Annotated in this window: 107 protein-coding genes and 4 pseudogenes (2 of these 111 running past the window's edge); 39 read left to right on the forward strand and 72 right to left on the reverse strand. The window is 69.3% G+C overall.

Annotation, left to right across the window (positions count from 1 at the left end; genetic code table 11):
* The 13 genes from ftsW to MJQ72_RS05465 all read right to left on the reverse strand — a co-directional run.
* Window positions 1-181, reverse strand: partial view of a putative lipid II flippase FtsW gene (ftsW, locus tag MJQ72_RS05405; RefSeq protein ID WP_240598031.1) — the beginning only. 1,298 nt of this gene lie to the left of the window's left edge; the window shows 181 of its 1,479 coding nt (coding positions 1-181); the start codon lies at window positions 179-181; its stop codon lies beyond the left edge, outside the window.
* Complete coding sequence (murD, locus tag MJQ72_RS05410) at window positions 168-1,571, reverse strand: UDP-N-acetylmuramoyl-L-alanine--D-glutamate ligase (RefSeq protein WP_240598032.1); 1,404 nt, start codon at window positions 1,569-1,571, stop codon at window positions 168-170. Before murD ends, ftsW begins: the two co-directional genes overlap by 14 nt.
* A 3-nt stretch (window positions 1,572-1,574) precedes the next feature.
* Window positions 1,575-2,660 carry a phospho-N-acetylmuramoyl-pentapeptide-transferase gene (gene mraY / locus MJQ72_RS05415; protein ID WP_016332673.1) on the reverse strand — a complete coding sequence of 362 codons (1,086 nt, stop codon included), beginning with the start codon at window positions 2,658-2,660 and terminating at the stop codon, window positions 1,575-1,577.
* Window positions 2,657-4,189, reverse strand: coding sequence for a UDP-N-acetylmuramoyl-tripeptide--D-alanyl-D-alanine ligase (gene murF, locus MJQ72_RS05420; RefSeq protein ID WP_240598033.1), 1,533 nt, complete (start codon window positions 4,187-4,189; stop codon window positions 2,657-2,659). Before murF ends, mraY begins: the two co-directional genes overlap by 4 nt.
* Complete coding sequence (locus MJQ72_RS05425) at window positions 4,186-5,691, reverse strand: UDP-N-acetylmuramoyl-L-alanyl-D-glutamate--2,6-diaminopimelate ligase (RefSeq protein WP_240601258.1); 1,506 nt, start codon at window positions 5,689-5,691, stop codon at window positions 4,186-4,188. Before MJQ72_RS05425 ends, murF begins: the two co-directional genes overlap by 4 nt.
* Window positions 5,692-6,142: 451 nt before the next feature.
* A complete protein-coding gene (locus tag MJQ72_RS05430; RefSeq protein ID WP_240598034.1) occupies window positions 6,143-8,071 on the reverse strand; it encodes a penicillin-binding protein 2 in 1,929 nt (642 codons plus the stop codon).
* Window positions 8,071-8,778, reverse strand: coding sequence for a hypothetical protein (locus MJQ72_RS05435; protein WP_240598035.1), 708 nt, complete (start codon window positions 8,776-8,778; stop codon window positions 8,071-8,073). The genes MJQ72_RS05430 and MJQ72_RS05435 overlap by 1 nt, the downstream gene beginning before the upstream one ends.
* Window positions 8,775-9,734, reverse strand: a complete 960-nt coding sequence (gene rsmH / locus MJQ72_RS05440) for a 16S rRNA (cytosine(1402)-N(4))-methyltransferase RsmH (protein ID WP_038516446.1) — start codon at window positions 9,732-9,734, stop codon at window positions 8,775-8,777. The genes MJQ72_RS05435 and rsmH overlap by 4 nt, the downstream gene beginning before the upstream one ends.
* Window positions 9,735-9,938: 204 nt before the next feature.
* The gene (gene mraZ / locus MJQ72_RS05445; protein WP_005156436.1) at window positions 9,939-10,370 is read right to left on the reverse strand and encodes a division/cell wall cluster transcriptional repressor MraZ; all 432 of its coding nucleotides are present in this window, start codon (window positions 10,368-10,370) and stop codon (window positions 9,939-9,941) included.
* Window positions 10,371-10,937: 567 nt separating this feature from the next.
* Window positions 10,938-11,690 (reverse strand): ESX secretion-associated protein EspG, encoded by a 753-nt coding sequence (locus MJQ72_RS05450; RefSeq protein ID WP_240598036.1) that lies wholly within the window; start codon window positions 11,688-11,690, stop codon window positions 10,938-10,940.
* Window positions 11,687-12,265 carry a PE-PGRS family protein gene (locus MJQ72_RS05455; RefSeq protein ID WP_240598037.1) on the reverse strand — a complete coding sequence of 193 codons (579 nt, stop codon included), beginning with the start codon at window positions 12,263-12,265 and terminating at the stop codon, window positions 11,687-11,689. Before MJQ72_RS05455 ends, MJQ72_RS05450 begins: the two co-directional genes overlap by 4 nt.
* 11 nt (window positions 12,266-12,276) lie before the next feature.
* Entirely contained in the window at window positions 12,277-12,813 is a 537-nt protein-coding gene (locus MJQ72_RS05460) for a DUF3558 domain-containing protein (RefSeq protein WP_240598038.1), read from the reverse strand.
* A gap of 4 nt (window positions 12,814-12,817) precedes the next feature.
* Complete coding sequence (locus tag MJQ72_RS05465; protein WP_240598039.1) at window positions 12,818-13,171, reverse strand: hypothetical protein; 354 nt, start codon at window positions 13,169-13,171, stop codon at window positions 12,818-12,820.
* A gap of 271 nt (window positions 13,172-13,442) precedes the next feature.
* Here MJQ72_RS05465 and MJQ72_RS05470 point away from each other — a divergent pair, with 271 nt between their 5' ends.
* The 3 genes and pseudogenes from MJQ72_RS05470 (at window position 13,443) to MJQ72_RS05480 (ending at window position 18,315) form a co-directional block, all read left to right on the forward strand.
* Window positions 13,443-14,522, forward strand: a complete 1,080-nt coding sequence (locus MJQ72_RS05470; RefSeq protein WP_240598040.1) for a MoxR family ATPase — start codon at window positions 13,443-13,445, stop codon at window positions 14,520-14,522.
* A gap of 15 nt (window positions 14,523-14,537) precedes the next feature.
* Window positions 14,538-15,812 (forward strand): DUF58 domain-containing protein, encoded by a 1,275-nt coding sequence (locus MJQ72_RS05475; RefSeq protein WP_240598041.1) that lies wholly within the window; start codon window positions 14,538-14,540, stop codon window positions 15,810-15,812.
* Window positions 15,809-18,315: pseudogene (locus tag MJQ72_RS05480) on the forward strand (transglutaminaseTgpA domain-containing protein). Before MJQ72_RS05475 ends, MJQ72_RS05480 begins: the two are co-directional and overlap by 4 nt.
* 152 nt (window positions 18,316-18,467) lie before the next feature.
* On the opposite strand, the gene MJQ72_RS05490 reads toward MJQ72_RS05480, so the two are convergent.
* From MJQ72_RS05490 to MJQ72_RS05500, 3 genes are all read right to left on the reverse strand, one after another.
* The gene (locus MJQ72_RS05490) at window positions 18,468-18,884 is read right to left on the reverse strand and encodes a DUF3040 domain-containing protein (RefSeq protein ID WP_240598044.1); all 417 of its coding nucleotides are present in this window, start codon (window positions 18,882-18,884) and stop codon (window positions 18,468-18,470) included.
* A 197-nt stretch (window positions 18,885-19,081) separates the two neighbouring features.
* Window positions 19,082-20,299, reverse strand: a complete 1,218-nt coding sequence (gene dinB, locus MJQ72_RS05495) for a DNA polymerase IV (protein ID WP_240598045.1) — start codon at window positions 20,297-20,299, stop codon at window positions 19,082-19,084.
* Between the two features lie 84 nt (window positions 20,300-20,383).
* Window positions 20,384-21,118, reverse strand: coding sequence for a methyltransferase domain-containing protein (locus MJQ72_RS05500; RefSeq protein WP_240598046.1), 735 nt, complete (start codon window positions 21,116-21,118; stop codon window positions 20,384-20,386).
* A 109-nt stretch (window positions 21,119-21,227) separates the two neighbouring features.
* Between MJQ72_RS05500 and MJQ72_RS05505 the strand changes: the two genes are divergently transcribed.
* The 5 genes from MJQ72_RS05505 (at window position 21,228) to MJQ72_RS05525 (ending at window position 26,069) form a co-directional block, all read left to right on the forward strand.
* A complete protein-coding gene (locus MJQ72_RS05505) occupies window positions 21,228-22,094 on the forward strand; it encodes a ParA family protein (RefSeq protein WP_007029346.1) in 867 nt (288 codons plus the stop codon).
* A gap of 6 nt (window positions 22,095-22,100) precedes the next feature.
* The gene (locus MJQ72_RS05510; protein WP_240598047.1) at window positions 22,101-22,904 is read left to right on the forward strand and encodes a DNA-formamidopyrimidine glycosylase family protein; all 804 of its coding nucleotides are present in this window, start codon (window positions 22,101-22,103) and stop codon (window positions 22,902-22,904) included.
* A 124-nt stretch (window positions 22,905-23,028) separates the two neighbouring features.
* Window positions 23,029-24,078 carry an adenosine deaminase gene (gene add / locus MJQ72_RS05515; RefSeq protein ID WP_240598048.1) on the forward strand — a complete coding sequence of 350 codons (1,050 nt, stop codon included), beginning with the start codon at window positions 23,029-23,031 and terminating at the stop codon, window positions 24,076-24,078.
* A gap of 357 nt (window positions 24,079-24,435) precedes the next feature.
* Window positions 24,436-24,996 carry a GNAT family N-acetyltransferase gene (locus MJQ72_RS05520; protein ID WP_037343152.1) on the forward strand — a complete coding sequence of 187 codons (561 nt, stop codon included), beginning with the start codon at window positions 24,436-24,438 and terminating at the stop codon, window positions 24,994-24,996.
* Window positions 24,997-25,019: 23 nt separating this feature from the next.
* Window positions 25,020-26,069: a quinone-dependent dihydroorotate dehydrogenase gene (locus MJQ72_RS05525; protein WP_240598049.1), complete on the forward strand. Its 1,050-nt coding sequence runs from the start codon at window positions 25,020-25,022 to the stop codon at window positions 26,067-26,069.
* On the opposite strand, the gene MJQ72_RS05530 is transcribed toward MJQ72_RS05525, so the two are convergent.
* The 4 genes from MJQ72_RS05530 to MJQ72_RS05545 all read right to left on the reverse strand — a co-directional run bounded on the left by MJQ72_RS05530 (window position 26,029) and on the right by MJQ72_RS05545 (window position 31,076).
* The gene (locus MJQ72_RS05530) at window positions 26,029-27,663 is read right to left on the reverse strand and encodes an amidase family protein (RefSeq protein WP_240598050.1); all 1,635 of its coding nucleotides are present in this window, start codon (window positions 27,661-27,663) and stop codon (window positions 26,029-26,031) included. The genes MJQ72_RS05525 and MJQ72_RS05530 overlap by 41 nt on opposite strands.
* A gap of 437 nt (window positions 27,664-28,100) precedes the next feature.
* Entirely contained in the window at window positions 28,101-29,081 is a 981-nt protein-coding gene (locus tag MJQ72_RS05535; RefSeq protein WP_240598051.1) for a phage shock envelope stress response protein PspM, read from the reverse strand.
* Between the two features lie 73 nt (window positions 29,082-29,154).
* Window positions 29,155-30,000 (reverse strand): PspA/IM30 family protein, encoded by an 846-nt coding sequence (locus MJQ72_RS05540; RefSeq protein ID WP_240598052.1) that lies wholly within the window; start codon window positions 29,998-30,000, stop codon window positions 29,155-29,157.
* A gap of 194 nt (window positions 30,001-30,194) precedes the next feature.
* Window positions 30,195-31,076, reverse strand: a complete 882-nt coding sequence (locus tag MJQ72_RS05545; RefSeq protein WP_240598053.1) for an RNA polymerase sigma-70 factor — start codon at window positions 31,074-31,076, stop codon at window positions 30,195-30,197.
* Window positions 31,077-31,250: 174 nt separating this feature from the next.
* Between MJQ72_RS05545 and MJQ72_RS05550 the strand changes: the two genes are divergently transcribed.
* The gene (locus tag MJQ72_RS05550) at window positions 31,251-31,730 is read left to right on the forward strand and encodes a carboxymuconolactone decarboxylase family protein (protein ID WP_240598054.1); all 480 of its coding nucleotides are present in this window, start codon (window positions 31,251-31,253) and stop codon (window positions 31,728-31,730) included.
* Between the two features lie 53 nt (window positions 31,731-31,783).
* Here the strand turns inward: MJQ72_RS05550 and MJQ72_RS05555 are convergent, their stop codons facing one another.
* From MJQ72_RS05555 to rimO, 4 genes are all read right to left on the reverse strand, one after another.
* On the reverse strand, window positions 31,784-32,233 hold the full coding sequence (locus MJQ72_RS05555; protein WP_043847994.1) for a helix-turn-helix domain-containing protein: 450 nt from the start codon (window positions 32,231-32,233) through the stop codon (window positions 31,784-31,786).
* A gap of 101 nt (window positions 32,234-32,334) precedes the next feature.
* Window positions 32,335-32,796, reverse strand: a complete 462-nt coding sequence (locus tag MJQ72_RS05560; protein ID WP_240598055.1) for a CinA family protein — start codon at window positions 32,794-32,796, stop codon at window positions 32,335-32,337.
* Window positions 32,793-33,434, reverse strand: coding sequence for a CDP-diacylglycerol--glycerol-3-phosphate 3-phosphatidyltransferase (pgsA, locus tag MJQ72_RS05565; protein WP_240598056.1), 642 nt, complete (start codon window positions 33,432-33,434; stop codon window positions 32,793-32,795). The genes MJQ72_RS05560 and pgsA overlap by 4 nt, the downstream gene beginning before the upstream one ends.
* A complete protein-coding gene (gene rimO / locus MJQ72_RS05570) occupies window positions 33,431-34,879 on the reverse strand; it encodes a 30S ribosomal protein S12 methylthiotransferase RimO (RefSeq protein WP_240598057.1) in 1,449 nt (482 codons plus the stop codon). The genes pgsA and rimO overlap by 4 nt, the downstream gene beginning before the upstream one ends.
* A gap of 88 nt (window positions 34,880-34,967) precedes the next feature.
* Between rimO and MJQ72_RS05575 the strand changes: the two genes are divergently transcribed.
* Window positions 34,968-35,495: an amino-acid N-acetyltransferase gene (locus tag MJQ72_RS05575; protein WP_240598058.1), complete on the forward strand. Its 528-nt coding sequence runs from the start codon at window positions 34,968-34,970 to the stop codon at window positions 35,493-35,495.
* A 73-nt stretch (window positions 35,496-35,568) separates the two neighbouring features.
* Here MJQ72_RS05575 and MJQ72_RS05580 read toward each other — a convergent pair whose 3' ends face one another.
* On the reverse strand, window positions 35,569-36,096 hold the full coding sequence (locus tag MJQ72_RS05580) for an ABATE domain-containing protein (RefSeq protein ID WP_240598059.1): 528 nt from the start codon (window positions 36,094-36,096) through the stop codon (window positions 35,569-35,571).
* Between the two features lie 58 nt (window positions 36,097-36,154).
* Here MJQ72_RS05580 and MJQ72_RS05585 point away from each other — a divergent pair, with 58 nt between their 5' ends.
* Window positions 36,155-37,000, forward strand: a complete 846-nt coding sequence (locus tag MJQ72_RS05585; RefSeq protein WP_240598060.1) for an alpha/beta fold hydrolase — start codon at window positions 36,155-36,157, stop codon at window positions 36,998-37,000.
* 11 nt (window positions 37,001-37,011) lie between these two features.
* Entirely contained in the window at window positions 37,012-37,653 is a 642-nt protein-coding gene (locus tag MJQ72_RS05590) for a nitroreductase family protein (RefSeq protein WP_240598061.1), read from the forward strand.
* Here the strand turns inward: MJQ72_RS05590 and MJQ72_RS05595 are convergent.
* The 4 genes from MJQ72_RS05595 to MJQ72_RS05610 all read right to left on the reverse strand — a co-directional run bounded on the left by MJQ72_RS05595 (window position 37,650) and on the right by MJQ72_RS05610 (window position 42,381).
* Window positions 37,650-38,123: a hypothetical protein gene (locus MJQ72_RS05595; protein WP_240598062.1), complete on the reverse strand. Its 474-nt coding sequence runs from the start codon at window positions 38,121-38,123 to the stop codon at window positions 37,650-37,652. The two genes, MJQ72_RS05590 and MJQ72_RS05595, sit on opposite strands and share 4 nt — an antisense overlap.
* A 43-nt stretch (window positions 38,124-38,166) precedes the next feature.
* Entirely contained in the window at window positions 38,167-38,742 is a 576-nt protein-coding gene (locus MJQ72_RS05600) for an RloB family protein (protein ID WP_240598063.1), read from the reverse strand.
* The gene (locus MJQ72_RS05605; protein ID WP_240598064.1) at window positions 38,739-39,866 is read right to left on the reverse strand and encodes an ATP/GTP-binding protein; all 1,128 of its coding nucleotides are present in this window, start codon (window positions 39,864-39,866) and stop codon (window positions 38,739-38,741) included. Before MJQ72_RS05605 ends, MJQ72_RS05600 begins: the two co-directional genes overlap by 4 nt.
* A 187-nt stretch (window positions 39,867-40,053) precedes the next feature.
* Window positions 40,054-42,381: a DNA translocase FtsK gene (locus tag MJQ72_RS05610; protein WP_240598065.1), complete on the reverse strand. Its 2,328-nt coding sequence runs from the start codon at window positions 42,379-42,381 to the stop codon at window positions 40,054-40,056.
* Between the two features lie 298 nt (window positions 42,382-42,679).
* Here MJQ72_RS05610 and MJQ72_RS05615 point away from each other — a divergent pair, with 298 nt between their 5' ends.
* The 6 genes from MJQ72_RS05615 to MJQ72_RS05640 all read left to right on the forward strand — a co-directional run bounded on the left by MJQ72_RS05615 (window position 42,680) and on the right by MJQ72_RS05640 (window position 47,944).
* Window positions 42,680-43,489, forward strand: a complete 810-nt coding sequence (locus tag MJQ72_RS05615) for a 1-acyl-sn-glycerol-3-phosphate acyltransferase (protein WP_240598066.1) — start codon at window positions 42,680-42,682, stop codon at window positions 43,487-43,489.
* A gap of 48 nt (window positions 43,490-43,537) precedes the next feature.
* Entirely contained in the window at window positions 43,538-44,152 is a 615-nt protein-coding gene (gene wrbA / locus MJQ72_RS05620) for an NAD(P)H:quinone oxidoreductase (RefSeq protein WP_240598067.1), read from the forward strand.
* 70 nt (window positions 44,153-44,222) lie between these two features.
* Window positions 44,223-44,513 (forward strand): hypothetical protein, encoded by a 291-nt coding sequence (locus MJQ72_RS05625; protein WP_240598068.1) that lies wholly within the window; start codon window positions 44,223-44,225, stop codon window positions 44,511-44,513.
* The gene (locus MJQ72_RS05630; RefSeq protein WP_240598069.1) at window positions 44,513-46,045 is read left to right on the forward strand and encodes an alpha/beta hydrolase; all 1,533 of its coding nucleotides are present in this window, start codon (window positions 44,513-44,515) and stop codon (window positions 46,043-46,045) included. The genes MJQ72_RS05625 and MJQ72_RS05630 overlap by 1 nt, the downstream gene beginning before the upstream one ends.
* Window positions 46,046-46,229: 184 nt before the next feature.
* A complete protein-coding gene (locus MJQ72_RS05635; RefSeq protein ID WP_240598070.1) occupies window positions 46,230-46,658 on the forward strand; it encodes a hypothetical protein in 429 nt (142 codons plus the stop codon).
* A 314-nt stretch (window positions 46,659-46,972) separates the two neighbouring features.
* Window positions 46,973-47,944 (forward strand): DMT family transporter, encoded by a 972-nt coding sequence (locus MJQ72_RS05640; RefSeq protein WP_240598071.1) that lies wholly within the window; start codon window positions 46,973-46,975, stop codon window positions 47,942-47,944.
* Here MJQ72_RS05640 and MJQ72_RS05645 read toward each other — a convergent pair.
* Window positions 47,921-48,511, reverse strand: coding sequence for a DUF305 domain-containing protein (locus MJQ72_RS05645; protein ID WP_240598072.1), 591 nt, complete (start codon window positions 48,509-48,511; stop codon window positions 47,921-47,923). The genes MJQ72_RS05640 and MJQ72_RS05645 overlap by 24 nt on opposite strands.
* A 153-nt stretch (window positions 48,512-48,664) precedes the next feature.
* Between MJQ72_RS05645 and MJQ72_RS05650 the strand changes: the two genes are divergently transcribed.
* Window positions 48,665-50,074, forward strand: coding sequence for an amino acid permease (locus MJQ72_RS05650; protein ID WP_240598073.1), 1,410 nt, complete (start codon window positions 48,665-48,667; stop codon window positions 50,072-50,074).
* Here the strand turns inward: MJQ72_RS05650 and MJQ72_RS05655 are convergent.
* Window positions 50,004-51,563: a VWA domain-containing protein gene (locus tag MJQ72_RS05655; RefSeq protein WP_240598074.1), complete on the reverse strand. Its 1,560-nt coding sequence runs from the start codon at window positions 51,561-51,563 to the stop codon at window positions 50,004-50,006. The genes MJQ72_RS05650 and MJQ72_RS05655 overlap by 71 nt on opposite strands.
* A 424-nt stretch (window positions 51,564-51,987) precedes the next feature.
* Here MJQ72_RS05655 and MJQ72_RS05660 point away from each other — a divergent pair.
* Window positions 51,988-52,095 (forward strand): annotated as a pseudogene (locus MJQ72_RS05660) (hypothetical protein); the annotation flags it as partial.
* An 89-nt stretch (window positions 52,096-52,184) separates the two neighbouring features.
* Window positions 52,185-53,138 carry an integrase core domain-containing protein gene (locus tag MJQ72_RS05665; RefSeq protein ID WP_240598075.1) on the forward strand — a complete coding sequence of 318 codons (954 nt, stop codon included), beginning with the start codon at window positions 52,185-52,187 and terminating at the stop codon, window positions 53,136-53,138.
* 67 nt (window positions 53,139-53,205) lie between these two features.
* On the opposite strand, the gene MJQ72_RS05670 is transcribed toward MJQ72_RS05665, so the two are convergent.
* The 5 genes from MJQ72_RS05670 to thyX all read right to left on the reverse strand — a co-directional run bounded on the left by MJQ72_RS05670 (window position 53,206) and on the right by thyX (window position 58,768).
* Window positions 53,206-54,903, reverse strand: a complete 1,698-nt coding sequence (locus MJQ72_RS05670) for a ribonuclease J (RefSeq protein ID WP_240598076.1) — start codon at window positions 54,901-54,903, stop codon at window positions 53,206-53,208.
* Window positions 54,900-55,913: a 4-hydroxy-tetrahydrodipicolinate synthase gene (gene dapA / locus MJQ72_RS05675; RefSeq protein ID WP_240598077.1), complete on the reverse strand. Its 1,014-nt coding sequence runs from the start codon at window positions 55,911-55,913 to the stop codon at window positions 54,900-54,902. Before dapA ends, MJQ72_RS05670 begins: the two co-directional genes overlap by 4 nt.
* A gap of 110 nt (window positions 55,914-56,023) precedes the next feature.
* Window positions 56,024-57,541 carry a serine/threonine-protein kinase gene (locus MJQ72_RS05680; RefSeq protein WP_240598078.1) on the reverse strand — a complete coding sequence of 506 codons (1,518 nt, stop codon included), beginning with the start codon at window positions 57,539-57,541 and terminating at the stop codon, window positions 56,024-56,026.
* 82 nt (window positions 57,542-57,623) lie between these two features.
* On the reverse strand, window positions 57,624-58,016 hold the full coding sequence (locus tag MJQ72_RS05685) for an ACT domain-containing protein (protein ID WP_240598079.1): 393 nt from the start codon (window positions 58,014-58,016) through the stop codon (window positions 57,624-57,626).
* On the reverse strand, window positions 58,016-58,768 hold the full coding sequence (gene thyX / locus MJQ72_RS05690; RefSeq protein ID WP_034312167.1) for an FAD-dependent thymidylate synthase: 753 nt from the start codon (window positions 58,766-58,768) through the stop codon (window positions 58,016-58,018). Before thyX ends, MJQ72_RS05685 begins: the two co-directional genes overlap by 1 nt.
* A 133-nt stretch (window positions 58,769-58,901) precedes the next feature.
* On the opposite strand from thyX, the gene MJQ72_RS05695 reads away from it, so the two are divergent.
* Window positions 58,902-59,426 carry a toxin-antitoxin system HicB family antitoxin gene (locus tag MJQ72_RS05695; protein ID WP_240598080.1) on the forward strand — a complete coding sequence of 175 codons (525 nt, stop codon included), beginning with the start codon at window positions 58,902-58,904 and terminating at the stop codon, window positions 59,424-59,426.
* Window positions 59,427-59,437: 11 nt separating this feature from the next.
* On the forward strand, window positions 59,438-60,346 hold the full coding sequence (locus tag MJQ72_RS05700) for a DUF4097 family beta strand repeat-containing protein (RefSeq protein ID WP_240598081.1): 909 nt from the start codon (window positions 59,438-59,440) through the stop codon (window positions 60,344-60,346).
* A 126-nt stretch (window positions 60,347-60,472) separates the two neighbouring features.
* Here the strand turns inward: MJQ72_RS05700 and MJQ72_RS05705 are convergent, their stop codons facing one another.
* The gene (locus tag MJQ72_RS05705; protein WP_240598082.1) at window positions 60,473-61,693 is read right to left on the reverse strand and encodes a winged helix-turn-helix domain-containing protein; all 1,221 of its coding nucleotides are present in this window, start codon (window positions 61,691-61,693) and stop codon (window positions 60,473-60,475) included.
* A 59-nt stretch (window positions 61,694-61,752) separates the two neighbouring features.
* On the opposite strand from MJQ72_RS05705, the gene MJQ72_RS05710 reads away from it, so the two are divergent.
* Entirely contained in the window at window positions 61,753-62,313 is a 561-nt protein-coding gene (locus MJQ72_RS05710; RefSeq protein WP_240598083.1) for a GNAT family N-acetyltransferase, read from the forward strand.
* Between the two features lie 66 nt (window positions 62,314-62,379).
* On the opposite strand, the pseudogene MJQ72_RS05715 reads toward MJQ72_RS05710, so the two are convergent.
* Window positions 62,380-62,787, reverse strand: a pseudogene (locus MJQ72_RS05715) (GtrA family protein); the annotation flags it as partial.
* 149 nt (window positions 62,788-62,936) lie between these two features.
* Here MJQ72_RS05715 and MJQ72_RS05720 point away from each other — a divergent pair.
* Both MJQ72_RS05720 and MJQ72_RS05725 read left to right on the forward strand, forming a co-directional pair.
* Window positions 62,937-63,458, forward strand: coding sequence for a YqaA family protein (locus MJQ72_RS05720; protein WP_240598084.1), 522 nt, complete (start codon window positions 62,937-62,939; stop codon window positions 63,456-63,458).
* 52 nt (window positions 63,459-63,510) lie between these two features.
* Window positions 63,511-64,164 carry a GNAT family N-acetyltransferase gene (locus MJQ72_RS05725; RefSeq protein ID WP_240598085.1) on the forward strand — a complete coding sequence of 218 codons (654 nt, stop codon included), beginning with the start codon at window positions 63,511-63,513 and terminating at the stop codon, window positions 64,162-64,164.
* Window positions 64,165-64,168: 4 nt separating this feature from the next.
* Here MJQ72_RS05725 and MJQ72_RS05730 read toward each other — a convergent pair whose 3' ends face one another.
* From MJQ72_RS05730 to MJQ72_RS05790, 13 genes are all read right to left on the reverse strand, one after another.
* A complete protein-coding gene (locus MJQ72_RS05730) occupies window positions 64,169-64,618 on the reverse strand; it encodes a tetratricopeptide repeat protein (protein WP_240598086.1) in 450 nt (149 codons plus the stop codon).
* On the reverse strand, window positions 64,615-65,361 hold the full coding sequence (gene dapB / locus MJQ72_RS05735; protein ID WP_240598087.1) for a 4-hydroxy-tetrahydrodipicolinate reductase: 747 nt from the start codon (window positions 65,359-65,361) through the stop codon (window positions 64,615-64,617). The genes MJQ72_RS05730 and dapB overlap by 4 nt, the downstream gene beginning before the upstream one ends.
* Window positions 65,358-66,722, reverse strand: coding sequence for a pitrilysin family protein (locus MJQ72_RS05740; RefSeq protein ID WP_240598088.1), 1,365 nt, complete (start codon window positions 66,720-66,722; stop codon window positions 65,358-65,360). Before MJQ72_RS05740 ends, dapB begins: the two co-directional genes overlap by 4 nt.
* A gap of 103 nt (window positions 66,723-66,825) precedes the next feature.
* Complete coding sequence (locus tag MJQ72_RS05745; protein ID WP_240598089.1) at window positions 66,826-69,084, reverse strand: polyribonucleotide nucleotidyltransferase; 2,259 nt, start codon at window positions 69,082-69,084, stop codon at window positions 66,826-66,828.
* Window positions 69,085-69,318: 234 nt separating this feature from the next.
* A complete protein-coding gene (gene rpsO, locus MJQ72_RS05750) occupies window positions 69,319-69,588 on the reverse strand; it encodes a 30S ribosomal protein S15 (RefSeq protein ID WP_003084034.1) in 270 nt (89 codons plus the stop codon).
* Between the two features lie 129 nt (window positions 69,589-69,717).
* Window positions 69,718-70,227, reverse strand: a complete 510-nt coding sequence (thpR, locus tag MJQ72_RS05755; protein ID WP_240598090.1) for an RNA 2',3'-cyclic phosphodiesterase — start codon at window positions 70,225-70,227, stop codon at window positions 69,718-69,720.
* Between the two features lie 65 nt (window positions 70,228-70,292).
* Entirely contained in the window at window positions 70,293-70,775 is a 483-nt protein-coding gene (locus tag MJQ72_RS05760; protein WP_240601259.1) for a helix-turn-helix transcriptional regulator, read from the reverse strand.
* Between the two features lie 117 nt (window positions 70,776-70,892).
* Complete coding sequence (locus tag MJQ72_RS05765; RefSeq protein ID WP_240598091.1) at window positions 70,893-71,855, reverse strand: bifunctional riboflavin kinase/FAD synthetase; 963 nt, start codon at window positions 71,853-71,855, stop codon at window positions 70,893-70,895.
* A 115-nt stretch (window positions 71,856-71,970) separates the two neighbouring features.
* On the reverse strand, window positions 71,971-72,894 hold the full coding sequence (truB, locus tag MJQ72_RS05770; RefSeq protein WP_240598092.1) for a tRNA pseudouridine(55) synthase TruB: 924 nt from the start codon (window positions 72,892-72,894) through the stop codon (window positions 71,971-71,973).
* A 118-nt stretch (window positions 72,895-73,012) separates the two neighbouring features.
* A complete protein-coding gene (locus MJQ72_RS05775; protein ID WP_240598093.1) occupies window positions 73,013-74,323 on the reverse strand; it encodes a nitrate/nitrite transporter in 1,311 nt (436 codons plus the stop codon).
* Between the two features lie 188 nt (window positions 74,324-74,511).
* Complete coding sequence (locus tag MJQ72_RS05780; RefSeq protein ID WP_240598094.1) at window positions 74,512-75,837, reverse strand: MATE family efflux transporter; 1,326 nt, start codon at window positions 75,835-75,837, stop codon at window positions 74,512-74,514.
* 6 nt (window positions 75,838-75,843) lie between these two features.
* The gene (locus tag MJQ72_RS05785; protein ID WP_240598095.1) at window positions 75,844-76,512 is read right to left on the reverse strand and encodes a M15 family metallopeptidase; all 669 of its coding nucleotides are present in this window, start codon (window positions 76,510-76,512) and stop codon (window positions 75,844-75,846) included.
* 25 nt (window positions 76,513-76,537) lie between these two features.
* Window positions 76,538-79,558 carry an AfsR/SARP family transcriptional regulator gene (locus tag MJQ72_RS05790; RefSeq protein ID WP_240598096.1) on the reverse strand — a complete coding sequence of 1,007 codons (3,021 nt, stop codon included), beginning with the start codon at window positions 79,556-79,558 and terminating at the stop codon, window positions 76,538-76,540.
* A 177-nt stretch (window positions 79,559-79,735) separates the two neighbouring features.
* On the opposite strand from MJQ72_RS05790, the gene MJQ72_RS05795 reads away from it, so the two are divergent.
* Window positions 79,736-80,989 carry a VCBS repeat-containing protein gene (locus MJQ72_RS05795; RefSeq protein WP_240598097.1) on the forward strand — a complete coding sequence of 418 codons (1,254 nt, stop codon included), beginning with the start codon at window positions 79,736-79,738 and terminating at the stop codon, window positions 80,987-80,989.
* Between the two features lie 39 nt (window positions 80,990-81,028).
* A complete protein-coding gene (locus tag MJQ72_RS05800) occupies window positions 81,029-82,366 on the forward strand; it encodes a VCBS repeat-containing protein (protein ID WP_240598098.1) in 1,338 nt (445 codons plus the stop codon).
* Between the two features lie 43 nt (window positions 82,367-82,409).
* Here MJQ72_RS05800 and MJQ72_RS05805 read toward each other — a convergent pair whose 3' ends face one another.
* Both MJQ72_RS05805 and MJQ72_RS05810 read right to left on the reverse strand, forming a co-directional pair.
* The gene (locus MJQ72_RS05805; RefSeq protein ID WP_240598099.1) at window positions 82,410-83,564 is read right to left on the reverse strand and encodes a preprotein translocase subunit SecY; all 1,155 of its coding nucleotides are present in this window, start codon (window positions 83,562-83,564) and stop codon (window positions 82,410-82,412) included.
* 52 nt (window positions 83,565-83,616) lie between these two features.
* Window positions 83,617-84,612, reverse strand: coding sequence for a bifunctional oligoribonuclease/PAP phosphatase NrnA (locus MJQ72_RS05810; protein ID WP_240601260.1), 996 nt, complete (start codon window positions 84,610-84,612; stop codon window positions 83,617-83,619).
* 40 nt (window positions 84,613-84,652) lie between these two features.
* On the opposite strand from MJQ72_RS05810, the gene MJQ72_RS05815 reads away from it, so the two are divergent.
* Window positions 84,653-85,696, forward strand: coding sequence for a TRM11 family methyltransferase (locus tag MJQ72_RS05815; RefSeq protein ID WP_240598100.1), 1,044 nt, complete (start codon window positions 84,653-84,655; stop codon window positions 85,694-85,696).
* 186 nt (window positions 85,697-85,882) lie between these two features.
* Here the strand turns inward: MJQ72_RS05815 and MJQ72_RS05820 are convergent, their stop codons facing one another.
* The 7 genes from MJQ72_RS05820 to rimP form a co-directional block, all read right to left on the reverse strand.
* Window positions 85,883-86,713, reverse strand: coding sequence for an alpha/beta hydrolase family protein (locus MJQ72_RS05820; protein WP_240598101.1), 831 nt, complete (start codon window positions 86,711-86,713; stop codon window positions 85,883-85,885).
* 16 nt (window positions 86,714-86,729) lie between these two features.
* Complete coding sequence (gene rbfA / locus MJQ72_RS05825; RefSeq protein WP_007029396.1) at window positions 86,730-87,206, reverse strand: 30S ribosome-binding factor RbfA; 477 nt, start codon at window positions 87,204-87,206, stop codon at window positions 86,730-86,732.
* A gap of 27 nt (window positions 87,207-87,233) precedes the next feature.
* On the reverse strand, window positions 87,234-87,527 hold the full coding sequence (locus tag MJQ72_RS05830; protein ID WP_240598102.1) for a DUF503 domain-containing protein: 294 nt from the start codon (window positions 87,525-87,527) through the stop codon (window positions 87,234-87,236).
* A gap of 74 nt (window positions 87,528-87,601) precedes the next feature.
* Window positions 87,602-90,616: a translation initiation factor IF-2 gene (infB, locus tag MJQ72_RS05835; protein ID WP_240598103.1), complete on the reverse strand. Its 3,015-nt coding sequence runs from the start codon at window positions 90,614-90,616 to the stop codon at window positions 87,602-87,604.
* A gap of 145 nt (window positions 90,617-90,761) precedes the next feature.
* Window positions 90,762-90,998, reverse strand: coding sequence for a YlxR family protein (locus MJQ72_RS05840; protein WP_240598104.1), 237 nt, complete (start codon window positions 90,996-90,998; stop codon window positions 90,762-90,764).
* An 89-nt stretch (window positions 90,999-91,087) separates the two neighbouring features.
* A complete protein-coding gene (gene nusA / locus MJQ72_RS05845) occupies window positions 91,088-92,128 on the reverse strand; it encodes a transcription termination factor NusA (RefSeq protein WP_240598105.1) in 1,041 nt (346 codons plus the stop codon).
* Complete coding sequence (rimP, locus tag MJQ72_RS05850; RefSeq protein WP_240598106.1) at window positions 92,125-92,664, reverse strand: ribosome maturation factor RimP; 540 nt, start codon at window positions 92,662-92,664, stop codon at window positions 92,125-92,127. Before rimP ends, nusA begins: the two co-directional genes overlap by 4 nt.
* 135 nt (window positions 92,665-92,799) lie before the next feature.
* Between rimP and MJQ72_RS05855 the strand changes: the two genes are divergently transcribed.
* Entirely contained in the window at window positions 92,800-93,729 is a 930-nt protein-coding gene (locus MJQ72_RS05855; RefSeq protein ID WP_240598107.1) for a ferritin-like domain-containing protein, read from the forward strand.
* 89 nt (window positions 93,730-93,818) lie between these two features.
* Here MJQ72_RS05855 and MJQ72_RS05860 read toward each other — a convergent pair whose 3' ends face one another.
* The 5 genes from MJQ72_RS05860 to MJQ72_RS45015 form a co-directional block, all read right to left on the reverse strand.
* Window positions 93,819-94,439 carry a hypothetical protein gene (locus MJQ72_RS05860; RefSeq protein ID WP_240598108.1) on the reverse strand — a complete coding sequence of 207 codons (621 nt, stop codon included), beginning with the start codon at window positions 94,437-94,439 and terminating at the stop codon, window positions 93,819-93,821.
* 88 nt (window positions 94,440-94,527) lie between these two features.
* Window positions 94,528-95,547 carry an aminotransferase class V-fold PLP-dependent enzyme gene (locus tag MJQ72_RS05865; protein ID WP_240598109.1) on the reverse strand — a complete coding sequence of 340 codons (1,020 nt, stop codon included), beginning with the start codon at window positions 95,545-95,547 and terminating at the stop codon, window positions 94,528-94,530.
* Window positions 95,548-95,557: 10 nt separating this feature from the next.
* A complete protein-coding gene (locus MJQ72_RS05870) occupies window positions 95,558-96,319 on the reverse strand; it encodes an isocitrate lyase/phosphoenolpyruvate mutase family protein (protein WP_240598110.1) in 762 nt (253 codons plus the stop codon).
* Between the two features lie 350 nt (window positions 96,320-96,669).
* Window positions 96,670-97,602, reverse strand: a complete 933-nt coding sequence (locus MJQ72_RS05875; RefSeq protein ID WP_240598111.1) for a helix-turn-helix transcriptional regulator — start codon at window positions 97,600-97,602, stop codon at window positions 96,670-96,672.
* Window positions 97,599-98,048 carry a transcriptional regulator gene (locus MJQ72_RS45015; protein ID WP_396426977.1) on the reverse strand — a complete coding sequence of 150 codons (450 nt, stop codon included), beginning with the start codon at window positions 98,046-98,048 and terminating at the stop codon, window positions 97,599-97,601. The genes MJQ72_RS05875 and MJQ72_RS45015 overlap by 4 nt, the downstream gene beginning before the upstream one ends.
* 206 nt (window positions 98,049-98,254) lie before the next feature.
* On the opposite strand from MJQ72_RS45015, the gene MJQ72_RS05880 reads away from it, so the two are divergent.
* Window positions 98,255-99,457: a hypothetical protein gene (locus MJQ72_RS05880; protein WP_240598112.1), complete on the forward strand. Its 1,203-nt coding sequence runs from the start codon at window positions 98,255-98,257 to the stop codon at window positions 99,455-99,457.
* A gap of 10 nt (window positions 99,458-99,467) precedes the next feature.
* On the forward strand, window positions 99,468-100,016 hold the full coding sequence (locus MJQ72_RS05885; RefSeq protein WP_240598113.1) for an NUDIX hydrolase: 549 nt from the start codon (window positions 99,468-99,470) through the stop codon (window positions 100,014-100,016).
* On the opposite strand, the gene MJQ72_RS05890 is transcribed toward MJQ72_RS05885, so the two are convergent.
* Together MJQ72_RS05890 and MJQ72_RS05895 are read right to left on the reverse strand one after the other, a co-directional pair.
* The gene (locus tag MJQ72_RS05890) at window positions 100,002-101,135 is read right to left on the reverse strand and encodes a tetratricopeptide repeat protein (RefSeq protein WP_240598114.1); all 1,134 of its coding nucleotides are present in this window, start codon (window positions 101,133-101,135) and stop codon (window positions 100,002-100,004) included. The genes MJQ72_RS05885 and MJQ72_RS05890 overlap by 15 nt on opposite strands.
* 174 nt (window positions 101,136-101,309) lie before the next feature.
* The gene (locus MJQ72_RS05895; protein WP_240598115.1) at window positions 101,310-101,696 is read right to left on the reverse strand and encodes an XRE family transcriptional regulator; all 387 of its coding nucleotides are present in this window, start codon (window positions 101,694-101,696) and stop codon (window positions 101,310-101,312) included.
* Window positions 101,697-101,863: 167 nt separating this feature from the next.
* Between MJQ72_RS05895 and MJQ72_RS05900 the strand changes: the two genes are divergently transcribed.
* The 5 genes from MJQ72_RS05900 to MJQ72_RS05920 are packed head-to-tail and all read left to right on the forward strand — an operon-like array spanning window position 101,864 to window position 105,065.
* On the forward strand, window positions 101,864-102,058 hold the full coding sequence (locus MJQ72_RS05900) for a helix-turn-helix domain-containing protein (protein ID WP_240598116.1): 195 nt from the start codon (window positions 101,864-101,866) through the stop codon (window positions 102,056-102,058).
* A complete protein-coding gene (locus MJQ72_RS05905) occupies window positions 102,055-102,387 on the forward strand; it encodes a WhiB family transcriptional regulator (RefSeq protein WP_240598117.1) in 333 nt (110 codons plus the stop codon). Before MJQ72_RS05900 ends, MJQ72_RS05905 begins: the two co-directional genes overlap by 4 nt.
* Entirely contained in the window at window positions 102,384-102,716 is a 333-nt protein-coding gene (locus MJQ72_RS05910; protein WP_240598118.1) for a hypothetical protein, read from the forward strand. Before MJQ72_RS05905 ends, MJQ72_RS05910 begins: the two co-directional genes overlap by 4 nt.
* Window positions 102,713-104,893 (forward strand): FtsK/SpoIIIE domain-containing protein, encoded by a 2,181-nt coding sequence (locus MJQ72_RS05915; RefSeq protein ID WP_240598119.1) that lies wholly within the window; start codon window positions 102,713-102,715, stop codon window positions 104,891-104,893. The genes MJQ72_RS05910 and MJQ72_RS05915 overlap by 4 nt, the downstream gene beginning before the upstream one ends.
* Window positions 104,883-105,065 carry a hypothetical protein gene (locus MJQ72_RS05920; RefSeq protein ID WP_240598120.1) on the forward strand — a complete coding sequence of 61 codons (183 nt, stop codon included), beginning with the start codon at window positions 104,883-104,885 and terminating at the stop codon, window positions 105,063-105,065. The genes MJQ72_RS05915 and MJQ72_RS05920 overlap by 11 nt, the downstream gene beginning before the upstream one ends.
* 132 nt (window positions 105,066-105,197) lie before the next feature.
* Here the strand turns inward: MJQ72_RS05920 and MJQ72_RS05925 are convergent, their stop codons facing one another.
* A complete protein-coding gene (locus MJQ72_RS05925) occupies window positions 105,198-106,697 on the reverse strand; it encodes a HEPN domain-containing protein (protein WP_240598121.1) in 1,500 nt (499 codons plus the stop codon).
* 140 nt (window positions 106,698-106,837) lie between these two features.
* Here MJQ72_RS05925 and MJQ72_RS05930 point away from each other — a divergent pair, with 140 nt between their 5' ends.
* Window positions 106,838-107,719 (forward strand): DUF6338 family protein, encoded by an 882-nt coding sequence (locus MJQ72_RS05930; protein WP_240598122.1) that lies wholly within the window; start codon window positions 106,838-106,840, stop codon window positions 107,717-107,719.
* A gap of 232 nt (window positions 107,720-107,951) precedes the next feature.
* Here MJQ72_RS05930 and MJQ72_RS05935 read toward each other — a convergent pair whose 3' ends face one another.
* The 4 genes and pseudogenes from MJQ72_RS05935 to MJQ72_RS05950 all read right to left on the reverse strand — a co-directional run bounded on the left by MJQ72_RS05935 (window position 107,952) and on the right by MJQ72_RS05950 (window position 112,339).
* Window positions 107,952-109,502 (reverse strand): recombinase family protein, encoded by a 1,551-nt coding sequence (locus MJQ72_RS05935; RefSeq protein WP_240598123.1) that lies wholly within the window; start codon window positions 109,500-109,502, stop codon window positions 107,952-107,954.
* A gap of 51 nt (window positions 109,503-109,553) precedes the next feature.
* A complete protein-coding gene (locus MJQ72_RS05940; RefSeq protein ID WP_240598124.1) occupies window positions 109,554-109,811 on the reverse strand; it encodes a hypothetical protein in 258 nt (85 codons plus the stop codon).
* Window positions 109,812-109,908: 97 nt separating this feature from the next.
* A pseudogene (locus MJQ72_RS05945) lies at window positions 109,909-111,320 on the reverse strand (YibE/F family protein).
* 41 nt (window positions 111,321-111,361) lie between these two features.
* Window positions 111,362-112,339, reverse strand: coding sequence for a GlxA family transcriptional regulator (locus MJQ72_RS05950; protein ID WP_240598125.1), 978 nt, complete (start codon window positions 112,337-112,339; stop codon window positions 111,362-111,364).
* 99 nt (window positions 112,340-112,438) lie between these two features.
* Between MJQ72_RS05950 and MJQ72_RS05955 the strand changes: the two genes are divergently transcribed.
* On the forward strand, window positions 112,439-112,839 hold the 5' portion of the coding sequence (locus MJQ72_RS05955) for a DJ-1/PfpI family protein (RefSeq protein WP_240598126.1). 310 nt of this gene lie beyond the right edge of the window; the window shows 401 of its 711 coding nt (coding positions 1-401); its start codon is at window positions 112,439-112,441; its stop codon lies beyond the right edge, outside the window.

Genomic DNA, 112,839 nt, shown 5'->3' on the forward strand with positions numbered 1-112,839 from the left:
GCACCATCACGATGCCGATCACGGTCAGCACACCGGTAAGCGCCAGGACCAGGTGGAACGAGGCGAGCGGCCGCGAAAGCCAGGCCGTCAGCGCGGTCCGGAAGGCGACGAACGGGCTTTCCTTGCGTTCACGACGCTTGCGGGGCGCGGTTTCGCGCTTTCTCTCCTCAACCGCCGTCACTGGTCTCCCCCGCACCGTCGCGCAGGACACGGACCGCGCTGGCGAACGCGTCGCCGCGCGCGCCATAGCTCGAGTACATGTCCAACGACGCCGCGGCGGGGGCCAGCAGCACCACATCTCCAGGGCGCGCCAGGGCGCGGGCCGCCTTCACCGCCGCAGTCATGGTGTCATCGTCACCCGAAGGGAGGCTGTTCACCGGGACATCCGGCGCGTGTCGCGCGACAGCGGCGGCGATCACGGGTGAATCCACGCCGAACAGCACGACTCCGCGCAGCCTTCCGGCGATCGAGCCGACGAGCTCGTCCACGGAAGCGCCCTTGAGCTGGCCACCGGCGATCCAGACGACGTTCAGATGCGCGCGCAGCGAACCGCTCGCCGCGTGCGGGTTGGTCGCCTTGGAGTCGTTGATGTAGCGGACGCCGTCGATCTCGCCGATCTCCTCGGCCCGGTGCGGGGCGGGCCGGTACTCGCGCAGGCCCTTGGCGACGTCCTCGCCGGTGACGCCGTACGCCCTGGCCAGCGCGGCCGCGGCGAGCGCGTTCGAGACGTTGTGCGGACCGGCGGGACGCACGTCGGCGAGCGTGCCGAGTTCGTCGGCGCTGGTCGCCGGATCGGCCACGAAAGCGCGATCGACCAGCAGGTCTTCCACGATCCCGAGTTCACCGGGGCGCGGGGTGTCCATGCCGAAGGCGATACGGCGGGCGTCGGCGGGCGCGTGCTCGTCGGCGAGGCGGCCGGACCACTCCTCGTGGAGGTTGTGCACGACGTTCCGGGAGTGGGTGTGGACCCGTCCCTTCGCCGCCGCGTACTCCTCCATCGAGCCGTGCCAGTCGAGGTGGTCCTCGGCCAGGTTCAGCACCACCGACGCGAGCGGGGCCAGTGTCGACGACCAGTGCAGCTGGAAGCTCGACAGCTCGACGGCGAGCACCTCGTGCCCGGCGCGCACGGCGTCGAGCACCGCGAAACCGACGTTCCCGCAGGCCACGGCGTCGACCCCGGCGGTGCGCAGGATCGACTCCAGCATCCCGACCGTGGTGGTCTTGCCGTTGGTACCGGTGATCGCGAGCCACACCGGCGGCTTGTCGCGCAACTGCCCGACGCGCCACGCCAGCTCGACGTCGCCGATCACCTCGATCCCCGCCTGGGCCGCCGCCACCAGCAACGGCGACGTCGGCTTCCAGCCGGGGCTGGTCACGACCAGCTCGACACCTTCGGGCGGTTCGGTCAGGCCCGGCACCAGTTCGGCGCCGAGACCTTCCAGCTCCGCCAGCCGTTCGGCGTTGCCGTCGGTGACGGTGATCCGCGCGCCCAGGTCCGCCAGGACGGGGACGATGGATTTGCCGGTGACCCCGGCTCCGGCGACGAGGACGTGACGCCCGGCGAGCTCCACTTGCTAACCCCCGAGACCGAGCTGCTCGCTGTAGAACAGGCCGAGCCCGAACATGCAGCAGATGGCCGAAAGCAGCCAGAACCGGATGATGACGGTGGTTTCGGCCCAGCCCGCGAGCTCGAAGTGGTGATGGAACGGGGCCATCCGGAACAGCCGTCGCCTGGTCGTGCGGAACACGGCGATCTGCGCGACCACCGAGATCATCTCGACCATGAACAGACCGCCGATGACGATGGCGAGCAGTTCGGTGCGGGTGGTCATCGACAGCCCGGCGACGAGGCCACCGAGGGCCAGCGAACCGGTGTCACCCATGAAGATCTTCGCCGGTGCCGCGTTCCACCACAGGAAGCCGACACAGGCTCCGGTCGCCGCGGCGGCCACCACGGCCAGGTCCAGCGGGTCACGGACGTCGTAACAGGCGGCCTGCGGGGTGACCGCGCACGAGAGGCGGGTCTGCCAGAAGGCGATGACGACGTAGGTCGCCAGCACCATCGCCGCGGTGCCGCCGGCGAGCCCGTCGAGGCCGTCGGTGAAGTTCACCGCGTTCGACCAGCCCGAGATGACGATGTAGCAGAAGATCACGAAGAACACCGACGGGAAGGTGATCAGCGCGAGATCCCGCACGTAGGACAGGCTTTCCGACGCCGGGGTGAGCCCGCGTTCGTCGGCGAACTGCAGCGCCAGGATCGCGAAGGCGATCGTGACCACGAGCTGGCCGACCAGTTTCGCGGTCTTGTTCAGGCCGAGGTTGCGCTGCTTGCGGATCTTGATGAAGTCATCGAGGAATCCGACGAGCCCGAGGCCGACGGCCAGCAGGAGGACCAGCAGCCCCGAGGCGGACGGGCCGCCGGTGCCGTTGCCGCCGCTGAGCGCGCTGATCAGATGCGCCACGAAATACCCGACGACCATCGCGACGATGATCGCGACACCACCCATCGTCGGGGTACCGCGTTTGGATTTGTGTCCCTGCGGTCCTTCCTCCCGGATCTCCTGGCCGAAGCCCTGCCGGGAGAACACCCGGATCAGATAGGGAGTGAGGAGGATGGAGACCAGCAGGCCCGCCGCGGCCGCGATCAGGATGCTGATCACGCGTCACCACCGTTCGAGCGTTCGTGAGAGGGGGAAGGGGCTACTTCAGGGGATTCAGCGTCGGTTACGGGAGCGGCGAGCACGGCGTCGGCCACCCGCCACAGGGCGGCGGCCTTGGACGCCTTCACCAGCACCACGTCTCCCGCGCGGAGCTGATCATGCAGCAGGGCGATGGCGGCCTCGACGTCGGGTACCAGTACCGACTCCTCGCCCCAGGAACCCTCGTGCTGGGCGCCCTGATGCGTGGCCGCGGCGGCCTGGCCGATGACCACGAGCTTGTCGATGTTGAGCCGGACGACGAGCCTGCCGATGCCGTCGTGCGCCTCGACCGAGTTCTCGCCGAGGTCGCCCATCACGCCGAGCACGGCCCACGAGCGGCGGTTCGCGCTCATCGACGCGAGCGCCTTGAGCGCGGCCCGCATCGACTCGGGGCTGGCGTTGAAGGAGTCGTTGAGGACCGTGACACCGTCGGCGCGGGTGGTGACCTCCATACGGCGTTCGGAGCGCCGTTCGAGGCTCGACAGGCGGGCCGCGACCTCCTCGACCGTCGAGCCCATCTCCAGGGCCACGGCGGCCGCGCTGAGCGCGTTCCCGACCTGGTGCTCGCCGTAGAGCGGCAGCTTCACCGGCGCTTCGCCGTCCGGGGTGACCAGCCGGAACGACGCACGCGCTTCACCGTCGAGGGTGATGTCGGCGGCACGGACCTGCGCGGACTCGCTCTCGCCGACGAACACGACCTTGGCCGTCGTCCGGCTCGCCATGGCCGCGACGTACGGGTCGTCGAGGTTCAGGACCGCGACACCGCCGTCCTCGGCGCTCGGCAGTGCCTCCACGAGCTCGCCCTTGCCCTTGGCGATGCCTTCGCGCGAGCCGAACTCGCCGACGTGCGCGGTGCCGACGTTGAGCACGACCCCGATCCTCGGCGGCGCGATGGCCGCCAGTTCGGCGATGTGGCCGGGTCCGCGGGCGGAGAGCTCCAGCACCAGCTGCCGGGTCGAGTCGTCGGCCCGCAGCGCCGTCCAGGGGTGGCCCAGCTCGTTGTTGAACGAACCCGGCGGCGCCACCGTCGGGCCGAGCGGTTCGAGCAGCTGGGCGATGATGTCCTTGGTGGAGGTCTTGCCCGCCGAACCGGTGACCCCGACGACGGTCAGGTGGTCGCCGGCGAGCTTCCGGATCACGTGGCGGGCGAGCTTGGCGAGCGCGGCCAGCACCGCGGCACCCGCCCCGTCCTTGTCCGAGACCAGCGCGAACGCGCGCTCGTGCCCCTCGCCGGCTTTCAGCGGCGGCACGATCACGGCCGGGGCGTCGACCTCGCGGGCGGCGAGCACCGCGACGGCGCCCGACTCGACGGCCCGCGCGGCGAAGTCGTGGCCGTCGACCTTCGCGCCGGGCAGCGCGATGAACAGACCGCCGGGAGTGACCTCACGGGTGTCGAATTCGACGCTTCCGGTGACCTCGGCGGTCCCGTCGGTCCGATGCAGCCGCCCGCCGACGATGGCGGCGATCTCGGCCAGGCTGAGCACGATCACACTGTCTCCAGACGTCTGCGGATGGCGGCGGCCAGCTCTTCGGCGTCGGAGAACGGGTGCACGACACCCTGGACCTCCTGGCCGGTCTCGTGGCCCTTGCCCGCGATGAGCACGATGTCGCCGGGCTGGGCCAGCTCGACCGCGTGGACGATGGCCTCCCGGCGGTCGGCGATCTCGAGGATCTCGCCGCCCAAGGCCGGCCCGGCGTTGCGGGCACCGGCCAGCATCGCCGCCCGGATCGCGGCCGGATCCTCCGACCGCGGGTTGTCGTCGGTCACGATCAGCACCTCGCTGCGTCGGACCGCCGCCTCGCCCATGACCGGGCGCTTGGCCGTGTCGCGGTCCCCGCCGCAGCCGAGGACGGTGATGATCCGGCCCTCGGTGCGGGCACGCAGCGCGTCGAGCCCCTGCGCGACGGCGGCGGGCTTGTGCGCGTAGTCGACCACCGCGGTGAACGGCTGGCCGAGGTAGACCCGCTCCATCCGGCCCGGCACCTCGACCGAGGCGAGCCCGGCGACGATGGCGTCGAGCGGGACGCCCGCGGTGTTGAGGATCGCGGCCGCGAGCACGGCGTTCGCCACGTTGAACTCTCCCGGCAGCGGGATCTTCGCCGCGGCGGTGAGGCCCTCGGGGCCGTGGAGGGTGAAGGTCTGCTCCCCCGCCGGGGTGGGGTTGAGGTCGGTGGCGCGCCACAGCGCGTCCGTTCCCGGCTCGGTGGACACGGTCACCGTGTGCGGGGTGAGGAGTGCGTGGCCCCAGGCGCTGTCGACGACGACCACCTCGGCGGTGGACCGGCCGTCGAACAGCAGCGACTTGGCGGCGAAGTACTCCTCCATGTCCTTGTGGAAGTCCAGGTGGTCCTGGGAGAGGTTCGTGAACGCCCCGACCGCGAAGCGGGTGCCGTTGACCCGGCCCAGCGACAGCGCGTGGCTCGAGACCTCCATCGGGACGTGCGTGACGCCGCGTTCCACCATCACCGCGAACAGGGCCTGCAGATCCGGCGCCTCGGGGGTGGTGAACCCGCTGGCCAGTCGCTCCCCCGCGATCCGGGTCTCGACCGTGCCGATCAGCCCGGTGGTGAGCCCGGCCGCCTTGAGCCCGGCGTCGACCAGGTACGACGTCGTCGTCTTGCCGGACGTCCCGGTGATCCCGAGGACGGACAGCTCCAGCGACGGCTCTCCGTAGATCCAGGCTGCGATCTCGCCGAGGGCGGCCCGCGGGTCCGGGTGCACCAGGATCGGCACGCCGGCGTCGCGGAGCACCGGGCGCTCGGCGCCCGCCTCGTCGGTGAGCACGGCGGCCGCGCCGGCCGCGATGGCCTGGTCGCTGAAGTCCGCGCCGTGGGCGCGAGCACCGGGAAGCGCGGCGAAGAGGTCTCCGGGGAGGACGTGCTGCGCGCGGAGCGTGCTGCCCGTGACCGTCAGCTCGGCCGCGGCCGGGTAGTCGTCGCCACCCACCACGAGCCGTGCGCCCGCCCTGGCGAGCAGCGTGCCCAGCGGCATCGGCTCGATCCTGGCCGGACGAGGGGGTGCGGCGACGGCCTTGACCGGGCTGTCCGGGACCTGGGCAGCCGTCGCGCCGGACCCGCTTTCGACGGCGGGACCGCTGCGGGGATCTGAAGTAGGCACCGACACAGCCAAGGAGGTTACCGGCGCGGCATTCGGGTGACTGAAGCGGTGCGGGGTGTGAGCGCGGCGATCATGCTCGTGGTAATGGGTTTCGCGGCCTCTCCTTGGCACGCAAGGGCTTCCGACTGTCGCTTGAGGACTCGGGCCGCATCGGACCCGTGTTTTCCGCACGGTGCACAGCGCGGAGACCCGTTCACGCACAGCGACGATCACGAATTCTCGCTTGAGCACCGGTCACCGACGGCGTAACTCGCGTGATCGAAGGCGTAACTCAAGAGTTACGCCTTCAAGCACGCGAGTTACGTCCCCGAGCACGCGAGTTACGTCAGGAGAGCACCAGCGGCACCTGAGGCGACGGACCGTCCGAGAGCGGGATCTGGAACCGCTGCGCCAGGTACGCGGCCACCGAGTGGAACAGCGGCGCGGCCGAGAGTCCTTGCTGCAGGGTGGCGTCCGGCGCGTCGAGCCGGATGCCGACCACGAAGCGCGGGTTGTCGGCGGGCAGGATCCCGGCGAAGGTGATGTTGTACAGGTGGTTGCTGTACGTCTTCGTCTGCGGGTCGACCTGCTGGCCGGTGCCCGTCTTGCCCGAGATCTGGTAGCCCTCCAGCGCCGCCTTCGGCCCGGTGCCGCTCTGCTGCCCGCGGCCCTTCTGCGTCACCGCGCGCATCATGTCGCGCACGGTCTTCGCCGCCTGCGGGCTGATGACCTGCACGGTCTTCGGCGCCGGTTCCGGGACGAGGGTCCCGTCCGGGTTGACCTTCGCCTTGACCACCCGGGGTTCCACCCGCAGGCCGTCGTTCGCGATGGCCTGGTACATCCCGGCCATCTGCACGACCGTCATCGAAAGCCCCTGCCCGATCGGCAGGTTCCCGAAGGTCGTGGCCGACCACTGGTTGCGCGGCGGCACGACACCCGGGCTCTCACCGGGAAGGCCGAGCCCCGTGCGCTGGCCGAGACCGAACTTCTTCAGCAGATCCGCGTACCGGTCCTCGCCGAGTTTCTGCGCCAGCAACAGGGTGCCGACGTTCGACGACTTCGCGAAGATGCCGGTGGTGGTGAACTGCTGGGTGCCGTGGTGCCAGGCGTCCTTGACGATCTTGTCCGCGACCTGCAGCGAACCCGGCACCGGCAGCGACGCCTCGGGCGTGGTGATGCCCGCGTCGATCGCGCCCGCGGCGGTGACGATCTTGTTCACCGAACCGGGTTCGAACGGCGTGGTCACCGCGCGGTTGTTCAGGTTCTCCGTCTCGCTGCGCGAAGCGGGGTCGTTGAGGTTCACGGTCTTGTCGTTGGCCAGCGCGTAGACCTCGCCGGTCTTCGAGTCCAGGATGACCGCCTGGCCGCCCTTGGCCTTCGACTTGGCGACGTAATCGCTCAGCTGCCGCTGCAGTTCGTACTGCAGGTCGGTGTCGATCGTGAGCTGCAGATCCGAGCCGGGGACGGCGTTCTGGATATCCCGTTCGGTGCCGGGGATGACGAGGTTGTCGTTGCCGTTCCGGGTGTTGACGATCTTGCGGCCCGGCGTTCCGGCGAGGTCGTTGTCCCGCGAGGCTTCGAGACCGTAGCCACCGTGCAGGTTGTGCTTGGAGACGTCCTTGTCGTCGGTGCGCCAGTTCGCGTATCCGACGATGTTGGCGCCGACCGAGTCACCGGGGTATTCCCGCTTCGAGCGTTTCTCGACGCTGATCCACGGGAATTGCTTGACGATCGCGTCGGCGACCGACGGTTCGATGTCGTGGACCAGGTATGTGAACCCGTCCGGCTTGTGGAACTTGTCCAGCAGTTCCTTCTCGGTGATCACCCCGGGCAGCTTGGCCGCGATCACCTTCGCCGCGGCCGCCACGTCGGCCTCGAAGGTGTTGCCCTTGGCCGGGTTCTTCGCGGCGAAGTCTTCCCTGGTCTTGCGGAGCCAGTTCAGGCTCACCGCGAGCGTGCGCACCTCGACGCTGAACGCGATCTTCGTCCCGTTGCGGTCCAGGATGGAGCCACGCTGGGCGGGACTTTCGATCACCGACGTCCGCTGCCGTTCCGCCGCCTCGGACAGCGCGCCCGCCTCGAACCACTGCACCTGCACCAGTTTGAGGCCGGCGAGCACCATCACGACGATCAGCAGGATCCGGACGCCGGTGAACCGGCTCCGGTTCCCGCCGTTGCCCCGGCGGGCGGTGGCACGACGGGTCCCGGCGGCGTAGGTCCGCCGCGCGCTCCCCGCCGACCGGGCCCTGGCCTGTGCCGGGCGGCCGGGCGACATCACTGACCTCCCTGCGCCGGGGCCGCGTTCTCCTGGGGCACCGCGGGCTGGTCGCCCTCGTACGGCGTGCCCTGCTGTGTGCCCTCGGCGGGCGGAGGCGCCGCCGAGTCGGCCGGTGCGGCGGGCGCCTCGGCTTCGGCCTTCTTCGGCTCACCGACCACAGTGGACTGTCCATCCGGGCCGACCACGATATGCGCGGGGTCGCCGCCGGGCACCATGCCCAGTTCCCTGGCCTTGGGCGCCAGCGAAGCGGGCGATTCGGCCTTCGCGACCTCGCGCTGCAGCCGTTCCTTCGCCTCGGCGAGCCCGGCGTTGGTCGTGCGGAGCTGTTCGAGCCGGTACGAATCGGCGATGGCCTGCGTGGTCAGCCACAGCGTGCACGCCACGCCGACGGCCAGCATGCCCATCATCATCAGCACGAACGACGCGCGCGAACGCGGCCAGCGCAGCTTGAGCTTCTTCTTCGGCTCTTCCTTGCCCGCGCCGCCTTCCGCGTCGGGACGGTTGCGCTGCTGGTCTCGCTGCAGCAGGTCGGCGCGCTGGGCACGGCGGGCGTAGGCACGCTCGGCCGCCGACGTCCGGCCGCGGGAGGCGCGGGACTTCGTGGTCTCGGTGGTGTCGGGCGCCTGGTCGGCGGTGGCGGTCGCGCGGGCACGCCGTCCGGGCGGCGGTGTCCGGCGGCCGCGGGACTTCGCGGGAGCGGTCATCGTGCTCGGTCTCCGATCCGTTCGGCGGCTCGCAGCCGCACGGAGGCGGCCCGCGTGTTCTGTTCGGTCTCCGCCTCGCCGGCCTTCTCGGCCCCTCTGGTGAGCAGTTTCAGTTCCGGGCCGTGGCCCGGCAGTTCCACCGGAAGCCCTTCCGGCGTCCGGGATTTCGCCAGTTCCGCGAAGGCCTGCTTGACCAGCCTGTCTTCGAGGGACTGATAGGACTCCACGACGATGCGGCCGCCGACGGCGAGGCAGGACAGCGCCCTCGGCATCGCCCGCCGCAGCACCTCCAGTTCGCCGTTGACCTCGATCCGCAGCGCCTGGAAGGTGCGCTTCGCCGGATGCCCGCCGGTGCGCCTGCTCGCCGCGGGGACCGCGTCGTACAGCAGTTCCACCAGCCGCCCGCTGCGCGTGAAGGGTTCCTTTTCCCGTTCCGCCACAACGGCTTTGACGATCCGCTGGGCGAAGCGTTCCTCGCCGTAGTCGCGCAGGATCCGGATCAGCTCGCCGGGGGCGTAGGTGTTGAGCACGTCGGCCGCGGTGAACCCGGTGGTCGGGTCCATCCGCATGTCGAGCGGGGAATCCTTGGAATAGGCGAAACCGCGCTCGGCCCGGTCCAGCTGCATCGAGGAGACCCCGAGGTCGAACAGGATCCCGTCCACTCTGGACAGTCCGAGCCCCTGGAGCGCGGACGGCATCTCGTCGTAGACGGCGTGCACGAAGTCGACGCGATCACCATGCCGCGCAAGCCGTTTCGCGGAGAGTTCCAGCGCGTTGGGGTCGCGATCGAGGGCGACCAGGCGCAGCCGGGGAAACGCGGTGAGCAGCGCGTCGGAATGGCCGCCGAGCCCGACGGTCGCGTCGACCAGCACGGCCTCGCGGTCGGAGAAGACCGGCGCGAACAGTTCGACGATGCGGTCCAGCAGCACCGGGACGTGCTCGTGTTCGTCTGCCATGTCTTCCCCCCTTTCCTGTAGTGCCGGGGAAGATGCCGGATGCCGTCAGGTCCCTGTCCGCCCGCCTGCTGACCTGGTACCGGGGAAGGTGTACCAGGGCCACTGAGCGGACAGAGGCCTCACGGCATCCGTGTGGACGGTTCCCGGCGTGCCCGAAGCGTGAACCCGCGCCCCCCGACGGCGTGGGTGCTTCCTCGGTCACGTCTAGAAGACGCCCGGCAGAACTTCCTCTCGAGCCTTCGCGTAGCTGTCCTCGTGTTCGTCCAGGTAGCCCTGCCACGCTTGGGCGTCCCAGATCTCCAGCCTGGTGATCGCCCCGATCACCACGCACTCCTTGTTCAGCCCGGCGTAGCGTCGGAGCTCGGACGCGATCGCGATACGTCCTTGCCCGTCCGGGCGTTGTTCGTCCGTCCCGGCGAAGAGATAACGCTGATAGGCCCGGACCGCCTCGTTCGTGAACGGGGCGTCGGCGACCTTCCTCGCCATCTGCTCGAACTCGGCCCGGGGAAAGACGAAGAGACAGTGATCCTGTCCCTTGGTGACCATCAGCCCACCGGCGAGCGCGTCGCGGAACTTCGCGGGCAGCGTGAGCCGCCCCTTGTCATCCAGTTTCGGGGTGTGGGTGCCGAGGAACACCGGCTCCACCTCCCTACCGATCCTGGCTGCGAACAACCAAGCCCGGCCACGGGGCTCCCTTCTGCCCCACTGCGCACCACCGTACCCCACTTTTCACCACAGTCAACGCGGCAAAAGCCGCGACCACTCCGTCGTGTCAGACGTTTTCGCTGGTCAGCCAGGTGGGGCCAGGTGGGGGCGCGGTGGGGGACGGTGGCCAAGATCCCCTGCGCGGGTATCGAAGCAACCTCATCCATGCCTGACACGTCCCGATATCGGCCGCCGGAACCCTGCTGTGGGGCGAAGTGGGGGTGAAAGTGGGGAATCCGGTGGGGCGCGGTGGGGACACCCGGGGACACTGTGGAGGGTGACGACATCGGGTCATCCCATGACCCGTGTCGACAAAGGACACCGGCCCTCGCGAGGGCGGCTGGAGCCAGGCGCGTCGGGCGGTTTCGCGTGACTGCATGGACGGCACGCGTGACTGGATGGACGACACACGTGTCGTCCATCCAGTCACGCGTGCCGTCCGTCGGATCACGCGAGCCGTCCGATCAGGCGCGCGAAAGGCGCCCTCACGCGCCTGCTCTAGCGGTCCTCGTCCAGCAGTGAGGCCAGCCGCGCGGCCAGCCGGGGACCGTCCACAGGGGACACGTTCACCCACGCCTGCCCGCCGCGCCCCTCGGTCCGCGCCGCGCAGTACGCGCCGACGTCGGTGTCGAACCAGGTCAGCCCGCCGGCCCGGTGCGCCCGGCCGTCCCGGCCGCGGGTCCGCACGGTGAACTGGCCCGCGCTGTAGACGGGCCGTGCCTGGATCGCGAGTACCTCGCGCAGCTGACTGTCCGAAGCCGACGATCGCCCGCCGTCGCCGAACACCGGGTCCTCCAGGTCGTCGCCGAAACGCGCCGCGGGGAGGCTGACCCCGTAGCCGGGGCCGGGCCGCAGTTCGGGCAGGACGTCGACGATCGCGGCGAACACCTCGCCGTCGGTGATCCCGGACAGCGCGATGGTCTGTTCCGGCTGCGTGGCCAGCACGCCGTGCCGTCCGCGCGCGGCCGCGACCGCGCGAAACGGGGTTTCGGCGGTCATGTCGGCCAGCGCCTCGCATTCGACGTAGACCTCAGCGCGCGCGAGCAGATCCAGCCGCGCTTCCAGGGCGGCGTCGAGCCGGTCCCCGTCGTACAGGCCTCGTTCGGCGAGGTTTTCGTAGACCGCGCCGCGGATCTCGGCGCGTTCCGCTTCCGTGGCCCCGACACTGCGCACGGACAGCGGCCACGGCGGGGCCGCGTGTCCCAGATCCGACCAGAGGACGTCGAACGCCGACGCGGAAACGCGGATCAAGACCGCCCCAGCTCGGGCGGCTTCCCGAAGGAGACCTGCGGGGTCAGCGAACGCAGGGAGGCATCGCGGGTGTTCATGACATCGACGGCCTTGCGGCGGGCCTCCTCGGCTTCCGCGTGCTTGGCCTCCATCTCGTCGGCGAGCGCGGCCAGGAGCGCGAGGTTCCCGCCGGCCGCGGCGCCGCGGATCATCGCGCCGGGGTCGTAGTCCACCGGCGGCGGCATGTCGGCGCGGGCCCGCGCCGCCGCCTCGGCCTGCCCGGACACGGCCTTCCCGAGCGTGGACGAGAGGTCCGCGGACCAGGTCAGCCAGCCGGACGCGGTGGCCAGCACACCGCGGAGCGCGTCGCCCGCTTCCCCGCGCCAGTTCTCTTCACTGCTGCCGACCAGCCCGGCCAGTTCGGACGTCGCGTCCTGCATACGCCGCGCGAGCGCGTCCCAGCCGGCGCCGATGCCGCCCGCGGCCTCGGGGTCGTTGCCCGCTTCGACTTCGGCGGCCAGCGCTTCGTGGCTGTACGCCTCGTATCGCGTGGCCGCGACCGGGACCTCGCGTCCCGGCGTCTCTCCTTCAGGCACGGCACCTTCTCCTAAGGCAGTTTGGGTTCGGCCAATCCCGCCACCGTCACCGCGCGCTCGCAGGCGAGCGGGGTGTCGGTGAAGTTCGTGTTGCTCACGTCGATCTGGACGCTCGCCTTCTCCCCCATGCCGAGCAGGACCGCGCAGGTCCCGTCGGCGGCCTTCTTGTCGGCGACCTTGAGCGCGTCCCTGCCGCCGACCTTGGTCTTGGTGGCGGTCTTGCGCGCGACTTCGAGGTCGGCCAGGCCGTTCTTCTCGTCCACGGTGATGGTGACGCCGAAGGTCGCGGGCACCGTCCAGTCGCAGGCGCGGGCGCCGTTGATCTCCTTCGCGACGCCGAGCACGTTGATCCCGGCCGTCGACCGGTCCTGCGGGCCGAGCAGCGTGCACGGATCCACGCCGCGATCCGGCGCGGGCGCCGAAGACGAGGGCACGGGAGCGGGGCCGCCGGCGGCGGCCGGAACACGCGCTTGACCAGCGGCCCCTTGCCCGCAGGCGGACACTGTGAGGACGACCAGGACGCCGAGACCGGCAAGGCGGGAGCTCATGGGATCAGCCGCCGACACAGTCCACGTCCGCCGCCGCTTGTTCATCCTGTCGGGTGTACTTCGCCAGTGCCTTCTCGATCCGGTTCTTGAGCGCCTCGAGTTCCTTGCCGAACGCGGTGAGCGCCTCGACCGCGGACCCTTCGGCGCCTATCCCGTACTGCGCCATGAACTTGCCGACCTCGTCCGCGTATCCCCCGCCGAGGGGAACCGTGCGGCCGAGCACCTTGGCCTCGCGGACCATCTGGCCGACCACGTCTTGCAGGGCGGAGATCTTCGCGTGGGCGTCGGCGGCCAGCTCCGGCGCGACCGCGAACCCGCTCAGATCGAACCGGGGCTTGGCGGTACTCACCTCGCTCATAAGCGATTACGCCTCTCCGTAGTCGAGCGACCTCGCACCGGAGCATACGACAAAACAAGGCGTCAGCGGGAGCACCTGAAAACGCGCTCACCTCACCCGATCGAGGTAAGGTCCCTGGTTGCACAGAGTCATCGACTGGGGTTGGCGGGGTTCCCCCCACGAGTTCGCCCGAGTTTGACACACTTCGTGGGAGGCTGACCGCTGCCCGGGGGACTGACCGGTCCGGCAGAGGACCCAGCGGAAATCCAGCCACGCGGCATCAGGAGGTCGAGTGACGTCGAGAATCCAGTCTGCGACGCCCGGCGAACACCAGGGCGAGCAGGCAACCGGGCAAGCGCCGTACCCCACGGACGCCGGCTCGGTCAGCGGTCGGCAGAACGGCCGTGATGCCAGAGCATCGCTGGACGAGCTGCACGAGACCGCGCGGCGGATCGCCGCCAACGTGGAGCGGGTACTGGTCGGCAAACCCGACGTCATCCGCATCGCGCTCGTGACCCTGCTCGCCGAAGGCCACCTCCTCGTCGAAGACGTCCCCGGGGTCGGCAAGACCTCGCTGGCGAAGGCGCTGGCCCGCTCGATCGACTGCACCGTCAGCCGGATCCAGTTCACCCCCGACCTGCTGCCCAGCGACGTCACCGGGGTGTCCATCTACAACCGGCAGAGCGGCGAGTTCGAGTTCCGTCCCGGTCCGGTGTTCGCGAACATCGTGGTCGGCGACGAGATCAACCGCGCCTCGCCGAAGACGCAGTCGGCCCTGCTCGAATGCATGGAAGAGCACCAGGTCACCGTCGACACCTCGACCTACCACCTCGAAGAGCCGTTCATGGTGATCGCCACCCAGAACCCCATCGAGATGGAGGGCACCTACGCACTGCCCGAGGCCCAGCGGGACCGGTTCACCGCGCGGGTGTCCATCGGCTACCCCGACCAGCAGGCCGAGCTGGCCATGGTCGACGAGCACGCCGGGCACAACCCGCTGGCCGATCTCGAGCCCGTCTCCGACCGCGAGTCGGTGCAGCGGCTGATCGAGACGGTGCGCTCGGTGCACATGTCGCCGGAGATCCGCCGGTACGCCGTCGATCTGGTGGCCGCGACCCGCCAGGTGCCGGAGATCCGCCTCGGCGCCTCGCCGCGGGCGACCCTGCAGCTGGTCCGCGCGGCCCGCGCGCAGGCCGCGCTCTCGGGCCGTGAGTTCGTCGTCCCGGACGACCTGCACACGGTCGCGGTCCCGGTGCTGGCCCACCGCATGGTGCTCACCACCGAGGCGCACGCCGCCCGCCGGTCGGCCACCGACGTGGTCCGCGCGATCCTGCACCGTGTTCCCGTCCCGCAGGGCTCGAACCACCGCTGACAAGGGAAAAGGCGCATGCTGCGTGCTCTGTCCGGCCTGACCACACGCGGCCGCTGCCTCCTCGCCGCCGGCGTCGCCGCGGCGGCTTGCTCGTTCGTGCTCAACGAACGGGATCTGCTGCGGGTCGCGATGTTCGTCATCGCCCTGCCGCTGCTGGTCGCCTTCTTCATCTCGGCGACCCGGCTGCGGCTGGGCGCGGCCCGCTCGCTGCGCCCGGAGCGGGTCTCGGTCGGCTCGCCGGGCGAGGTCCAGCTCGAACTCTGGCGCAACGGGAGGCTCCCGGCCGGCGAGGTGCTGCTCGAAGACGGTGTGCCCTACGCGCTCGGTTCGCGGCCGCGGTTCGTCGTCGAACGCCTCCCCCACGACCGCCGCGTCGCGCTGCGGTATCCGCTGCAGCCGGTGCTGCGCGGGATCCAGCAGGTCGGCCCGCTGCGGGCGACGATCACCGACCCGTTCGGGCTGTGCGAGTTCGAACGTGAGCTGATCGGGCATTCCCGGCTGGTCGTGGTGCCGAAGGTGGTCGGCCTGTGGGGCCTGCCCAGCGGCGCCGGGATCGGCGCGGGCGACGACGGCAGCATCCGCCTGCACGCCGGGCAGGGCGAGTCGGACGTGATCGTCCGGCAGTACCGCCAGGGCGACGACCTGCGGAAGGTCCACTGGCGGTCGACCGCCCGCCGCGACGAGATCATGGTCCGCGTCGAGGAACGGCCGTGGCGCGGCGGCACCACGGTGCTGCTGGACCACCGCGCGGCGGCGCATCACGGCACCGGCCCCGCGGCGAGCCTCGAATGGGCCGTCTCGTTCGCCGCTTCGGTGTCCCTGCACCTGCGCCGGTCGGGGCACCGGGTCCGCCTGATCACCGAACACGGCCAGACGCTGGCCGACACCCCCGGCGAGGGTGGCGAGCACTACGACAACGTCGTGCTCGACGTCCTCGCCGCGCTCCAGCCCGCGCACCAGCGCGACATCACCCTCGGCCACGACCCGGCCGAGGGTCAGGAACTCATCGCGGTGCTCGGCACCGTCAGCAACGAATCCGTGCACGAGCTGTCCCGGTACCGCCCGCGCGGGATCCGGAGCCTCGCCGTGCTGCTCGACACCCCCGGCTGGTCGTCCGGCGTCAACCGGCCCGAAAACCGTGCCGCCGCCACCGAGGAGTCGGTGGCGCTGCTGCGCGCCGCGGGCTGGGGCGTCGTCGTCGCCGGTCCCGGATCGCCCATGCCGCAGGTCTGGGCCGAGCTCTGCCAGACGGCCACCCGCCGGGGCACGCTGATCGGAGGCGGCCTGTGACCGCGACCGCGCCACCCGTGCAGCACACCCCCAAACCGCGTCCCGCCGCCCCGCCGCCCGTCTGGACGAGCAGTGTTCTCGCGCCGGTCGCCGCCGGGCTCGCCACCTTGTTCGCCTCGACCTCGCTCACCGGCGTGGTCTCCGGCTGGGCGTGGTTCGGCTACCTGCTGGTCGCCGTCGTGCTGATCGCCTCGACCGGCCTCGCCCTGCGCTCGCTGCGCGCGCCGACCATCGTCGTCGGCCTGGCGCAGCTGCTGGTCCTGCTGTTCCTGATCACCGGGGCGTTCACCACCAGCGGGTTCCTGAAGATCTTCCCCGGCCCGGACGCGCTCGAAGAACTGCGCGGTGTCCTTGGCGCCGCGGCCGAGCAGATCCGCGTCGGCCTGCCCCCGGTCGAGGGCACGCCGCCGATCCTGTGCCTGATCACCATCGCGATCGGCCTGGTCGCGGTCCTGGTCGACACGCTGGCCGTGGCCGCCGCCGCGCCCGCCGCGACCGGCCTGGTCCTGCTGTGCGTGTACGCCGTCCCGGCCGCGCTGGCCGAGGACATGCTGCCCTGGTGGACGTTCCTGCTCGGCGCGGCCGCGTTCGCCGGGCTGCTCGCCGTCGACGGCAACCACCGGCATCGCCGCTGGCGCAACCGGGACGCGCCCGGGCTGGGCAACTCGGCGAGCACGTTGTCGGCCCCCGTCGGCGTGGTGGCCGCCGCGATCGCGATGGGCCTGGTGATCGGCACCGCCGTCACCGGCGTCGGCACCGTCGGCAGCCTTCCCGGCGGCCAGGGTTCGGGGCGCGGAGGCGCGGGCGGCTTCGGCGTCGAACCGTTCACCCAGCTGCGTGGCCTGCTCGACCAGGGCGAGAACGTGGAGCTGTTCAAGGTCTACGGGCTGGGCGCGGACAAGCGGCTGTTGCGCGCGTTCACGCTGGACACCTACACCCCGAACAAGGGCTGGGGGCTGGCGCAGAACGGCCGCGCCCAGCAGGGCGTGCAGGCCAACAAGGGACTTCCGCCCGCTCCGGGTGACGACGGCGCCGGGCCCGGGCGCGAGATCCGGATCGAGCCGACGAACTGGGTCGACAACTGGCTGCCGATCTACGGCGCGCCGAGGGCGCTCAACGGGCTGGCCGACAACTGGCTGTACGACCCGGTCGGCGGCGCAGTGTTCACCACGACCAAGCAGAGCGCGCCGGCCTACACCGAGACCGCGTCCATCAAGGAGCCGTCGAAGGACGAACTCCGGCTCGACGACGCCCGCCTGGCCGAGGTGCCGCAGCAGTTCACGCAGGTCGACCGCGTCGATCCCCGGGTCGCCGCGAAGGCAAGGCAGCTGACGGAGAACGAGACCAACAACTTCGACAAGGCGCAGGCGCTCTGGTCGTTCTTCACCGCGCAGAACGGGTTCGTCTACGACACCAAGACCGCCGACGCCACCGACTCCGACGCGCTCGCCGACTTCGTCCTCAACGGCAAACGCGGATTCTGCGAGCAGTTCGCGTCCGCGATGGCCGTGATGCTGCGGTCGGTCGGCATCCCGTCGCGGGTCGCCATCGGCTTCACCTCCGGGACACCGAAGGGCGATCACGTCTCGATCAGCTCCGAAGACGCCCACGCGTGGGTCGAGGTCTACTTCCAGACGAAGGGCTGGGTCAGCTTCGACCCGACCCCGCTGGTCGACGGCCGCGCGGTCGTCCCGCCGTACCTGCAGAACGACGCCGGCAGCTCCACGACCAACGACACCCAGGAAGTGCCGAGCGCGCCCGCGTCGAGCGCCCCCGCCACCGGCACCCCCGCGACCAGGGCGAGGACCTCGGTGCCGACGGCGGCACGGGCCAGCAGGAGGAAGAGCCGCTGTGGCCCGCGATCCTCGCCGGGATCCTCGGCGGGCTGGCGGCCGCGCTGACCGTGGTCGCGATCGTGCGGTCCCGGTTGAGATACCGGGCGCTGATGCGGCCGTCCGCGTCCAGGGACCCGTCCGCGCCGGAACCCGGGTTCCTCGGCAACCAGAACGTGACGAACTGGCTGCCGCTGATCGCGATCGCGCTGTGGGTGGCGTCGTTCGCGTTCCTGGCGGCGTGGGTGTCGTGGTGGTTCGCGCTGGCGCTGGTGATCGTCCTCGGGGTGCTCGGCACGCCGACGGCGATCCGGGAGATCAAGCGACGGCTGCGGCTGCAGAAGATCGCGTCCCGCTCCCCCGCCGCGGCCGACGCGGCGTGGCGCGAGCTGATGGACGAGTGCGCGGACCGCGGCCTGCCGCTGTCCGGCGGCGACACGGTGCGCGTGGCGGGCCGGAAGGTCGTCGAGAAGCACCGGCTGGACGAGGAGGGCCGCACCGGCCTGCGGACGGTCATCGGTGTCGTGGAGCGGTCCTGGTACTCGGACAAGCCGGCCGACGACGAGACGTTGGGCCCGGCCTTCGACGAGGTCCGCAAGAGCCTGAAGCGGAACGCGCCCATGTCGTGGAAGGGCCGCCTGTTCCCGCGGTCGCTGCGGCGAGGCAAGTAGCCAGGCGCTGAAGGGCGCTTTCCCCTCATCTCATGCGGGGAAAGCGCCCTTCGCCGCGTCTCATGCGGGGAAAGCGTCCTTCAGCTCGGCGCAGGACAACGCGAACATGCCGACAAGGCATCGCCCTGCCGGCATGTTCGCGTGTGTGAGAGCTATTGCTCCTCGAAGCGCTGGCGGAAGCGCTCTTCCATGCGCTGGGTGAACGAGCTCCGGCGCGTGGACGGCTTGCCGCCGCCACCTCCGCCGCCACCCGGGCCACCGCTGTCCTTGCCGCCTTCCGCTTCGGCTCCTTGCCGAATCGATGTGACGGCCATCATGACTCCGAAGAACATCACGAGGAACCCGAGCACGCTGATCACTGGGATCTCGGCCACCCGGATGTTGACCACCACGCCGAGCACCAACAGTGCGACGCCCACTACGAACAGGGCGATGCCCTGCAAACGCCGTCGGCGGGCGGGGCGGCGCAACCGGGTGCCTCGCACCGTGGATGCGAACTTGGGGTCCTCGGCATAGAGCTCGCGCTCGATCTGATCGAGCAGCCGCTGCTCATGCTCGGAGAGTGGCATCTTTCCTCCTCCGGCACAGCTGTCGCGGGCGCCGGGCCGCGCAACGTCATGGACCCAACAGACAACCCCAGGCGGGGTGTCTCTGTCCAGGATACGAGCCCCGCGCTCGTCCGACTACCCGATCCCGTATCCAGAAGGGATCGAATTGGCCGAAACCACCCGACTCGGCTCTCTCGAAGACGACGGAGCGGGCGATGTCACTGGTCACGGGGGGTCAGCAGTGACGCGGGCCGCACCGCGGCGGCGCCGAACTTCGACCTCGCGACGTCGGCGGCGACTTCCGCATCACGCCAACGGGGTTCGGCGGAGGCGAAAAGCAGTTGTTCTCCGTCACTCTCCGTGTCCAACCCCTCGACTCTTACGCCGATCAGGCGGACCGCGCCCGTCGGCGCGTGCTCGGCGAGGAGCTCGACGGCGGTGCGGTGGATGTCGCGGGCCACATCCACCGGGACGGCGGTTGTCCTCGCGCGGGTGATGGTCTTGAAGTCCGCGAACCGGACCTTGATCGACACCGTCCGCCCGCGAAGCCCCCGGCGGCGCAGGGTGGCGGCGACCCGTTCCGAGAGCCGGAGCAGTTCCAGCCCGAGGGCCGAGCGGTCGTGGAGGTCGACGTCGAAGGTCACTTCGGCGCCGACCGACTTGTCCGGCGACTCCGGGACGACCTTGCGGTCGTCGTGCCCGTTCGCGAGGGCGTACAGGTGCTCTCCCAGCGCCCGCCCGAGCGACCGCCTCAGCCTCGACAGCGGAGCGGCGGCGACGTCGGCGATGGTGTCGAGGCCCTGCTGCCGCAGCTGCTCCTCGGTCCGTTTGCCGACGCCCCACAGCGCCGACACGGGCAGCGGGTGCAGGAACGCGAGCGTCTCGGCCGCCGGGACGACGACCATGCCGTCCGGTTTCGCCATCCCGGACGCGAGCTTCGCGACGAACTTGACCTTCGCGACGCCGACCGAGCAGCTGATCCCGAACTCGGCGGCCACCCGCTCCCGGATCCGGGCGCCCAGCCGCGCGGGCGAGGAGTCCAGCCGCTTGAGCGCCCCGCTGACGTCCAGGAAGGCCTCGTCCAGGCTCAGCGGCTCCACCAGTGGCGTCAGCTCGCGGAAGATCCCCATGACCCCTTGGGACACCTCGCCGTAGAGCCCCGGGGTCGGGGTGATGCAGATCAGCTGCGGGCAGAGCCGTTTGGCGGTCGAGAACGGCATGGCCGACCGGACGCCGAACTCGCGCGCCGCGTAGCTCGCGGCCGCGACGACCGACCTCGGGCCGCCACCGGAGACGACCACCGGCTTGCCCGCCAGCTCCGGACGGGTGCGCAGCTCGCACGACACGAAGAAGGCGTCCATGTCGACGTGCAGCAGGCCGCAGCCGGTGTCGTCGGGCCAAGTGGTGGCCCCGGTCGTCACGCGGTAGCGGGCCATCCCCCGGGCAGTTCAGCGTTTCTCCCCACGGGTGGACGCTAGCCCGGACCACCGACAATTCCGGCCGCGGCGTGCCGGAAACGGTCAGGCCGGCCGGTGGGCCAGCAGGTGCAGCCGGCTGGCGATGTCCCGCAACGGCGGAACCGACGCCGCCGCCAGCTCGAACTCGGCCAGGTCCTCTTCCCGCACCCCGCCGGGCACGAAGTCCGCCACGACGCCGTCGCCCTGCAGCGAGGTCACCTCGAGACCCACCTCAATCAGCTGGGCGCGCAGGGCCTCGGCGTCGAACCGCCGCAGCACGGTCTCCCGGCCACCGCCGAGCACGCCGCTCTCGGCCGCGAGCAGCTCCCGCGCCTCCCCGAGGCGTCCGGCCAGCGCGCGCTGCAGGATCGCGGCGTGCCGGTTCGCCACCAGCACCGACACGGCGCCGCCGGGGCGCACGGCCGCGGCCAGCGCGGCGAGCACGAGCGCCGGGTCGTCGACGACTTCGAGCAGGCCGTGCGCGAGGACGAGGTCGGCCGATCCGGCGGCGACGTGGGCGCCGAGCGCGTCGGAGTCGTCGGCGATCACCGTGATGCTCGCGGAGACGCCCTCTTCTTCGGCGCGGCGGCGCAGGGTCGCCAGCGCGTTGGGGTTCGGTTCGACCACGGTCACCAGGCAACCGGCCGAGGCCAGCGGCACCGCCCAGCCGCCGCTGCCGCCGCCGACGTCGACGACGTGCGGCTGTTGTGCGCCTCGCGCCCGTGCGGCCCGGAGTTCTGCTTCGAGAACCCGGCGAACCGCCCCCGATCCCCGCGTGGCCACGGTGTCCGTCTTCATAAGCGCACAGGGTAATGCCCGCCTTCGCCGGCCCGCCGGGTGTAGTCCGATGCGGTGTTCGACACCTTGCCAAGGGGCTGCCCCGCCGACTGCCCGTAGGCTGTATCGAGTGCACACGGTCGCTGTTCTCAGCCTGAAGGGTGGCGTCGGTAAAACGACGGTCGCCCTCGGTGTCGCGTCCGCCGCGCTGCGTAGGGGCGCCCGGACTCTCGTGGCCGACCTCGACCCGCAGGGCAACGCCACCACCTCGCTGGACCCGCCCTTCACCGATCGCACGCTGGCCGACGTCCTCGAGACGCCGGTGCGCTCGGTGCTCGAACGCGCGATCGCGCCCAGCGTGTGGAGCGACCAGATCGACGTCCTCGTCGGCGCCGAAGAGCTGGAGATGCTCAACGAGCCCGACGCCGACAGCCGCCGCCTGGAGAACCTCTCCCGCGCGCTCGACGAGCTGCACACGAACCCGCTGCGCGAGGAACCCTACGAACTGGTGATCCTCGACTGCCCGCCGTCGCTGGGCAGGCTGACCCGCTCCGCGCTGGTGGCCGCGGACAGCGCCTTGATCGTCACCGAGCCGACGATGTACGCCGTCTCCGGTGCCCGCCGGGCGCTCGACGCGATCGAGAAGATCCGCGAGGAGCAGAACCCGGGGCTGCGGCCGATCGGCGTCGTGGTCAACAAGCTCCGCGTGCGCTCCTACGAGCATCAGTTCCGCGTGGCCGAGCTGCGGGAGAACTTCGGCCCGCTGGTGATGCCGACGGCCATCCCGGACCGGCTCGCCGTGCAGCAGGCGCAGGGCGCGTGCAGCCCGATCCACGAGTGGCACTCCCCCGGCGCGCAGGAGATCGCGCTCACCTTCAACATGGTGCTGGCGAAGGTCCTGCGTTCGAGCCGGGCCGGACGGCATCGCGTCCGCGGCGAGGAAGAGCCCGAAACAACCGAGGCGCCCGCCAAGCTGAGCGACACCGGCACGGGATAGGCGCCGATGCCCGAAGGCGACACCGTCTTCCTCGCCGGCAAGGTCCTCGACAAGGCGTTGGCGGGCAAGACCTTGCTGCGCGGCGAGTTCAGGGTCCCTCAGCTGGCCACGACGGATCTCGCCGGACGTGCCGTACTCGGCGTCGGCACGGTCGGCAAGCATCTGCTGACCCGGTTCTCCGGCGACCTCACCCTGCACAGCCATCTGCGGATGGACGGCAAGTGGGACGTCTACCGGGCCGGCGCGCGCTGGCGGCATCCGGCGCATCAGGCGCGGGTCATCCTGGCCACCGAGGAGCTGCAGGCGATCGGCTTCCGCGTGCACGACCTCGAACTCGTGCCCACCGACGAGGAAGACCGCCTGGTCGGCCACCTCGGCCCCGACCTTCTCGATCCACAATGGACGGACGAGCTTGCGGAGCGGGCCGCCGCCGCACTGGCCGCGGACCCCGGTCGCGAACTCGGCGACGCCCTGCTGGACCAGCGCATCATGGCGGGGATCGGGAACCTGTACAAGGTGGAGATCTGCTTCCTGCTCAAGGTCTCCCCGTGGACCCCGGTGTCCGAAGTGGACTCGGCGAAGGCGGTCGCGCTCGGGCGGAAACTACTGGCGGCCAACGCCTGGCGACACGAGCAGATCACGACCGGAGACCCGCGCCGCGGCCGACGCCAGTGGGTCTACGAGCGGACGCGACAGGGCTGCTTCCGCTGTGGCGGCAAGGTGGAGGTGCTCCAGCAGGGCACCGGGTACCAGCAGCGGCCGACCTGGTTCTGCCCGAATTGCCAGCCAGGGCCCCGTCCGGACCGGTAAGCTGGCCCGGTGACGCTGTTCAAGCTCCCGCTCTACGGGGCCGACACCGAACGCGGCGACCTCGCTCCCTGAGCCGCCCGCTCCCTCCGCACGTCACCTTTCACTTCTCCCAGGGAGCTTTGTCATGCCCGGAATCCTCACGGGCGAGGCGCTGCGCGCGTTCGTGCACGCCCTGCCCAAGGTCGAACTGCACGTCCATCTCGTCGGCTCGGCGAGCCTGCCCACGGTGCTGGAACTGGCCCGCCGCCGCCCGGCCGCGGGGGTACCGACGGAGCCTTCGGCACTCGCGGAGTTCTTCACCTTCCGCGATTTCCCGCATTTCCTCCGCAACTACCTGGCGGTGACGTCGCTGGTGCGCGACGCCCGCGACATCCACACCCTCGTCACCGGGCTGGCGGCCGACCTCGCCGCGCAGAACGCCCGCTACGCCGAGGTGACCGTGACGCCGTACAACCACGTCCTCGACGGCATGCCGTCCGACGATCTCCTCACCGGGCTCGCCACCGGACGGGCGGCGGCGCGGGCCGACCACGGGGTGGAACTGGCCTGGTGCTTCGACATTCCCGGCGAGAAAGGGATCGTCGCCGGCCGCGAGACGGTCGTGTTCGCGCTCCGCGAACGCCCCGAAGGGCTGGTGTCCTTCGGGCTCGGCGGCCCCGAGGTCGGTGTCGGCCGCGCGCAGTTCGCCCCGTTCTTCACCACGGCGAGGGAGGCGGGGCTGCACAGCGTCCCGCACGCGGGCGAGACCACCGGACCCGCCACCGTCTGGTCGGCGGTGCACGATCTCGGCGCCGAGCGGATCGGGCACGGCGTCGGCGCGCACACCGATCCGGCGCTCCTGGAATACCTTGCCGTGCAACGGATCCCGCTGGAGGTCTGCCCCACGTCGAACCTCCGGACCGGGCAGTTCCCGTCGATCGCGGCGCATCCCGTGCGGCGCCTGCTCGACCACGGCGTGACGGTCACGCTCAACACCGACGATCCGCCGATGTTCGGCGCCACCCTCGACGGCGAGTACGTGGCGGTGGCCGAAACCCTCGGGCTGACGGCGGCCGAAATCGCCCTGTTCGCGAAGAACGCCGTGGAAGCCTCTTTTCTGCCCTCGGCGGACAAAACCGTCCTGCTGGCGGAGATCGACGAAATCTTGTTGCAGGACCCCGAACTCCTCGCATAGCGTGGCGGTACACGAGAGAGGAGGTGGTCCAAAGTTGTATTCCAACAGGACTCGTGAGGTGGCTGTCCGCTAGCGGACCCCACGCGTAGGACTTCAGAGCAGCGATACAACGCAAGTTGGAGCCACCTTCGGCTCGTCGTCTCTGCTTCGCGTGATGCCTGATAGCGAATACCAGGCAGTCACCGGGCCCCCGAGGTTCCCGAGCACCGGTCCGGCTCGGGCCCGGACGCCGATTCCCGGCGTCCGGGAGCCGCCTCGGGGGTACCCCTATTTCCAGGGGTGCCATCCGGCGCTCCAGAAGACCGTCCGCCGCAGTTCCGCCCCCGGGAACCCCGCCGACTCCGATAACCTGACGCCATGCTGAGGCCCGATTTCCCGATCATCACCCAGCGACTGACCCTCCGCGCCTTCACCTCCGCGGATCTCGACGAACTCAACTCCTTCCAGTCCCGCGCCGACGTCGCCCGCTACCTCTATTGGGGCCCGCGCAGCCGGGCCGAATCCGCCGCCGCGCTCGCCAAACGGGTGCACAGCAGCAGCCTGTCGAAGGAAGGCCAGCTGCTCGCCGTGGCCGTGGAGCTGACCGAGACCGGGCAGCTCATCGGCGACCTGAACCTCGAGTACCTCAGCAGCGAGCACCGGCAGGGCGAGATCGGGTTCGTCTTCCATCCCGATCACCACGGCAAGGGTTTCGCCGCGGAGGCCGCCACCGAACTGCTGCGGCTCGGCTTCGAAGAACTGGGCCTGCACCGGATCATCGGCCGCTGTGACGGACGCAACACCGCGTCGGCCGCGCTGATGGAGCGCCTCGGCATGCGCAAGGAAGCGCATCTGCGCGAGAACGAGGTCGTCAAGGGCGAATGGACCGACGAGCTCGTCTTCGCGATGCTCGAAGACGAGTGGAAGGCGAAGCGCTAGAGCCCACCAGGCATGATGGGGCCGTGCTCTTCGACAAGATCGTCCGCCCCGCTCTCTACCGGGTCTCCGGCAGCGACCCCGAAACCGTGCACGAACGCACCATCGGCTCGCTCGCCAGGCTGAGCCGGGTCTCCCCCGCGCTCGCCGCGCTCGGCCGCGTCTACCGGACGGACGATCCGGTCACCTTCCTCGGCCTGCGCTTCCCGAACCGCGTCGGCCTCGCCGCCGGGATGGACAAGAACGGCCGCGCGCTGCACGCCTGGCCCGCGCTCGGTTTCGGCTTCGTCGAGGTCGGCACGGTCACCCGCCATCCGCAGCCGGGCAACGACAAACCGCGGCTGTTCACCCTCGCCGAGACCGACGCGGTGATCAACCGGATGGGCTTCAACAACGAAGGCGCCGAAGCGCTCGCCGCCCGGCTCGCCGCGACCGGGAAGCCTCCGGTGCCGCTCGGCGTCAGCATCGGCAAGTCCAAAGTGACCCCGCTCGACGAAGCCGTCGAGGACTACCGGTTCTCGCTCCGGGCCTTGTACCCGTACGCCGACTACTTCGCGATCAACGTCAGTTCCCCGAACACGCCGGGGCTGCGCGCGCTGCAGGACAAGTCCGCGCTGGCCGAACTGCTCGCCGAGCTGCGGAAGACCTCGGCCGAGCTCGCCGGGGACGCGAAGCCGACGCCGGTGCTGGTGAAGGTCGCCCCCGATCTCACCGACGAAGCACTCTCGGAACTGCTGGAGGTCTGCCTCGACCACGGGGTCGCCGGGCTGATCGCGACCAACACGACGCTGTCGCGCGAAGGGATCGCCCCGCCCGAGGCCGCAGTCGGCGAGCAGGCGGGCGGATTGTCCGGCCGCCCGCTCACCGCGCGTTCGGTCGAGGTGGTGCGGTTCGTGCACGACGAAACCGGCGGCAAGCTGCCGATCATCGGCGTCGGCGGGATCTTCGACGCCGGCGCCGCCGCACGGATGCTCGACGCCGGCGCCGGTCTCGTCCAGCTCTACACCGGTTTCGCCCTGCACGGCCCCGGTCTGGTCAAGCGGGTCGCCCGAGGTCTCGCGGCCCGGCCGTACTGACGAACCTGAGGTAGGCGCGCCAGCACTGGTACCGCGTCAGCTCCGTCGCCGTCGCGATGGCGGACTGGTCGCACAGGACGGCCAACGGTGTTTCCCCGTTCTCCAGCCGGATCCGGCCCAGGACGAACGGGGCGGGGAGCGTGGCCGCGAAGGCGCCGAGAGCGGCGGGCGAGAGCCGCCAGCGTTCACCCGAAAGCATCGTGTGCTCGCCCGTGGCGCTCACTGGAATCACCCCCGGCTGGGGCGGTTCGGTGGGCAGCAACAGCATCCGGTAGCCCTCGCCGGTCTGGACCAGCCCGGTGAACCGTGCCCCGGCGCGGACCAGGCTTCCGTTCAAGGGCTGCCCGCGCAGATGCGCGCCGAACACCACGAGATCCGCGCCCGGTGCGGGATAAGGGAAATCGGCCTGTTCGTCGGTGAGCACGGCGGCGAGATCGATGGCGACCTGGTCGTCGAACGGCCGCACCACCACCGACACCCCATACGGCCCCAGATCTGACGGCGACGACGGCACCGTGACCGCGGCCAGGTCGAGCAGGTTTACGAACGCCGTGAAACGCTCCAGCCGCTTCGAGACACCGTCCGGATCGGACAACGCCTCGGAGACCTCGGGATGGTCCGCGACGGTCGGGAGCACCAGCGCGTCGTACTCGGACAGCATGCGGAGCGCGAGCATCCCTGCCTCGGCGACACGATGCCTGTCGGCCGTGAAGCCGTCGTCGTGGATCAGTTCGCCCACCTTCAGCAGTGCCGAGACCTCCACCGTCTCCACGAGCGCCCCGGACGCCCTCAGCGCCGAAATCGCGCCCAGGAAAGCGGATCGGGACTGCAGCGAAAGGCCGGTGAGCGTGTCGGAGCCCGGGATCGCCACCCGTGGCCGGTCGCCGGCCGAGAGCCGGACGTCCGGTGGCCAGTCGCGGGCGAGCGGGTCGATCCCGTCGGGACCGGTCATCAGTCCCAGCGCGCGCTGCCCCAAGGTGAGGCTCCGGGCGAACAGGGCGATCCCGCCGCACGGCGCGGCGCCGGTCTTCGGTACGAGACCCAGCGTCGGCTTCAGCCCGACGATCCCGTTGAGCGAAGCGGGGATCCGGCCCGCGCCCGCCGTGTCCGTGCCGACCGCGAGATCGACGAGGCCGAGCGCGACGGCGACGGCCGCGCCGCTGCTCGCGCTCCCGGAGACCCGGGCGGTGTTCAGCGCCGCGCTCACAGCGCCATAGGGGCTGCGGGTGTGCTCGAAGTCGCTGCCGAACCGGTCGCAGTTGGTCTTGCCGAGCACGACCGCCCCGGCCGCGGTCAGCCGGGACACCGAAGTGGCACCGGTACAGCGGACCTCTTCGCCCGCCGTGGGGAGACCGGCGACGTCGACCACGTCCGCGACCGCCACCAAGGTGCCCGCGAGCGGCAGGTCCGCGCCCGCGCGCAGCCGTTCGTCGACCGCTTTCGCGTCCACGAGGGCGTCTTCCACCGGGCGGAGGGTGATCCAGACGTCGGGGCGGTCGACCTCGGCTATCCGGTCGTAGGCGGCTATGACGCGCTGGTAGGAGCTGGGAGGCGGGACGGGGGTCGGCTCTGGTTCCGGGGGGAGCGTCGTCACTGGGCGTCCTTTCCTCGGTGGGGACGAGAAAGACCACTGCGCGAGATCCACTGTGTCCGGTCCGCCACCCTGGGACGCCCGCTCACGCGGGCTGGGTTCAGGCCCGAGCTGGGATGAGCACTGCGTGCATGTAAGAAACGTTAGGCATCGCGGGTCGCCGTCACCAGCGGATTCGGGTCACGCGAGCGTTTCGGTACCACACAGTGAGCAGGTCGTTACGCAATGGAGTATTAGCGACGACGAATGAGACGATGGTCCAGGAAAGCGCCTGCTCAGAGCCTACCCGTTTCCGTCACTCGCGTGATCGAACGGACGACACGCGTGATTGAACGGCGATCTCGCGTGATCAGACGGACATCACGAGAGATGGCCGTCTGATCACGAGTGTCGTCCGCCCAATCACGCGTGTCGTCCGTCTGATCACGCGAGTTACGAGTTCAGGACAGCTCGCGCAGGGCCATGGCGAGGCCGGCGAGCTTGTCGGTCGCGTCGGAGAGCGACTCCTTGGACGACGTCATGCCGTCCGAGCTCGCGGCGACGGTGTGCCCGGCGGCCGCGACGAGACCGCCGTAGCCGTCGAGACCGTCGTCGAGCTGCTCGCGCAGTTGCTTGATGGCGGCGTCGAGGGCGCCGCGTTCCCGCTCGGGCGCGGCGTCGCGGCCGCGTTCGATGGCCTGGATCCGGCCCGCGAGGCCGCGCAAGGCCTGTGCCGCCTCGGCGGCGGTGGTGCGAGCGTCCGCGACGGCGATCTCCGAGACCGGCATGGTGCCGAGCGACGTCGGCTGCGAAAGCTGGCGAAGGAGCTCCGCCAGCGAAGCCTCGCTCTCGGCGAGGCGCTCCATCGGCTCACGCGCGACCGACCGCGCCGGGGGCAGCGGCGGCGGAGCGGCGGGGGCGGCGGGCAGCACGGTGCGGTTGAGCGTCCGCAGCCGCAGGCCCGATTTGACCCCGAAAGTCCCGAAGATGACGGCGAAAGCGCCACCCGCGATGGCCTGGAGGACGTCCGCCTCACCGTTCTTCAACAGGCCGGTGCCCGCCACGACGGCGAAAAGTCCACAAAGGAAGGTGAGGAGGATCCAGAACGTCAGTGCCCGCGAGGCCCGGCGTTTGCGTCGCTCCAGTTTGGCGGCGGGTTCGTTCCAGCGCGCCCATTTGGCCTTCGCGTCGGCCACGACCGGGATCTGCCCCGCGGCCATCGACGTCAGCTGCTGCGAGATCTTCGGCATGGCGGGCATCTGCGGCATCTGCGGACGCGGCCGCGAAGGCGGAGCGGGGCGCGGGGAAGAACCCTGCTCGGAGGGCGGGATGTAGCGCTGCAGCTTCTCCTGCGCGCGCTGGGCGTAGTCGGGCAGCTTCTCGATGTGCTTCTCAAGCTTGGCGGTGAACTCCCCGAAGTCCTTGCGCCTGCCCTGCCCCATGCCCTCTCCCCTGTCTTCTGGTGAGACCGGTCCCGCACCCGCGCGGGGTGCGGGACCGGCTCCAGTTGGTGTGTCAGGCGGGGTTCTTGCCCTGTTCGGCCTGAACCCGTGCCTGGATCTCACGCTGGATGTCCGCGGAGCTCGACGCCTTCGCCGGCGCGGCGGCGGTCTTGCCGTCGGTCACCTGAGCGACGGAGTCACCCTTCATGGACGCGCGGATCTGCTCCAGCCGCGAGTGTCCCGCGAGCTGCGTCGTGGAGGCCTGGACCTCCATCATCCGGCCCTGGACGGAGTTCTGTGCGAGTTCGGCCGAGCCCAGCGCGGTGGTGTAACGCTTCTCGATCTTGTCGCGAACGTCTTCCAGTGACGGGGTGTTGCCCGGAGCGGCCAGCTGGCTCATCTGGTTCAGCGAAGCGGAGACCTGCTCCTGCATCTTCGCCTGCTCCAGCTGCGAGAGCAGCTTGGTGCGCTCGGCCAGCTTCTGCTGCAGCATGGTCGCGTTGCGCTCGACGGCCTTCTTCGCCTGCTCCGCAGCCTGAAGCGACTGGTCGTGCAGGGTCTTGAGGTCCTCGATGCTCTGCTCGGCGGTGACGAGCTGCGCGGCGAAGCTCTCCGCCGCGTTCTCGAACTCGACCGCCTTCTGCTCGTCGCCCTTGGCACGCGCCTCGTCGGCGAGCACCAGCGCCTGGCGGGTCGAAGCCTGCAGCTTCTCCACGTCGCCGAGCTGGCGGTTCAGCTTCATCTCCAGCTGACGCTGGTTACCGATCACCGAGGCGGCCTGCTGGGTCAGCGCCTGGTGGTTGCGCTGCGCCTCCTCGATGGCCTGCTGGATCTGTACCTTCGGGTCGGCGTGCTCGTCGATCTTCGACGAGAACGCCGCCATCATGTACTTCCAGAACTTCACGAACGGGTTGGCCATCTCCTCCGCCTGCCTTCTCGCATCCCACGGGCTGTTACCTCGAGGTGGGGCGTCCCCTCTGTGATGTTGCAACGTCCCGACCCCGGCGTTGAGTTCCATCGTGTCAGGTCGGCGTCCCGCGTTCCAGGCGACCCCGACGGAATTCAGGGATCCCCCTGACTGTGATGTCCACGACCTTTCGGGTTGACCCTCCGTCAGCGGCGCAGCGCGGTCTCCTCGTCCATACGTGACAGCTTCTCGGGGTTGCGCACGGCGTAGAGCCCGGTGACGAGCCCGTCCTCCACGCGCAGCGCGACGACCGTGTCGACCTCGTCGCCGAGCCGGAGGATCAGCGCGGGATGGCCGTTGACCTGCGCGGTGGCCATCGTCGCCGCCTCGTCGCGGACCGGACGGCTCGCCGCCAGCAGCGGCGCGACCAGCGCGGCACCGACCACCGGCTCCAGCACGGCCTGCACCACCCCGCCGCCGTCGCCGAGGAAGACGACGTCCGGTGACAGCACGTCGAGCAGTCCCTGCAGGTCACCGGTCCGGACCGCGCGGTGGAACGCGTCGAGCACGTCCTTGGTCTCACCGGGCGACGCGGCCCCGCGCGGCCGCCGGGCGGCGACGTGGGCCCGCGCCCGGTGGGCGATCTGGTGGACCGCGGCCGGGGTCTTGCCGACGGCTTCGGCGATCTCGCCGTAGGACACGTCGAACACCTCGCGCAGCACGAACACCGCGCGCTCGGTCGGGGCGAGGGTCTCCAGCACCAGCAGCATCGCCATCGAGACGCTGTCGGCCAGCTCGACGTCGTCGGCCACGTCGGGGCTGGTGAGCAGGGGTTCGGGCAGCCACGGACCGACGTAGGACTCCTTGCGGCGGCCGAGCGTCCGCAGCCTGCCGAGCGCCTGCCGGGTGGTGATGCGGACCAGGTACGCGCGCGGGTTCTCCACGGTGCCGAGGTCGACACCCGACCAGCGCAGCCAGGTCTCCTGGAGGACGTCCTCCGCGTCGGCGGCCGAACCGAGCATCTCGTAGGCGACGGTGAACAGCAGGTTCCGGTGGGCGACGAACGCCTCCGTGGCGGTGTCGGACATGGGCTCGCTCCTGTTCTCGGCGACGGGGTTGCCCACACCGGATGCCACGGCTCCCCGATTCCTGACACATCGGGGCCGTGGCGCTCGTCACGTCCCGCTCCTGTCAGCGCGGCCCGGCCGACGGCGTCTGGTGGTCGTCAAGTTCGGCACACGACCACGAAAGAGGACGAGATCATGGACACCCGTTTCGATCTGAACGGCACCGAGCTCGGCGCCAAGCTCGGCAAGCGCTTCGCCAACGTCAGCGTCGGCGTCAAAGGCTCGACGCTGCCGAAGGTCACCCAGGAGCTGGTGTCGCTGCGGGCCAGCCAGCTCAACGGCTGCGGTTTCTGCGTCGACGCCCACGCCAAGGACCTGGCGGCCGCCGGTGAGCCCGCGGTCCGCGTCAACCTGGTCGCCGCCTGGCGCGAATCCACCGTGTTCACCGAGGCCGAGCAGGCCGCGCTGGCGCTCGCAGAGGAAGGAAGCCGGATCGTCGACGCGCACCAGGGTGTCTCCGACGAGACCTGGGCCCTGGTGCGGAAGCACTACGACGACGAGCAGGTCACGGCGCTGGTCTACCTGGTCGCGATGATCAACGCCGCCAACCGGCTGCTCGTGATCACGCACACCAAGGGCGGCTCCTACCAGGCGGGCACGTTCGACGCGAACTGACGGGAGAGGCCCCAGGCGGACTGCCTGGGGCCTCTCGGCGTTCACGGCCTTTGCTAGGCGGCGACCATCTTCGGAGCGGAGATCGTCGTCCGCAGCGTCGGGCTCATCCGCGGCGGCGGCGAGATCCGCAGGTCGGCCAGATCGTTGCCGATCAGCTCGGACACCAGACGGCCGCCTTCGAGCTCGCCCGCTTCGGCGCTTTCCCGCTCCGGAGCGCGCCGCTTGCCCGCTTCGACCTTCTCGTCCACCGGGGCGACCTCGACGTTGTCCATCGCCGAGACGTCCGCCGCGACCTTGTGCAGGAGTTCGCCCAGCGGAAGGTCCAGGGCCTCGCAAATGGACGCCAGCAGCTCGCTGGACGCCTCCTTCTGCCCGCGCTCGACCTCGGACAGGTATCCGAGGCTCACCCTGGCGGCGCGGGAGATGTCCCGCAGCGTTCGACGCTGGTTCGTGCGGGCGTGTCGGAGCCGGTCGCCGATCGCCTCGCGCAACAGCACGGTCATCACGCGCCTCCCTTCCAGGACTGACTACCCCCTACGTTACCCAGAGCGGTGCCCTGGGCGCAGGTGTTGACACGGCAATACGCCAAGGGCGAACGCGGCGATCATGCGAGATGTTCCCCCAGCAGGGCGAACGCGCCGGAGACGGCACCTGCCCTGACCGAGGCTCGATCACCGCTCAAGTCCAGCGTACGGACGGTGAGGACGTCCGGCCCGGCGAGACCGACGTGGACGGTGCCGGGCGCGACCCCGTCCTGACCGTCCGGACCCGCGACACCGGTCAGGCCGAGGCCCCAGGTGGCGCCGCACCGATCCCGCGCGCCGGCGGCCAACTGCGCCGCGACCTCGGGATGAACGGCGCCATGCGCGGCGAGAAGGTCTTCGTCGACGCCGGCCAGCTTCGCCTTGAGGTCGGTGGCGTAGACCACCAGCCCGCCCCGTACGACGGCACTCGATCCGGGGACCTCGGTCAGCGTCGCGCAGACCAGCCCGGCGGTCAGCGACTCGGCCGTCGCCACCGTCTCCCCGCGCTCGATCAGGTGAGTGATCAAGGTCTCAGGTTTCATGCTCCGGCGGCACGCCTTCCGGCGGCGCGCAGCCGGACCGCGCGCACGACGTAGTCGAGCCCCGTCACGACGGTCAGCACGAGCGCGAGCCCCATCAGCACCCAGCGCACCGGCTCGGCGGAGGCGGGCAGGGGCAGCAGGTACGCGGTGATGGCCGCGATCTGCGCGAGCGTCTTGGCCTTGCCGCCCCGGCTCGCCGGGATGACGCCGTGCCGGATCACCCAGAACCGCAGCAGCGTCACGCCGATCTCGCGGACCGCGATGACGATGGTGACCCACCAGCCCAGCTCGCCGAGCACGCTCAGCCCGATCAGCGCGGCGCCGATCAGCGCCTTGTCCGCGATCGGGTCGGCGATCTTGCCGAAGTCGGTGATCAGCCCGTACTTGCGCGCGACCCAGCCGTCGACCTGGTCGGTGAACGACGCGATCGCGAACAGCGCGGTGGCGATCGCGCGCCAGAACGTGTCCTCCCCGTCACCGGCGAACAGCGCCAGCACGAACAGCGGCACCAGCACCAGCCGCGACATCGTCAGCAGGTTCGCCAGGTTCAGGGTCGGGACCGGGGTGGCCTCGGGAACCCTGGCGTGCTCACCGCCCGTCCCCTCACCGGCCCCGGCGTCGCTCGGGGCGGCATTCACCGGTCGGCCTCGGGCGGCGCGGGCCGCACGATCAGGTCGACACCCTCGGAGTCGACGACCTCGCAGCGGACGAAATCGCCCACCGCGAGCTTCGGCAGGTCTTCGGTCTCGATCAGGACGCATTCGCCGTCGACCTCGGGGGCCTGGTGCGCGGCGCGGCCGATCGGGTCCTCGCCGTCCTCCGCCTGCTCGATCAGGACGGCGACGAAGTCCCCGATGCGGTCTTCGGCCCGCTGCGAGGTCAGCTCCTCGACCAGCGCGGAGATCCGCGCGACCCGCTCGGCCACGACGGACTCGTCGAGTTTGCCGTCGAAGGTCTCGGCCTCGGTGCCGTCCTCGTCGGAGTAACCGAAGACGCCGACCGCGTCCAGGCGGGCGCCGTTCAGGAAGCGCTCCAGCTCGGCGAGGTCCTCCTCGGTCTCGCCGGGGAACCCGACGATGACGTTGGTGCGGATGCCGGCGTTGGGCGAGTGCTCCCGGATCTGGTCGCACAGCGCGAGGAACGAATCCGTCGAGCCGAAGCGGCGCATGCGGCGCAGCACGGTCTCGCTGGAGTGCTGGAAGGACAGGTCGAAGTAGTCGGCGACGCCCGGGGTGGTCGCGATGGCCTTGACCAGGCCGGGGCGCGTCTCGGCGGGCTGCAGGTACGAGACGCGGACGCGTTCGATCCCGGGAACCGCGGCCAGGCGCGGCACCAGCAGCTCCAGCGCGCGGGCGCCGTCGCGGCCGAAGTCCTTGCCGTAGGAGGTGGAGTTCTCCGAGACGAGGAAGACCTCCTTGACGCCGTTCTCCGCGAGCCACATCGCCTCGGCGACGATCTCGTCCGGCTGCCGCGACACGAACGACCCGCGGAACGACGGGATCGCGCAGAACGAACAGCGACGGTCGCACCCGGAGGCGATCTTCAGCGCGGCGACCGGGGAGGTGTCGAGCCTGGTCCGCAGCACCCGCGGGCCCCAGCCGTGCTGCGCGTGCCCCGGCACCTCGACCGACTCGGCGGCGGTCGGACGCTGGACCGGGCTGATCGGCAGCAGCTTGCGGCGGTCGGACGGCGTGTGCGACTCGACCTTGCGGCCGGCCACGACGTCGTCGAGACGCTCGGCGAGGTCCGCGTAGTGGTCGAAGCCCAGGACCGCGTCGGCCTCCGGCAGGCTCTCGGCCAGCTCGTTGCCGTAGCGCTCGGCCATGCAGCCGACGGCGACGACCTTCTTGCCGGTGTCGGAGGCCGCGAGCAGCGTGTCGACGGAGTCCTTCTTGGCGGACTCGACGAAGCCGCAGGTGTTGACGACCACGACGTCGGAGTCCTCGGGCTCGGCGGCGAGCTCCCAGCCGCCCGCCGCCAGCCGTCCGGCGAGTTCCTCGGAATCGACCTCGTTGCGGGCGCAACCGAGGGTCAACAAGGAAACGCGACGGGTGGCGACAGGATCAGTGGTGGGAGAAGGCACGTGCCTTAGGGTAGCTGGCCTGTTCGCGGGGTCGGCGATCGCTCGCTCGGGCGAGCCCTCGGCCGGGCCGGGCGCCGGGGATGGCTTAATGGTGGACGTGCCCTCAGACCCTCTCCCACACCGCCGCCCCACCGTCCGCCGGGCGCGGATCGCGGACGTCCGCAAGATCAAGGCGCTGGTCGACTCCGACGCCGGGACGGTGCTGCTGGAGAAGGAACTCGTCACCCTCTACGAGAGCGTCCAGGAGTTCTGGGTGGTCGAGGACGGCGACGACGTGCTCGGCTGCGGCGCGCTCCACGTCCTGTGGGAGGACATCGCCGAGCTGCGCACCATCGCGGTCGACAAGGACTCCCGGGGTCGCGGCATCGGGCACGCGCTGGTGGCGCAGCTGATCGATTTCGCCCGCGAGATCGGGCTGAAGCGGCTGTTCGTGCTGACCTTCGAGACCCACTTCTTCGCCGGACACGGGTTCGTCGAGATCGACGGCACTCCGGTGACACAGGAGGTCTACGAGGAGATGCGGCGCTCGGCCGATCCGGGCGTCGCGGAGTTCCTCGACCTGCCGTACGTGAAGCCGAACACCTTGGGCAACAGCCGGATGCTGCTGGAGCTGTAGCTGAAGGGCGCTTTCCCCGCATAGGACGCGGTGAAGGGCGCTTTCACCGCATCACATGCGGTGAAGGACGCTTTCAGCCCTTCTTCGCGTGCCTGGCGACCCGCACCCGGTTGCCGCACAGCGACGGCGTGCACCACACGCGCCTGCTGTTGGCCGCCACGAACAGCATCGAGCAATCGTGCGCGCCGCATCGCCGCAGCCGAGCGGCACGCGGCCCGGACACGAGGTCGATCGCCGCGACCGCGACCGCGGCGAGGGCGATCTCGCCGCCGTCCTCGCCGTGCCAGCAGGTCTCCGCGCCCTCGGCGGTCAGCCGCGGGCTGGTCGGGACGGCGGCCGCGGCCGCGTTCACCCGCTCCACCGCCCACGCCTCGGGCTCCCGCGCCGCCACGACCGCTTCCAGCAGCTCGCGCACCGCCGAACGCAGCCGCCTCGTCTGCTCGGCCGACGGTGCCCGGGCGCCCTCGGGCAGCGCCTGTGTCGCCCAGAACTTCGCATGGCCGTCGTCAAGCAGATCGACCGACGGCGAGACGGCCAGCATGACCGTGTCGGCGAGGTTCACCGCGAGATCGTCACCGGGAAGCGAGTCGAGATCGAGCATGCCTTGACACTATCAGGTACTAATGGTTCGAGACAGTTTTAACCATTAGGGAGTGTTCATGGCGACCATCCGGCACCGTTCCGTCAAACTCGGCGACGTCGAGGTCTTCTATCGCGAAGCCGGTGACCCCGAAGCGCCCGTTTTGCTTCTGCTGCACGGCTTCCCGACGTCTTCGCACCAGTTCGTTCGGTTGATGCGGCGTCTCGCCGGACGGTGGCGGCTCATCGCCCCGGACCTGCCGGGCTTCGGGCAGACTGTCACGCCCGAGGGCTTCACGTTCACCTTCGACCGGCTCGCGGAGGTCGTCGGCGAGTTCGTGGACGCGCTGGAACTGCGGCGGTACGCGCTCTACGTCTTCGATTTCGGTGCCCCGACGGGCCTGCGGCTGGCCGTCTCGCGGCCGTCCCAGATCACGGCGCTGATCACGCAGAACGGCAACGCCTACGTCGAGGGGCTCGGCCCGGCGATGCCGGACTTCCCCTCCCTCACCGACGAAGCCGAGGCGCGGCGCGGGTTCGAGAAGATCCTCGAACCGGACCAGATCGAGTACCAGTACACCGGCGCCCGCGATCCGGAGACCATCGATCCCGCGAACTACCTGCTGGACCAGTACTTCCTGGAGCGTCCCGGGCGCGCGGAGGCGATGCTGGACCTGTTCTGGGACTACCGGAACAACCCGCCCGCGTACCCGAAGTTCCAGGCGTGGCTGCGCGAAGCCCAGCCGCCCGTGCTCGCCGTGTGGGGTCGTAACGACCCGTTCTTCGTCCCGGCGGGAGCCGAGGCTTTCCGGAATGATGTCCCCTCGGCGGAGGTCCACCTCTTCGACACCGGGCACTTCGCGCTGGAAGAGGACCTCGAACCGATCAGCGAGCTGATCGACCGCTTCCTGGCGGCGCATCTCTAGAAGGGCGGCATATGGACACCACGGTCACCGACCACCTGCTGAGCACGACACGAGCGGTCCGCCGCAAACTCGACCTGGACCGGCCGGTGGAACCCGAAGTGCTCGACGAATGCCTGCGGCTCGCGCTGCAGGCGCCCACACCGGGCAACCAGCAGGCATGGCGATGGCTCGTCGTGCGGGATCAGGGTGTGAAGGACCGGCTGTCCGAGCTGTTCCGGCGGGCCGGAAAGGCGTACCTGGAGACGAACGCGGCGGCGCTGGGCGAGGCCATCACCGAGCCTTTGGTGGCGCGGGCGTTCGCTTCGGGGCAGCACCTGATCGACGTGATCGACCGGGTGCCCGTGTTCGTCATCCCGTGCCTGACCGGCAGGCCGAGCGGCGACAACGCGACCGACGCCGCCTTCTACGGCGGGATCTTCCCGGCGGTGTGGAACTTCCAGCTGGCGCTGCGGTCACGAGGCCTCGGCTCGACACTCACGACGTACCACCTGACCCACGAGGCGGAGGCGGCCGAGATCCTCGGCATCCCGTCCGGCGTCACGCAGGCCGGGCTGCTGCCCGTCGCCTACACGACAGTGCCGGACTTCAAACCCGCGGCGCGCGTGCCGCTGTCCGAGGTCGCCTATCTCGACGGCTGGGGCAATCCGCTTTAAGCCTTGGACACCCGCAGGGTGACCTGGTCGCCCCCCGAACTCACGGCGACCAGGTCCACCCGGCAGGCGGCGAACTCGACGGACTGCCTGCCACCACGTCCGGTGGAGGCGAGGGCCGCCGTCGTCCGCTCACCGCGTCCCGGTTCGGCCAAGGTCAGCTCGACCACGGCCTCCCCTTCCCAGACGCAGACCATTCCCGTGGCGCAGCGGGAATCGGACATCAGGCGAGCGAAGCGGATACTGACGTCCTTCGACGCGACTTCGGCCGTGTCACCGGTCTTGAGGACGACGGTCTCCCCCAGCTCGACGCTGTCCTGAGCGTCGCTGGCCGGCTGAGGCCGCTGCACCGGCGCGGGCTGGGCCGCCGGGGGCTGGGCCGGCGCCGGTTGTTCGCGCGCGGAGGAGCTGCCGGCTCCGCAGGCGAGGCCGGCCAGTGCGCAGAAGACGACGAGCAGCTTCTTGAGGTCCACGGGCTAAGGACGTAGCGGAGGCTCCGGTCCGTTGCATCGGTCTTCAGCTGATCTTTTCGACCAAGGCCCAGACGCCCGTGGACGGGTTGTGGCCGTGCTCGAAACCCAGCTCGACGTCGTGTTTCTTCGCGCGCTGGACGGCGGATCCGACCCCGCTCTCGTAATCCGCGAACCGCAACGCCGACTTGCTGAAGCCCGGCACGTGCTTGATCAGGCGTTTCGCGACGTCGCCGTAGCACGTCAGCGGCGCCGAACAGGCCTCGAAATGCAACAACAGCCAGAACTCGAAACAGGGGTTCGAGATCGCCAGGTTGACCTGAAGCCTGCGCGCGGTCGTCGCCGCCTTGTCGAGGTCGAACTCGTCGACATCGACCACGCACCACACCTCGTCGTGCGTTCCCTCCGCGCGATCGCGCATCCCCGCCGCGTACTTGACCACGGCTTCCGGGTCTCCGCGCTTCGCTTTGATCTTGATCGTGATAGCGGGGTTGCGACGAGCCCGTTTGAGTCCTTCGAAGTACGCGGGCTCCGTGGCCTCGGCACCGCAGACGACGAGCATCGACGTTCGCTGTTCCCGGAACGCCGATCGCCGCCGACCGCTGTTCTCCCGGCGGGTCATCTGCCCAGCACTGCCTCGGTGAAGTCGCCCAGTACCGGCACGGCCCCGTAGCTACCAGCGAGATAACGCCGTTCGGTGTTCTGGTCTTTGCGCGGTTTGAAGTCCGTGAGCGGATACAGCTCGCTGGCGCCCGCGGTGTTCTTGTCGACGAACCAGATCTGGTCCCGTTCCAGGACGCTGCCACCGAGCATGGTGCCCTGGAGACTCGTGTCGTGGGTGGTGAAGACGAGCTGGGCGCCGTTGGGGTTGGTCACTTCGGACTGAAAGAGGCTCACGAGCTTCGCGGTCAGCATCGGATGCAGGCTCGAGTCGATCTCGTCGACGACGAGAACCTGCGCTTCGTCGAGCGCGTCCAGAACGGTCGGGATGAGCCTGAGCCAATTCCTGGTCCCAGCGGACTCGTCGTGCAGTTCGAACGGTGATTCGGCATCACCGTGCCAGAACCTCAGCCTCCATCGTGGCCCGGATACGGAACCGGCACCCCGCCCTGTCAGGAGCCGCACGTCCCGTTGGCTCGGCGCCTCATCGACCTGCTCCGCGAGGACATCCGCGATTCCCACATCAGCGGCGGTGAGCAAGGACAGCAACCGGTGGCTATTGCGTGCGTCGCGTTGCAGGAAATGGCCCACTCGGCTCCCCACGTCGTCGGAAGCCCACGTCCCCTCGGCCGACACGATCCGGAGAGATTGCTCGAACCAGCGATACACCGGCATCAACGGGCCGAGTTCGAGTCCGGAGCAGAAGCTCAGCAAGAGCACGTCACCACGGATCAACTCTTCCAGAGCGGCGAACTTACTCTTCAAACTCGCCGAAGTGGAACCGAATCGAAGGTCGTCTCCCGTTCGCTCGAACACCACCCGCCGACGCTTTTCGGGATAGGCATACAGCCATTCCTCGACGACCGCATCGTCACTCGCTCGGAAGCCGTACGTGTACCGCGTTCCTTCGGCAAGGATTTCGATCACGAACGTCGACGGCCGCTCCACCGCTTGGGGATCCAACCGGAATACGCTGCGTGGCCAAGCGCCGAGAAGTTTCGACGTCAGCACTCCGACCGCCATGTAGGTCAGCCCGTCGAGCAGGTTCGACTTGCCCGAGGCGTTCGCCCCGTAGATGGCCGCCACCGGAACCACCGGGCGGTCGTCCCCCGGCATCGCGGGCATCAGGAGCAGCTCATGCTCGTCACGGAACGAGCGATGGTTGCCCAACCGAAAGCTCCGGAGCACCCTGACCACCTCCCTGGCAAAGTTTCAGGCCGTTCCATGCCAGTAAACCGCACAGAACGGCCTGAAGCATCATCCAGGGCCGGGTTCAGTCGTCGGAGATGTCTCCGCCTCCTCCGTCCCCGCCGCCGCGGATCATGAACAGCACCGACTCCAGCTCCTCCGGCTTGATCAGCACGTCCCGCGCCTTCGAGCCCTCCGAAGGACCGACGACACCCCGGCTTTCCAGCAGGTCCATCAGCCGCCCGGCCTTGGCGAAGCCGACCCGCAGCTTCCGCTGCAGCATCGACGTCGAGCCGAACTGCGAGGTGACGATCAGCTCAGCCGCCTGCAACAGCACGTCGAGGTCGTCGCCGATGTCGGAGTCGATCTCCTTCTTCTCGCCCGCCTTCGCCGCGGTGACGCCGTCCTGGTAGTCCGGCTGTGCCTGCTCCTTGGCGAAGTTCACCACCGCGGAGATCTCTTCGTCGCCGACGAAGGCGCCCTGGATGCGGACCGGTTTCCCGGCACCCATCGGCAGGTATAGCGCATCACCCATACCGATGAGCTTCTCCGCGCCCGGCTGGTCGAGGATGACCCGCGAGTCGGTGAGCGACGAGGTCGCGAACGCCAGCCGCGACGGCACGTTCGTCTTGATCAGGCCGGTCACGACGTCGACCGACGGACGCTGGGTCGCCAGCACCAGGTGGATACCGGCGGCACGCGCCTTCTGGGTGATCCGGACGATCGCGTCCTCGACGTCGCGCGGGGCGGTCATCATGAGGTCGGCGAGCTCGTCGACGATGGCCATGATGTACGGGTACGGCTGGTAGACGCGCTCGCTGCCCGGCGGCGCGGTGATCTCGCCCGAGCGCACCTTCTTGTTGTAGTCGTCGATGTGCCGGACCTTGTTGACCTGCATGTCCTGATAGCGCTGCTCCATCTCCTCCACCAGCCAGGCCAGCGCCGCGGCGGCCTTCTTCGGCTGGGTGATGATGGGCGTGATCAGGTGCGGGATGCCCTCGTACGGGGTCAGCTCGACCATCTTCGGGTCGATCAGGATCATCCGGCACTCGTCCGGCGTCGACCGCGCCAGCAGCGACACCAGCATCGAGTTCACGAAGCTCGACTTACCGGAACCGGTGGACCCCGCCACCAGCAGGTGCGGCATCTTCGTCAGGTTCGCGGTGACGAAATGGCCCTCGATGTCCTTGCCGAGCCCGATGACCATCGGGTGGTTGTCCTTGACCGTCGACGGCGCGCGCAGCACGTCGCCGAGGCGCACCATCTCGCGGTCGGAGTTCGGCACCTCGATACCGACGGCGGATTTGCCGGGGATCGGCGCCAGCAGCCGGACGTTGTCGGTCGCCACCGCGTAGGCGATGTTCTTGGTCAGCGCGGTGATCTTCTCGACCTTCACGCCGGGGCCGAGCTCGACCTCGTACCGGGTGACCGTCGGCCCCCGCGTGAAGCCGGTGACCTGCGCGTCGACGTTGAACTGCTCCAGCACGCCGGTGATCGCCTCGATCATGGCGTCGTTGGCCTTGCTGCGGGACTTCGGCGCGTCGCCGAGCTTCAGCAGGTCCGGCGGCGGGAGCTTGTAGTCGCCCTCGACGGTCCTAGTGACCGCCAGCGGCGCCTCGGCCTTCTTCGGCTTCTTCTCTTCGACAGGCTTGGGAGCGGGCTTCGGCGGGCGCAGCGGCGTCGGCGCTTCGGCCAGCGCGGCCTCGATGTCGAGCTGCTCGCCCTCCTGGTCGGCCGAAGCCTGGCGGCGGCGCGACGGCTTCCGCAGGCGGACCGACTTCGGATCGGCCTCGGTGACGGCGTCGCGTTCCTCGTGGATGGCCTTGCGCTCGGCCTCGGCCTCTTCGATCTCTTCGGGGTCGAGACCCCAGTTCCGCAGGCGGTGCGGGATCTCCCGGACCGGCGTCCCGGTGAACACGAGCGTGCCGAACAGCAGCGCAAGCACCAGCAGCGGCACCGCGACCCACGTGGTGACGCCCATGGTCAGCAGGCCGCCGGAGAACGCGCCGATCACCCCGCCGGCGTACATCCGGCCGTCGTTGGTCTCGGGCAGCGCGGTGAAGATGTGCAGCAGGCCGAGTACCGCCAGGACCACCAGCAGGGTGCCGATGACCATCCGCGGCCGGGCCTCGGGCACCGGCTCGGACCGCATCAGCGCGACGGCCACCACGGTGAGCACCAGCGGCAGCGTCACCGCCCCGGCGCCCAGCAGGGAACGGGTGCCGACCTCGACCCAGCCGCCGATCGGGCCGGCGGCCCGCCACCAGACACCGAACGCGATCACCAGCGCCAGCGCGATGAGACCGAGGGCGAGACCGTCGCGACGGTGCTCGGGTTCCAGTTCGCGGCCGCGGCCGACCGTACGGGCGAGGGTGCCGAGGCCCTTCGCGAGCAGGTTCCAGGTGCCGCGCACGCCTTTGGCGAACGTGCCGGACGAGCGCTTCCGCGGCGCCGGTCGCCGTGGAGCGGGCTTCCTCGCAGCCGTTGACCTGGGCTTCGCCGGGGTACGCGGCTTTCGCGCCGGCCCCTTGCTGCCGCCGCTTCGCGCCGTACTCCGCTTCCTGGTCGTCGACCCGCTAGCCATGTCTCCACGGTAACCGCCTCGACCCTCCAGCCCCGGCTGCCACTCGGAGCACATCCGGAACATTCGTCTCAGGTCACAGCTTGAGCGGCCATCCGGGTGAAAAGGGGTTCATGACATGCTCTGCCCCATGTTCGCGCTGCATCAGGAGGATAATTCGGCTCGCCGCGCCCCGGCCATCTGGCGCACGATGCTGAACATCGACCGGGGGCTGGTCAACTTCGTCGGCAAACTGACCGTCACCGGCGGTGTTTCGGCGGAACTGCGACGGCGGCCCCTGCTCATGACGGCCAACCACATCGGCGTGTTCGACGCGTTCGTGCTGATGGCGGCCTGCAAACGGATCGGCATCAACCCGCGGTTCATGCTGGCGGGCGGCATCCTCGACGCACCGGTCATCGGCCCGGCGCTGCGGGTCAGCGGTCACCTGCGGGTCGACCGCAAAGAGGCGTCGACGGCCGTCGGCCAGTTCGCCGAAGCCGCCGAAGCACTGCGGACCACCCGCGACCCGCTGATCGTCTACCCCGAGGGCCGGATCAGCCACGACCCCGGCCTGTGGCCGGAGCGGGGCAAGACCGGCGCGGCGCGGCTGGCGCTGGCCGCCGGGGTGCCGGTGATCCCGATCAGCCAGTGGGGCGCGCACGAGGCCGTCTACTGGGGGACGGAGACCGTCAACGGCCCCGCCGATCTGGTGCCGCTCGCCAAGTCCGGGCTGAGCGCGCCCATGCGGCGGCCGCGGTTCAAGGTGCACTTCGGCGACCCTGTCGACCTGTCGGAGGTCGAGCCGGAGCGGCCGGGCGCCGGGGTCCGAGCGCACGCCAAGATCATGCAGGCGATCACCGACGGCCTGGTCCCGCTGCGCCGCGACGAACTGGACAAGCCCCGGTTCCACGACCCGACGCGGCCGACGGACACCGTCAGCCCCTGGAAGAAGCACTGAGTTCCGGATCCTGAGACGGGGGCTCACGCTCGCCTAGGGTCGGCGGACGTGAGCACCCGCATCCTCGTCGTCTACTACAGCGCGACCGGCAACACCGCGAAACTGGCGTCGGCGCTGGCCGGCGGCGCCCGCGAGGCCGAAGCCGACGTCCGCGTCCGCACGGTTCCCGAAACCGCCCCGCCCGGTGCGGTGGCGAGCAATCCGCGCTGGCAGGCGTGGGTGGACGCAGGGCCGCACCACGAGACGGCGACGCTGGAAGACCTGGAGTGGGCCGACGGTTTCGCGGCGGGCAGCCCGACCCGGTTCGGTGGCCCCGCCGCGCAACTGAAGTCCTTTTTGGACAGTACGGGCGGGCTGTGGGCCAAGGGAAAGCTCGTGAACAAGGTCGCGACGTCGTTCACCACCGCGTCCACCGCGCACGGCGGGCTCGAATCGACCGTGCTCGCGACGAACAACATCTTCTACCACTGGGGCGCCATCGTCCTGCCGCTCGGCTACACCGATCCGCGACTGCTCGAATCGGGCAATCCGTACGGTGGCTCGTTCGTCTCGCGCAAGTCCGCCGAGCCCGACGATCTCGCCCTCGACGCCCTCCGTCTGCAGGGGCGACGGCTCGCCACCGTCTCGCGCTACATCGCCGACGGGCTCTTCAAGGACGGGTGAAGGGAACCGCGCGGCCTTCTCCCGCGTCGTAGAGTGGTCACACAGCGTCACGCTACGGGGAGGAAGCGGGATGACCGGCGGGTACGAGGTGGCTCTGGGGGCGATCGGCGCGGCGTCAAGCGCGGCGAGAAGGGCTTCGGCCGATGTCGGGAAGGTGGACCTCGCGGCCACGCTCGCCGGCGTCGCGACGGGTTTGCCGGGCGGCGTTTCCGGTGAAGCGGCCCGGCTGCTCGCGGACGCCTGGGGCCGCGCGGTGCCCGGATGGGCCGGGAACACCGCGGACTACGCCGAACGGCTCGACGCGGCGGCCGTCCGCTACCGCGCCAACGAGCTGGCGGCGTCACGGGAACTCCCCGTCTGATGCTCACCTGGGGAGACGTGCGCCGGTGGGATCCGGCCGCGATCGGCGAGGTCGCCGACGCGCTCAACGACGGGTGCACCCGGATCGTCGCCGCGAACGACGACGTCGAAGCCATGGCGCGCTTCACGGGCTGGACCGGCGACGCCGCCATCGCCGCGTCGACGCGGGGCGAATCGCTGACGTCGACCTTGGAGCGGCTCGTCGCCGGGGCGTCCGCGGTCCGGCGGGGCGCGCACGAGGTGCAGATCGCGCTGGACCGGATCGTCGCGTTCGTGCGGGAGACCGACGAACTGGCCCACCGGAACGGCCTGGCCATCGGTGCCGGTGGCGAGATCACCGTCGGCGTCGCGCGGCCTGACCAGGCTCGCGTGATGGCGGAACTGGCCGACAGGGTCGAACAGGGCCTGCGCCGCGCGACCGACGTCGACGCCGATTTCGCCGAGATCCTGCGCCGCGCGCTGCGGGGCGAGATCACCGAGCAGGGTGGCGGCACGCTCGCCCAAGCGGCCGACGCCGGAGCCGCGCAAAGCGGCCTGTCGATCATCGGCCCGCCGGAGAACGGCACTCCCGGTGACAACAAGGCCTGGTGGGCGAGCCTGTCGGACACGGCGAAAGTCGCCCTGCTGCAAGGAAATCCCGGGCTCATCGGGAATCTCGACGGCATTCCGGCGGCCGACCGCGACGCCGCCAACCGCGCCGTCCTCGCCCGCGAGATCGCGCGGCTGCAAGGTGATCCCAAACTCAAGGGACTCGAAGCCATCCAACAGCGGCTGGACCGGTCGGAGCCGCGGGCGTTCCTGCTGGGGCTGGACACCGGCGGCGACGGGAAGGCGATCGTGTCCGCGGGGAATCCCGACACCGCGGTGAACGTGGCGACATACGTGCCGGGGACCGGTTCGGAGTTGTCGAAAATCGGCGGCGATCTCAACCGGTCCGACAAGATGTGGGCCGCGGCGACCACGTCGGGCTCGCCCTCGACCGCCGTGATCACCTGGCTCGGCTACGACGCGCCGAACGAGATCACCGACGCCGCGAGCGCCGAGTACGCCGACGGCGGCAAGGCGGCCCTCGCGCAATTCCAAGACGGGCTACGGGAAACGCATCAAGGGCCGCCCTCGCACAACACGGTGATGGGGCACAGCTACGGCACCACCGTCGTCGGGCACGCCGCCGTCGACGGTGGCCTCGCCGCGGACGAACTGGTCTTCGTGGCGAGCCCCGGCGTCGGCGCGCACGACGTGAGCGAACTGCGTCTCGACGGGGTGAATCAGGACGAGATCGGCAAGCACGTGCACGCGACGGTGGCCGAGCACGACATGATCAACCTGGCGAACCTCGAAATCGCCGGATACGACCCGATCCTCGGCCAGGACCCGACCGACGCGGACTTCGGCGGGCAGGTGTTCACCTCGGCGCCGGGCACGGACGGGTGGGGCGGGTACAGCAAGGAAGCGCACAGCGAATACTGGGAAGACAACAACCCGTCACTCCGGAATCTCGGCTTGATCATCGCCGGGAAGCCCTCCTCGTGAAACTCCCGCTCCTGACCGCTCTTCTCGTGCTCTTGTCCGCTTGTTCCTCCGGAGGTGGAGACGCCGTGAAACCGACCATCACCGAACACGAGGCGAAAGACAGGGTCGAGCAGTACATCGAGGCCGTGGTCGCCGCGCTGCCCGGCTCCGCGGAACGGAAACCGTTCACCCAGCACAGGTCGGAATGCACCGATCCCACCGACGACGGCCCCAAGGACGCTTCGAGATCTCCGCGACCTACGAGATCACCGGCCTCGAACCCGCACGGTTCGGCGAATACTTCGACGCGATCGTCCAGTGGTGGTCGGCTCACGACTTCGCGGTCCTGACGGATTCGCGGCCTAAAGATCAATACGTGTTCGTCAGGAACAAGGCGGACGCCTTCGACATGACCGTGCAGGCGAACGACCTCGGCAAGTTCTACGTCGGCGCCACCTCCCCCTGTGTCTGGCCGAACGGCACCCCCGAACCCCAGGCCCTCGAAACCGCCGAGCCCGAACAGCCGGTCGCCGCTCCCCCGGAGCCGGAGCCGGTACGCAAACCGCGTCGCGCTCCCGTCGACGACGAGGACTTCGCCCAGACGAACTGGACCGACGGCGGCACCTCCTTCTGACCGCTCGCCCAAGTACGTGAAGGTCGAGTTTCCTCGGCTGAGCCGAGGGAAGGGGCCTTCACGCGCAGGCGCCGTGGCTGCTGGTGCATATGGGACGCTCGTGGCGATCATCAAGTCCGTGAAGGCCTCCTTGAGGGACCCAGAGTCCCTCAAGGAGGCCTTCACGGACCTGCCCAGTGGCCCATCCGCAGCCAGGACCGCTCGTGAGTGGCCCGGCCGGTTCTAACCGTCCTCGCCACTCACGAGGCCCGGCCGGAGACCAGCCGTTGGGAAAACGGGTCGCCCCGCCGCCACCCGGCCTCTACCCTCCGGCCGTGACCGCCGAACTCGCCGCCGCCCCCAGCCAGCACGTCGCGCGTCGCGGCCGGGGCATCACGCTGATCCTGCTCGCCGCGCTCTTCTTCGGCACCTCGGGTGTGCTGGGCAAACCGGCGATGCAGGCCGGGTTGTCGCCGGAGCAGGTCGCGGCGATCCGCATCGGGCTGTCGGCGCTCGTGCTGCTCTCGCTGGTCGCCGTCTTCCGGCCGAAACTCCTGAAAGTCACGAAGAACGAGTGGCCGCTGCTGCTCGCGTACGGCTCGCTCGGCGTCGCGGGCGTCCAGCTCATGTACTTCCTCTCGGCGGGCCGGATCCCGGTCGGGATCGCGATCCTGCTCGAGTTCACCTCACCGGTGCTGATCGCGTTGTGGGTGCGGTTCGTGCGCCGGGTGCGCCTGCCGAGGGCGATGTGGGCGGGGATCGCGCTGGCGATGACCGGGCTCGTGCTGGTCGCGCAGGTCTGGGAGGGACTCAGCCTGGACGTCCTCGGGTTGCTCGCCGGGCTCGGCGCGGCCGTCTGTTCGGCGGGCTACTTCCTCCTCGGCGAGCGTGGCGTCGCGGACCGGGATCCGCTCGGCATGGTCACCTGGGGGATGACGATCGGCGCGGTCCTGGTGTGCGCCGTCGCCCCGCCGTGGACGATCCCGTGGGGCGTCCTCGACGCGCCGGCGACGTTCGGGCCGTGGGAGCCCCCGGTGTGGTCGTTGCTGATCGCGTTGGTGCTGATCGCGACCGTTCTCGCCTACGCGACGGGCATGGCGGCGCTCCGTCATCTCCCGGCGTCGGTGGCGAGCGTCGTCGGGCTGGTCGAGCCGCTGATCGCCGCCGCCGCGGCCTGGCTGCTGCTGGGCGAGGCACTCAGCTGGATTCAGGCCGCGGGCGCGGTGGTGCTGCTGACCGGCGCGTACATCGTCCAGCTGAATTCGAACGTGGTCCAGACGGACTCAACCCTGCTGGAAGCCCCGTAGGTCACCGATCTCCTGCTGCTGCGAACGCGAAGTCGTCGCGGCGAGGTCGCGGGCGTCGGGGTTGCGGCCGTGCTGGGTCTCGGCGTCGGCGATGCGCACACCCGCCTCGCGCTGGCGCAGCAGCCGCGCGACGAACTGGCGGTCGAAGTCCTTTCCGGACAGTTTGGCCAGTTCCGCCATGTCGCCGGGGCTGACGTAGCCGTCGCGCTGGACGTGTTCGAGGTTCGGGTCGTCCGGCGCGGGCTGCCCCCACGCCTCGATCAGCCCGGAGAGCCGGGCGATCTCCGGTTCGTGCGTGTCGATGATCCGCTTCGCGAGCGCCTTCAGCTGGTCGTTCGCCGCGCGGGTTTCCGCCAGGGAAGCCAGATCCACGCCCTGCTGGTGGTGTGCGAGGGCCTGCCGCGCGAAGGCGAGATCGGCGTCGTTGAACGGGACGGCGGCCTGCTGCGCCACCGGTGACGACCCGGGAGGAGCCGTCTGCGACTGGGGTGCCTCGTCCGAGCAGCCCGCGAGCGCGACGGCGGCCAGGGCGACGGCGGGCAGGAACCGGAGGACGGCGTGCGGCATCGAAGAGCTCCTCGGAACGCGCGGTGGAGGTGCCTAGGTTGGCAGAGTCCACATCGGCCTGTTCACCTGGGGTTGCGCAAACACTTTTCCTTCCGGCCGCGCGGTGCGACAATCCCGCGATCCGCCGCCACTCCGACAGGAGGTCACCGCGACATGGGTCCAGATTCCGGCTCCGAACGGGCGGGACTGCGCCCGGACCTGCGGCAACGCCACGTACGGATGATCGCCCTCGGCGGCATCATCGGCGCGAGCCTGTTCATCGGCAGCGGCGCGGTCATCCACACCGTCGGCCCGGCGGCCGTCCTCTCCTACGCCATCGGCGGCCTGATCGTCGTGCTGGTGATGCGGATGCTGGGCGAGATGGCGACCGCCTCGCCGTCACAAGGGTCCTTCATGGAGTACGCGCGGACCTCGCTCGGCGGCTGGGCGGGCTTCACCGTCGGCTGGCTGTACTGGTACTTCTGGGTCGGCGTGGTCGCGTTCGAGGCCGTCGCCGGGGCGAAGATCCTGCAGACGTGGATTCCCGTTGTACCGCAATGGATCTTCTCGCTGGTGCTGATGCTGCTGCTGACCGCGACCAACCTCGCCTCCGCCCGTTCGTTCGGGGAGACGGAGTTCTGGCTCGCGTCGGTCAAGATCGCCACGATCGTGGTGTTCCTCGTGGTGGGCGTCCTGTTCGTGCTCGGCGCCTGGCCCGGCGGCTCGTTCTCGGTCGGCAACATCGCGCAGGACGGCTTCCTCGCCAACGGCCCGTTCTCGGTGGTGCACGGGGTGGTGATCGTGATCTTCTCCTACTTCGGCGCGGAGATCGTCACCATCGCCGCCGCCGAATCACGCGAGCCCGAGACCGCCGTGCGCAAGGCGACCTCGTCGATCGTGTGGCGGGTCATCGTGTTCTACGTCGGCTCCGTGACCCTGCTGGTGATGATCACCGGCTGGCGTGACATCCCGACCACGACCAGCCCGTTCGCCGCCGCGTTCGGCCGGTTCGGCATCCCCGCCGCGGAGACGGTGGTCAGCGCGGTGGTGCTGACGGCCGTGCTGTCGGTGCTGAATTCGGGGCTGTACACCGCGTCCCGCATGCTGTTCGCGTTGCGCGGCAACGGCTGGGCGCCGAAATGGATCGCGGACACGAACCGGCGCGGTGTCCCGTGGAAGGCGATCCTGGTGTCCACTTCGGTCGGTTACGTGGCCGTGGTGATGAACTTCGTTTCCCCGGACAAGATCTTCTACTTCATCATCAACTCCGCCGGCGCGGTCGCGTTGTTCGTCTACGCGATCATCGCCGGCTCGCAGCTGCGGATGCGGCGCCGTCTGGAGACCGAAGCACCGGAACGGCTGAAACTGCGCATGTGGGGCTACCCGTGGCTGAGCCGGCTCACCCTCGCCGGGACATTGGCCGTGGTCGCGTCGATGTTGTTCGTGGACGCCGACACCCGAGCCCAGCTCTACCTGAGCCTGATCAGCCTGGCGGTGATCCTCGGCGTCTACTTCATCCAGCGCCGGCGATCCGGCCGAGAGCCCCGTAAAACACCTCTCCGATCTTCGCGGGATCACGGCTGAGGAACGCCTGGCCACCGGCGGGCGCGACGAGCTGCCGGAGTTCGGCCTCGTCGGCGTCCGGGCCGATCCCGATGGCGATCAACGGCACCGGGCGCTCCGGATCGCGCAACTTTCCCAGCTCCGCCACCAGGTTCTCGCGACTGATGCCGCCAGGATCGGTGTTGCGGCCGTCGGTCATCACGATGACCAGGTTCAGCTTTCCCCGCTCGAATTCCTGGTGTGCCAGCCGATGGACGTCGAGGATGCTGTCGTAGAGCCCGGTCTGCCCGTCCGGCACAGCGCGGACGGCACGTAACCGATCGACCGCCGTCAGCTGCTGCTTGACCGGGGCCATCGGCAGGATCTCGCGGTAGTCACGTTCACCGTCCATTTTGGTCGCGAAGGCCAGGAAACGGACCTGTGAGGCAGATTTGAACAAGTGCAACGCGTTCTCCGCCGCCTCCAGCGTGATCCGCAGACGGGACTTCCCGGTTCCCGGGACCGGCGCGCTCATCGAACCGGACACGTCGATCAGCACCTGGACCCGGGCGCTCGCGTTCACCGCGGCCCACTGGCGGAGCGCCTTGTCGACCTCGGCGGCGGCCGGGATCTCGGCACTGCGCTGCCCGTGCGCCTGGATGCGCTGATCGGTTTCGGCCGGCCGCAACGCTTGGCCGCCGGAGGCGCGCAGTTCGTACGGCGTGCCGGTCGCGGCGCCGTAGAGCAGAGCACGCTTCAGTTCCGCGACGGCCTCGGCTTGCCGCTGGGTCGCCCCCGCGATCTCGACGAACGGGTAGTCGAGCGCGGCGGCCGCGGGCGAGTACGCGGCCACCAGCGCTGTCTCGCCCTCGGAAAGCCCGGAATTGTGCCGCAGCACCGCGTTCTCCGACGCGGGGAACACCGTCGCACCGGCCGTGGTGGCGGAGAACTTCCGGAGCAAGGCGACGTACGCGGCCGCCGGATCCGGCGCGTCCTTCGCGACCTCGCGCAGCGCCAGCAACGCGGAGACCCCCACGGGATCACGCACCGGATCCGGCATTCCGGCGACGATCCCGGCGTGGCCCAGCACTTCCGGCCAGGTCGGCGATCTGCGGGGCCAGCCGAGTTCCCGCGCGACGGGTTCGGCGACCGCGAGCACCACGGGCGAGCTGGCGATCGACGGCCCGGAGGCGGGAACCCCGTTGGCGTGCCTCAGGAACAGCGTCGAAGACGGAATCCAGGCCTGGGGCTTGGGCGCGGTTCCGGACAGTTCCCGCGCCAGCTGGAGGGATTCCCTGGCCTGGACGTCGAACGTGACACACGCGAGATCGAGGGCGCGGGCGGCCCGCGTGACGGCCGGGGCGATGTCGGGCGACGCGGCGACGACCACCCGCTCGGGCTCGCAGCCGGGTTCGGATCGCGCCATGGCCACGACCACCCAGGTGGCCGCGCCGAGCACGGCCGCCAGCGCGAGCGCCAGCAGCGGCACCAGTATCCGTCTTCGGGTCCGGGTGGTGGCGTGGCGTCCCATCGGCTCTCCCGGCATGGGGCTCGAGGAGCGTCCGAGGGTACGCCGACAGCACCCCTAGGGGAAGGCTACGACTTTCGGCGTAGAGAAACCCTACCGAGGCGGGAGGTGCCCCGGCGCGGCTCGCGAAACACTTGCCCGGTAAGGAAAGCACTCGAAACCGGGGGAATTCGTGATGAACCGGCCCACTCGTGCGGAACAGCGCAAAGCCCGCAACGCCCTCTTCGGTCAGGCGATCACGGTCGCCTTCGCGCTGCTGCTCGCGTCACGCCTCGTGAGTGGCAAGGACGGTTAGAACCGTCTGTCTGAGTTCAGGACATGTCGGACAGTTGATGTTTCAGGACCTCACGGACACTGACCGGCCTGTCGGTGTGGTGACCAGGGCTTTCGTGGTGATCATGCGACGATGGGCAGTACAGGGTTTTCGATGGATCCTGAGTTCGTCGCCGCGGTCGCTCGGGCGGCCGCGGGCGAGAAGGTCAACGTGGCGCAGTTCTGCCGCGAGCACGGGGTGTCCCGGGACACGTTCTATCGGTATGTGACCCGGGTCCGGAACGAGGCGGCGAACGGGTTCATCCGCCGCAGCACCGCCCCGCACCACCGTCCCACCGCGTTCGGGCGGAGGTGGTCGAGGCGGTGCTGCGGGCCCGCAAGGAACTCGCGGACGAGGGCTGGGACAACGGGCCGATCTCGATCCGCTGGCGGCTGGAGAAGGCCGGGTTCATACCGTTGCCGTCGAAGTCGGCGATCTACCGGATCCTGCGCGAGCACGGCCAGATCGAACCGGAGCCCCGCAAGAGACCCCGCACGAGACGCCGGTTCGAGTACTCCGACCCGAACGGGTGCTGGCAGATCGACGGCATGGAGTACTACCTGGCCGACGGCCAGAAGGTCTGCATCATCCAGATCCTCGACGACCACTCCCGCCTCGACGTCGGCTCCTACGCCGCGAGCAGTGAGAACGGCACCGACACCTGGGCCGCGCTGCAACAGGCCTTCGCCGGCCACGGTCTACCGGTCAAAGTGTTGTCCGACAACGGATTGGCTTTCTCCGGAAAACACCGTGGGCAGATGGTCGAACTCGAACGCCACCTCGCCGAACACGGCGTCACCGCCATCGCCTCCAGGCCCTATCGCCCGCAAACCTGCGGCAAGAACGAACGCGTCCACCGAACCCTGCGGAAATGGCTCGCCGCCCGCCCACCGGCCGAGAACCTTGCCGTCCTGCAACAGCTTCTCGAGGACTACCGCCACATCTACAACAACCACCGGCGCCACCAAAGCCTCGACGGCCACACCCCACGGCAACGCTACGACGCCAGCCCCAAAGCCACCCCCGCCACCGGCCGCGAAGCCCCCAGCGGCCGCACTCAACGCACCGTCTCAGCCACCGGCGTCATCGCCTTCTCTGGCTGCTCCATCGTCCTGGGCCGAAACTGGACCGGACACACAGCCACCGTGTTCTGGCAAGGCGACCGCGTCACCATCATGATCGGCGACACCATCGCCCGCCAGCTCACCCTCAACCGAGCAGTACGCTACCAACCACTCAACAACAAACTGTCCGACAAGTCCTGAAACACATCTGTCCGTGAGGTCCTGAAACAGCACAGACGGTTAGAACCGTCCTCGCCACTCACGAGCTTTAAACGGGGATGACCGTCGGAACGATCATCGGGCGGCGCCGGTAGGTGTCGGCGACCCAGCGGCCGACGACCCGGCGCACGGCCTGCGCGATGCGATGCGTGTCGGTGATGCCCTCGGCCTCGGTCCTGGCGAGTTCCATCTCCACCATCGGGACCACGGCGTCGAGCGCCTTCGGGTCGTCGGAGAACCCGCGTCCGGACACCGTCGGCCGCGTCACCGCGCGGCCGGTGCTGGTGTCCACGGCGACGGTGATGGCGATGAAACCGCCCTCGCCGAGCACGAGCCGGTCGGACAGGGTCGACTCGCCGACGTCGCCGACCGAGAGGCCATCGACGTACACGTGCCCGACCTCGACCCGGCCGGTCCGCGTGGCCTTGCCGTCGACGAGGTCGACCACGACGCCGTCCTCGGCGATCACCACGTTCTCCGGGGCGACGCCGGTGCGCACGGCCAGCTCTCCGTTGGCGCGCAGGTGTTTCCACTCGCCGTGCACCGGCATGACGTTGCTGGGGCGCACCGCGTTGTACAGGTACAGCAGCTCGCCCGCCGACGCGTGCCCGGACACGTGCACCTTGGCGTTGCCCTGATGCACGACGTTCGCGCCGAGCCGGGTGAGGCCGTTGACGACCCCGAAGACCGCGGTCTCGTTGCCCGGGATCATCGAGCTGGCCAGCACGACGGTGTCGCCGGCGCGGATCGAGATCTGCCGGTGTTCGCCGCGCGCCATCCGCGACAGCGCCGACAGCGGCTCGCCCTGCGAACCGGTCGACACGAACAGCACCTTGCCTTCGGGCAGGTCACTGGCCTGGTCGAGGTTGACCAGCAGGCCGTCGGGCACGTTCAGCAGGCCGAGATCGGCCGCGATGCCCATGTTCCGGACCATCGACCGGCCGACGAACGCGACCCGGCGCCCGTGCCGCACGGCCGCGTCGAGCACCTGCTGGACCCGGTGCACGTGGCTCGCGAAACAGGCCACGATGACGCGCTGGCCGACCTTGCGGACGACGTCGTCGAGCACCGGGCCGATGTCGCGTTCCGGCATGACGAAACCGGGCACCTCGGCGTTGGTCGAGTCGACGCAGAACAGGTCCACGCCCTCGTCGCCGAGCCGGGAGAACCCGGCGAGGTCGGTCAGCCTGCCGTCGAGCGGGAGCTGGTCGAGCTTGATGTCGCCAGTGTGCAGCACGACCCCCGCGGGCGTGCGGATGGCCACCGCGAGCGCGTCCGGGATCGAGTGGTTGACCGCGAAGAACTCGAGGTCGAACTCGCCGACCTTGCGTCGCTCGCCCTCGCGGACCTCGATCAGGTTCGGCCGCTGGCGGTGCTCCTTGGCCTTGGCCGCGAGCAGCGCGTTCGTGAACCGCGAGCCGTAGATCTTCAGGTCCGGCACGAGCCGCAGCAGGAACGGGACGGCGCCGATGTGGTCCTCGTGCCCGTGGGTGAGGACGAGACCGTCGATGTCCTCGAGGCGGTCTTCGATCGCGCGGAAGTCGGGCAGGATCAGGTCGACGCCGGGCTGGTCGTCCTCGGGGAAGAGGACCCCGCAGTCGACGATCAGCAGACGGCCGCCGAACTCGAAGACGGTCATGTTGCGGCCGACTTCGCCGATCCCGCCGAGCGCGACCACGCGCAAGGCGCCTTCGGGCAGCGCGGGCGGTGGGGTGGTCGGTCCGGGTCCGGTTGGCAATGAACTCACCGAGGCATGGTCCCTACGCTGGTATGTGAGGTCGGCGCCGTGTAGGCCGCCGCTGAATCTGCTTGTGCCACTCGTGCACCATGCCAGTCACTGGCGGCGCTTTCCCCGAGCGGCACGCCCCCTTGGGCGAGATCGGCGGAAATCGCCTGGAGCTGTTCGTCGCTCGCGGCCACGATGGGCAGCCGCGGGTCGCCGATGTCGAATCCGCGCAGCTTGAGGGCCGCCTTCGAGAACGCGACCCCGCCGACGCGGGACATCGCCCGCAGGACCGGCAGCATGCCGCGGTGGTTGGTGCGCGCGGTGGAGGTGTCGCCGGACTCGTAGGCATCCATCATGCCGCGGATCCGGCCCGCCACGACGTGCCCGATCACGCTGACCACGCCCGCGCCGCCGACCGAGACCCACGGCAGGTTGAGGCCGTCGTCACCGGAGTAGTAGGCGAGCTGGGTGTTCGCGATGACCTCGGAGCCGGCGATCAGGTCGCCCTTGGCGTCCTTGACCGCGAGGATGCGCGGGTGCTCGGCCAGCCGCAGCAGCGTGTCGACCTCGATGGGGACGATCGAGCGCGGCGGGATGTCGTAGAGCATCACGGGCAGTTCGGTGGCGTCGGCGACCGTGGTGAAGTGCGCGTACAGCCCGGCCTGGCTGGGCCGCGAGTAGTACGGCGTGACGACGAGGATGCCGTGGGCGCCGGCCGCTTCGGCCTGCTTGGCCTGCTCGATGCTGTGCGCGGTGTTGTTGGTGCCCGCCCCGGCGACGATCGTCGCGCGATCGCCGACGGCTTCGACGACGGCGCGGACCAGCTCGGCCTTCTCGGCGTCGGTGGTGGTGGGGCTCTCCCCGGTCGTGCCGTTCACGACGAGACCGTCGTTGCCCAGTTCCACGAGGTGTTCGGCCAGCTCCTGCGCCCGCTTCAGGTCCAGCGCGCCGTCGGCGTCGAAGGGGGTGGCCATCGCGGTGAGCACGCGCCCGAACGGTCTTCCCGGCGCTGCGGTGGGTGGAGTGGACATGGTGTGAAGGTACCTCCTGCGAACGCCGGACCCCTTGCCGACGTGGTCGTTCCCGGGAATGCGGGAGATTTTCCGCGGCGAACGCGAACTCGGCGCAAACTCTCTGTGAGCTATTTGACCTTGGTCGTGATCTGAGAGGGGATCTGGCTCCCGTCGGTCTTGGCGAGCAGGCAGTAGTAGCCCCGCGAGTAGCTCGACGAATTCGAGTCGTTCTTGTCCACGGGCCGCTTCCACTCCGCCTCGGTCGGGACGACCGCCCGCCAGGTCAGCGAGGCCCGCTGCGCCGCGGGCACGACGTTCGAGTTGAAGGTCGCCGAGCAGGTCGCCTCGGCGATCCGGTTGACCGCTTCCGCTCCCGGGTACTCGGCGACCTGCGCGTCGTCGTCGCTGGAAGACTCGACTTCGAGCAGTGCCCGCTTGGCGAAGATCTCCAGCAGGTGATCCTTGTCGCAGCTGACCCCGTCGTTCAGGTTGATGCCCTCTTTGAGCGGCACGTTGTAGCAGTCCCCGGACGAACCGAGCTTGACCTGGCCGTTGATGCCGTACGTCAGCGTCGCCTGCGCCTGCGAACTCCCCTCGGGCGCGGCCATCCAGCGGCCGAGGAAGATCCCGCCGACGAGGGCGCCGATCACGGCGACCGCGGCAAGGCTGAGCCACAGCGGGCGCAGGTTGCGCTTCGCCGGAGCCGGGGCCGGGGCGAGCCGCGTCATCGGCTGGCCGGACTGCGGCATCATCGCCGTGCCACCCGAGGGCGGCGTCGGCTGGGCCTGCACGCCCTGTGCGGCCGCGAGCAGGCTGCGCACCTGGTCGTAGGACATCCGCGCCTCGGGTTTGGTGACCAGCAGGCCGAGGATCGCGGCGGCCAGCGGGCCCTGGACGCGGGTCAGGTACGGGGCCTCGGTCATGATCGCGTGCAGGGTCGCCGCGGTGGTCGACCGTTCGAACGCGACGATGCCTTCCGCGGCGAAGAACAGCGTCGTGCCCAGCGACCAGAGGTCGGATTCGGGCATCGCGTCGCGGCCCTCGACTCGCTCCGGCGCCATGAACGCGGGCGAGCCGACGATCATGCCGCTGGTGGTCAGGCGCGGGTCGTCGGCGGCGTGCGCGATGCCGAAGTCGGTGAGCTTCACCCGGCCGTCCGGCGCGACCATGATGTTCGCGGGTTTGACGTCGCGGTGCACGATCCCGGCGGCGTGCGCGGCCCGCAGCGCGGACAGCACCCGCTCCCCCACCAGCGCGATCTGCCGGGCGGGCAGCGGCCCGCGGTCGCGCACCAGGTCGGCCAGCGTCGGCGCCTCGACCAGCTCCATCACGATGAAGGTGGCGCCGTTCTCGGTGACGACGTCGTACACGGTGACGACGGCCGGGTCGTTGAGGCGGCCGCCGGAGCGGACCTCGCGCAGCATCCGCTCCGACAGCACCGAAGCGTCCTCGGGCGCGTTCGGGAACTTCAGCTCCTTGATCGCCACCTGACGGCCGATCACCTGGTCCTGCGCGCGCCAGACGATGCCCATCCCGCCGCGGCCGAGCTCGCCCAGCAGGGCGTATCGGCCGGCGACGATCCGCGCGCCGGAGGCCTGCTGGGTCTGCTGGGGCGGCCCGTACGGACGGGTCTGTTCGTCGGTCAAGGTTCGGTGCTCCTTCGGTTCGCGCAGGATGCTAACTCGGACCCGTTCGCGCTCCGAAAGGTTCCTTCTCCCGGCTGATGGATCAGACCGTGACCTCGTGCCCGGCCTCCCGGAGCGCCTTCACCGCGCGCTCCAGCTCGGCAGCCCGGACCAGCACGTGGTCGGTGTCGAAAGTGGACATCGAGAACAGCGCCACCCCGGCGGCGGCCAGCTCGCTGGACAGCGCCGCGATGACGCCGGTCAGCGTGAAGGCCAGCGGTCCGCGGACCGACAGCAGCCGCCAGCCGTCCTCGACGGTGGCCCCGGCCGGCGCGAGACCGGCCGGGCAGATCACCGACAGCTCCTCCGGCGTCCGCGTGAGGGAGATCAGCACGGGCTCGCCGGGGTCGAGCAGGTTCGCCGGAACCGGCGCGTCCGGGGCGAGGCGGGCGACCGCGTACTCGCCGGGCCGGACGTCGATCGCGAGGCGTCGCATCAGCCCTCGAGAACCTTCGGGCTGGACGCGACCTCGGTGCCGTCGGGCAGCGCGGAGATGGTGAAGTCCGCGAACACGTTGCCCGACGCCTTCTGCAGCTCGCGCAGGCACTCGATGGCGAGGGCGCGGATCTCGACGTCGGCGTGCTCGGTGGCGCGCATCGCGATGAAGTGCCGCCAGGCGCGGTAGTTGCCGGTGACCACGATGCGGGTCTCGGTCGCGTTCGGCAGCACGGCGCGGGCGGCCTGGCGGGCCTGCTTGCGGCGCAGGGTCGCGCTCGGCACGTCGGCGAACTTCTCCTCCAGCCCGGCGAGCAGCTCGGTGTAGGCGTCGACGGCGGCCTGCGAGGCGGCGAGGAACTTCGCGTGCAGCTCCGGGTCCTGCGCGATGACGTCGGGCTCGACGAAGGCGGCGTCGCGCTCCGGCACGTAGCGCTGCGAGAGCTGCGAGTAGGAGAAGTGACGGTGGCGGATCAGCTCGTGCGTCAGCGACCGGGAGATGCCGGTGATGTAGAAGCTGACGGAGCCGTGCTCCAGCACCGACAGGTGACCGACGTCGATGATGTGCTCGAGGTAGCCGGCGTTGGTGGCCGTCTTCGGGTTCGGCTTCTTCCAGGACTGGTAGCAGGCCCGGCCCGCGAATTCGGCCAGCGCCTCACCACCGTCGGCATCGGTCGACCACGGTACGTCGGACGGCGGGAAGAACTCCGTCTTCGCGATCAGTTGAACCTTGGGTGACACGGTCTCGGCCACGTTCGCACTCCTTTTCGACCCCTGCTCCACGACTCCGGGCAGCCTAACCGCAACCATGTTTGACGCCGGGGCGACATCACGGTGACGTCAGGTCTCCTTGACGTGACATCACAAGTGACGTCATAGTGGTGTCATGGATCTGACGCCGTACATCACAAGCCTTCGCGAGGACCTCGCGAACACGGCTTCGGCCGGCGACGAGCAGACGCGGCGCGCTGCCGCGCTGCTGTCGTCGGCGCTGGAGCCGGCCGCCCGCCTGACCATCATGAACGCCCTCGCCGACCTCGCCGCCGAAGTGACTTCCGCGCTGCCGGGGCACGTCGTCGACGTCCGGCTCGACGGCCGCGACGTGCGCGTCGTCGTCACCGGCGCGGGAGAGGGCGCCGAGCGGTCCGCGCCCCGCTCCGAGGCGCCGCGGGAGACCCCGCGCGCGCCCAAGGTGGACACGGGCGACATCACCCGCATCACGCTGCGCCTGTTCGAGCAGGTCAAGGGCCAGGCCGAAGCCGCGGCCGCCTCGCAGGGGGTTTCGCTGAACACGTTCGTCTCGCAGGCCGTCCAGGGCGCGCTGGGCAAGAGCGGGAGCGAGCACTGGCAGCACAAGCAGAAGCCGGGCGGCGGTGCCGGTTCGCACCTGCACGGCTGGGTCCAGGGCTGAGGGGGACGGAAATGACCGAGGAAAACATTCCCGCCGGTGAAGAGACCGTGCGCGTCGAGGATTTCGAGGCCGAGGGCCCGATCGAGGTCGACGTGAGCGTGGCCATCGGCCGGGTGACCATCGAACTGACCGGCGAGAGCGGCGTCCACGCCGAGGTCCGCCGCGACGGCGGCGAACAGCAGCCGTGGGTGGACGGGATGACGAGCCTGCTCAGCTGGGTCGGGGAACGTTTCGGCGACCAGCTCGGCGGTTCGCCGGTGGGGTCGGTGGACGACGCGGTGGCGCAGACGCGGATCGAGAAGGTCGGCAACCGGCTGGTCGTCCAGGCGCCGAAGGCCTGGCAGCTGAAGAACGTCCCGCTCGCCGTGACCGTCCGGGCACCCGCCGGTTCGCATCTGGAGGTGCGCGCCGGGGCGGCCGACGTGACGGTCACCGGCTCCGCCGGGCGGGCCGACCTCATGACCGGCGCCGGCAAGATCGCGCTCGAACGGGCCGACGGTTCGGCGATCGTCCGCACCGGCACCGGCGACATCAAACTCGGGCCGACGCAGTCTGGCCTGCAACTGCGCACCGGCAGCGGCTCGGTCGAGGCGGCCTCGGTGAACGGTTCGGCCACGGTCGCCACCGGAACGGGTGACGTCTGGCTCGGCGAGGTCGCGGGCGAGGTATTGGCGCGCACCGGCAGCGGCTCCCTCTCGGTGGCGGACGCCGCCTCCGGGACGCTGGAGCTGACCACCGGATCGGGTGAGGTCCGGGTCGGGATCCGCGGCGGTGTCCAGGCGGAGATCGACCTCTCGTCGACGACCGGTTCGGTATCGAGCGAACTGGAGGTCGCGGAGACCGCGCCTTCGGAGGTCTCGCTGAAGGTGCGGGCGCGCACCGGCACCGGTGACGCGGTGGTGACCAGCGCGGCCAGCTGAGCCGCGGACCGCAGGGGGATCGAGGGACCTTTGCTCGCACTTTTCCACGGGGGTGGGAGCAAAGGTCCCTCGTGCGTGGTCGTGAGTGGTGAGGACGGTTCTAACCGTCCTTACCACTCACGAGGCTCAGCGGACGAGGCGCGAGAGCACCGGAGCGAGATCGCCCCGCTCCCCCACGGCGACCCCGTCCAGCCCCTGCCACTCCGCCATCAGCCGCAGTTCGCCCGCCAGCTCACTGGCCACCCGCGCGACATCCACCCCAGGCTCGGCGAAGGCGCCCTGGACGCGAAGCAGCCCGGCGGCACGATCGCATTTGAGGTCGACCCGGCCGACGAGTTCGCCGTCGAGCAGGAACGGGAACACGTAGTACCCGTAGATCCGCTTCGGCTCGGGCACGTAGATCTCGATGCGGTAGAAGAAGTCGAAGATGCGCTCGGTGCGGGCCCGTTCCCAGATCAACGGGTCGAACGGCGACAGCAAGGCCCGGCCGGTGACGCGGCGAGGTGCCTTCGCCGCGACGTGCCGGTACGCCGGGGCGGGCCAGCCGTCCACGGTCACCGGTTCGAGGACGCCCTCCTCGACCAGCTCCGCCACCGCCCGCTTGCTGACGTCCGGGCCCAGCCGGTAGTAGTCCCGCAGATCCGGTTCGGTGCCGATGCCCAGCGCGACGGCCGCGCGGGTGATCAGCTCCCGGGCGCCTTCCTCCGGGCTCACGGTCCGCGACAGGATCTCCGGCGGGACGACGCGTTCGGTCAGGTCGTACAGCCGCTCGAAGGACCGGCGCGTGCCGGTGGTCAGCTCGCCCATACCGAAGAGCCACTCGCAGGCCTTCTTGACCTCCGACCGCTCCCACCACGAACCGGGCCGCGAGCCTCCCGACTTGCCCTCCAGCGCGCGCTCGATGCCGCCCGCGCCGATCGGCCCCTGTTCCTTGATCACGGTCAGGATGTCGTCCACCAGCTGCGGCGTCTGCTCCAGCACCCGGGCGTAGTTCGTCCACCAGCCCATGCGTTTCGCCCCGGACCGGATGAGCGGCCAGTCCGCCACCGGCAGCAGGCTTGCCTCGTGCGCCCACGTCTCCACCAGCATCCGGGGTTTGCGCGCGGAATGGGACCAGGCCGCGTCGTCCACCAGCGTGGGCTCGTACGCGCCGAGCCGGGAGAACAGCGGCATGTAGTGCGCGCGGACCGCGACGTTCACCGAATCCAGTTGCAGCAGCTGGATCCGCGACAGCACGCGCTGCAGATGCCTCCTCGTCACCGCTCCACCGGGACGCGCGTCGGCGAACCCTTGTGCGGCCAGGGCGATCCGGCGCGCGACCGGCCCGCTGATGGTCGTAGTGCTCATCGTCGGCATGGTGCCATCCCCCACCGACAGTTTCCGGCGAGCAGACTAAATTGCCTGCCATGGCCGCCGCCGAAGTCCGCCCAGCAGTCGTGTCCGACGCCCCCGAGATCGCCCGCATCCAGCGCGACACCTGGCGAAGCGCCTACACCGAGCTGCTCGGCGAAGCGGCCGTCGCCGGTCTCGACATCGAGGAACTCGAAAAGACCTGGACCGAGACGATCGAGTACCCGGGCACGCGTGTCTTCCTCGCCACCGAAGGCGAGTTCACCGTCGGTTTCTGTGTCGCCGGCCGCGCTCCGGTGAGCGAGGTCGCCACGGCCGACGGATCGCTGCCCGACGACGCGTCGACGACGGCGCTCATCGCCTCGCTGCTGGTCGAGCCGCGCTGGGGACGCCGAGGACACGCCGGACGGCTGCTGGCGAACGCGTCCGCCTGGCTGCGCGAGGACGGCGCCACCCGCGGGATCAGCTGGGTCGCCCAGACCGATCACGCGTCACTGGGCTTCTTCCGCCGCGCGGGCTGGTCGCCCGACGGGACCGTCCGCATCCTCGACACCGGAAGCACGAACGTGCGCGAAGTCCGCCTCACCGGCGGCCTCGACCTCGAGCTCACTCCCTGACTTCGCGAACACGACCCAGCGCATCACCGAGTACATGAACACGCCTTCGCACGCCCCGGCGATGAGCCGGGACAGGCGGTAATCGACGCCCAGCGCGGCCAGTCCCGCGCCGACGCCGAGCAGGAACGCCACGTAGTTGATCACGATCGCGATCACGTACAGCACCGCCTGCCTGCCGACGGGCGCGTGCGAGCGGAAGTTCATGCTGCGGTTCAGCACGAAGCTCAGCCCGAACGCCGTCGCGTAGGCGAGCGTGATCGCCAGCCACACCGGCAGGCCGAGCCAGCCGCGGAGCAGGGTCAGCAGGATCAGGTCGACCCCGAAGGTGAACCCGTTGATGAGCGCAAAACCGAGGAAACTCGGCGCCACCAGCCGGGAAAGCCCGAAGGGGAGGCGCCGCACCACGGCCGCGCAGAAGTCGGCGAAGCGATCCGCGAAACCCTTGCCGCGGACCGCGTCGTGCACGTCGGCCACGGCTCCAGCATGGCAGCGGCAGGTGGCCGCGAGCCGACGAACAGGTGATCTTCTGGTGCGGCCCGGAGGCCGGGAACGGGGGCTGGCCCCAGTGCGTCCAGGTTTTCAACTGATAACTTGGAGAGAACGAAGATAACGGGGAGGCAACGATGGCAGGCTGGTTGCTCCTGTCGTTCGGCGTCGCCTTCGGTTCCGCGATCCTCCCCGTGGTCAGCATCGAGATGTTCCTCATCGGCCTGTGCGCGAGCCAGCCGACGCTGCCGTGGCTGCTGCTCGGCGCCATCGTCGCGGCCGGTCAGGTGGGCGGGAAGACGCTCTACTACCTCGCCGCGAAGGGCACGATCAAGCTGCCGAAACCGCTGCACGACCGCCTGCACCGGGAGCGGCCGCCCACCCCGCGCCGGGAAAGATGGCGGGCGCGCACCAAGAAGATGCGCGCCCGGCTCGACGCCCTGCGCGAGCGGTGCCATCGGCATCCGCATTGGATGGCGGGCACGTACGGGGTGAGCTCGATCGTCGGCCTGCCGCCGTACATGGCCACGAGTGTGCTCGCGGGCCTGGTGCGGATGCCGCTGGTGACCTTCCTGGCCACCGGTTTCGTGGGCCGCTGGCTGCGGTTCAGCCTGCTGGCCGCCTCGCCCGCGCTGTTCGCGGGCTGGTTCCACTACTGAGCCCGGAAATGGGAATGCGCGCCGGAGCGGCGGGCCCCTAAGGTCTTCGCCCATGCCGACTTCGTTCGCGTATCCGCCGTTGAACGTGCAGGTGCACACACCCCGCCTTTCCCTGCTGGGGGCGACGGACGAGCTCCTGGAGCGGTTGATCCCGACGGTTCGCAAGGGCGTGGTCACCGAACCACCGTGGCCTTTCGACGATCCCGCCTCGCTCTACGAAGACAGCCCGGAGCGCGAATGGCGCTGGCTGCGCGGGATCTGGCGGGGCCGGGGCCAGGTGAGCGAGAGCCAATGGCGGCTGTACTTCGTCGTGGTCGTCGACGGCGAGCCGGTGGGTATGCAGGATCTGATCGGCATCGACTTCGCCATGTTCGGCACGGTCACCACGTTCTCCTGGCTCAGCCCGGACATGCGGGGGCGCGGCCTGGGCAAGGAGATGCGGCAGGCCGTGCTGCAGCTGGCCTTCGAGGGGTTCGGAGCACGTGAGGCGTCCAGCGACGCGTTCTCCGACAACCAGGCCTCGAACAGCGTCTCGCAGGCCCTGGGTTACGAGCCGAACGGCGTCACCTGGGACACCCGGCGCGGCGAACCCGCGCGGATCAAGCAATGGCTGCTGACCCGCGAACAGTGGCGGCGCCGGGACGACATCGAACTCGTCGCCGTCCGCGAATGCCTGCCCGTCCTGGGGATCGAGCCCCGCGTTTAGCGGGCTAAGCGCGGGAGGCGGCTTCGAGTTCCACGGCGCGCCGCATCGTCGCGCGGGCCCGCTTCCGGTCCCCGGCGATCTCGTACGCGTACGCCAGCCGGTACCAGACGCGCCAGTTCTCCTGATCCGCCTCGACCTCGGCGCGGCGCTCGTCGAACCAGGCGTCCGCGGCGTCGCGATCCACCCTGCCCGAAGGCCTGCGTGGCAGATCGGAGACGTCGGGCAGGCCGCCTTCTTCTTCCAACCGCCGGGAAAGCCGCTGGATCTGGATGCCGGACCGCCAGGTGGTGACGATGATCCAGATCCCGAGCACCGGCAGCAGCAGGACGCCGATGCCGAAGAGCACCGGCACCGTCTCGCCGGTGCGCAGCAACGCGATGGCCCGGCCCGCCAGCAGGACGACGTAGACGGCGAGCGCCGCCGTCATCACCAGCGCGAAGTTGCGGGCCCTCACAGGTCGAGGATGTTCTCGAGACCGACCGTGAGGCCGGGCCGCGTGAGCACCGAACGCACGCCGAGCAGCACACCGGGCATGAACGACGTGCGGTGCAGCGAGTCGTGCCGGATGGTCAGGGTCTCGCCCTCGCCACCGAACAGGATCTCCTCGTGCGCCACCAGCCCGGGCAGCCGGACCGAGTGCACGCGGACGTCGTCGACGAGCGCGCCGCGGGCACCGTCCACTTCGGACGTCGTCGCGTCTTCACCGGGAGCGAGACCGGCTTCCGCACGGGCCTCGCCGATCAGCCGCGCGGTGTGCGCGGCGGTGCCGGACGGCGCGTCGGCCTTGCGGTTGTGGTGCAGTTCGATGACCTCGGCCGAGTTGTAGAACCGCGCCGCCTGCTGGGCGAACCGCATCGCCAGCACCGCGCCGAGCGCGAAGTTCGGCGCGATGAGCACGCCGAGCGACGGGTCCGCCGCGAGCCACGAGCGCAGCTTCTCCAGCCGCTCCTCGCTGAACCCGGTGGTGCCGACCACGGCGTGGATCCCGTTGCCGGTCAGGAACTCCAGGTTGTCCATCACCGCGTCGGGATGGGTGAAGTCGACGACGACCTGTGCCTGCTTGAGCGCCGCGAAGTCGTCGCCGGCGTCGAGCGCGGCGACGAGCTCCATGTCGTCGGCGCCGTCGACGGCGTTCACCACTTCCTGGCCCATCCGGCCGCGTGCGCCCAGCACGCCGACGCGAATCCCAGCGGTCATGATGCGATCACCTCGTGCAGATCGTCCGGAAGGTCGTCGGCGTGAGCGTACGGCCCGACCACCGCCGCCGCCGAGACGCCACCAGGGCGGGCGAGCAGAGTGCGAGCGAGCGCACAGACCTCTTCGGTGGTGACGGCGTCGATCCGCGCCACCGTGTCGTCGACGCCGAGATAGCGGCCGTAGTTCAGTTCGTTCTTGCCGATCCGCGACATCCGCGACGAGGTGTCCTCCAGGCCGAGCACGAGCCCGCCCCGCAGCTGCCCCTTCGCCCGTGCGACCTCGGCTTCGCTCAGCCCGTCCTTGCCGACGAGTTCGAGCACCTCGCGGATCACGCCGGCGACCTCGCCGAGCTTCTCCGGCTGGCAGCCCGCGTACACGGCCATGTGCCCGGCGTCGGCGTAGCTCGCGACGGACGAGTACACCTGGTACGCCAGGCCGCGCTTCTCGCGGACCTCCTGGAACAGGCGCGAGCTCATCCCGCCGCCGAGCGCGGCGTTGAGCACCGACTGCGCGAACCGCCGGTCGTCGTGCCGCGACAGCGAACGCAGGCCGAGCATCACGTGCGCCTGCTCGGTGTCGTCGGTGTGCAGCGCGAGTTTCGGCGCCATCGCGATCCGCGCCCGCCCGCCACGCGGCGGCACCGGTGTCGCCGCCCCGGTCAGCCGGTTCCGCAAAGCCTTGCGCACCAAGCGAAGCACCTGGCCGTGCTCGATGTTCCCGGCGACCGCGAGCACCATCCGCGGCAGCGTGTAGCGCCGCCGGTAGAACCCGCGCAGCGCCGAAGCGGACATCTCGACGATGGACTTCTCGCTGCCGAGCACCGGCCGCCCGAGCGCGTGGTTGCCCAGGATGGCGCCGACGAACGTCTCGTGCAGCAGGTCTTCGGGGTCGTCGTCGCGCATCGAGATCTCTTCGAGCACGACACTGCGCTCGGTCTCGACGTCCTTGTCCGTGCACAGCGCCTCGAACACGACGTCGGTGACGAGGTCCATCGCGAGCGGCAGGTCCTCGTCGAGCACCTGCGCGTAGTAGCAGGTGTGCTCCTTCGCGGTGAACGCGTTGAACTCCCCGCCGACCGCGTCGATCTCCTCGGCGATCTGGGTGGCGTCCCGGTTCGTGGTGCCCTTGAAGAGCAGGTGTTCGAGATAGTGCGCCGCGCCCTCGACCGACGACGGTTCGTCGCGCGATCCGACACCGACCCACAGCCCGACCGTCACCGACCGGGACGCGGGAACGTGCTCGGTGATGACCCGGAGGCCACCGGCCAGCACACTGCGCTTGACCACCGCGCCGTCCGGAGTGGACTCGAGGGTGCGGGTGCTGCCGACGGGCTGTTCGTGCCCGGAGATCTGACGAGCCATGGATCCTTCTGCCTCACGTGCCGTGAAGGCCACCTTGAGGGACTCAGAGTCCCTCAAGGTGGCCTTCACGGATCACTTGGTGCTGTGGAGCGAAGCGGGACTGCTACGCGTCGGCCTTCGGGGCCTCGGCCTTGTCGCCCTCGGCGGGCTTCTCGGCGGCGTCGGCAGCGTCGTCTTCCTTGACCACGATCAGGCTGATCTTGCCGCGGTTGTCGATGTCGGCGATCTCGACGCGGAGCTTGTCGCCCACGTTGACCACGTCCTCGACCTTGGCGATCCGCTTGCCGTTGCCCAGCTTCGAGATGTGCACCAGGCCGTCCTTGCCCGGCAGCAGCGAGACGAACGCGCCGAACGCGGCCGTCTTCACCACGGTGCCGAGGAAGCGCTCGCCGACCTTGGGCAGCTGCGGGTTGGCGATGGCGTTGATCTTGTCGATCGCCGCCTCCGCCGACGGGCCGTCGGCCGCGCCCACGTAGATCGTGCCGTCGTCCTCGATGGAGATGTCGGCGCCGGTCTCCTCGGTGATCGAGTTGATCATCTTGCCCTTCGGGCCGATGACCTCGCCGATCTTGTCCACCGGGATCTTCACGCTGGTGACGCGCGGCGCGTACGGGCTCATCTCGTCCGGGCCGTCGATCGCCTCGGCGATGACCTCCAGGATGGTGAGGCGAGCGTCCTTCGCCTGCTTCAGCGCGGCCGCGAGGACCTCCGACGGGATGCCGTCGAGCTTCGTGTCGAGCTGCAGCGCCGTGATGATGTCCTTGGTGCCAGCGACCTTGAAGTCCATGTCGCCCATGGCGTCTTCGGCGCCCAGGATGTCGGTCAGCGCGACGTAGCGGGTCTCGCCGTCGACCTCGTCGGAGATGAGGCCCATGGCGATACCGGCGACCGGCGCCTTCAGCGGGACACCCGCGTTCAGCAGACCCATGGTCGAGGCACAGACCGAGCCCATCGAGGTGGAGCCGTTGGAGCCCAGCGCCTCGGAGACCTGGCGGATCGCGTACGGGAACTCGTCCCGCTTCGGCAGGACCGGGACCAGGGCGCGCTCGGCGAGCATGCCGTGGCCGATCTCGCGCCGCTTCGGCGAACCGACGCGGCCGGTCTCGCCGGTGGAGAACGGCGGGAAGTTGTAGTGGTGCAGGTACCGCTTCGTGGTCTCCGGGGAGAGCGAGTCGATCTGCTGCTCCATGCGGAGCATGTTCAGCGTGGTGACGCCCAGGATCTGGGTCTCACCGCGCTCGAACAGCGCGGAACCGTGCGCCCGCGGGATCACGGCGACCTCGGCGGCGAGCGAGCGGATGTCGGTCAGGCCGCGGCCGTCCATGCGGATCTTGTCCGTGAGGACGCGCTTGCGCATGATCTTCTTCGACAGGGCCTTGAACGCCGCGCCGATCTCCTTCTCGCGGCCCTGGAAGGCTTCGCCCTCGCCCAGGCCGACCTTCTCCAGCACCGCGGCCTTGACCTGGTCGGTCGCGTTGTCGCGGTCCTGCTTGCCCGCGATGGTCAGGGCGTTCGCGAGGTCGTCGGTCGCGATGGCGGCGACGGCGTCGTACGCGTCCTGCTCGTAGGCGAGGAAGACCGGGAACTCGCCGGTCGGCTTGGCAGCCAGCTCGGCCAGCTGCTGCTGGGCCTCGCACAGCACCTTGATGAACGGCTTCGCGGCTTCGAGGCCCTCGGCGACCGAGACCTCGTCCGGCGCCTTGCCGCCCGCGGCGATCAGGTCGAGGGTCTGCTCGGTGCCCTCGGCCTCGACCATCATGATGGCGACGTCGTCACCGACGATACGGCCGGCGACCACCATGTTGAAGGTGGCCTGCTCCAGCTGCTTCCAGGTCGGGAACGCGACCCACTGGTCCTCGATCAGCGCGACGCGGACGCCGCCGACCGGGCCCGAGAACGGCAGGCCGGCGATCTGGGTCGAGGCCGAGGCCGCGTTGATCGCGAGCACGTCGTACGGGTCGTCCGGGTTGAGGCTCTGGACGGTGATGACGACCTGGATCTCGTTGCGGAGACCGTCGGCGAACGACGGGCGCAGCGGCCGGTCGATCAGGCGGCAGGTCAGGATCGCGTCGGTCGACGGGCGGCCCTCGCGGCGGAAGAACGCGCCGGGGATGCGTCCGGCGGCGTACATCCGCTCCTCGACGTCCACGGTCAGCGGGAAGAAGTCGAAGTGGTCCTTCGGGTGCTTCGACGCGGTGGTCGCCGAGAGCAGCATGGTCTCTTCGTCGAGGTACGCGACGACGGCGCCGGCGGCCTGACGGGCCAGGCGGCCGGTCTCGAAGCGAACGGTGCGGGTGCCGAAACGGCCGTTGTCGATCACGGCTTCGGTTTCGTGCACGGTGACTCCGGTGGAGTCGGTCATAGGGTGTATCTCCTCTTTTGATCCTCTGTAACGGCGCGAGTCTCCCACCCTGGGACCTGTTTCGCCTGCGGACGCTCGAGGAGTGAGGCCGGTCTTCGATCGAAGCCCCGGGCCGTTGCCCGGGAACCACTACCGAGGACCGGCGGACGGTTCCTCGTGCGCGCTCGCGCCGCGTGTCTCTGTACTTGGACCGAGGGGGAGCGACCGATGCGGTCACTCCCCCTCGGGTTCGAGCTATCGGCGCAGGCCGAGGCGCTGGATCAGCGCACGGTAACGCTCGATGTCCACCTTCATCACGTAGTTCAGCAGCCGGCGGCGGCGGCCGACCAGCAGCAGAAGCCCGCGACGGGAGTGGTGGTCGTGCTTGTGAGCCTTGAGGTGCTCGGTGAGGCCGACGATGCGCTTGGTCAGCAGCGCGACCTGGGCCTCCGGGGATCCGGTGTCCGAGTCGTGCACGCCGTACTCGGCAAGGATCGACTTCTTTTCTTCGGTGGACAAAGCCACAGTGGTGCTCCTAGATACTCTGTGCCGTGCGGCCCGGACGATGTCTTCACGCCGGGTGAGACGGTCACGGCCGCCACGGACTGCAGCCGGACCCAATCATCGAGGCTACCAGCCTCGTGATCAGCGGCTTCAGTCGCGGGCGTGGTTCAACGCGTACGACCGGATCACCCGGTAGCGCGAGACGCCCCGCTCACGGTCACTGCTCATCAGAACGGCCTCGGTCGCCGTCCAAGTCTCACTGGTGAACCCGGCCAGCCGCTCCTCCCACGCGCTCGCGGCGTCCGGCCGGTCGCGGGGGAAGCGGGCCAGTGTCAGGTGGGCCACGTACGGCCTGCCCTCACTCCCCGCTCCGGCCTTCGCGGCCAGCTCGTGGAGCCCGGTTCCGGACACACTCAACCACAGCACCCCGGGGAATGTCGCGGCCTTTTCCAGCCGGAGGGCGACCGGGCCCGCGTCCGCCAGCCGTCCGGCGAGCCATTCGCCGCGTTCCGCCGGGTCGTCCGCGCCGTAGAAACCGAGGGTGACATGCCAGTTCTCCCGCGGCGACCAGCGGAAATCGCCTTCTTCGGGCGTACCGAGAGCGTCGGCGACCTGGTCGAGGACGCCGTCCGGCGGGATCAACGCGCTGAAGAGTGTCATGGGCGCGCGACTCGCGTGCTCAGGGCCGTGACTCGCGTGCTTGGAGGCGTAACTCACGAGGTACGTCAGGCACCGTTCTTGGCCGCCCGGCGCAGCAGATCCGCCAGGGACGGGAAATCGTCGTCGAGCAGCTTCGCGGCTTCGGTGAGGTCTTCGTCCTCGCCGATGTCCCGCAGTGCCGCGAGCACACCCTGGTCGTCGGCGACGGCGCCGACCGGGATGCTGTCCCTGCCCACCGTCGGCCGCGAGTCGCGGACGTCTTCCAGTGCCTCCTGCATGGCCTTGCGGTCCCCGGCGGCGACCGCAGGGACGAGCACCTTGCGCTCCAGCATGATCATCTTGGCGAGGACGACCGGGTTCCCGATCTTCGCGCGGCGCCCGCTCATCACCTGGCTGAGCATGGGCGCGCTGATGCCGAGGACCTCGGCGAGGAAGGCCTGGGAGATGTCGAAGGCGACGACCAGTCTCCGCACGCGATCGCCGAGCGGCTCCCCGTACCACTCCTTCTGCAGCGCGATGTTCCGCTGGACGATCTTGTGGTCCTCCACCTGGTCCGCTCCCCTAACCCCATCGAACGCCATGCGCGCGGTCCGTGACATCTTGCCACCGGAACGCACGCGGGCGGGCATGTTTGTCGATTCTCCTCCGGCCGGGGCCGGGTCCGGTCAGTCCTGCTCGCCGAGCAGTTCCCTGGTCCGCGCGACGTCCTCGTCGATCTGCTTCACCAGACCTTCCGACGTCGGGAAACGGACCTGATCCCGCAGCTTGGCGACGAAATCGAGCGAAACGTGCTGTCCGTAGAAATCCTCGTCGATGTCGAGGACGAAGGCCTCGACGGTGCGTTCCCGCCCGGAGAAGGTCGGGTTGGTGCCGACGGACACGGCCGCGCGCAGCCGCCGGCTGGAATCCGACGAACGGGTGAACCAGGCGCTGTAGACCCCGTCGGCGGGCACCGCCGCGAACCGCGGCGTCGACAGGTTCGCCGTCGGGTAGCCGAGGTCGTGCCCCCGGCCGTCGCCCCGGACGACGATGCCCTCCAGCCGATGCGGCCTGCCGAGCGCCTCGGACGCCGCCACGACGTCCCCGGCGTCGATGCACGAGCGGACGTAGGTCGAGGAGAACGTGATGTCGTTGTCCGCCTGCTCCTGCGCGAGCAGCCCCTGCAGCTCCGCCCCCTGTGCCACGAAACCGAACCGCTTCCCCAGCGTGCGGAGCAGGCCGACGTCACCGGCCGCCTTGGCGCCGAAGGTGAAGTTCTCCCCCACGATCACCGCGGCGGCGTGCAGCTTGTCCACCAGCACCTCGTGCACGAACTCGTGCGCCGTCAGCCGCGACAGCTCCAGGGTGAACGGCAGCACGCAGAAGACGTCCGCCCCGAGGCCCTCGACCAGTTCCGCCTTGCGGCGCAACGTGGTCAGCTGCGCGGGATGGCTGCCCGGCCGGATCACCTCGGAGGGATGCGGGTCGAAGGTCAGCACCACGCTCGGCACGCCGCGTTCGGCGGCGGCGCGGACCGTCCTCGAAATCAGTTCCTGATGACCGCGGTGCACGCCGTCGAAGACGCCGATCGTCACCACGCACCGTCCCCAGCTCCCGGGGAGGTCACCCAAACCACGCCAACGCTGCACTTCTAGCCCCGTCTCCTCAGGCCCGCTCCGTGCACCACCCTAGGCCGTGTCCTGTGTGGCACGCTCGCGGGCTTCGCGCCCAGGCGGCCCATCAACCGGCCACACAGGACACGACCTAGGCGGGCAGCAACACGACCACCGACCGGGCCAGTTCGCCTTCGTCCGCCGCGAGGGCGAGCACCCGGCCGTCCGGCCCGAACATCCCGTACGTGCCCTCGATCCCGGCCGCGGGCACCCTCTGTCCATATCGGACCGCCTGCGCCGTGCGGGCGTCCAGATCGCGGCGCGGGAACGCCGCGGCGACGGCGGCGTCGAGGTCCAGCGACAGCTCGGGCTTGTCTTCGAGCTGGTCGAGGGTACGGGCCTTGGCGAGCGTGAACGGCCCGACCGTGGTGCGCCGCAACGCGAGCAGATGTCCGCCCGCGCCGAGCCCGGCGCCGAGATCGCGGGCCAGCGCCCGGACGTAGGTCCCCGACGAGCATTCGACGATCGCGTCGAGTTCGATCCGGCCCGCCTCGCGGCGGGTGGCGAGCAGATCGAAACGGTGCACGGTGACCGGACGCGGCGGGATCACGACCTCTTCGCCCGCCCGGACCCGGGCGTACGCGCGTTTGCCGTCGATCTTGACCGCGCTGACCGCGCTCGGCACCTGCTGGATGTCACCGGTCAGCGCGGCGATCCCGGCGGCGATCGCCTCGTCGGTGATCTTCTCGACGACGTCCGGTGCGGCTTCGGCGATCGGCTCGCCCTCGGCGTCGTCGGTCGTGGTGGACAGTCCCAAGGAGAGGGTCGCGAGATAGGTCTTGCGGTCCAGGGCCAGATGGCCGAGGAGTTTCGTCGCGCGTTCGATGCCGAGCACGAGGACGCCGGTGGCCATCGGGTCGAGGGTGCCGGCGTGCCCGACCTTGCGGGTGCCCATGAAGCGACGCGCCTTGGCGACGACGTCGTGGGAAGTCATCCCGGACGGTTTGTCGACGATGACGAGACCGGGCGGCGGGGCGGGACGTTTCTTGGCTTGAGCCTGATTGGGGCGCGACACGGGCCGAACCCTATCTTTCGGCACCGGGCGAGGCTGAAGGGGACTTTCCCCGCGTCTTACGCGGTGAAGGACGCTTTCGTCGCGTGGCATGCGGGGAAAGTCCCCTTCGGCCCCTCGCCTAGGACGAGACGGGCAGCGGCGCTTCGGCGTCCCAGCGGCGGCGCCGGATCTGCACCGGGATCGCCTCGCCGCGGGCCTCGGCTTCGAACAGCAAGGCGCGGGTGCGCCGCCACCACACGAGCATCCGGAAGGTGCCGAACGCGAGCACCGCGATGACCGAAAGCAGCGCCAGGCGGAACGTGCCGCCCGTCCATTCCAGCAGCACGCCGACCGCGAGAGCCGAGATCGTCGTGGCCACGAATCCGCCGACGTTCACCACCCCGGTCGCGGTGCCCACGCGCGAGAGCGGGTTGTAGTCCCGTGCCAGCGCGAAACCGATCATCGACGCGGGACCGCCCAGGGAAAGGAACGCGAACACGGGGACCAGGACGGCGACCGGCATCGTCCCGCTCCAGCCGAGCAGGATCGCCCACATCACCGCGGCGCCGCCGATGTACCCGCCGACGAGCGGCATCCGCAGCGACGGGCGCCGTCCGATCAGCCCGCCGATCACCGGGCCGCCGATCATCGAGCCGAACACGAACACGATCAGCAGCGAACTCGCGGTGGCCTTCGGATATCCCTGCCCCTGCACCAGGAACGGGACACCCCACAGCATGGTCAGCACGTTGGGCGCGAACATCGTGCTGAAGTGGACCCAGAACCCCAGCCGGGTGCCCGGCGTTCGCCACGCCTCGGCGACCTGGCGGCCCAGCACCTTCGGGTGGACCTTTTCGCGCACGGGCTCCGGCATGCCGCGCGGGGTGTCTTCGACGCGGAGAGCGACGACCGCCGTGTAGAGCGCCGTCACCAGGCCGACGGCCAGGAACGTCGAGGTCCAGCCGGGGCCGTCGAGCAGCAGGCCCAGCGGGAGGGTCGCGGCGAGGTTGCCGACGTACCCGATCGCGCCGGTCAGGGCGGCGAGCAGGGCGTACTGGCGGCCGGGGAAATGCGCGGCGATCAGCCGCAGGATGCTCACGAAGGTCAGGGCGTCCCCGAAACCGACGACGGCACGGGCGAGCAGGCCGAGCGGGTAGGAATCCGCGATCGCGAGCAGGATCTGGCCGAGCCCGAGGAAGAACACGGCACCGGTGAGCACCCGTCGCGGGCCGTAGCGGTCGACGAGGACGCCGGTGGGGATCTGCATCGCAGCGTAGACGCCGACCTGCAGGACGGTGAACGTGCCGAGCGCGGCCGCGCCGACACCGAACCGGTCGGCGGCCTGGAGCCCGGCGACGCCGAACGAGGTGCGGTGGAAGACGGCGAGGAGATAGACGGTGACGGCGGCGAACCAGATGAACCAGGACCGGCGGGTGGCTCGGCCTGTCACAGTGTTTCCTCCTCGGAACGGTTTCGGGCGCAAGGACGCCCGCACTGCCGCCCCATATAGTTGTAGCTCCTAAGCAACGGTGAAACATACCCGTTACCCGGGTGGTTTTCGCCACAGCGCGGGCCGCCACCACCGCGTTTCGTCCTCTGAACGCGGTGGTTGCACGCGCAAGGACCGCATCCAGAGGACTAAACGCGGACTGCGCCCTCCACGGCCCACCGGCCAGAGCGCCACCGCACCAGCAGGGTCGCCAGCCGCAGCAGCATGAACAGCGAGAGGCCGGTCCAGATCCCGGCCAGCCCCCAGCCGAAGGCGAGCGACAGCCAGATCAGCGGCAGGAATCCCACCGCCGCGCTCAGCAGGGTCGCGTTGCGCAGGAACGCGGCGTCGCCCGCGCCGAGCAGGACGCCGTCCAGCGCGAACACCACCCCGGCGATCGGTTGCAGCGCGACGAAGAACCACCAGGCGTGCGGGATCTGGCCGAGTACGGCCGCGTCCGAGGTGAACACTCGCGGCAGCACCCCGGCCACCGACGCGAACACGACACCGAGGAAGCAGCCGAACACCAGGCCGTAGACGGTGATCTGGTTCGACACCCCGCGCGCCCGTTTGCTCGCCCCGGCGCCGAGCGCGGCGCCCACGAGCGACTGCGCGGCGATCGCGAGCGAGTCCAGCACCAGCGCGAGGAACGTCCACAGCTGCAGCACGACCTGGTGCGCACCGACGGCCTCGGTGGACGTCCGCGCGGCGACCGCGGCGGCGGAGACGAAGCACGCCTGGAACGCGAGGCTGCGCAGCACCAGATCCCGGCCGAGGCCGAGCTGGGCGCGCATCACCTTCGGCTCCGGGCGCAGCGGCACCCGCTCTCGCACGAGGGCCGCGACGAACAGCGACGCCGAGATCACCTGCGCGACGACGTTCGCGATCGCCGAACCTTCCAGCCCCCAGTCCGCGCCGTACACCAGCACCGGGCACAGTACGGCCGAGATCCCGTTGCCCGCCAGGACGTAGCGCAACGGTTTCGCGGAGTCCTGCACGCCGCGCATCCAGCCGTTGCCCGCCATCGTGATCAGGATGAACGGCGTGCCGAACAGGGCGATCCGCAGCCAGGAGACGGCGGCGTCGGTGATCGCGGCGTCCCCGGACAGGACCCGGGCGATCGGCGCGACCAGCAGCTGCCCGGCGACGATCACCACCAGCCCGACGATCACCGCCAGCCACGTCGCCTGGACGCCTTCGCGGACCGCGTCGCCACGACGGCCGGCGCCGTGCAACCGCGCCGTGCGCGACGTGGTGCCGTACGACAGGAACGTCAGCTGGCTCGAAACCTGCGACAGCACGACACCGCCGACGGCGAGACCGGCCAGCGGCAGCGCGCCGAGATGCCCGACGACGGCCGTGTCCACCAGGACGTACAGCGGTTCGGCGGCGAGGACGCCGAGCGCGGGCACGGCGAGGCCGAGTACGCGTTTCGGCGGGACGCGCTCGTCGGATCCGGAAGCTTCAGGCACCACCGCAGACTAAAGGTCTGGTACGACAGTCCCATCCGCCGGACCGAAGCGGGAGTGCTTCACCCCGGTGGCGAACGCCCAGTACCGGTCGCCGTAGGACCAGTGCCACCATTCGCTCGGATAGTTCACGAAACCCGTCGTGGTCATCGCGTCGATGAGCGTTTCCCGGTTCGCGCGCGCTTCGGGGCCGATCAGCGCGGACTCGGTGAAGCATTCCGTCCCATACTCCGGCGGCGTCGCGTTCACTTCGGTCCCCATCGGCAGTTCGACGCCGTCGACGGTGCACAGCGTGAGATCCACCGCTCCCCCGGCGACATGCGGCGCGACTTCGGGCGGCGACACGTAGGTGGCGGCTTCGGCGGCCACCTGTCCGGACGACCAGTCCGGGTTGGCGCGCGCGATCCGGGCCATGCTGTCCGCGAAGTACCGCTCCTGCGTTTCCCTCGGCCGGAATCCCTCGACGACGAGCAGCCGGAGCCCGCGCGGGAGCTGGCATTGCGCCGCGACGAGCCGGTCCGCGACGCTGAGCCGCACGTGCGCGAAGGCGCCCCGTTCGTCGGCGAGCCTGGGGTCGATCCGGATGGCGCCGGTTTCGCGCAGGTCCACCAAGGGTTCTCCGCACTCCCGGACGGGTACGGCGGCGATGCGGGGATCCGACAACGACACGAACGAAGACATGGGCCCCACTGTCCACCAGCGTCCTTCAGGAACGCTGTAACCCGGCTACAGCGGAGAGTTCCCGGTACTCGCGGGCACCGTAGGTCCGGAAGATCTCGCAGGCCTCCGTGGTCATCCGCCGCCCGGCCGGTGCGTCGCCGAGCGCGTCGTGGACCTCCGCGAGCGTGCGCAGGGTCCGTGCCCGGAACAGTTCGGCGCGCAGGTCGGTCCACCGCTGGAGCGCATCCTCCAGGCAGCCCTTCGCCTGGTACAACCGGCCTTCGGCGAGATGCACCTCCCCGACGACGCGAAGAGTGCACGCGTGGCCGAAGGCGTCGCCGAGTTCACGGCAGACCTCCAGCGCGTTCTCCGCGAACCGCCGCGCCGCGACCGAATCGCCGCGCCGCAGCAACGCCTTGGCCAGCGCGCGTTCGGAATACGCCGCCAGCATCCGGTCCTCGGTGCCCTCGAACACCGCGAGCGCGGCACGCGCGAACTCTTCGGCTTCGGCCCACTCGCCGCGCGCCCGGTGGTACAGCGACAGGCTGCGCAGCGTCAGCCCCTCGCCGCGCCGGGAGCCCGCCGCCGCGAACGACGCCCGCGCCTCGGTCAGCGCGGTCAGCGCTCCCGGGTATTCGCCCAGCTCCAGCCGCACCGTGCCGGCCAGCCGGTGGACGTGGCCCATCGCCCCCGGATCGTCCAGCCCGGACCACATCCGCCCGGCCCGGTCCAGGAAGTGCACCGCCTCGGGCAGGTAGCCCTGCTCACGGCAGGCGGCGCCGAGCGCGGCGAGAGTGGCGGCCTCGCCGCGGACGTCACCGGCGGCGCGGAACATCGACAGCGCCTGGCTCAGATGCGCGCGGGACCGGGGGAAATCGTCGTGCTCGTAGTACAGCTGCCCGAGCCCCGCCAGCAGAGTCGCCTCGCCCAGGGCGTTTTCGGTGCGGCGGGCGGCGGTGAGCGCCGCGTCGTGGGTGCGGCGCCATGAGCCGAGCGAATCGTCGAGGACCCGGTTGTGCCCGCCGAACGCGGTGCCGCACAAGGCGGACGAGAGTCCGACCGCGATGTCGACCAGATCCAGTGCCGCCGCCAACTCGACGGCGGTGGTCATCGCCTCCTCCTCGGCGCGGAACCATTCGTACGGCCTGGCCACCACCCGCCGGGCGATCTCCTCCCCGACGGGACGGCCCAGCCGGGAAGTGCCCTGGATCGACGGCACGACCGGCGGCAGGGTCTCGTTGATCCGTTCGACCAGCCAGATCCAGCCGCCGAGCACCCGCTCGACGGCGGCGGCCCGGTCCGCGGCCGTCTCCTCCGCCACGGCCCGTTCCAGCGCGAACAGGCGGACCAGGTCGTGCAGCCGATACCGCATGAGCCCCAAGGGATCCACGCCGTCGACTTCGAGCAGTGACACGTCGACGAGGTCTTCGAGCACCTGCTCCGCGTCGTCCGGATCGGCTTCCATCGCCGCCGCGGCGACCCACGCGGGGAACTGCGCGAGACCGAGCATTCCCAGCCGTCGCAACGCGATCCGCGCCGCCTTGGGCAGGAGCGTGTAGCTCAGGTTGATACTGGCCCGCACCTCCTGGTCGCCGACCACCAGTTCGTCGAGGCGGCGCTGCTCCTGGGCGAGGCGGTTCGCCAGCCGGGACAGCGACCACTGCCGCCGGGACACCAGCCGCGCGCCGGCGACGCGGATCGCGAGCGGCAACTGGCCGCACAGTTCGGTGATCTCGGCGGCCGAAGCGGGCTCGGTGCTCGCGCGTTCGGCCCCGACGATGCGGGTGAGCAGATCGAGCGCGGCGTCCGCGGGCAGCACCCCCAGCTCGCAGAAGGCCGCACCGGCGAGCGCGGGAAGCCGGTTGCGCGACGTGACGACCACCGCGCACCCCGGGCCGCCGGGCAGCAGCGGCCGCACCTGTGCCTCGTTCGCGGCGTCGTCGAGCACGACGAGCGTGCGGGTGCCGGCGAGCACCGTCCGGTAGCGGGCGACCCGTTCGTCGAGCGAGCCGGGCGGCGTCGTCGCGGGATCGAAGTCGCGCAGGACGCGGCCGAGTATTTCTTCGGCGGTGGCGGGGCTGTCGGTGGAGCCGTGGAGTTCGAGGTGCAGCTGCCCGTCGGGGAAGTGCTCGGCGATCTCGTGCGCGACCCGGTGCGCCAAGGTGGACTTGCCGACGCCGCCCGCGCCGGAGACGACGGCGACCGGCATCCCGCCGGGCCGTACCAAGGTCGCGCGCAGCGCCGCGAGCTCGGGCGCCCGGCCGGTGAAATCCGGTGGCGGCGACGGCAGTTGCCGGGGCGTGCGGGAGGTGACGGCCGGGAGCAGGGCGGTGTCGGAACGCAGGATCGATTCGTGCACCTGGCGCAGCTCCGGGCCGGGATCGATGCCGAGCTCGTCGGCTAGCACCTTCCGGCCGCGTTCGTAGGCTTCCAGCGCTTCGGCCTGCCGTCCGGACCGGTACAACGCGATCATGAGGCCGCCGCGCAGCCGTTCCCGCGTGGGATGCAGGGAGACCAGTTCGGTGAGTTCCGCGAGCAGCCGCGGCCCTTGCCCCGCCGCCAGGTCCGCGTCGACCCGCTCTTCGGTGACGGTCAGCCGCAGCTCGTCCAGCCTGGTCGCTTCGGCGCGCAGGAACGACTCGCCGATCCCGCCGAGCGCGGGCCCCCGCCACAGGGCGAGACCGGTGCGGAAGAGGTCCGCCGCCTCGGCGTGGTCCCCGCTCTGCGCGGCCCGCCGTCCCCGTTCCACCAGCTGTTCGAACATGCGCACGTCGAGGGCGTCCTCGGCGACGTCGGCGCGGTAGCCGTTCCGATCGGACACGATGACCTGCGGCGACCCCGCCGCGTCGAACGCGCGGCGCAGCGTCGCGACATACGTCTGCACCACCGCGCGGGCCGTCGTGGGCGGCTCCTCGCCCCAGACCACGCCGATCAGCCGTTCGGCGGGCACGGTCCGGCCGTGGCCCAGCAGCAGCGCGGCGAGCAGCGTGCGCGGTTTGACCCCCGGGAGCGCGATCGGCCCCGACGGGCCCGCCACCTCCATCGGCCCGAGCAGAGAAAACCTCATCCGTCCCTCCCCCAGAGCGGATCCGCCTCCAGCGCGCCCCCTCGCTGTAGCCCGCGTTGAAGCGTGGCTACAGCGGCCTCCCGGAGCCTCTGTGTCGTCCACTCCACATCATGCTCAGGAAAGGTCGTCATGAACAGCTCCGGTTCTCCCAGAGCGGTCCGGTTCGCCTCCGCATTCATGGCCCTCGTGACACTCGTCGCAGGCTTGCTCACGTTCGGCACGCGGAACGAGGCGAGTGCGGCGTCCACGGTGGGCGGCGCGATCTCCCGCGCCGAGATCATCGCCCGCGCCAAGTACTGGTACGACCGGGGCGACACCTGGTACAGCCAGGACCAGTCGGACGCGATCTCCGACGGCACCGGCGGCAAGTACCGGCCCGACTGCTCCGGCCTGGTGGCGATGGCCTGGCATCTGCCCAAGAAATCCGACGGCTGGGATCTCAACACCGGCGACTTCGAGTCGTATTCGCACAAGTCCTGGCTGCCGAGCCTGCACGATCTGCTGCCCGGTGACGCGCTGCTCAAGAACGGTCACATCGAGCTGTTCGAGAAGTGGGTCGACCCCAAGGACCACTCGGCGGGCGCCTGGGTCTACTCCGAGAACGACTACGGCCAGAAGACCAACCACAACACCAACTCCTGGTCGGAGATGACCACCTACCGCGGCATCCGCTACGACAAGGTCATCGAAAAGTCGCTCGACGGCGGGGACTTCGACGGCAACGGCGCGGGCGACATCTACGCGACCGGCACCGGGACGTTGACGATCTGGAACGGCAAGGGCAACAACAACTTCGGCACCGCCGATCCGATCGGCGGCGGCTGGGAAGGCTTCACCCGGCCCGCGGCCGGCGACTTCAACAAAGACGGCAAAACCGACCTCGCCGCCGTGAAGAACGGCACCCTCTACGTCTGGAACGGCAAAGGCGGCAACAAGTTCGGCGCCGCCGACGCCGTGGGCAGCGGCTGGGAACCCTTCACCGCGCCCGTCGCCGGAGACTTCAACAACGACGGCATCAGCGATCTCTCCGCCGTCAAGGACGGCACCCTCTACATCTGGAACGGCAAAGGCGCCAACCACTTCACCCCCGCAGACACCATCGGCGGCGGATGGGAACCCTTCACCGCACCCATCGCGGGCGACTTCAACAACGACGGCAAAACCGACCTCGCCGCGGTCCGCGACGACAGCACGCTCTACATCTGGAACGGCAAGGGCAGCAACAAATTCGGCGACGCCGACGCCATCGGCGGCGGCTGGACCAACTACCACCGCACCCTGATGTCGCTGGGCGACGTCAACAAGGACGGCCACACCGACATCGGCGCCGTCGACCAGACCACCGGCACCTTCTATCTCTGGAACGGCAAGGGCGCCAACAAGTTCGGCGCGGCCGACGCGCTCGGCGGCGGCTGGCTTCCGCACTTCTGACCGTTCCGTCCCCACCACACGACCTTGGAGGGTCGACCAGTGTCGAAGAACTTCACCCGCCGTGCGACCACGGCAGCCCTGACCGTCTTCGCGATCACCGCCCTGTCCCCCGTCGCGCACGCCGAAGAGGAACCGGCCGGCTTGGTGACCGCCGCGTACGCGACCGCGCCGTGCGACCGCTCGGGCACCACCAGCGAGGACGCCGCCCTGGCCACGCGGCTCAACGGCACCCTGACCGCGAAGATGCGGGGATACCTGACCGCGTACCGGATGTCGTGCGCCCGCATGGTCGTCGATGCCGTGCGCGATCGCGGGCTGAGCCAGAGAGCCGCGGCCATCGCCATCGCCACCGTGATCGTGGAGACGAGCCTCCAGAACATCAGCGAGGAGGTCGACCACGACAGCCTCGGTCTGTTCCAGCAACGCGCGTCCTGGGGCAGCGCGGCGAACCGGCTCAACCCCGTCTGGGCCACCAACGCCTTCCTCGACAAGATGGTGCGCGTGTACCCGAACGGCTCGTGGAGCACGGCGCCGATCGGCGAGGTGTGCCAGGCGGTGCAGGTCTCGGCCTATCCGGACCGCTACCAGACCGAGGCCGGTGACGCGCAGAAGATCGTCAGCGCGTTGTGGCAGCGCTCGGTCGCGGACGGCGCGGACTTCGACGGCAACGGCGCCGGTGACATCTACGCCACCGGCACCGGCACGCTGACGATCTGGAACGGCAAGGGCAACAACAACTTCACCGCGGCGGACGCGGTCGGCGGTGGCTGGGAAGGCTTCACTCGGCCCGCGGCCGGTGACTTCAACAAAGACGGCAAAACCGACCTCGCCGCCGTGAAGAACGGCACCCTCTACGTCTGGAACGGCAAGGGCGGCAACAAGTTCGGCGCCGCCGACGCCGTGGGCAGCGGCTGGGAACCCTTCACCGCACCTGTCGCCGGAGACTTCAACAACGACGGCATCAGCGATCTCTCCGCCGTCAAGGACGGCACCCTCTACATCTGGAACGGCAAAGGCGCCAACCACTTCACCCCCGCAGACACCATCGGCGGCGGATGGGAACCCTTCACCGCACCCATCGCGGGCGACTTCAACAACGACGGCAAAACCGACCTCGCCGCGGTCCGCGACGACAGCACGCTCTACATCTGGAACGGCAAGGGCAGCAACAAATTCGGCGAGGCCGACGCCATCGGCGGCGGCTGGGGCGACTACCACGCCACGCTGATGTCGCTCGGAGACGTCGACCAGGACGGCCACACCGACATCGGCGCCGTCAGCAAGACCAGCGGCACGCTGTACCTCTGGAACGGCAAGGGCGCCAACAGGTTCGGCGCGGCCGACGCGCTCGGCGGCGGCTGGCTCCCGCATTTCTGAGGCGACCCCGGTCCGCGCCCGGCCCCGGGCGCGGACCGATCGCTCAGCGGAGGAACGGTTCGTAGCGCCGCTGCTGGCGCAGCGCCTCGATCTGCTGCGTGGTGTCGAGCGAGACACCGACCAGGAAGACGAGGACCACCTGCACGGTCACCCCGGCGACGAGCAGCGTCGGGCCGACGCCCAGCAGGGCCAGACCGGCGACCGGGATCAGCGCGACCACTCCCAAGCCGAACGCCCCGAAGGCGATGATCCTTCGGTTCACGTACTCGAGGTACTCGGCGGTCCAGTTCCCCGGCCGGATCCCGGGGACGAAACCGCCCACCCGCACCAGCTCGCCCGCCACCTTGTCCATGTCCTGCCGCACGGCCGCCCTCGCGAAGGCGAAGAGGCAGACGAGGACGAAGTAGGCCGCGATCCACCCGGGGCCTTCCAGGCCGAAGAAGAACACCGGCACCGACAGCAGCACCGCGGCGAGCACGGCCGGACTGTTCGCTTGGGGGAAGCGAAGGGGAATGTAGGACGGTGTCCCGCCGAAGGCGCGCCTGCCGATCATCCGCTTCGCGTACTGCACCGGGACGCGGCGCTGCCCCTGCGCGACGACGATCGTGATCACGGTGACCGACAGCGTCACCACGGCCATCACCACGACGGCGGCCCAGCCCGTCTTTTCGTACAGGCGCAGGAACTCCGGCGGCAGCACCACCAGGACCTGGGCGAACAGCAGGATCCGGACACCGTCGCCGAACCCGCGGTCGGTGATCAGCTCGGTCAGCCGCTGGACCAGCGCGGTGCCCGCGGTCAGGCACGCCACCGTCACGGCTCCGTCCAGGACGTCCGGTCCGCCGGAGACGACCACGCCCACGGCGCCCAGCAGGCCGAGCACGACGACGAGCCGCCGCCGGTACCGCTTCAGCATCCGGGCGCCGGCTTCCCCTTCAGCCCGGAGTGCGGCCAGCCGCGGGATCAGGACGATCAGCGCTCGCAGGACGAACGGGGCGGCCAGGCAGGGCAGGACCCCGAACCCGAACACCGTGGCCAGGCGGCCGCCGGTGAGAAGGTCGAGGATCCACCGCAACGAGTGATCGACCAGCGGCAGGCGGGCCGTCTGAGGCATGGGCAGGCTCTGGCCGAGCCGGAACAGCACGATCACGCCCAGCGTGACCAGGATCCGGCGGCGGAGTGAGGTTCGGTCGTTCATCGTGGCCCACGTTAGGAACCACCGATGAAATTACGATGACACCGCCCGTCGGTCAGAGCAGCGGCGCCCTCGACAAGGCTTCCCGGAGCTTGCCGAGCACCTCGTCCGCCGTGCCCTCCGCGGTGCACCCGGCGGCCTGGCGATGTCCTCCGCCGCCCAGCTCCCCGGCCGCGGCCGACACGTCGACGCCACCCGCCGAACGCAGCGAGACCGTCCACCGCTGTCGCGGGCCGATCGGTGCGGCCTCCTTGAGCACCACGGCGACCCCGGCCTCGCGAACGGACCGGACGACGTCGACGACCGCTTCGACCTCCTCGGCACGGACGGACCGCGCGGCGTCGAGCGTCACGACCGCGTGCGCGAGGCCGAAGCCGCGCGCCTCGTCCGGTTCGAGCCGGGCTCCCGCGAGGACGTCCGAAAGCATCGGCAGCCACGCGAACGGGTGGTCGTCGACGATCTCGCGGACCACCTTGTCCGGGTCGACCCCGGCTTCGAGCAGCTTCGCGGCCATCAGATGGGTGGAGGGCCGGGCCCGGCGGAACCCGCTCGTGTCGGTGACGAGCCCCGCGTACAGGCACCGCGCGATCGGCTCGTCGATCTCGGCACCGAGCTCCTCCAGCAACGCGAACACGAGGACCGCGGTGGCTTCGGCGGTGTCGTCGACGACGTGGTGCGTGCCGTAGAAGACGTTGGACGCGTGGTGGTCGATCACCAGGACGTCGCCTCCCGCCGCGCGGACGGCGTCCACCCGCGGCGCGAGTTTCCCGAGCCTGCCCGGCGTGGGCGTGTCGAGCGCGATCAAGAGCCGTTCGCTCTCCGGCAGCTCGCTCGCGGGGACGTAGAGCCCGCCCTCGTCCAGGCTCCGCAGGGTTTCGGGCATCTCCTCGGGCTCGCCGACGGAGACGCGGACCTCGGCACCTCGCTGCTGAAGCGCCCGGCCCAGTGCCAGCGCGCTGCCGAGCGCGTCGGCGTCCGGGCGGACATGGCCGAGGAGGGTCACGTCGGTGGCGCCTGCCAGGAGGGCGGCGGCTTCCTTCAGGTTCGGCACTGGAGTGGCTGTCACAATCAGTCAAGCTACGCTCTACCGGATGTCCGAGTACGCGATCCTGGTCTACCCGTCCGCCAACCGGGTCTACACCGACTCCACCCCGGCCCTCCTGCGCGCGGAGCTGGCGGTGTTCGGTCTGTCCGCTTTGGAGACCGAGATCTCCGAGATCGGCGAGACGGAACTCGGCGGCGTCGGCTACCTCACCTTCACCACGCCTGCCCCGCTGAGCGAACGCGATCTCGCGCTCCTTTCGAACCTTTCGGCGCTGTACGCGCTGTTCGAACGCGGCGACGGCGTCCTGAAGCCGGTGACGATCAGCCCGCTCGCGAACTTCGACTCGGATCTGCTGACCATCCAGAAATACCCCGGCAAGACGAACGAGCTGTTCACCAAGCTCCTCGTCAACGTCACGCTCCTGTCGATGGCGGACCCGGCCGCCATGCTGGACAAGCCGCTGCACCTGCTCGACCCGCTCTGCGGCCGCGGCACCACGCTGAACCAGGCGATGATGTACGGCTTCGACGCCACCGGCCTCGACGTCGACGGCAAGGACTTCGACGCCTACGAGATGTTCGTCAAGACCTGGCTGAAGCAGAAGCGGATCAAGCACAGCGCCGAATCCGGCCAGGTGCGCCGCAACAAGGTCCGGCTCGGCAGGCGGCTCGACATCGGCTTCGGGATCACCAAGGAGCGGTACAAGGCGGGCGAGGTGCGCAAGCTGAGCTACCTCAACTGCGACACACTCACCACCGACGAACTGCTGCGGCCGAACTCGGTGGACCTCATCGTCACCGACGCCCCGTACGGCGTGCAGCACGGCAGCCACCGCACCCAGGACGCGTCGCTCGCGCGCAGCCCGCGCGACCTGCTCGCCGCCGCGGTCCCGGTGTGGACGCGGGTGCTGCGCCCGGGCGGCGCGCTCGGCATCTCGTGGAACACCAACGTCGCGCCGCGCGAGGAGCTCGCCGCGATCCTGGACAAGGCGGGCCTGGAGGTCCGCGAGGACGGCCCGTACGCCGGCTTCGCCCACCGGGTGGACCAGGCGATCGTGCGAGACCTGATCGTCGCGTCGAAACCCGCCTGACCCCTTCTTCCGCGTTTCGCCCACTGAATGCGGTGGTCGGCATCGTGCACCAGGTCCGGGAAAGCCTCCGCCGCTACCTGTTCACGAGCCGGCCGGTGAGGGCGGGACGTGTCGCGAAAGCCACTTTCGGGACATCAGACGTCTCGAAAGTGGCTTTCGGGACACGGGAGCCGAAAGGCTCCGCGTTCAGGCGAGGCGCTCCCCCACGAACTTCAGCACGTCGGGCATGATCTCGCGCCAGTAGTCGTCGTTGTGCGCGCCCGGGGTCATCTTCGCGACGGCGGGATCCAGGGCCTTGATGAGTTTGCGGTCCGCGCGGGCGAAGGGATCCGAATTGCCGCACCACACCCCCGTCGATGCGGCGGAAAGGTCGCCGGTGTGCAGCAGCGGCTCATGCGATTCCCACTGCGCGCGATCCGCGAAGACCTTGCGGGACTTGGCATCGGGCCAGCTGACGAACAGCGCCGCGCTGGCGACGGCGACGGCCTTGAGGTTCTTGTGGTCGCGGGCGTAGCGCAGGGCGCCGAAGCCGCCCATCGAGATCCCGAACATCGCCGACGGCGGCCGCAGCTGGCGCTGGGCGAGCCAGCCGGGCAGCTCGTCGGACAGCATCCGCTGCGGGTCGTCGGCCTTGCCGACGTCCACCCAGTAATTGTCCCCGTCGACGGCGGCGACCGCGAAGCCGGGCAGCCCGGCCGCGACGGCCCGGTTCAGCGAGTCCTGCACGCCCAGGTTCAGGAACGTCCGGGCGTCGGCGCCGCGGCCGTGCAGGGCGACGCAGACCGGCATCCCGACCCGGGACACCCCGTCCGGCGCGATGATGACGAGGTTGACGTCACGGTTCCGCGCCGCCGACCGCATCTTCTGCACCGTGACCGCTTCGGTGAGCGGGGTCGGAGTGGTCGGCGGGGCCACCGGCGGCGGCCCCACCAGAGGTGGTTTCTCGGCGCCGCAAGCGGAAAGCAGCGCCGAGCCGCCGAGAGCCGCGGCTCCCAGCAGGAGACCACGCCGGCTCACGGCGTGGTCCGCTCCCTCAGCGACGGGTCTCCTCGTCGGCGAACTCATCGTCTTCGGCCTCTTCCCGCGGCGGCTTGTACGGGTCGGCTTCGCCGGCGTGCTGCGCCCCAGTGGCCCGCCGGGCGACCTCCGCATCGGCTTCCCGCGCCTTCGCGAGAAGATCCTCGATGCGCTTGGCGTCCTCAGGAATACTGTCGGCCACGAAGGCCAGCGTCGGAGTGTAGCGGACTCCAGTGCCCTGACCGACCTTCGTGCGCAGGACCCCGCGGGCGGATTCGAGCGCCGCCGCGGCACCGGCGTGGTCGGGCGTGGACTCCAGGTTCTCGCCGAGCACCGTGTAGTAGACCGTGGCGTCGTGCAGATCCGCCGTGATCTTCGTGTCGGTGATCGTCACGTGGTTGAGCCGCGGATCCTTGATGTCGTGCTCGATCGCGTGCGCGACGATCTGCGAGATCCGCTTGGCGAGCTTACGAGCCCGAGCGGGGTCGGCCATGGGGTTTCGTCTCCTCGAAAGATTTGCTCAGTCGTCCGGGCCGAGCAGCCGGTGGCGTGTGGAGAGCAGTTCGAACTCCGGTCTTCCGGCCACGAGGCGCTCACACGAGTCGAGCACGTCACGAACGTGCTCGCCACTCGCCGCGACCACGGCCACACCGATCAGCGCGCGCCGGTGCAGGTCTTGATGGCCGGCTTCGGCGACGGAGACGTCGAAACGCCTGCGCACCTCGGCCAGCACCGGTTTGATCACGGATCGCTTCTGCTTGAGCGAGTGGACGTCGCCCAGCAGGATGTCGAGCTCAAGAGCTCCTACGAACATGGGGGGTTCTGGGTTGTTTCGAAGGTGAAGCGGCGCTCCCCCGCCCAGATGCGGAGGAGCGCCGCCCGTGTCACTTACGCACGCGGCTTTTCGCGCTGCTCGTAGGTCTCGATGATGTCGCCGACCTTGAGGTCGCTGTACGACCCCAGCGTCAGACCACACTCGTACCCGTCGCGAACCTCGACCACGTCGTCCTTGAACCGCCGCAGCGAGCTGATCGGCAGGTTCTCGGCGATGACGGTCGCGTCGCGAAGCAGACGTGCCCGCGCGTTGCGGCGGATCTCGCCCGAGACGACGAGACAACCGGCGATGGTGCCGATCTTCGACGACTTGAAGACGTCGCGGATCTCCGCCTTGCCGAGCTCGACCTCTTCGTACTCCGGCTTGAGCATGCCCTTCAGAGCCTGCTCGATCTCCTCGATCGCCTGGTAGATGACCGTGTAGTACCGGACGTCGACGCCTTCGCGGGTGGCCCGCTCGGTCGCCTTGCCCTGCGCACGGACGTTGAAGCCCAGGACGATCGCGTCGGACGCGGTCGCCAGGTCGATGTCGGACTCGGTGACTCCACCGACACCGCGGTGCACGACGTTGAGTTCGACGTCGTCGCCGACCTCGAGCTGCACCAGCGAGGCTTCGAGCGCCTCGACGGTACCGGAGTTGTCACCCTTGATGATCAGGTTGAGGCTGTTCGTCTCCTTCAAGGCGGAGTCGAGGTCCTCGAGGCTGACCCGCTTGCGACGCGACGCGTTGAGGGCGTTGCGCGTCCGGGCGGAGCGGCGCTCGGCGATCTGCCGGGCGACGCGGTCCTCGTCGACCACCAGGAAGGTGTCGCCCGCACCCGGCACCGAGGTGAACCCGATGACCTGGACGGGACGCGACGGGTACGCCTCGGTGACGTCGACGTTGTGCTCGTCGACCATCCGGCGGACGCGGCCGTAGGCGTCACCCGCCACGACCGAGTCACCGACGCGCAGCGTGCCTCGCTGGACCAGCACCGTGGCCACCGGACCGCGGCCGCGGTCGAGGTGGGCCTCGATCGCGACACCCTGGGCCTCCATGTCCGGGTTGGCCCGGAGGTCCAGGGCGGCGTCGGCGGTCAGCAGGATCGCCTCGAGCAGGCCGTCGATGTTGATGTTCTGCCGCGCGGAGATCTCGACGAACATCGTGTCGCCGCCGTACTCCTCGGCGACCAGGCCGTACTCGGTCAGCTGCTGCCGGATCTTGTCCGGGTTCGCGCCTTCCTTGTCGATCTTGTTGATCGCGACCACGATCGGCGCCTTGGCGGCCTGCGCGTGGTTGATCGCCTCGACCGTCTGCGGCATCACACCGTCGTCGGCCGCCACCACGATCACCGCGATGTCGGTCGAGTTGGCACCACGGGCACGCATGGCGGTGAACGCCTCGTGACCCGGGGTGTCGATGAAGGTGATCAGGCGCGGGGTGCCCTCGAGCTCGGTCTCGATCTGGTAGGCGCCGATGTGCTGGGTGATGCCACCGGCTTCACCTTCGCGCACCTTCGTCTTGCGGATCGTGTCGAGCAGGCGGGTCTTACCGTGGTCGACGTGACCCATGATGGTCACGACCGGCGGGCGGACCTGCAGATCCTCTTCCTCACCCGCGTCTTCGCCGTAGGTGATGTCGAAGGTCTCGAGCAGCTCCCGGTCCTCTTCCTCGGGACTGACGACCTGAACGTTGTAGTTCATTTCGCCGCCGAGCAGTTCCAGGATGTCGTCGGACACCGACTGCGTCGCCGTGACCATCTCACCGAGGTGGAAGAGCACCTGCACCAGCGAAGCCGGGTTGGCGTCGATCTTCTCGGCGAAGTCGGTCAGCGAGGCACCACGCGGGAGACGGATCGTCTCGCCCTGCCCCTTGGGCAGACGGACACCACCGACGCTGGGCGCCTGCATGTTGTCCATGTACTCCTGGCGCTTCTGCCGCTTCGACTTGCGGCCCTTGCGCGAGGGGCCACCGGGACGCCCGAAGGCACCCGCGGTACCGCCACGGCCACCGGGGCCGCCACGACCGCCGCCGCCACCACGGAAGCCGCCGCCACCGGCCGGGGCGCCGCCCCCACCGGGACCGCCGCCACCGGGACGGAAACCGCCGCCACCGCCGCCGGGACGGAAACCGCCACCGCCGCCGCCACCACCGGGACCGCCGCGGAAACCTCCGCCGCCGCCACCGGGACCGCCACGAGCGCCGCCACCGGGTCCACCACGGGCTCCGCCGCCAGGACCACCACGGCCGCCACCGGGACCACCGGCCGGACGGGCCGGACGGCCCGGCATCATGCCGGGGTTCGGCCGCGGGGGCATGTTGCCCGGGCTCGGCCGGTTACCGCCGGGCGCGCCGCCACCGGGACGGGGAGCCGGACGGTCGCCGCCCTGGCCACCGCCGGGACGCGGCGGGCGGTTGTCGCCGCCCTGCTGGCCGCCACCGGGACGGGGGCCGGACGGACGCGGGGCCGGGGAACCGGAACCCACACCGAACGGGTTGTTGCCGACGCGCGGGGTGCGCGGGCCGGGCTTCGGACCGCCGGGCTTGGGGCCCTGCGGCTTGGGCGGCACGACCGAACCCTGCGACGGCGTCTGGGACGCGGGCGGGGTGGCCGGTGCCGGGGGGACGTCCTTGGCCGGTTCGGCCTTCTTCGGCTCGGCCGGAGCGGCCTTCGCCGCCGGAGCGACCTCTTCCTTGGGCGCCGGCGGCCGGGGGCCGGGGCGCGGACCCGGGCGGGCGCCCGGGGTGGCGGGCCGGGACGGCTGCTGCGCCGGAGCCGACGGAGCGGACGCCGCCGGGGCGGCCTCGGACTTCGCCGCGGGCGCGGGCTGAGCCTGCTTCGCGGCCGGAGCCGGGGCGGCGGGCTTCGCGGGAGGCGCGGGCGAAGGGCGCGGGCCGGGGGTCGGAACCGGCTTCTTCTTGCCGTCCTTCGACGGGTACGCGTCACGGAGACGGCGGGCGACCGGCGCCTCGACGGTGGACGACGCGGACTTCACGAACTCGCCCTGTTCCTTCAACTTGGCGAGAACTTCCTTGCTGGTGATGCCGAGCTCTTTCGCGAGCTCATGTACTCGGGCCTTGCCTGGCACAGCTCTCCTCATCTGGGGAGGCCGGCGGCAGACCCGCAGACCTCGTCCTATTGTCGCGCGTTCATTGATTCAGCTTCACGGCTGACTCATGACGGGTCGACCTGCTTCCTGATTCCATCCGGCACCGGGGATGTCCCGGCGCCCTTTAGCCTTCGGCGTGCCGCTCCAGGCGTTCGTGGACACCCTGGGCGTCGAGCGACCCTGGAACACGAAGTGCTCGGGGGAACGCCCTGCGCCGCTCGGCCTTGGCCAGACAGTCCGGCACGGGATGCAACCAGGCACCCCGGCCCGGCAACCGCCGACGTTCGTCGACGATCAACCGACCGTCCGCCGCGACCACTCGCAGCAACTCGCCGATCAAGGCCCGCTTACGGCAACCCACACAAGTACGGACCGGGGCTTCCCGGTCATGCTGGAGGTCGGTTCCCGGCCGCGAGCTCTGAACCACTCGTAAGTCTAGCGCTTCGACCTTCACTCAGCCGAACCGGTTGCCGCGGCGGGCCGCGCCTGCCCGGCGTGTGCTTCGTCACCCTGCTCGGGAGCGGCGTCGCTGCGGATGTCGATCCGCCAGCCGGTGAGCCGGGCGGCCAGACGGGCGTTCTGCCCCTCCTTGCCGATCGCGAGCGAAAGCTGGAAGTCCGGGACGACGACGCGAGCGGTCTTGGCCCGCTCGTCGACGACCCGTACCGACACAACCTTCGCGGGCGACAGCGCATTCCCGACGAACTTCGCCGGGTCGTCGGAGTAGTCGATGATGTCGATCTTCTCGCCGGCCAGCTCGCTCATCACGTTGCGCACGCGCGCCCCGACCGGGCCGATGCAGGCGCCCTTGGCGTTGACGCCGGGCACCGTCGAGCGGACCGCGATCTTGGTCCGGTGTCCCGGTTCCCGCGCGACGGCGGCGATCTCGACCGTGCCGTCGGCGATCTCGGGGACTTCGAGGGCGAAGAGCTTGTGCACCAGCTTCGGATGCGAACGCGACAGCGTGATCTGCGGGCCCCGGTTGCCGCGCGAGACGGTGACGACGTAGGCCTTGATCCGGTCGCCGTGCTCGTAGGTCTCGCCGGGCACCTGCTCGATCGCGGGCAGCACGCCCTCGATGTCGCCGACCTGGATGACGACCATGCCGCGGGCGTTGGCGCGGGCGTCGCGCTGCACCACGCCTGCCACGAGCTCGTTCTCCTTGGCGGAGAACTCGCCGAAGGTCTTCTCGTGCTCGGCGTCGCGCAGGCGCTGCAGGATGACCTGCCGCGCGGTGGTCGCGGCGATCCGCCCGAAGCCTTCGGGGGTGTCGTCCCATTCCTCGTCGGTCTGGCCGTCCGGGGTGAGGGTGTGCGCGAGGACGCGGACCAGCCCGCTCTTGCGATCGATGTCGATCCTGGCGTGCGGCTGGTGGCCCTCGGTGTGCTTGTACGCGGTGAGCAGCGCGGTTTCGATCGCTTCGATCACCGTCTCGAAGGGGATGTCCTTGTCCCGTTCGATCGCGCGCAGCGCGGCGATGTCGACGTTCACTTCGGCTCCTCCTTCGGCTCCGTGGTGGCGGCGTTCAGGGCCGACGCATCGGTTTCCAACAGTTTCAGGTCCTCGGCAGGTGGTTGCTTGAACTCGATCTCGATGACCGCCTTGGCCACCGAGGCGTACGGGACGTCCCGGATCTCGCCGTCGACGAGCACACGCGCGGACTTCTCCCCCGCGTGCCCGACCCGGCCGATGAACGCCGCGCCTTCGGCCGGGGTGACCTTGACGAGACGGAACTTCGCGCGCCGCCAGTGCCGCTGCACGGTCAGCGGCCGGTCGAGACCCGGCGAGGTGACTTCGAGCGTGTACGCGCTCGCGATCACGTGCTCGTTCTCGTCGAGCGCGGCCGAGACCGCACGGCTGACGCCCGCCACCTCGTCCAGCCCGACGCCGTCGTCCCCGTCGACGACGACCTTGACCAGCTGACGGCGGCCTGCCTGCTGGACCTCGAAGGAATCGAGGTCGAAACCCGCGGCCTTGACGGCTTCGGCCACGATGGGCTCCAGCCTGCTGGCGAGGTCGTTGGGCACGGTGGAGCGCTCCTGTTCGGCTGTGGGCGACCCGGCGGCGTGGATCCGGGTTCGGTAGTGGACCAGCTTATCCGGTCACCCCCGCGTGACGCGCGAGCGGCGGCCCCGCGCGGGGTACTGGCAGGATGGGGCGGCGTGACCGGAAGATCGACAGAGCCGAGCCGTCGCACTTTCCTGCGGATGGGGGCGCTGGCCGCGCTCGCCGTGCCGCTGGCGTCCGCCTGCTCCCCCGGCTTCGACGAAAGCCCCGACCCGCTGGGCCCGTTGCTGCGCGCGGCGGAGGCCGACGCGGCGGGCGCGAAGGCGCTGGGCGCCGAGGGCGAAGCGGTCGCCACCGCGCGGGCGGCGCACGCGGCCGCGCTCAAGACCGAGGTGGACCGGCTCAACCGGCCGAAGCCGGAGCAGCCGGGTCCGGCGGCGATACCGCCGCCCTCGTCGCTGGACGGGCTCAAGGAGCGGCTCGCCACGGCCCGCAAGCAGGCCGAGGGCCTCGTGCCCTCGCTGCCCCGCTACCGCGCCGGGATGGTCGCCTCGATCGCCGCGGGCTGCGCGGCGCTGCAGCAGAGTTCGGAGAAGCTGGGCCGCGGCGACGACGCCGGAGCCGTCGAAGTGCCCGCCGGGGTCCAGCTCGGCGGGGAGGCGGCGGAGGCCGTCCAGCAGGCGCTGGCCGCCGAACACGCGGCGATCTGGGTGTACGGCCTGGTCAGCGCGTACCTGCCCGCGGCGTTCAGCGGCGCGGTGTCCCGGGGTACGGCCGAGCACGTCAAACGGCGGGACGTGTGCGAACGGATGCTTTCCGCGGCGGGACAGACGCCGACCGGGCCCGAGGCCGCGTACGTGCCGCCGAGGCCGGTGACCGAGGCGAACTCGGCGATGGAACTGGTGGCGACCGCCGAGTCGGACGCGAGCTCGGCCTGGCTCGGCGTGCTCGACCGGACCGACGACGCGGCCTTGCGGACGACCGCGCTGAACGCGCTGATCGGGTCGGCGCGGCGGGGTACCGCCTGGCGGGCGGAATTCGGCGCGAAACCGGTGGCGATCGCGATGCCGGGCCAGTCGGCGTAGAGCTGAAGGACGCTTTCCCCGCATCTGATGCGACGAAAGCGTCCTTCACCGCGTGAGATGCGGTGAAGGACGCTTTCAGCCCACGGCGGTCAGCGGCGCAGGTCGCCCGAGAGGCGCAGGGCGTCGGTCGCGATCTTCTCCAGTACGGACTTGTCCTTCTGCTTGTCGTAGAAGCCGGCCAGCACGATGGCCACCTCGGGCCCGGTGACGTGGGAGTCGTAGGCCGCGTCCTGCCCGGAGATCTTCGGCGCGCCTTGGTCCTTGAAGGTCCCGTCGCGCACCAGGTCGGACACGTTGCCCGTGCCGTCCTTGTCGGTCAGCGCCTTGAGCTGGGTCGCGGTGACCTCGCCGGGCATGGTGACCAGGACGACCGACACCAGCGCCTTCTTCCCGCCGGTCTCGGTCGTGTACAGCGCCCGCGACAGGCGCGTGCACGGCGTGTCGGTGAAGAACTTCTTGGTCTCGCCGTAGGACTTGCTCGCGCAGTCGGTGGTGACCTGCGGGCCTTCGACCAGCGTGTACTGGAACTGGCCGCTCTTCGACGGCGGGTCCGCGACCGGTGTGGGCTCCGGCTCGTGCCGGATCAGCCACCAGAGCAGGGCCGAGACGACCGCGATGACGACCAGCCCGCCACCCTTGAGCGCCAGGGCCTTGGTGTCCCTCGGCGGCTTCGGCGCGGGCGGCGGCCCGCCCGGCCCTGCCGGTCGCACCGGCTGAAGCCGGGCCGTTTCCGTCGGTCCCGGGGTAAATTGCGCACCAACCACGGGAACATACGGTAGTTCACGCCCGTCCGGCGGTTCACCTGAACGTGCTTATCACCCGTTCGACGTCGTCAGCCGTGTTGTAGAGATGGAAGCCGAAGCGCTGCCTCCCGGCCCGGGTACCGGCCACGATGCCCGCTTCCGCCACCCGGCGGGCGTCGGCGTCGAGCGAGACGATCGCACTCCCCTGACCGGGTGAGCCGACCGCTTCGAGGAGCGAGTCGGCGAGGCCGACGCAGTGCGCTCGGACGGCCTCCAGGTCCAAGGACGCGAGGTAGTCGAGCGAGGCGGCGGCGCCGACGAACGCCAGCCAGGCCGGGGACAGGTCGAGCGACCGGGCGCCCTCCGCGAGGCGCAGCGGGAGACCGTAGACGGTCTGCCAACGATCCTCGCCCGCGTACCAGTTCGCTGCGACCGGCACGGCCCGCTCCAGCACCCGCGGATGCGCGGCCAGCCACGCCGCCCCGCGCGGCGCGAGCAGCCATTTGTAGCCCGCGGCGACCACCCAGTCGGCCCAGCCGAGGTCCAGCGGCCGCCACCCGGCGGCCTGGGTGGCGTCGAGCAGGACCGCCGCGCCCGCCGCCTCGGCTGCGGCCCGGAGCGCGGCGAGGTCGATCTGGGCGCCGTCGGCCGACTGGACGACGCTGACCGCGACGAGGTCGTGCCCGGCGACGCGCTCGGTCAGCTCGGCCAGCGGGACTTCGGTGACCTTCACCCCGCGGTGCGCCTGGGCCGCGAACGGGAAGGTGACGCTCGTGAAGTCGTTCGCGGCGACCAGCACACTGGCGCCGTCGGGCAGCCCGGCGGCCACGTTCGCGATCAACTGCGAGACGGACGCGCCGATCGCGACCCGCTCCGCCGGGACGCCGATCAGCGCGCCGAAACCCGCCCTCGTCCGCGCGACGGGCTCGTCGAAGTCGGCCGGACGCGCCTCGCCGCGCCGCCACCGCTCGACCGCCTCCGCCACCGCGTCGGCCACGTGCGACGGCGGGATGCCGATGCTGGGCGTGTTCAGATATCCGGGCGGGACGGCGAATTCGGCTCCGAAGGTGTGCATGCTCCCGAGGTTAATGAGATTCCGGGAGCAGGGCGGCGACGTCGGCGTACGACGGCGGGGTCAGCGGGAGCTCCCCGCCGTCGCGCACGGCCTCCACCGTGCGCAGCGTGGCGGCCAGCGCCATCCGGTACGGCAGCGAACCGAGGCTGACCCGCGCGACACCGAGGCCGGCGAGCCCGGCGACGGTGACCTTGCCGGGCAGGAACAGCAGGTTCACCGGCACCCGGACGGCCTTCACCAGCCGTTCGACGTCCTGGGCTTCGGAAAGCCCCGGCACGAACACCCCGTCGGCGCCAGCGTCCACATAGGACAGACAGCGGTCGATCGCGGTGCCGATCTCGGGCTCGCCCAGCCAATGCGTGTCCGTGCGGGCGTTGACGAACAGACCGGGAGCGCGGTCCTTCGCGGCCGCGATCTTGGCCGCGTGCCGCACGGGGTCGCCCAGGGCGTCTTCGAGATTGATGCCCGCGACACCGGCTTCAGCGAGCTCCGCCGCCAGCGCGCCGACCTCGCCCGGGTCTTCGCTGAACCCGTCGGCGAGGTCGACGCTGATCAGCGCGTCCAGCCCGGCGAGCCGCCGCGCCAGCCGGACGGTGGCGTCCTTCGAGGACGGGGCGCCGTCCGGCTCGCCCTCGGCGGCCGAGACCCCGAGGCTGGTCGTGCCGAGCGCCGGGAAGCCTTGCGCGGCAAGGAAGGCGGCCGAGCCGAACTCCCAGACGTTCGGCAGGAGCAGCGGGGAACCGGGGACGTGCAGGGCGGCGAATGCGGTCATGGCACGACGGTAGCGAGTGGACGCTTCGGTGACGGCCGAAGCATGGGCCTCGTGAGTGGCAAGGACGGTTAGAGCCAACTAGCTTTTGGTTACCTACTTGTGACGTGCGCTTTTGTGGGTACCTGCTCTCGGTGCAGGGTCTATTCCGCTAGTGCGGGCCCGTACCGTGCGGGACGAGTCCGCACTACCCGTCCCACCACCGGGACGGGTCGAATGTGCCTTTTCACCTGCACGAACGTTGGTTCGGGCCAGGTGGGCCAGGTTTCAGTCAACCCGGCCCACCTGGCCCATTTCAGCGGTGCACCGCCATTTTCGAGACGCAGCGTGGGCGTGGCCGGTCCGACTAGTTATCAGGCGGCAGGGTCTTCCCCGTTCCGGGAATGTGCTGAGCCGGTCAGTAGCGTGAACACTTCAGTCCGCTGCCGCATGTCGCCGGGCGTGTTCTGTTCGAGTTCGCCGGTTCGATTGACGATCCAGTTCCGGGACTGGTCGCGGTCAAGCGCTGTGGTCGTGAGGCGGCGGAGGAACTCCTGGTAGTAGGCGATCACACTGTCCTCTTCCAGGAAGAGGCTGGCCGTGAAGGCATCGACGTGGAACACGGGTTGGTTCCCCTCGTGCTGGAAGACGCTGAACTCGGGCCCGTCGCCGGGTTCTTCAGCCGTGGCGGGTACGACGTGTATGTGACATTGCGGGAGCGACGACGCTAGCTGGAGCTGAACCAGTTGCTCGTTCATGACGGTCGAGTCGCCGACCACCGCGTTGAGGACGTTTTCGTGGATGTAGAAGTTGAGTAGTGGGCGTGAGCGCCGGTTGAAGAGGGAGTGGCGGGCGAGCCGGGCTTCGACGCCACTCTCAAGGTCGGGGCCGGTGTAGCCGCACCGTCGCAGAACGGCCCGGATGTACGGCTCGGTCTGGAGCAGGGCGGGAATGACTTTTGGGCTGTAGGTAGTGATTGCGACGCTGTGGGCTTCCAGCAGAGTGAGGGTGCGGAGCTGGTCGGGTAGTCCTGGACTGTGGAATTGCAACTGGTGGCCGTGGGGTTCGCTGGCCAGCGCGACGAGGTCTTCGAGTTCCTCGGGGGTCGCGCGAGCGCGCGCGAGGTAGATCGCGACATCTCCGGGCGGGACCGAGCGTTGGCCGCTTTCCAGTCGGGAGACCTTCGGGAAGCCCCAACCCAGCATCCGTGACATGTCTGCGCCGCTATAACCGTTCCGTTTACGGACTTGCTGAAGCTCATGGCCCAGTTCCCGTGTGTGCGCGGTCGACGTTTCGGGCTGCTTCATGGGTGCCGCCGAGCCGCGACAGTCGTACATGAGCTGCTCAGCCCTTCACATCCTCGTGCCTCCCGAAGCGTGTGGCGACCGGCGGAGACAGGCGCGGGCGAAGCGCAGCCTGTCTCCGCCGGAACCGGTGGGCGCCGTGAGCATGTGTCTCTGGCCAGCTGTCCCGCTCGGATGATGACGTCGCACAACGCGTCAAGGTGATCGGCGAGCCGGTCATGCCCGTAGTCGGTGAGTCGCCAGTGGGTGCGACTACCGTCCCTGCGCACTTCCAGGTATCCGGCTCGCCGGAGCCTGCGGAAGTTGGTCGATAGGGTTGCACGGTCGACGCCGATCGTGTCCGCGATCGTGGCGAAGTGGCGCCATTGCAGATCGGCGAGCATCGTTGCGCCGAGCAAACGGACCGGGTGCATGAGCAAGGGGTCCAGACTCTCGACAGAGTTCGGCATCGTCCGCTGCGGCTCGCCGCTCAGGCCGTCATCCTTCCTCGGTCGTGTTTCGTCGCTCACGATTCCTCCGCTACCTACCGGCTGACCAGCCACAACGAGTTGTACGATGTGAAATCAATATCTCTCGTGCGCTCATTTCATCGCGAGGCCACCGAGAGGCCAAAGCGGGGACATTCGAGCTGGCGACGACCGGAGAGGGGCGCGGGATGGCAGCCGATGAGGTGCACGAGTCGCCGCCGCGAACGGTGCTCGAACAGAAGCTGCGTGAGAGAAGCGAGACTCACGTCGAGTTCGTCAGGGCGGCCGAGGAGTTCGCGCGGAACTTCGGAGAAGCGGGAACGGTCAGTGAACGCAACCTGAAACGGCTTGTGGCGGGACGGAACCGGGACGGTTCGCGGGTCCGTCCGCGCCCGGCAACCGCTCGCCTGCTCGAACGGATGCTCGGACTCACTATCGATGAGCTGCTGTCGCCGCCGGACATGGTCCGCTCGGTTGAGACCGGGGAGCAGGAACTACGGCAGATGCTCAGTGCCGCGCGACGCGTGAACACCGAAGTCCTTGCCTTGCTGCATGAGCAGCTCACCGCAGTACGCCGTCTTGATCGGCAATTGGGCGCGGCAGTCGCGCACGATGAGGTGGCGACCAAGATCCGTCAGGTAGTGCGTCTGCGGTCGCACAGTCTGACGCCGGACACCCGGGCGGAACTCGCGGCGCTGCTTGCCGAGTTCGGCACCCTCGCCGGATGGCAAGCCCTGGACATGGGGGCCGTCGCCGAGTCGTGGCAACACTACGAACGCGCCAAGGAATCAGCCCACGAATCCGAAGACGTGGCGTTCGAGGTACACAGTGCGGCCGAACAAGCCTTTGTGCTGATCGAGGTGAACGAGACGGCGACCGCCGTCGAGCTGTTGCGAACGACTGAGCAGCGCGCTTGCCGGGCTACGGGAAGGTTGTTGCGCTCTTGGCTTGCGGCCGCCTATGGCGAAGCGCTCGCCGCGCACGGGCAGCGTTCGGAGAGCTTGCGCGCGTTCGACCGCGCAGCATCCTTGCTGCCCTCTGACGCGTCCACTCCGGACGGGCCTTACGTGGTTCTTGACCCCGTGCACCTCGCCCGGTGGCGCGGCCACGCTCTTGCACGCGTCGGCGAACCGGAAGCCGTCGACGTGCTGTCTTCGGCGCTCAGCCGCCTTGACCCGACGTTCACTCGCGCCGAGACGGGCTTGCGCGTCGACTTGGCAACCGCGTTCTCGGCCATGGGCGAACGTGAGCAGGGCCGACTACACGCAGACCGCGCAGCCGTGCTAGCGGCCGAGATCGGTTCGGCACGTCAGCAGCGACGAATCGACCACCTTCGTTCGTCGCTCAAGAGTTCCGACACAGTGCAACCGGGACGGGTCAGCAGGCCGTAGGCTGCCCGGCGTGGCTGACGAACATGGGTCGTGGAAGACGTTCGGTGAGCGGCTGGTCTACGACAACCGGTGGGTCAAGGTCGGGCTGACCGACGTGGAAGCGCCGAATGGCGAGCGGTGGGACTACCACGTCGTGCACCTGGCGCGGATCGCCATAGCGCTCATCGTGAACGACCGAGACGAAGCGCTCATGTTGTGGCGCTATCGGTTCGCTACCGAGCAGTGGGGCTATGAGCTGCTTGGCGGCATGGTCGATGACGGGGACGACTCCGCCAACACTGCCGCGCGGGAAGCGGCGGAGGAAAGCGGCTGGCGCCCGGTTGGCGAGCCCGAACTCCTGGTGAGCTTCGAGCCGTTGCCGGGACAGGTAACAGCCCCGGTCGACGTGTACCTATGGCGCGACGCGGAGCACATCGGCGACCCGACAGACACCGAAGAAGTCGGGCGAATCGAGTGGGTGCCGCTGTCGCGGGTTAACGAGCTTGCGCAGCGGCAAGAGCTTTTGGGGTCAGGCACGCTGGTGTCCCTGCTGTACTTCCTCAACTCACGCCGTACGTGAGTCGCCGGGCAACACGAGACCTTCAAGCCGTCGTCGCAGCCGGACTGATCCGACTTGCGAGATGATCCGCCGCGCCTGCTGAGCGTAGGTGCGGGCCGCTTCGCGGTCACCGGCCGCGCTGTAGGCAAGGGCAAGATCGACGTAGATTGACGCGCTTGCGCGGACGAACGACGGCTGCATTCCGTCGGCGAGTCCTTCAAGCTGGGCGATCGCTTGTGGATCGCCGAGCAAGACGAGTGCGTTTCCTCGCCAGCGGTCGAGATGCGTGCCACCGAGAAACAGGAACGGCAACTCCGGGTGCACGACCTCGGAAGGACGTAGCGCGTCTGCCTCATCGAACGCCCGGCGGGCATCACCATCGTTTCCGGCACGCGCGTATCCCTCGCCTTCCGCTGCGGCGAGCCATGCGCGCAGCAGGCGCGGTGCTCGCTGGCCGATCTCGCGTGCTTCGGCGAACAGAGACAGGGCGTCATCGACGTTGCCCGCGTCGATCAGGACGAAGGCCTGTTCAGCGGTCGCGTGGGCAAGCAATGCCGATGATCCGGATTCCAGGGCGGCCGACTTGGCGCGGTCGTAATGAGTCCACGCTTGCGCAAGCGAGCCGATGTCGAGCGCGTTCCAACCGGCCAATGTGGACGCCTCGGTGAGGACACCGGCCAGTGGCGCCCGGTCACGGCGCAACAGGGTGTGCCGTAGCAAGTCTTCTACCTCGGTGATCTGACCTCGCAGTCGTTCAAGACGTGCGGCGGAACCGAACCTCCGGTCCGCGTGCCTGACGCCGTCGACCTCTTGCCGGAACAACGCGATGGTCTGGGAGTCGACGCGGCGAGCGATGACGAGTCGTTCGGCGAGTTCCTCGCCGATGCCCCTGTCAGCGCCCTCGTCCGGGAATCCGAGTTCAGCGTTGGTTCTGCCGTAGATCTCACGCAGGATGGCGCGCATCGGCGGTTCCGGCACGATGCGCCCGTTTTCCCACCGCGATATTTCGGTCTTCCTGCTCGCGACCGGGAGCACGGGCAGATCACGCCCCGGACAGCGGTCATTGATCGCCCGCGCGAGCTTTTCCTGGCCCCATCCGAGTGCATGCCGCGCAGCCTGCAAGAGGCTTTTCGAGGTCATGAGCTAACACTCTCGGGCGCGCGATGACCTGCGGAAATAACACGGGATAACACAGGTCGTGTCATCCTCTGCCCGCTCCCGGCGGCCGATGAAATGCCGTTTCTTAGAGGCATGACATACGACACGAACCCTTGCCGGACGGCTATTCGAGCCGACCGGAAAACGGAACTCCCGCTACACGCCGGAATTCCTGTCACGGCTGACCAGTTCGGCGACGTCGGTCCGCAGATCCGCGAGCTGCTCGGTGATCTCGGACAACCGTCGTTCGATCACTGCCAGCCGGGCCGATACCGCGTCTTCCATGTCCTCACGGGGCTGCCCCAACGCTGGCGGTATCCGTCCATGCAAGACGGCCAGCAGGTGTTGCGGGTGCAGGCCAAGGGCCAACGCGAGCGCTTCAAGCGTGCGATCGCTGCGCTTGCGCTCGACAGTGTGGTTCTGGATTTCGCGGACGATCGCCTGCGAAACCTGCGAGCGTTCGGCCAGTTCGCGTTGTTTCCATCCGAGTTCGCTGACGCGCTCGTTGATGGCCTTCGCGACCGCCGCCCAATCTTCCGACACCCATTCCTCCGTGGTCCGCCTCAGCGCCGACATTAGCGCTTAAGGCGATTCCGCGGCGCCGGCGACGGGCCGTGGCGCTCATTCGGACCATTCTCACGCCATTGTGCGACTAAATCAGCTCTTTTTTCGCGACTAAATCAGCGATCTCACGTTAGGACTTCATTCTGATGAAAAAGACAACTCACGGCGCCGGGCATCCGGCGTTCTACTCGGTAGCGGACGCGGCGTGGATTCTGGGCGTCGACCGCGACCAGATCCACCGCGCTATCCGGCTCGGTGTACTGCCTCTCGTCCGGCGCCGCTCCCGTCTGGTGATTCCGGCCGCCGCTCTCCGGCGCGTGCTCGACGGCGGTGCGCGATGAACCACGACGAATACACGGAGATGACCGCCCGGCTTGACCGCTACGCCAGCGTCCCGGACGACGTCCTGGCCGAAGCGGTGACCAGGGATGGCCTGTGTTTCTGGGCGTTCGACAGGACCGACATGCCGGAACTGACCGGAGACGACCCGCCAGACCGGGAGCTAGCCGCACGACTGTGCGCGGGATGCCCGGTGATCGACGAGTGCCTTGAACTCGACCTGCGGACGGCTGGAGCGAACACGGTCGGAGTGTGGGGCGCGTTGCCGGACACGGATCGACGGGCCCTGTATCCGGTCTGGCGCCGCAGCCGGGGCGGTGAGGTGCGATGACGGTCAACCTCACGCCGACACAGATCCTCGCCGGAATCGGTGTCCTGCTCGTCCTGTTCGTGGTGTGGCGGTTCAGCGCCCGGAAAGCACGGCAGGCGGCCGACGTGGCCAGGGCAGGCGTCCGGGTCGTCTCGCTTGCCGGACGCGTCCTGTTCACGGGCGCCGCGTTCGTGGGCGTTCAGTGGCTGGTGATCACCCACCCCGGCAATCCAACGCTGCTGCTCGTGGTGCTCGCAGTGCCGGACTTGATCGCGGCACACGTGCTGACTCGCGCGCTCACCGTGACATCGCTGGACACCACATCCCGTGGTGGTGGTGGTCGCCGATGAACGCGGACGACAAGACCGTGAACGGCACGTCTGCCTTGGCACACAAGGATTCAGGAGAGCTAGAACACATCGGGCCAGTGCTCGACGCTGAGCTGATCGATGACACGTTGCCGCAGCCTCGCGGCCGGACGGTCCGGCGCCGGTTGGTGCGGTGGTGGCTGCATTCGCCTCTGGTGCCGTTGTGGCTGAAGAGCAAGCCTCAGGCGGTACAGGCCCTGAAAGACGCGGTCGTGGCGGTGCTGAAGTCGCCGTGGCGCTATCTCCGCGCGGTCGTACGTGGTCTCGTGGCCGGTGCCCGGTGGTGGCGCACGTGGGTCACGGTGCGGGACTACCGCACGGCGGCCGAAGAGTCGGACAAGCTCGCCGACAAGTTCACGGACATCCGTGAACTGACCTTGTTCCGATGGAAGGTCACCGGCGCGGTACTCGTCGTGGCGGCTGTCGCGGTCGCGATCGTCCATCTCGTGTACGGGAGCGATCCACTGTGGATAGCCGGAGCCGCCGCATCGGTGACGCTGGCGATCCTCGGTCGCCGTAAGGACGGCACACCGGGCCGAAAACCGGCGCTGGCGGGTCCGCGCTCGCTGACGTGGACGATGGACCCGCAAGTGCTGGTGGACGCGTTCCGGGACGCGAAGCTGATCGGGAAGGACGAGAGCCTGCGTCTGGTGGAGCGAGCGCACCGGATCGGTGACGGCTGGGCGATCACGGTCGACCTTCCGGCCACGCGCAAGGCGGCCGACGTGGTGAAGAACCGCGAAGCCCTCGCGTCAGCGCTGGCGGTCGATGAGGTACAGCTCATCGTGGAACGTGTCCGGGGTAACGGCGGACACGCCGGGCGCGTGTCGATGTGGGTCGCCGATGAGGACCCGTACGCATCCCCTCCATTGCGGACACCGTTGTTGGGTGTGACGAGATGGGATGCGTGGCGGGCGGTGCCGTTCGGTCGTGACGCACGGGATCGACGGATCGATCTGCCGTTGGTGTGGACGTCGCTTCTGATCGGCGCGATTCCGAGACAGGGAAAGACATTCGCGGCACGCCTCGCCGCAGCAGGCCTGATCTTGGACGCGTGGGTCCGGCTGTACGTGGCGGATTTCAAGGGAGGTAAGGACTGGGACGCAGCTGGCCAGCTGGCGCATCGGTTCATGTCCGGCGACGAACCCGAGCACGTCTTGTCGCTAGTGGACTGGCTCGTTGAGCTGGTCGCGGAGGTTCAGGGCCGATACCGGCGGATGCGGGACCTTGACGACCTGACGTGCCCGGAATCCAAGGTCACCCCGGACATGTCCCGGGACAACGCTCTGAACATGCCGATAACAGCGATCATCATCGATGAGGTCCAGCTACCGCTAGAGGACCGGACACCTGTTGTCGTGCAAGGAAAGAAGGTCCCTGCGGGTGAGTACATCGGCGAGTTGCTGACCTGGTTGGCGAAGAAAGGACCAGCCGCCGGAATCGTGCTTGTCCTCGCCACACAACGGCCGGACTCCAAGACCATCCCGTCCGGTCTGCGCGCGGTACTCGGCTCACGGTTCGCCCTGCGGGTGATGGACTGGCGAGACTCCAACATCGTGCTCGGAGAGCAGATGAACACCCGGGGCTACGACTCCAGCCGTCTCCTCCCGTCGCACAAGGGCGTGGGCATCTTGCGGCCGGACGGGGACACTGCCGCCGGGGCCGATGTGCTCGCGATGACGGTCCGGACCTACTACATGCCGAACGAGGATTGGCAGGCGATCTGCCAACAAGGCCGCGCGCTGCGCGAAGCGGCCGGGACACTGTCCGGACACGCGGCGGGGCACGACACCACACCCACACTCGATCACGCCGCCGTCGCTCGCGCGATCGGCACGGGGGCCACCACCGGGCGGACACCGGCCCCGGCGGACGTCGTGGAGCTACCGGAACCGCTCGCGTCCGTCGTCGCCTACCTCGGTGACGACCTGGATGACGGCGGCAGGGCGTTCGTGCCGACGTCCGAACTGGTCGATGCGCTCGACGTCGAACCGACCGCGTTCGGGCGAGCGATGGGCGACTACGGATGCCGCCCAAGCAGGGAACGCGTACCTGGTATTGACGGGGAGACCAAACGCGTACGCGGCTACCTCACAGCCGATGTCCGGGCCGCCATCGAACGTGTCACAGCGGGTGAGGCGGCGCCGGATGACGGCTGACAAGCGGGAGAGCTACGCCGAAGAGCAGGCGCGTTTGGACGCGGAAGCGGTCGACCGCTGGGCGGTAATCATGGCCGATTGGCCGCCGATGACAGACGAACAGATTCAGGCGATCGCGATAGTTCTTAACCGAATCGAGACACGTCTTGCAGAAAACTGGAAGCAGGCCTGAATAGTGGCTCATTATTCTAAACTAGGGTGATGAGCCACTATTCAATAAGTTTACTAACTTTACTTCCCGGAAGGTTCGCAGTAACCACTCGGTGTCAGCTTTTATTTAGAATAGCAAGGAATCCGATCTCGCCTAGGAGTCACTTGGCCCATTGGTGTTATCACTGGAACTAACTTGCTCGGTTTCGACACCCTGGTCGCGAGTCGATTCAACCGCCTGCCCCCACAATGCCAGTGCGCCAGCAATTATTCTTGAATCGATATCATCCGTTGTGAGCTCTGGCCACTGCAATCTGGCACGGAGAAGATTCCGAAGAAAGTACCTGGCCGCTTCGATAGTATCTACTTGACGGCCGTGCAGGGTTACATTCACAGCCTTAGCGGGCCTCTTGCGACCGTGAACAATGGCAGATCGCAGGGAATATAGAGACTTGGACGCCTCGATCACTTCGGCGGAATTGCTTATTCCAAGTTCAGCGAGGACTGCTGCTATACGTATGGCCACCTTGTATGTGGCGTCACCTGGATTGCCCGCAACTAAAGCTTCAATTCCAATGCAGAGGTCCAGAAGTCTGTCAACGTCACTCGGACGCCGCTCCGCGTCCAGTAAGCGCTGTGCCGCTACCGAAACAATATTCTCCTGCTGTCCCAGGGAGGTAAAGCCTTCTCGCAATAGCTCAATCTCTGATCCGCTTAGAGTCTTTGTGGGCTCGGTTGCGGCCTTTAAAGCGGTTGAATAATGCGGCAAGAATGGACCTGGGAGCACCTCGGGAAGTGGGCCCGTAAACTCATGACTCCATCCTACAGGGCGATATAGGACCTGCACATATCCGGTTGGCTCTTCGGCAAATGTTGATAAGACCTGAAAGAATCTATCTAGAACAGGGGCCTCGATTGGACTATCCTCCGGAGTCCATAGCCAAGTTAACGCAGTTGGGTTCGGGAGGGTCCATCCTTCCAGCACTATCGCATGTGTGGCCATGGGAATTAGCTCCTTATAGGCGCTCACGCGAGGGTTTCCAGATGCGCGCGCAAGCTGAAGCCCGTCATCCATTCGCTCAATAAATGTTTTCTCGTCTAATTCGATTCGATCGGATTCGAATGAAATATTGAGAATTGGTACCACTAGCCTTATCGGAACCTCATCAAGAACCCACCAGGCCGCTAACTTGAGAACATGCTCTCGAAGCGCCTCGGTGTTCAGTTCCCAGCCGTTCTCAAAGACATGCTTCTCGGCTGCAATAACAGGAAGCTTTCCTACGTTAACACGTAGGACGTGTTCCATGAACTCGTCCCTGCCGCCAGCGAGGGAATGAAATCGCTTGAGGTCATCATGGTCAATTACATAATTTATAAGGGCTTCGAATCCATCAAGCTCCGAGTACTGGTATTTCGTGCCCCACCTGTTATCGTTTGTGAAAGCGCCGTCGAGGTCTAGTGCGCGCTCCACGCTGGCGCCCGACTTCACGGTGCGATAATCGACGCGATCATCAACAAACGCAGGCAGTGAGATTGTTTTAAATTCGTGGCCAGACCTGTCTAGCTCAGCCGACTTTTGCAGCACATCCACTGCCACCCTGAACGCCAGGTCGACCAGTATGTCAAGTTCATCCAGATTGTTAATTCTTGTCAATCTGCAATCCTTTCGTGCACGGAATTTCCAGAGTGGCGCTTCTGGCTATGTCGACGTCCAGTATCTCTCATCTTCTGCGCGGCGGTAGCTAGGCTACCTCGCACGAGATGACGGGGTGACAACCTGGAACCCTAAGCGTATTGTCGTTCGACAAGCCCAAGGTAACGCGCGCCAACCTGAATGACCTCAAGGAAGGGTGCCGTCACCGGGGGACGCAGGATGCTTGCCCGTGGAGGCGGATACGCGATGACGACTTCGGCGCGGGAGGTTGCTTTTTGATTCCGGGAACTTCGTACCAGTTAATAGTCGCCGTCGCCCTGGTACTACCGGGTATTGTCTTTGGTACAACCTTGCAGCGTCTACGCGGCCCAACCCCGGAAGACAAGGACGCTAGCACTCGCATCTTGCGCGCAATCGCAGTCGGCGCTGCACTTGACGTACTATACGCCTTGGCCTTTGGGCCCAAGTTAGTTCAACTCGCGCATCCTGCGCCGGGACGTCAAGCGTCGTTGCTTTCAATATTTACCGCAAATCCACGTGAGATCGCACTCTGGGTGGCTCTCTTGGCGGGAGCAGTGCCCGCACTGGCGGCATTCTGCGTACATTTTCAATCGGCATTTCGTGAAACATCTCGCGAAATTTCCATAAAGAAGCGCCTTGCCGACGCGCTAAAAATCCACTACAGGACCACTCCGACCGCCTGGGATTACATTGCTCGTGAGGGCGGGTGCTTTATCCGCGTTCGCTTGTCGGATGGCGTATACTTCGGCGGATGGATTGACGAACAAAGTTTCGTGAGCGGCTACCCGGAGCCGAAGGATATTTTTATACGCTCTCAGTGGGCCCTGAATGAAAAGGGAGTCTTTCTTCATAAGATCCAGGGCACACGCGGGGTGTACATACCAGTGTCGGACGGTGTAGTTGTCGAATGGCTATCAATGCCAGATCAAGTTGAAGATGGGTCGTCGGTTGAACCCCTGAAACAGAGAAACAAGAAGTTAAGGAGTATTAATAGTGAGTGACGATCAGCGGACAGGACGTCCTCAGCGGTCCGTTACGGGTGGTGGACATCCGCGTTCCAACACGGAGGAGCGTGGGCGTAATCCTTCGTCAGGAGGCTCAAAAGAGCCAACTGTTGGCCCGAAGACTCCGAGTGGTGCAAGCAGCGCAAACGCATCGTCGGAAGACAAGTAATAGCCTGGCCAGGCAGCATAAGCCTTAGTCTTTGCAGGCTCTGGCATGAATGCTGCCTGGTCAGTTCGTCTTGCTTCGGTTGCTCACATGGTTGCGCAACTCGACGCGAACTCGATCTTTATCGAAAGTGCGAAACCCGGCTTTAGTAGATGGGTCTACTATGAGGGCGTCGGCACCGAGCGCGTCTAGCAGTAAGGCGCGTTTCTCGGAGACTTCGGCGCCATCCCACTTCTCGGCGGCTTCTTGGCGGGTCAAGGGTTCTGTGGGTCCTTCTGGATTTCCTCCGGTCAGTTCGTCGCGCTCGGCTTCCAGTCGCGCAAGTTCTTTCATGGCCGGTTCGTTGGCCTTGTCGTACGCCGCTTCGGTCATCTTGTCGGCCCCGAACTTCGCAGCGATCGCCTCAAGTCGAGCGTTGCATTTGGTGAGTGCTTCTTGCACCTGCTTGAGCCGATCGGAGATTCGGGCCCGTGCTGCCTTAATCGCCGCTGCATGGCTCTTGTCCGACAAGCGAGCGATCACGATGCCGCGAATCTCGCGATCAAGCATCCGCATGTCGGCTGCGACCTTGCCACACCCGCCACGCGCTTTCGTGCACGCGTACTGTCGTCGCCGTTGCCCATCCTTGTACTCCCCAACATGCGGACGGCCGGACAGCGACTTCCGGCATAGGGAACATGTCGCGATCCCCGAGCCGACATAGCTGTGCCCCGCCTGCTTGCCTCGCGTGCGTCCAGCAAACATCGCGCGCAACCGCTCGAACCTGATCGGGTCAATGATCGGCTCACCGGGCATGTGCCCTACGACCTCGCCGTCGTGCTCGATCAACCCGGCATTGCGAGGCCTCAGCAGTACCTCCCTGATCTGCACAGGCGAGAACACCTTTCCCGTGACCGTGCGCAGCCCGGCGGCCTTCCACTCGTCGTGCAGCGCGATCAGTGTCACTTCCGCGAGCAAGGCATCAGTGCCGGACCGTAGCGCTGCGCGTTCCCGTTCCACCAGTTCCGCCGGAACCTGCTTACGGGTGTCTTTGCCGTTCTCGTCCAGTGCGTTGTCCTTCGACACCGTCCGGTCCAGCCCGGGGAACCCAAACGTTCTGCCCTGGTGATGCGGAACGCCCCGTTTGCGCAGCGTCTCGAACCGGCGCGAGATCCTCTGAGATGCCTCATCGGAGTTGCGCTGGTTGTGGGCGACCTCCTGCCGCAGCTGATAGCGATCGTTGTAGTCCGAGAGGTCATATCGCCCATGTGACGACGCCACAGTGAACGAGTCGAACCCCTCGATCACCTTGAACATGTCCTCCAGGTCGGGCGAGCGACGCCACCCCCTGTCGGTGTTCCACAACACCACCCCGTCACACGCCCGCGCCGCAACTCGCTTCATGATCCGTTCCCACCCCGGACGACGAACCCTCGGGTTCCACGCCGAGAGCTTCGGGTCGGAAATCTCCTCGCCCAGCACGCCGCCCAACCGTTCGATCACCTCACGGTTGTCGGCGTGCTGGGTTTCGCACTTCTCCAGCTTGCCCGCTTGGTTGCGGGACAGTCGCGCGTACGAGTCCAATACCGGCTGCCGACCACCCTGACCTGCACTAACCTGATGATTGATCGCCATAGATCAACCGTAGGTCGACAAGAGAGGGTTGGCTAGAACCGTCCTCAACACTCACGAGGCTTCGGTGCGAGTCTCCAGTTTCTCCAGCCGCGCCTTGATCTCCTCAAGCTGGTAGACGATCTCCGGCAACTCGCCCGCGGCGAAGGTCGCCAGCCGCTCCGAGTGCTTGAGCGTCGCCCGTACGTCGTCGAGCGCGGCGGCGATCTTGGGGACCGCCTCGACGGCTTCGAGCGTCGAGACGAGCACGCGCCGCGCGACGGCGGTCAGCTGTCCGGGGATGGCGAATGCAGCGCCGAAAACGTCGAACATGGCCCTCCGATCACGCGGCGAACCTCGGGTGCGGCCTCTTCGTACCCGACTCCGGCCCGTGAGCACGCGGTGGGCTCGCGCTTTGGGGCGCTTGTGGCTACAGGGACTCTTGGGGCTCCCGCGAGGCGATCAGCGCGGCCAGCACGGTGGTGACCGGGACCGCGGCGACGATGCCGACGCTTCCGGCCAGCGTCCGCACGATCTCCTGGGCGATCTCCTCCGCGCCGAGGATCGAGCCGAGCCCGACCCCGAAAGCGACGTGTACAGCAGCACCGGCAGCGCCGCGCCCGCGTACGCCATCACGAGCGTGTTGACCGCCGAGCCGACGTGATCGCGCCCGATCCGCAGGCCCGCGCCGTACAGCTCACGCCAGCCGAGCGCCGGGTTCGCGCGCCGGAGCTCCCACACCGCGCTCGTCTGCGTCACCGTGACGTCGTCGAGCACACCGAGCGCGCCGATCACGACACCCGCCAGCAGCAGGCCCCGCGCGTCGACCCCGTGCCCGAGCGAGCCGATCAGCTGGGAGGTGCTGTCGTCGAGCCCGGTCAGCGCCGCGGCGGCCGAGAAGATCGCCGACAGGACGCCGATCAGGACCAGGCTCACCAGGGTGCCCAGCACCGCCACCGAGGTTCTCGCGGACAGCCCGTGCGTCAGGTACAGCGCGACGAACATGATCGCGCCCGCGCCCGCGATCGCCACCAGCAGCGGACTTTCGCCGGCGAGGATCGAAGGCAGCACGAAGAACGCCAGCACCAGGAAGCTCAGCCCGAGCGCGATGAGCGCGGCGAGCCCCCGCCAACGGCCGAGGACGATCACCGCGAGCGCGAACAACCCGGCGAGCAGCAGCAGCGGCGTACCCCGCTGGAAGTCGACGATCTGGAACGACGCGGGGTTCGCGACGTCGCCGCCGTTGTAGGACAGCACCACCTCGTCGCCGGCGGCGAACCGCGGCGTGCTCGGTTCGATGGGGAGCGTGAGCTTCAACGGCTTCCCGGACGCCGGCCCGTCGGTCATCGTGAGTTCGCTGGTGAGACACGGTTTCGCGTCCGGCGGTGGCTCGCCGACCTGAACCTGGCCTTCGGCGAGGCACGGTCCGGTGATCGTCCCGGTGACCGTCGCGCTCACCGGGGTCCCTTGGGGGAAGACGCTTTTCGCCGGATCCTTGCCCCACGGATAGAGGAAGACCATTCCGGCGACGGTCGCGACGGCGAGTGGGATCAGCAGCCACATCAGCAGCAGCCTGACCCGGCGCGACGCGGGCGCCGCTGGTCCGTGACCATGCGAATGCCCGTGGCCGACCGGCTCGGGTTCGGGCTTCGGTTCGGCGGCGCGACGTCTGCCCGGTTCGGCCGTTCTCGGCCGCTGGGCCGGAGGGCGGGGGCGCCGCGTGCCTTCGGGCGGCGGCGTCCGGCGCGGCGAACGGGACGTTCCGGGCGAACGATCGGACGGGGTGTCCGTTACCCGGCGAATCGGGCCGGTGTCGTCGTCGGAGATGTCGCGGCGGTTCACCCGCACATCCTCCACAGTGCGCGCCGGCCGCCGCACACGGCCTAGCCGAACGCCTGCCGAAGGTGGACACGGCGATAGGCCGAAGGCGGGGTGTCGAAGTGGTCGAGGAAGGCTTGGCGAAGCGTCTCGGTCGAGCCGAAACCGCATCGCCTCGCGATCGAGGACAAGGGGAGTTCGGTGCCGCACAACAGTTTCGCCGCGTTCTCGGTCCTCGCGGCCCGCACGTACCTGCTGGGTGTGGTGCTCAGATGCGCGTCGAACAACCTGGTCAGCTGCCGGGTGCTGATCCCGGCTCGCTCGGCGAGGACGGCGGTGCCGAGGTCACCGGCGAGGTGTTCGGCGACGTACGCCGTGATGTCGCGGACCAGCCGGTTCTCCGGCGGCGGGCCGGAGAGGAACATGCTCACCTGCGCCTGGTTGCCCGGCCGCTGCAGGTAGGTCACGAGCATGCGGGCGACCTCCCTGGCGAGGCTCGGGCCGTGGTCCTCCTCGACGAACGCGAGGGTGAGGTCGATCCCGCTGGTGACCCCCGCCGCCGTGTAGACGTTGCCGTCGCGCACGTACAGCGGCACCGGATCGACGTTCACCCGCGGGTAGTTCGTCGCGAGCCGGTTCGCGAACCGCCAGTGGGTGGTGGCGCGGCGGCCGTTGAGCAGCCCGCACGCGGCGAGCACGGTGGCGCCGGTGCACACGGAGGCGACACGACGGCTCTGCTGCGCGAGCCTGCGGACGTGGGTGACGAACCGCGTGTCCGCGGCGGCGGCCTCGTGCCCGGTGCCGCCCGCGACGATCAGCGTGTCGAGTTCGCCGGTGATCTGGTCGAGCCGGTGCTGTGCCTGCAGGGTCAGCCCGGACTCGCAGCGGATGCCGCGTCCGTCGACGCTGGCGAGCATGATCTCGTACCCCGGCTTGCCGCCGAGTTTGGTCGCGGCGTCCAGGACGTCCGACGGGCCGGCGATGTCGAGCAACTCGGCGTTGCTGTAGCCGACGATCAACACTCGTCTGGGTGAACCCGGCATGATCGAACGCTACCAGTAGTGCCCGGCCGTCGGACGTTGTTCGCAGGAATCCGGACATCCGGGCCACCGCGGGCCCGCGCCTGCGACACCGTTGTCCCCATGACAGACGACAAGAAGACGATCGCGTTCGTGGTGTACCCGGGGATGACCCCGCTCGACATGGTCGGGCCGCTGACCGTGCTGGACGGGATGGCGAGCACGACGCAGGAATACCGGACGGTCGTGGTCGGCGAGACGAAGGACCCGGTCACCACCGACAACCCCTTGAGGCTCGTGGCGACCCACACCTACGACGAGGTCCCGTCGCCGTACGCGCTGCTCGTCCCCGGCGGCGCCGCGCCGACGCTGAAGGCGCTCGCCGACGAGAAGCTGGTCGGCTACCTGCGTGGCGCCGCGGCGAACGCGGAGCTCGTGACCTCGGTATGCACGGGGTCGCTGTTGCTGGGGCAGGCGGGACTGCTGAAGGGCCGGAAGGCCGCGACGCACTGGATGTTCCGCGA

It is taken from the genome of Amycolatopsis sp. EV170708-02-1, assembly GCF_022479115.1.
GTDB lineage: Bacteria > Actinomycetota > Actinomycetes > Mycobacteriales > Pseudonocardiaceae > Amycolatopsis.

Excerpts from the sequence above, each read along its gene's own strand:
- MJQ72_RS05425 (WP_240601258.1), bottom strand. The coding sequence starts at position 5,691 with ATGCCGCTGGGCACGCTGCTCGCCAGGGCGGGCGCACGGCTCGTGGTG.
- MJQ72_RS05430 (WP_240598034.1), bottom strand. The coding sequence starts at position 8,071 with ATGTCGCCCGGCCGCCCGGCACAGGCCAGGGCCCGGTCGGCGGGGAGC.
- MJQ72_RS05435 (WP_240598035.1), bottom strand. The coding sequence starts at position 8,778 with ATGACCGCTCCCGCGAAGTCCCGCGGCCGCCGGACACCGCCGCCCGGA.
- rsmH (WP_038516446.1), bottom strand. The coding sequence starts at position 9,734 with ATGGCAGACGAACACGAGCACGTCCCGGTGCTGCTGGACCGCATCGTC.
- MJQ72_RS05460 (WP_240598038.1), bottom strand. The coding sequence starts at position 12,813 with ATGAGCTCCCGCCTTGCCGGTCTCGGCGTCCTGGTCGTCCTCACAGTG.
- MJQ72_RS05465 (WP_240598039.1), bottom strand. The coding sequence starts at position 13,171 with ATGAGCGAGGTGAGTACCGCCAAGCCCCGGTTCGATCTGAGCGGGTTC.
- MJQ72_RS05475 (WP_240598041.1), top strand. The coding sequence starts at position 14,538 with ATGCTGCGTGCTCTGTCCGGCCTGACCACACGCGGCCGCTGCCTCCTC.
- MJQ72_RS05490 (WP_240598044.1), bottom strand. The coding sequence starts at position 18,884 with ATGCCACTCTCCGAGCATGAGCAGCGGCTGCTCGATCAGATCGAGCGC.
- dinB (WP_240598045.1), bottom strand. The coding sequence starts at position 20,299 with ATGGCCCGCTACCGCGTGACGACCGGGGCCACCACTTGGCCCGACGAC.
- MJQ72_RS05500 (WP_240598046.1), bottom strand. The coding sequence starts at position 21,118 with ATGAAGACGGACACCGTGGCCACGCGGGGATCGGGGGCGGTTCGCCGG.
- MJQ72_RS05510 (WP_240598047.1), top strand. The coding sequence starts at position 22,101 with ATGCCCGAAGGCGACACCGTCTTCCTCGCCGGCAAGGTCCTCGACAAG.
- add (WP_240598048.1), top strand. The coding sequence starts at position 23,029 with ATGCCCGGAATCCTCACGGGCGAGGCGCTGCGCGCGTTCGTGCACGCC.
- MJQ72_RS05520 (WP_037343152.1), top strand. The coding sequence starts at position 24,436 with ATGCTGAGGCCCGATTTCCCGATCATCACCCAGCGACTGACCCTCCGC.
- MJQ72_RS05535 (WP_240598051.1), bottom strand. The coding sequence starts at position 29,081 with ATGGGGCAGGGCAGGCGCAAGGACTTCGGGGAGTTCACCGCCAAGCTT.
- MJQ72_RS05540 (WP_240598052.1), bottom strand. The coding sequence starts at position 30,000 with ATGGCCAACCCGTTCGTGAAGTTCTGGAAGTACATGATGGCGGCGTTC.
- MJQ72_RS05545 (WP_240598053.1), bottom strand. The coding sequence starts at position 31,076 with ATGTCCGACACCGCCACGGAGGCGTTCGTCGCCCACCGGAACCTGCTG.
- MJQ72_RS05550 (WP_240598054.1), top strand. The coding sequence starts at position 31,251 with ATGGACACCCGTTTCGATCTGAACGGCACCGAGCTCGGCGCCAAGCTC.
- MJQ72_RS05555 (WP_043847994.1), bottom strand. The coding sequence starts at position 32,233 with ATGACCGTGCTGTTGCGCGAGGCGATCGGCGACCGGCTCCGACACGCC.
- MJQ72_RS05560 (WP_240598055.1), bottom strand. The coding sequence starts at position 32,796 with ATGAAACCTGAGACCTTGATCACTCACCTGATCGAGCGCGGGGAGACG.
- MJQ72_RS05575 (WP_240598058.1), top strand. The coding sequence starts at position 34,968 with ATGGTGGACGTGCCCTCAGACCCTCTCCCACACCGCCGCCCCACCGTC.
- MJQ72_RS05580 (WP_240598059.1), bottom strand. The coding sequence starts at position 36,096 with ATGCTCGATCTCGACTCGCTTCCCGGTGACGATCTCGCGGTGAACCTC.
- MJQ72_RS05585 (WP_240598060.1), top strand. The coding sequence starts at position 36,155 with ATGGCGACCATCCGGCACCGTTCCGTCAAACTCGGCGACGTCGAGGTC.
- MJQ72_RS05590 (WP_240598061.1), top strand. The coding sequence starts at position 37,012 with ATGGACACCACGGTCACCGACCACCTGCTGAGCACGACACGAGCGGTC.
- MJQ72_RS05600 (WP_240598063.1), bottom strand. The coding sequence starts at position 38,742 with ATGACCCGCCGGGAGAACAGCGGTCGGCGGCGATCGGCGTTCCGGGAA.
- MJQ72_RS05615 (WP_240598066.1), top strand. The coding sequence starts at position 42,680 with ATGTTCGCGCTGCATCAGGAGGATAATTCGGCTCGCCGCGCCCCGGCC.
- MJQ72_RS05625 (WP_240598068.1), top strand. The coding sequence starts at position 44,223 with ATGACCGGCGGGTACGAGGTGGCTCTGGGGGCGATCGGCGCGGCGTCA.
- MJQ72_RS05630 (WP_240598069.1), top strand. The coding sequence starts at position 44,513 with ATGCTCACCTGGGGAGACGTGCGCCGGTGGGATCCGGCCGCGATCGGC.
- MJQ72_RS05635 (WP_240598070.1), top strand. The coding sequence starts at position 46,230 with ATGCACCGATCCCACCGACGACGGCCCCAAGGACGCTTCGAGATCTCC.
- MJQ72_RS05645 (WP_240598072.1), bottom strand. The coding sequence starts at position 48,511 with ATGCCGCACGCCGTCCTCCGGTTCCTGCCCGCCGTCGCCCTGGCCGCC.
- MJQ72_RS05650 (WP_240598073.1), top strand. The coding sequence starts at position 48,665 with ATGGGTCCAGATTCCGGCTCCGAACGGGCGGGACTGCGCCCGGACCTG.
- MJQ72_RS05655 (WP_240598074.1), bottom strand. The coding sequence starts at position 51,563 with ATGGGACGCCACGCCACCACCCGGACCCGAAGACGGATACTGGTGCCG.
- dapA (WP_240598077.1), bottom strand. The coding sequence starts at position 55,913 with ATGTCCACTCCACCCACCGCAGCGCCGGGAAGACCGTTCGGGCGCGTG.
- MJQ72_RS05685 (WP_240598079.1), bottom strand. The coding sequence starts at position 58,016 with ATGCGACGCCTCGCGATCGACGTCCGGCCCGGCGAGTACGCGGTCGCC.
- MJQ72_RS05695 (WP_240598080.1), top strand. The coding sequence starts at position 58,902 with ATGGATCTGACGCCGTACATCACAAGCCTTCGCGAGGACCTCGCGAAC.
- MJQ72_RS05700 (WP_240598081.1), top strand. The coding sequence starts at position 59,438 with ATGACCGAGGAAAACATTCCCGCCGGTGAAGAGACCGTGCGCGTCGAG.
- MJQ72_RS05705 (WP_240598082.1), bottom strand. The coding sequence starts at position 61,693 with ATGAGCACTACGACCATCAGCGGGCCGGTCGCGCGCCGGATCGCCCTG.
- MJQ72_RS05710 (WP_240598083.1), top strand. The coding sequence starts at position 61,753 with ATGGCCGCCGCCGAAGTCCGCCCAGCAGTCGTGTCCGACGCCCCCGAG.
- MJQ72_RS05720 (WP_240598084.1), top strand. The coding sequence starts at position 62,937 with ATGGCAGGCTGGTTGCTCCTGTCGTTCGGCGTCGCCTTCGGTTCCGCG.
- MJQ72_RS05725 (WP_240598085.1), top strand. The coding sequence starts at position 63,511 with ATGCCGACTTCGTTCGCGTATCCGCCGTTGAACGTGCAGGTGCACACA.
- dapB (WP_240598087.1), bottom strand. The coding sequence starts at position 65,361 with ATGACCGCTGGGATTCGCGTCGGCGTGCTGGGCGCACGCGGCCGGATG.
- MJQ72_RS05740 (WP_240598088.1), bottom strand. The coding sequence starts at position 66,722 with ATGGCTCGTCAGATCTCCGGGCACGAACAGCCCGTCGGCAGCACCCGC.
- MJQ72_RS05745 (WP_240598089.1), bottom strand. The coding sequence starts at position 69,084 with ATGACCGACTCCACCGGAGTCACCGTGCACGAAACCGAAGCCGTGATC.
- thpR (WP_240598090.1), bottom strand. The coding sequence starts at position 70,227 with ATGACACTCTTCAGCGCGTTGATCCCGCCGGACGGCGTCCTCGACCAG.
- MJQ72_RS05785 (WP_240598095.1), bottom strand. The coding sequence starts at position 76,512 with ATGTCTTCGTTCGTGTCGTTGTCGGATCCCCGCATCGCCGCCGTACCC.
- MJQ72_RS05790 (WP_240598096.1), bottom strand. The coding sequence starts at position 79,558 with ATGAGGTTTTCTCTGCTCGGGCCGATGGAGGTGGCGGGCCCGTCGGGG.
- MJQ72_RS05795 (WP_240598097.1), top strand. The coding sequence starts at position 79,736 with ATGGCCCTCGTGACACTCGTCGCAGGCTTGCTCACGTTCGGCACGCGG.
- MJQ72_RS05805 (WP_240598099.1), bottom strand. The coding sequence starts at position 83,564 with ATGAACGACCGAACCTCACTCCGCCGCCGGATCCTGGTCACGCTGGGC.
- MJQ72_RS05815 (WP_240598100.1), top strand. The coding sequence starts at position 84,653 with ATGTCCGAGTACGCGATCCTGGTCTACCCGTCCGCCAACCGGGTCTAC.
- rbfA (WP_007029396.1), bottom strand. The coding sequence starts at position 87,206 with ATGGCCGACCCCGCTCGGGCTCGTAAGCTCGCCAAGCGGATCTCGCAG.
- MJQ72_RS05830 (WP_240598102.1), bottom strand. The coding sequence starts at position 87,527 with ATGTTCGTAGGAGCTCTTGAGCTCGACATCCTGCTGGGCGACGTCCAC.
- MJQ72_RS05865 (WP_240598109.1), bottom strand. The coding sequence starts at position 95,547 with ATGCACACCTTCGGAGCCGAATTCGCCGTCCCGCCCGGATATCTGAAC.
- MJQ72_RS05870 (WP_240598110.1), bottom strand. The coding sequence starts at position 96,319 with ATGACCGCATTCGCCGCCCTGCACGTCCCCGGTTCCCCGCTGCTCCTG.
- MJQ72_RS05875 (WP_240598111.1), bottom strand. The coding sequence starts at position 97,602 with ATGAAGCAGCCCGAAACGTCGACCGCGCACACACGGGAACTGGGCCAT.
- MJQ72_RS45015 (WP_396426977.1), bottom strand. The coding sequence starts at position 98,048 with ATGCCGAACTCTGTCGAGAGTCTGGACCCCTTGCTCATGCACCCGGTC.
- MJQ72_RS05880 (WP_240598112.1), top strand. The coding sequence starts at position 98,255 with ATGGCAGCCGATGAGGTGCACGAGTCGCCGCCGCGAACGGTGCTCGAA.
- MJQ72_RS05890 (WP_240598114.1), bottom strand. The coding sequence starts at position 101,135 with ATGACCTCGAAAAGCCTCTTGCAGGCTGCGCGGCATGCACTCGGATGG.
- MJQ72_RS05900 (WP_240598116.1), top strand. The coding sequence starts at position 101,864 with ATGAAAAAGACAACTCACGGCGCCGGGCATCCGGCGTTCTACTCGGTA.
- MJQ72_RS05905 (WP_240598117.1), top strand. The coding sequence starts at position 102,055 with ATGAACCACGACGAATACACGGAGATGACCGCCCGGCTTGACCGCTAC.
- MJQ72_RS05910 (WP_240598118.1), top strand. The coding sequence starts at position 102,384 with ATGACGGTCAACCTCACGCCGACACAGATCCTCGCCGGAATCGGTGTC.
- MJQ72_RS05915 (WP_240598119.1), top strand. The coding sequence starts at position 102,713 with ATGAACGCGGACGACAAGACCGTGAACGGCACGTCTGCCTTGGCACAC.
- MJQ72_RS05920 (WP_240598120.1), top strand. The coding sequence starts at position 104,883 with ATGACGGCTGACAAGCGGGAGAGCTACGCCGAAGAGCAGGCGCGTTTG.
- MJQ72_RS05935 (WP_240598123.1), bottom strand. The coding sequence starts at position 109,502 with ATGGCGATCAATCATCAGGTTAGTGCAGGTCAGGGTGGTCGGCAGCCG.
- MJQ72_RS05940 (WP_240598124.1), bottom strand. The coding sequence starts at position 109,811 with ATGTTCGACGTTTTCGGCGCTGCATTCGCCATCCCCGGACAGCTGACC.
- MJQ72_RS05950 (WP_240598125.1), bottom strand. The coding sequence starts at position 112,339 with ATGCCGGGTTCACCCAGACGAGTGTTGATCGTCGGCTACAGCAACGCC.